Origin of the sequence: Phenylobacterium sp. LjRoot225 (assembly GCF_964252855.1) — a bacterium.
Classification (GTDB): Bacteria; Pseudomonadota; Alphaproteobacteria; order Caulobacterales; family Caulobacteraceae; genus Phenylobacterium.
The window spans coordinates 1-110,601 of sequence record NZ_CAXUPL020000007.1; the positions used below are offsets into that span (position 1 = coordinate 1).

Sequence of the window (110,601 nt, forward strand, 5' to 3'; positions counted from 1 at the left end):
AACGTCGAGAACCTGACCTACACCGGAGCCGCGGCGTTCACCGGCACAGGAAACGCTCTGGCCAACATCCTCACAGGCGGTGGCGGCAACGACACGCTGATCGGCGCCGCCGGGGCCGACACGCTGAATGGCGGAGGCGGCATCGATACCGCCAGCTACTCAAATGCGACCACGAACTTGACTATCAACCTTACCACGGGCGTCCACACTGGCGATGCCGCCGGGGACAGCTTCAGCTCAATCGAGATTTACCAAGGCAGTAGCCGTGCGGACACGCTAACCGGAGATTCTGGTGGGAACAATCTGCAGGGGGCGGCCGGCAACGATCTCATCGAAGGCCGCGGGGGAGCTGATACCCTCGATGGCGGCGCCGGTACGCTCGACTTCCTTTCGTACGAGCATGCGACGTCGGCGATCTCACTGAACCTCTCCACCGGCGTTCACACGGGAGACCCGAACGACGACGTACTGACGGGCTTCGAAGGGTTCACTGGCACGGCCTTCGCCGACACGCTTGTCGGGTCGACAGCCAGCGAGAACTTCATGGGGGGTGCCGGAGCCGATCAGTTCACCGGTGGCGGCGGCAGCGACTACCTCTGGTACGCCACGAGCTCCGCGGGCGTGAACGTCAATCTGGCGACAAGTACTGCCTCGGGAGGTGATGCCGCCGGGGACACTTTTACCAGCTTCCGCAGCGTCCTCGGCTCCGTTTACGCCGACACACTCACGGGCGACTCCTTTGCCAACCTTCTTGGCGGTGGTGGCGGCAACGACAGCATTATTGCTGGTGACGGCGATGATACCGTCCAGCTCTACGCAACGGGTCCCTATGCCGGTATTCCAACCTCCTATGTCGCTTATGTTGATGCCGGCAACGGTAATGACATTGTATTCGAAGGAACCGAAGATGCGGGCTCAACAATATTAGGAGGCTCTGGAAACGACGAAATTCATATGTGGCTCGGCACCGCTTACGGTGGCAGCGGAAATGATATTTTCATCTCACCTGGCATCGCCACAATGTATGGTGAGGATGGCGATGACACGTTTACTTTCCAAGGAATGAGCAATTTTGCTTATGGTGGCGAAGGAAATGACACCTTCAACGCAAGCGATGGTAGCGTCAGTTTTGTTTCGGATACCGGATCCTCGGCAGGCGACAAAATTGTCATTTCTGCCGCAGCGACGTGGTCCGATATCTTTACTTCCTACGATAGCGGCACCGACACACTCTACATTACGACGGATGCCGACGTCGCTGACGGATTCATTGATAGCGGGGTCGGCATCATCAATGCTTCTATCGATCTAATCGAGCGCGCGTACGCCGCCGACGGCTCATTCATCGGACTCTGATGACCTGCCCGTAGCCGCTTCGCCGCGGCTACGGGCGCTTCGTCGCGTCAAAAACGCGCTCAACCTTAACGCGGCCCGAAATTTGCACGGCAGCTCGCAGGAGAAACGCGCATGAACATTAACTCAACGTCGCCGACGCTATGGGCCGATTTGGCGGCCGCCCAGAGCGAACACCTCAAGAACGTCGCCAGGCTGCAAGGCTCAACACGAAAAGTAGCCGATCTTGATCCGACAGGCGGGCCCAAACCGACCAAAGGCCACGGCCAAGCCACGAAAAATTACTTTCAAGCCGAGAGCGAGAAGTATCAGGGGCTCATCCAATCGCTCACTGCAAGGGTCGCGGGTCACCCGGGTCTCCTAAGTTTGGATGGCGATGCGGGCGCAATGTTGAAGGTCTATCAAGACCAGTTGAACCAGGCGATGAAAGCGTATGCCACCGCGCCGGATGCGCCGGGCCTCGACATCGTTTTCTGATCAGGCCGGCCGCGAGCGAGTTCAACAGCAGCTCTCGATGACGATAGGGAGGGCGTAGGCCGCCTGGGCTCCGAGCGCGACCGCTACGGCTATCGCTGCGATCCGCATCAAAACCTCCTATCTCCTCGCCTGCCCTCGAACCCGCGAGCACTATTTTGGTTCGGCTTATGGCGACGGTTTCCTGGCCGGTGGCGCACAGCAGCCACTTCCTCGCCAGCGCGCTCGCGGCCGATCTCGCCGCGCGTTCACCGCTCAGCTCCGCGTGGCCGGCATGTCGTGGTAAACGCGGGAAATTCTATTGGCGCGCAATGTGAGCACGAACGCCGGTTGGCGAACGCGCGGCCATGATGGCGAGCAGTCTGGCGAATAATATGAGTACGTGGCCCGCCCCGCTGGCAGATAATTTGAGCAGGAAGCGCCGTTGTTTGCGAGCACGAGCCCCGATTATGGCAAGCCCCTACACCTATGGTAGGCTACGAGGCTTGGGTCAGCCCCTCTGGAGGTGCAACACGTCCGGAAGCTGAGGCGGGCGGAGCCTTCGCTGCTCGCACCGGAAACCAACGTGAACTTGCCGCCGCAGATCGTCGACAGGCTTGTGGGACGCAGCCTTACGGCAGAAAGCCCCACGGCTGAGGGCGCGCAAGCCTTCTCCGCTGGAATGTCGGCCTACCTCAATGGACTTGGGTCGGCTAGGGATCTGGAACTGTGTGAAGCTCACTCAACCAGGCCTGATCGCGTCCCAGCTGAAATGTGCGAGCCTTTCTCGCGCCGGCGCAGCCATCGACCCCGCCATCGCGGGTCACCTTCTCCGCTCAGCCGCGGTTCTGGGCCGCGGCGTGGATCAGTTCCGCGATAAGGTTGCGCTTGGCCGTGGGAAGGCTTCGCCAGGACTGCAACATGGCGAGCGCGCGCGGATCGTTCGCCAGGTCCATGGCGATCGGGTCCGGTGGTCCGTCTGTGATTAGGGATTCCACATCGACGAAGAAGTACTCGATTGGCACCTCGAGAAAGATCGCGGCTTCGGCAAGGACGGACGCCGAGACGCGATTGAACCCGCGTTCGTACTTTTGGACCTGTTGCCAGCTTAGTCCAATGCCTTGTCCGAGCGCGCCTTGGCTGAGCCGGCGCACCTTGCGGGCGAGCCGCAGGCGGCGGCCAACCGCCACGTCGATTGGGTGGGGGAGGGGTGTTGTACGTACGACACCCCCCTCGCGGGTCGGCCGAGGAGGCTTCGCCACTAACGCCCTCGGGTGCGTTCTGGACCGGTTTTATTGACCTCCGGCGGCGTGCCGCGTTCGCCTTCAGCGGCCGCGGTGCGCTCGATGGGGGACCGCTCTTTGGCGGTCTCTGCTTCTCGGATTGTGACGGGCGGGAACTTGGCGCCCTGCTCTATGTGGCTGGCGATCTTCTCCTTTGCGCCAGCAATCAACCGCTCTTGGACGGCGGTATCGTCCGGATGGCGGTCCTTCACGACAGCGGCGACGACAGCCAGGCGGCTCTGTGCATCGCGCAGGTCAGGGTCCCGTGCGGCCTCAGTCGGCGTCGCGTCCCGGAAGCGTTCGGCGTCGATCGTCCACCTATTGCGAGGCACTTCGCGCTTAGTGAACGAGACTTCCCCCGTATCCTTGTCCTTCACCTCGACCGTCTTGCTGACCATCTCGACGCCGTCGCGGCGAAGCGTGATGTCGTCGCCGATCTTCGCGCCCGACCGCTCCAGGGCGGCCGGCAATCCGACGCCCCAAACTTCGACCTGGCGGCCGCTCGGCTGTTCGACGCGGACGAAGGGCGCCAGCTCTTGGCCAGCTCGATGCTTGTAGGGCTGCTCGCCGATCTCGACGAGCTTCCCGGTGAGACCCTTGTCGTAGTCCAGCCGCTCCGGCTTGGGGACGGCAGCGCTGGGCTCCGGCGCCCCTTCGGATTTGCCGCGCGTGGGTTCGGCGTTGGCCGTCTCGACGTTCGGATAGCGGTCTCGGCTGGGCGCGAGCGAATTGACGTCGCGCGCATTCAGCCGCCGCTCGAGTTCCTGAACGTCCCGCTCGGAGGGCTTGTAGCCGCGCACCTCAAGGCCTGCTGTGCGGGCTTCCAACCAAACTTCGCGACGAAAGTCCTCCTGGCCCTTCACGTCGATCGCTTTCCAACCGCGATGTTCGGCGATTGCGACGAGGTCTTTGACGACGTCGGCGCTCGTCTGACGAGCGACGAGCTTGTCGCCGGTGTCGCGGAAGGCCGGCTCCTTGGTCTTCGCGTCTGTGTAGAAGCGAAGCTCCGCCGCGAACTGCGGCTCGTCCGAGAAGTAGCGGCGCTTCAAAGCGTCAGGCACGTCGCCCCGCTGCACCGAGAAGCGATCGGGATCGTCGTCGTTCGCGGCCTTGTCCTTGTCGGGCGCGGCCTTGCGCCCGGTCGGTGGCGGCGCGCCCTGGCTGTTGTCGCGAGAGGGGTCCGCAGTGGTTGGGGCCCGTTCGGCTGTGCGCTCCTGAGTGGGTTCGATGGAGTTCTCGACCTCGCTGCTCCCGCGGCGGCGCTTTGGCGCTTCCGCGGTCGCCTGGGGCGGTGCAGGAGGGGTGACGGTGCGCTCTGTGCCCGTATCGGTTTCGTCGGCCATAACTGACCTCCTCTGCGGTTAGCGGTCGGTGGCTTCGAGCAGCAGGCTCGAGTTGATGTACTGGTTGATCCAGTGCTCTGACTGTTCCTCGGACGTGCCGTCTGGCAGCTCGTCCGCATCGAGCACGTCGACGTCCAGCGTGAGGGAATCGAGGTCCAAGTCGGTCTCGCCGGCGGCTTCGCTGACCGTCAGCGGTCGCGTAATGATCCGGGCGTGGATCTCACCGACGCTGCGCGTGAGCGCCGCCAGATCGGCCGCCATCGTTTCGAGGCGACTGGCGTTAGATTGTTCCGAGGGGAGGGCGGCGATCGCCGGCAGAGCGGAGATAACAGGCGGCGCGCAGATGCGCCTGGTGAAGTCGCGGCTCTTGAAAAAGTAGATCTTGCTCGCCTGGATCGGGGCTATGCCGCCCCGCAGCACAATGAGCGCGTCCTTGCTCATCTGCATCAGCTCCTGGGGGAGCATGAGGGCGCGGCGCTGATCGGATTCCGTCGTGGTCCGCTTCCCGCCGCCGACGAAGGTCGGCCGGCTCTTCGAACGGGCCTCATAGGTGTAGTAGCCGAGGCGCTCGGAGAGGTCCTGCGCGACCTTCAGCTCCTTGGGCGTGAAGACGACTTCGACGCCGCAGTTGGTCATGATCTCTTCGGCGACGTCGGGGCCGTACTCGGCCCGCAGCTGGGACGGGCTCTGGATCACCGGCAGCAGGCGCAGCCCGTAGCCGGCGACGTAGGAAAAGCCCTTGGCGATCACCGAGGCATGGCCGATGCGGGCGAACTCATCGAGCAAGACCAGGACCTGCACGGCATGGCGGCCGGCGGCCGGCAGTTCACGCGTGTTGAGGTCCACCAGCTGCTGGAAAAAGAGGTTATAGAGCGGCGCGACCCGGGCCATGTTGTCGGGCGTGACGCCGAGATAGACGGATGTGCGCTTACTCCGCAGCTCGCGCAGATCGAAGTCGCTGGCGCTGGTCGCCGCATCGACGCGCGGGTTTAGCCACAGGTTCATGCGCGAGGTGATGGTCTGCTTGATGCCGGCGAAGGTGTTGTCGGAGGCCGAGCAGAAGTCGTTGAGGGCGTTCACACAGCCAGCCGACAGCGCGCCGGTTCCTTTGGACCGCGCTTCCATCAGGGCCGGGAAACGCGTCTTCGGATTGCCGGAGGTCAGCTGGCGGTAGATCTCGCCGATGGTGAAGGGAAGATCCGGCGTCTGCGCCACATAGGCGCCCACGCCGACAAAGCCGGTTCGAGAGGCTTCGGACCAGAAGGGGTCGCCCTTCTCCGGCGCCGGGAAGAGCATGGTGGCGAGCTTCTGCAGCTCGTCCAGCGCCTCCACCGGGTTGGACCGGTCGATGTAGGCGAGGGGGTTATATCGCGCTGTGCGGCCCTCCGGATCGAGGGGGTCGAACATCACGACGTTCTGGCAGTGCTTTGCCCGAAAGCCAGCCGTGGCCTCCCAGTTCTCTTTCTTGATGTCGAGGACGACGACCGAGTCCGCCCAGTTGAGGAGGTTCGGGATGACGACGCCCACGCCCTTCCCCGTGCGGGTGGGGGCGTAGAGCATGACGTGCTCGGCGCCGCCGAAGACGAGATAGCCGGCGCCCTTACGGCCGAGGATGATCCCGTGTTTGGCGCGCATTCCCTCGCGCCTGATCTCGCCTTCATTCGCCCAGCGCGCCGCGCCGTGCAGAGGCCGGCGAACGCGGAGCACGGCCGTCAGGCCGAGCACCAGGATGAATGCTGCGGAGCCCAGACCGGAAATCTTGGTCCAAAGCTGCACCTGAGGGTGCGCGCGATTGGCCCAGAGCCAGCCGGGGACCCTCACGAAGTCCAGGTCGCTCGCGAAGCGACCCAGGCCAATCATGGTGGCGACCATCGCCAGGACCGCCCAGAGGCCGAGCAGGAGGACGGCGGCGGCGGCGACGATCCCGGCCCTAGCGGCCGGCGTGGCGCTTGCGAAGCGGCTCATAGTAAAGCTCCGTCATACGGAAGCGGCCTTCGACCTTCTTCATCTGGACGACGACATCGACCAGCAGGTGCAGGAGGCTGCGAATGTCCTCGCGGGCGAGGTCGCGACCGCCTTCGGACTCCTTCACAAGCAGGGTCAGTTGCTCGAAGGCGAGGGCGGCGGAATCGGCGTGAACCGTGGTGATCGAGCCCGGGTGGCCCGAGTTGACATTGCGCAGGTAGAAGAAGGCGGTTCCGTCCCGCAGCTCCTGCAGCAAGATCCTGTCAGGGCGCATTCGCAGCGAGCTTTCGAGCAGCTGCTTAGGTCCGACCTTGGCGAGCCCCTGCTGATCCTTCGAGTAGATCAGGTGAACCACGTTCCGGTGCGGGACGGTGAGCTCGCGCGTGTCCTCGATCGTCAGCAGCCGCTCATGCGCAGGAATGAGCTGGATGAGGCCCTTGCTGAAGGTGGTCTTGCCGGAGCCTGTCGCTCCGCTGATGAGGATGTTCTTCCTCGAGCGCACAGCCAGGTCGAAGAAGGCTGGCCACGCCCGCGCTTCGCGCAGGCGCATCAGTTCTTTCTCTTCCTCGGCGAGCTCGTCGGACGTCGCCTTGGCGTGCTCGAAAAGGCCCGCCCTGGTGAAGTCGTCCATGCCGAAGGTGACGCTCGAGGGCTTGCGGATGGTGATGGAGACGGAGTCCGCCGGGACAGCCGGCGGAAGGACGATCTGACACCGCTCACCGCCAGGAAGCACCGTCGAGCAGATCGGCGTCTCGGCGCTCACGTCCTGCCGCGTGAAGGCCGCGGCCGACGTCGCCAGGGTGGCGAGCCACGCCGGCGTCAGCTCGGGCGCCTCGTGCCAGCGCCAACCTTTTGCGCCTTCTACGCCGACTTCGCCGGGGCGGTTGATGACCAGCTCGGTGACATCGGCCGGCTCGAGCAGCGGCAGGAGCGGCTGCAGGTAGTGATGAAGGACGGAGCTGTCGGCGATCATCGCGCCTGCACGCCGTAGACTTCGGAGAAGTCGAAGTCCTGGGCGACCATGATTCCGACGTCCTCGCCTTGGTTCTTTCGCAGGATCGGCGGCAGGTTGATCGAACTCTGCAGGGCGACCGCCGCCACGTCTGAGGGCACGCGCGCGGTGTTCTGCAGCTCGTTGCCCCGGCCGGCGGCCACATACACGCCGTCGTCGACGAGTGAGAGCAGCAGGGCTCCGCCGAAGCGTTCAAAGAAGCGGTTGTCGAGATCGCCGCTGAACCCAGCCCGACCGATGGCGTCGGCGCCGGGGGAGGCGAGGTCGATCGCGACACCTTGAGGCGTCACGGCGCGGGTCCAGAGCACGAACAGGCGGCGTTGCCCTCGCTGCATCCCGCCGCGGTATTCGCCGAGAACCTTGGTCCCCTTCTCCAGCAGCACGACGCGGCCGTTGTCGGAGTAGACGTCCCGAGGAATGATGCAGGTCGTATAGCCGGGCAGGGACGAGTCCATGGCGGTCTGCAGGACGCAGGGAATCTGCGTGCCGGCGAGGATCATGTAGCTGCGGTCGCCGAGCGCGGTGGCGCGGGCCTTGGTGATCGCGGATCCGCGGCGGAGATTGTCGAGTTCCGTCGCTGGCCGTCCGGCCGCGACTTGTCCGCTGCCGGCGCTGGCGACGCCGACGTCATAGCCGCCGCTTCCGCCGAGGGAGGCTCCGGAGGACTGGTTGAAGGCCATCATGGGCGAACGGCGCGTCATGTCGGCGAGAGTTTCGCGGGGCTGAGCGCGGCCCGCTGCGCCTTCCGCGCCTGATCCCGCCGCGCCGCCAGGGGCGGGCACGACCTGACCGGGGGCCAGGGGTTGACCGGTCAGCGGGTCAACCGCGCCGGCTGCACCGGTCGTCGGCGCCGGCGGCAGGGGAGGGGGCATGGTCGCGACCTCGTCATAGCGGACCACTTGGCGCGCCGGCTCCTTCGGCTCTTCCGGCTTGGCGTCGCCGCGATCCCAGGAGAGGACGAGCAGCAGGGCCGCACCGCCGACCATGGCGGCGACGCCGGCCATTTTGGCTTGGGGCGAACTGAAGCGGCCCGCGACGGGCGATATCCCCCGCTCGCCGCCGACGCCCTCGTTGGGTTCGAGGCGCTCCGGCGAGACCTTGCTGTCGTCCATCGCCCGGCGACGGCCGAAAGGATCGTCGCGGCGGACCTCTTCCTCGTCATCGATGCCGGCGGGCTTGGTGATGCGCGGGGGGCTCTCGTGAAGGTCAGTCATGTCATTGCCCCGGAGTGCGCGTGGTGCGTTCGACCGCGGAGGAGGCGGTGTTGGTCCCGTGGGTCACGCCGTACCGCTGTGGGGCCTCGTTGAAGATGCAAAGCATCTCCTTGCCGCGGCGTAGGACGATCTTGCTGGCGACCGTGTGGAGGACCACGAACTCGTCGCGCACGTCGAAGGGCACCAGGCCCTCCGAGCCGTCGGGAAGGATCTGGAAGAAGGTCGGCAGCTCTTGATTGCCGGGGAAGCGCAAGACCGTGAACTGGCCGTTGTCGGAGACCTCGGAGGGCTGGATCTTGGACGAGCCCTGGACGGTGTAGTTCAGGTTCCGGGACCCCTCGATCGCGGCGTTGTCGAGCATCAAGCCGGTCCTCGCGCGGTCGACCGCGTCGACCTGACTGGCGATCGCGCGCGTCAGCGCAGCCTTCTCGTCCTCCGGATAGCGGAAGCGGACTTGGAAGAAGGTGTTGGGCGATCCGGCGGAGATCGGGCCGGAGCGGATCCCCAGCTCGAAGGTGTAGTTCCGCAGCTCGGACCCGCGCCTGGTCGTGACGATCAGGTTGGTGGGCGTGCCCTTCTCGCGTGGCTTCACGAACAGAATGTTCGTTTCCGCCGCGACCTCCCAGGAGACGGTGTCGCCTAAGGCGACGTGTTGGATCTCTTCGCCAGGGCCGAGGATGATCTGCGTGGCTGTCCGGAACGTCCCGACGACACGATAGACCTGCCACGGATCGTAGTTGACCCACTTCACGCGAGGATCGAGCTGGCCGGGGCGCGGCACGTCGACAGCGCCGACGGGCGTCGCGGCCGCGGCGATCGCCGCGCAGGCCGCGGCCGCGAGCAATTTCCGCATCATTTGGAGATCTCCGGATCGGCGCGATAATTCTGGACTTGGAAGCCAAGGGGATTGCGCAGCCGGTCGGCCTCGGACATGGGCGCCTTGGTGTAGGTGAAGGTCAGCGTGGCGATGAAATCGGCCTGCTGGACGTCCTGAGCCTTACGCACCGTGCGCGTGAAGCGCACGTTGGCGACCTTGTCGTTGATGAAGGTGATGTTGCGGACCGAGACGGTCGCCACGCCATCGGCGCCCAACTTGGTCTGAGGGCTTTCCGGGTTGGTGGCGCGGTAAAAGTCGGCCCAGCGCTGCTGTTCATCCGGCGTGGAGCTGATCGACACGAAGCGGAAATTCTCTTCGGCCGCGTCCGGCAAATAGCCTTCACGCGCTCGCACGTACTGGCCGAGGAAGTATTTGCTGACCGCCTCGTTGTAGGTGAGGTCGCGTTCGCCCTTCAGGCCGGTCATGACGTCGACCGCGCCGCTTGTCTCGTTCACGCGAACCACGAAGGGCTCGACGGTCTTCAGCGGCACGAGCGCGGCGATCGCGGCCACGGCTGCGATGGATAGCGCCGCCGAAACACTCGCCACGGTCCAGGCCAGCCGCTTCGAGCGGTTTGCCGCCAACACGCGGTCCTGGTCCCAGCGACGGGCTTCCTCGAAGTATGCCTTAAGATTGTCCGTGGACACGCCAGCCATCGTCGCACTCCTCAAGCGCAGCTCGGAAAGGCCGGCGCGAGGGCCGAGACCTTCCGAGGCTTAGCGGCTGATCGAGCGCCGGCCGTCGCCGGCGTCTCCATCGCGATGGGCGGAACGGTCACGGCAGCAGACGACTTCCCGGTCTTCGCGGGTTTGCCGTTCGGCCCGGCCACAGGCGGCACAGGGACGGGCGCCGTCACGGCCGGGATCGGAGATCCCGGCAGCACGGAGCCGTAGATGTTCACCGGGCGCCGGCTTTTGCCATCGCAGGACTTCGGCTTCGCCGCGCTGCTTGTAGCGCAGGCGCTCAGCATCAGAGCGCAGGCCGTAAGGGTCAGGGTGCGCAACACGTCAGGTTCTCCGGGGGAGCGGATTGTTCGGATGTTCAAAGGAAGCTGTTCGGGACCGTCATCGGCGGGGATGGCCGTTGCGGTTCGCTGTTAACGTCGGGCGAAGAGAGCCGCCCGTTCCACCGCCCATGCGCGAGCCGACCGCGCGCATGCCTCGGTAGCCGAGCTTCGCGGCGCCAATGCCGACGGCGCCGGTGAACTTCGCGCCCGATCGACCGGCGTTGTAGAAGTCGCCGATCCCGGCGGCCGCGCCGCCGGCGATGCCCGCTGCGATGTTGGGCGTCTGCAGGAAGAAGATTACGCCGAGGGCACAGAGAGCGATGAAGAGCAGTCCCGATTGATTTGGGTCCGCCTGCCCGTCGATGTTGCCCCACTGGTCTGCGACCAAGGTGAGGATGACCTGGAAAATGGTGATGATGAGCGCGAACAGCAGCAGGTAGTTCACGCCCTGCCTGAGCCACCCAAAGAAGAAGCTGCGGGACGCTTCGAAGACCAAACAGGCCACGAAAATCGGTCCGAGCGCCACCAGCACCGCAAGTGCGACCTTGGCCAGCATGACGATGCCGAAGCCGACGGCCGAGGTTAGCGCCGTCATCGCCCAGACCCCGAACCCTGTCACATAGGGTCCGGGGTTGGTCAGTGAGGCGCTGTCCCAAATCTTGGTCGCTAGATAGCCGCCGCGATTGAAGAAGCTGTCAAAGGCTGCGCCGACAGAAGGCGTGGCGGCTCCGCTAATCGCCTGTGCGAGCCAATTCGGCAGGTCGTTGAAGAGCGGTTCAGTGACGTAGGTGCTGTAAGCGACTGTTGTCGCAACGGCATAGATGAACACTAACTTCACTAGCCGCACGACGCCGTCCATTACCGGCTCTGAAATCGAACCTCGAAAGATCGCATAGCCATAGAGGACAATGTAAAGAACCAGCGCTAATCGAAGAGGCCCCTCAACCGCAGCAATGACGTTGCCCAAGCCCGTGTTGAGAACGGCTGTCAGACGGTCGTCAACATAGTCGTAGGCGGGCGTAAATATTGATGCGGGCATTGGTCCTCGGCGACTAGAAGCCGCTCCTGTAATCTTCCATCGTTTTGCGATTGGCGGCGGTCTCGGCTGCTCGCTGAGCGAACTGGCACTCAGCGCCTCGGTGCGTGCCTTGTTTGCAGTCGGCTATGACCTCGGCCCGAACGTTGGGGTTCGCCTCGAAATATCGTTCTGACCGGGGCTCACGCTGGCATGCGCTGAGGGCGGCGCTCGCAGCCAGGAGAGCGGTCAGGATGATGGCCGGACGCATCAGAAGCCCGCCTTGTAGTCGTCCATCGTCTGGCGGTTCCTCATGGCCGTCTGCTCACGGTCGCGCTGCTCGGCCATCCTCCGTTCAGCCTCCTGCATCATGGCCAGGCCCTGCAGCTGCATCTGGTCGTTGTTGATGAGCGCCTGTTCGGCGGCGATGCGCGTCTGAAGGTCCATGACCTCCTTGGCCGTCGTCGCGCTGCTCAGCCGCTGGCGCAGCTCGTCCAGACCAGCCTGCCGTTCGGCCGCCGTCTTGAAGGCGCTTTCGCCGAGGGCGATGTCGCGTGCGGCGAGGTCGCCCGACTTTTCCAGTGTGTCTTGGTAGTACTGCTGCGAGGCGCTCAGGCCGGTCGTTACCGGCGTGAACAGGCGGTTGGCGCTCCGGATCGACGTCGCTCTCGTACCGATGGAGCCCAGGTCCGACAGCGAGCCATTGAGCAGCCTGGTGGTGTCTCGCACCTCGGCAGGGAGGTACTGCCGCAGCGCCGGGTTGTTCAGAACGCTGGCGATGCTGTTGATTTGCGTCAGCTTGTTAAAGCCGTCGTAGAGCTGCTTGCCCTGAGCAACCTGAGATTTCAACTCCACGAGTTGCGCCCGGGCCTGATTGAGTTGCTGCAGCATCCGGACGTAGGCGCCCGGATCGGTGACGACCATCGCCTGAGCGGGGACAGCCGCCCCAAAAATGGCGGAGGCAAGCGCCACCGCCGCGATAACTCGCGTTCTCATTACATTCTCCGTCGCTCTTGGTGGAAGACAGGACCCCAGATGGCCGGGTCATCGCCGTGCTGGGTTCGGATGCGATCCAGCAGCTCGACGGTCTCCGCCCGGCCGGAGAGAACCGCCAATTCGTCGTCCATGCCGTTGAGGTTCAGCTCAACGACGACGGAGTTGTGCCCTTGCTTCACAAGGAACATCCGCGACTCTGGCGACAACTCCTCGCGGATCAGCCGGAACTCCTCTCGGGTGAGGCCAAAGCCGTCGACGTAGTCACGGGCCTGCCCGTAGGGGTTCGGCAGGAAGATCTTGGTGGGGCATTGCTCCAAGATCGTGTGCGAGATTTCGGAGCGCAGGACGTCGGCCGGGCTCTGGGTCCCGAACACCATGAAGGCGTTCTTCTTCCGGTAGGTCTTCAGCCCGTCCTGGGCGAGACCGCGGAAGCTCTCGTCGCCGAGGGCCTTCCAGAACTCGTCAATGTCGATGACGAGGCGGCGCCCATCCACCAGGGCTTCGAGCCGGTGGAAGAGGTACATCATGAGCGGCGTGCGGACTTCCGGGTTGTCGAGGAAGTCGGTCATGTCGAAGCCGAGCAGGCGGCTATCGAGCGACACCTGGTCTGCGTCGTTGTCGAGGACCCAGCCCAACGAGCCGGCCCGGGTCCACTTCTCGAGACGCGCTCCGATGCCTTCCGCGTCGCGCTGGCCGAGCAGCTGGCGCAGCGCCATGAGCGAGCGCTGATGCGGCGCCATCGGCTTCAGCGCGTTGATTCCGTCCTCGATCATGCGCTCCTCCTGGACCGTCAGCGGCCGATCCGCGGGCGTCACCAGCTTGCGGACCAGCTGGGACAGGAACACCAGGTTGGACGGGGTGAATTCCAACGCCTTGAAGGGCGCAAAGCCGGTCGGCGCGCCGTTCTTGAGCGTCAGGTACGCACCGCCGGAGGCGCGCACAAAGATCTCGGCGCCGCGGTCTTTGTCGATGAAGATGCGCTGCACGCCGAACTTCTCGAGCTGGGCCAGCTTGAAGTTCTGGACGACGGTCTTGCCGGAGCCCGAGGGGCCGCAGATGAAGGTGTGCCCGAGGTCGCCGGAGTGGAAGTTGAAATAGAATGGCGACAGCGCCGAGGTGCGCAGAAGGGCCACGGCCGGACCCCAATGGTTTCCGGTCGGCCGACCTGACGGGTAGGTGTGGAAGGGCGCGAGCGAGGCGAAGTTGCGCGAGTTGATCGCGGCCGGCCGGCTCCGCTTGGCGAAGTTGCCCGGGAACTGCGACCAGAACGCCGCCTCGAGGGCCAGGTCCTCGCGCGCCACCACCAGGCCGGAGTCGGCCAGGGTCGCGCGGGCCAGGGACATGTTGTTGGCGAGCTCCTTGGTGGATCCGCCGTAGACCAACAGCGAGAACTGATGCTCGCCCATGACGAAGCGGTTGCTCACCAGGTCGTCTATGGCTTCGTCCAGACCATCGACCTGCGACGATGCGCGGTCGTTCGCCCGGATCATCTGGTTCTGTTTGCGCTCCAAGACTGAGCGTGCCGACGCTTTCGAGAGGAAGGCGAAGGATTGCGTAGCGACGAACGGGTACTTGGCCTTCAGCAGCCCGTCCCAAAGGCCGGGGCGCGTGGCGGCCGGATACTCCTTCACGCCGAAGATCCCGCCGTACTTCTCGTCGCCGGGGTCGCGGATCTCCAGCGCCTCGCGGCCGAAGATTACCCGGCTCGTATAGAGGGCGTTGCCGAGGTGGCCGCGCACGAGCGGGATGCGCTGCGGCCGCCCGGTCAGCACGAGGTGCAGCAGCTCCATGGGTTCGGAGAACCAGAGGCCGTTGTGCTCATAGAGGCCGATCGGGCGCACGCCGTAGCGGCCGAGGTATTGGAGCAGGTCACGCCCCTTGTCCTCCAAGAGCCGGATCGACTCTTCGTCTACCTCGGCGCCGGCCTTGCTGCGCGACTTGAGGCGGTCGAGGAAGGCCGCCACCTTCTCGGCTGCGCTACGGCCAGGGTGAAGGACGAGCGTGACGTAGAGGTCGTTTGTGAAGAGCTGAGTGGCGGTGACGCGCTTGCGATATTCAGCGTCGAGCTTGCGCGCGAACGCGGATTCGAACTTTCCCTCTGGGTAGCCGCGCTCCTCGCGCCGAACCACATGGTGCCAGATGGCCAGCCGCTCATCGGCGAGGTTGCGCCAGGCGTTGTTGAGCTTGGCGTGCCAGTCGTTGAGATCGCGCACGTCGGCGGTCTCGAACGACGCGCCGTCGAGCTTGAAGCAGATCATCAGCGCGCGTGTGTCGAGGGCTACGACGTAGTCGGAAACATGCCGTGCGTAGGGCAGCAGATCGCCTGGCTCGGTCTCCCTCTTGAGGATCGCGGCGGACGGGCGGGCGGCCGGCGCGCGCAAGGCCAGGGCCTTAGCCATTCGGAATGTCCTTGGCGTTGAACTGACGGCGAACCTTGAGCGGCGTGTGGGAGCTACCGCCCCACCAGCCGCGGTTCCGGGTCCGCCCCTTGGTGTCGAACCACATGAAGAGGACGCGGAACGCGTTGTGGTCGTGCTTCACGATGGCCTGGAACACGAAGTGCAGGACCACGCCGACGGACAGGTAGAGAAGGCTTCCGGCGGTCAGGTAGGTGACCCCGGTGAGGATGACGTTGACCCCCATCGCCTCGATGGGGACGCCAAGGACCATCGCCGGCCGGGTGCAGGCCAGAAACAGCGTGTCTTCGGTAATGCGCTCATCGTCCATGAGGGGAGTCCCGCCTGACACGCTCGGCCGCCCCCCCGGGAGCCGCGCGGCAGGCGGGAACTGTCCTTAGGCGGTCAGCAGATCGACGATTTCGGCGGAGCCGAACACGACGATGATGCCGATGACGACAGTGGCCATGCGGCGGAAGTCGAAAGCGCCGAACATCGCCAGGATGCCGAGGACCACGCAGGCGATGACGGCCAGGAGGCGGGCCGCATTCCCGGTGAGAAGGTCAAGGGCGTTCTGGAGAAGCGACTCGACGTTCTGGGCCGCCGCAGGTGCGACAAGGCCGAGGCTGAAGACGGTCGTTGAGAAGATGACGGCGGCGAACTTTCGGACGGTGGAAATCCGTCCCTTGGTCGGCGGCGTATCAGTGATGGCTTGTGAGCTCATCATGGGGGGGAGGCTCCTGTTTCTCCGTTTCGAGAATTATCGGGCCGTAGTAATGGTATGCGTCCCGACAATGGGCGACCGCAGCAGCAATGGATTTGTACTGCTTCGGTTCAGTTGAGCGGTAAAGAGCGACGAGTAACTCGTCACGTTTCCAGCTCAATTTGACGTACATGGACCATGTACTGTCATTCGCCTCGACAATCCGGATGCCGAGAACCTTTCCGCCTTGTGGGCGGAGTTGGGTCAACAGACGTTCGCGGATTGTCCCGTCGGACATGTGGCTCTCCCCAGACTCACAAGCGGGGCACCATAGGTCGGCGGGGCGATGGTGGTCACGAGCGATGTGGCGGATGGCGATCATGGGTTCACCTGGGCGAACACATGGACGCGAGAGCCGCCGGCACGTCCGAAGACGTCCCAGCTCGCGGCTTTCAGTTCGGGAGCCGGCGGCTCCTGAAGGTTTTCAGCGGCCGCCTCAAGCGCCGCTCGGACGCCTAGCGGTCGCTCATGCGTCGCATTAGCATCGCAGAAGTTTGCGCTAATCGCCGGGATCAGCTTGCCAGCGGCCGCTTCCACCTTGGCGACATAGCCATTGCGAAAGCCGCGAGCGTGGCTCCCGGTGTTGTAGGCGGAGAACGCCATGCGCAGCGCCTGCTGCTGGGGCGCGAGCTGGGCCGCGCTGACATAGCCGGCCTCGAGCACCTTGGCGGCCGCAGCGAGGTTGCGGCAGGGATCGAAGGCGTCGGTCACGCTTAGGCCGAGCCACACCAGGTTCTTGCTGTTGATCTGCGCCAGACCGAGGTCGATGTTCTGGCCCTGCCGGATCAGCGCCACCGCCGTTCGGATCGCCTCAGCCTTGGTGTGTGGCGGGCGCGGATCGGCGGCGCCGTTCACGTTCAAGGCCAGCGGATTAAAGCCGCTTTCGACCTGAACGATGCTCAGCAATGTCTCCGGCGCGATGGTCGGAGCGCACTGTTGGGCCAGCGTCAGAGCGGTCGCGAGCTCCAAAATCACGGGCGCGCCACAATTCGGAATGACCCGAAATCCTCGGCAAGTCCTTGATCGGCTGGCGTTTGATAACCAGCTCCGATCGATACAACTAGAAATAGTGGCGCAAATGCGGCGACATTCAGTCGTAGGATGCATGCGCCCATTGGTGCTCGGCCTCGTAGGGGGAAAATGTCGTATTTCCTATTAAATACGACAATAAGCTGCTGACCTGCCGGGATGCAACTGCTATTTGCGGGGAATGCGTCGGGAACGCAATGCAACCCAGCATCGCAAGCGGTACGTTGCAAGCGTGGCCATGGCGCTTTCGAGAACCCTCGTTGGAGTGTCTAAAATGGTGGCGTTGCTCAGGCCGGTTCACCCTCCCTCGACCGACTCAGTTGAGGCGTGCATCCTTGGTGTGTGGACGTGTGGACGCGTCCACGGCTTCGCACACGGGGACGCATAATGGCTGGCGTAGGAGAAGTCGCAGCTGCGCCGTTAGAGGCGGCGACTGCGACCCGCGCGCGGGCGGGCAAGACAATGATCGCCGGCTATTTCAGTCCGGACCTGGCGCGAGCGGTGAAGCTCCTAGCCGCCGAACGGGGGATCACCGTGCAGGCCCTGGTCGGTGAGGGCCTTGACCATGTGCTGACCGTTGCAGGCAAGCCGGCGCGGGGTGAGCGATGAGCACGAGATCCGATCCCCATCCTGTCCGAGACTTCTTCATCTCGGACCTGATCGACTACGCGCCCAAAGACAGCACCGACATGATGGAGCGCCCGTTCTTCTCCATCTCGAAGCGCAAGCGAAACAAGCCGATCAGCTATGAGACGCCGGACGGAAAGCTCTGGATCAAGGTGAACGCGAACCCGACGCACGGGATGGCGACCATTTGGGATGCGGACATTCTCATCTGGTGCATCTCCAAAATCGTCGCCCAGAAGGATGCCGGCAAGAACGACATCCGGCCTGTGATCCACACCACGCCGTATGAGCTGCTGCGCGGGATCGCGCGCAGCACGGGCGGCCAGGACTACGTCGAGCTCATGAAGGCGATCCGTCGCCTGCGGACCACGGAAGTTGAGACGAACATCCGGGCCGGCAAGAGGCGCTACACCGCCTTTCACTACCTGGGCGACATTGAGGGGGAAGGCGAAGGCGCCGAGGATCCCGAACAACTGAAAACGCTGACGCTGAGAGTGCCTGACTGGCTGCTCGACGGCATTATGGTGGGAAACATCCTGACCCTTGATCGGGAGTATTTTCTGCTCACTGGAGGGATCGAGCGGGCCATCTATAGGGTGGCGCGCAAACACTCGGGCGCACAGCCCCACGGCTGGGTCTGCAAGATGACCACCCTCTACGAGAAGACGGGGAGCGAGTCGCCGTTGAAGAAGTTCACCTTCCGGATCCGTGAAATGTGCCGGTCAGACGAACTCCCGCGGTACGCCATGCGCGAAACGAAGACGCAGGACGGAAGTCCTGCGGTGCTCTTCATTGATCGGGCGTTCCTCGAGGAAAAAGCGGCAGAGCGGAAGAGCGCCGACACCAGTCAGCGCGGCCGAGAAGACGGCCGGGCCGCATGGATTGATGCTGAGCGGGATCCGCGCGGCTTTGACGACGCCTGGTCGGCGTGGGTCGAGGGCGGGTTCTCTCCCGAAGAGTTCGCCTTGGCCTGCAGCGATAAGCGAGCCGTCATGCCTGCATAGGGCATCGGGGTAACAGGAACCGACCTCCTGCGAACATCTGCGCTATGGGCAGACCTGTCGGGGTTTTAGGAACCGGGACGGGTGGGCGGCGCGTGGATATGGGCTCGATTCGCCGTGCTCTGGCGATAGAGCGACGTGCGTGGCCTCAGATAGACCGCCTGCGCGGGCCAAAACAGGGCTCGGGGTTTTAGGAACCGGGCTGCCTTTGGCCGATCGGAGGGCACTCGGGGTTTTAGGAACCCGCCCCCCTGGCGACGGTACGGATTTGGCTCGGGGTATCAGGAACCGCACGACTCGGGGTTTTGGGAACCAGGCGACTCGGGGTTTCAGGAACCGGGCGACTCGGGGTTTCAGGAACCGTCAACCTCGGGGTTTCAGGAACCCATGGCCTCGGGGTATTAGGAACCGTGTCGTTCGGTGTTTTAGGAACCCATCCCATCGGGGGAACAGGAACCGAGACTCGTGGTATTAGGAACCAAAAGACGGGGTAACAGGAACCGGGCCCCTGATATTACCCTGTATTGTCAAAGCCGTAGGCGGTTATTCACAGCCCTTAACTGCTTAACTTTCCTATCTAACAGAGTCTTCTTTAACCGGCGAGGACCCTCAAAGTGAGGTCCTCACGCCGCCTCTTGGGGGCTCCGCCCCCGCCGGCTCGCTACGCCGCTACGCGGCTTCGCCCCGGGTGCTGCGCACCCTCCCACCCGGCATCCCCCAATTGGTGTCGGGCTAACGCCCGACAAGCTTTTCTTAGGGTCTCGGTTCCGACAATTTTCGAACTGAAACCCCAATTGAGACGAAACGACCGCCGCAAAGGGCTTTCCGAGGAAAGCCTCGCGTTTTCCGCCGCGGATCCCAGGAACCGCAGGTGGGCTGCATTGAACCGGCGGCAGAAGGTCTGCGCCCAGTGAGCCGGTTCCTACGAATTCGGCGGCGTCGGCTTGGACTGAACGCCAGTCTCTTCTTCCTTTTCGGCGCCGTGGCGCTGGCCCTTGCAGGTCCGAAGGTCGCCGCCGGCTATCGAGAAGCCGCACCGCCGCTTCCGGCTTTGACGCCGGTCGTCGGGCCGGTGTCGCGGGTGACGGACGGCGACACGTTCTGGATCGGCCGCCAGAAGATCCGGCTCTGGGGCATCGACGCACCCGAAGCCGCGACGCCGAACGGACCGACCGCGACGCGGTACCTCGCCCAGGTCGTCGCCAAACATCCGCTCACCTGCCGCCAAGCCGGCCGCCCATCCTATGACCGCCTGGTCGCTCGATGCGTGGATCCATGGGGCCGCGATGTGGCTGAGATCATGGTGGGGGCCGGTTGGGCGCTCGACTGGCCGGAGTTCTCGAAGGGTCGTTATCGTCCGGCTCAGGACCGCGCCGCTGCGCTACGCGCCGGCGTGCACGGTCAGGCCCAGGCCGAGTGGCGCTGAAACACACCAGGAACAAAGAACAAGCTCTTGCGGTCTAGCTTCCCGCACCCCCAGCCCCTTTGGGTTGGTGATTCGTTCTTTTCGGCCCAGTTTGGGGGACCCCGCTGTCGATTTCAGAAGACGTTTTCAGTAGGGGTCAGAAGACCTGTTCAGTGGAGCTTTTAGCCCGCTGCGGTCGATGGCCTGCCCCAACCCAGCCTACTCGATCGAGCGTGTCCAGCAACGTCGAGCGAGGAACCTGAAAGGTCCGACAGACGGAGGCCTTGCTGGCGCCGCCGTCAAGTGCAGCGATGATCTGCTCGACCTTTTCGGGATCTAGCGACGGCGGCCGCCCGCCCTTGCGCCCGCGCCGCTTGGCTGCGGCGAGGCCGGCATTCACCCGCTCGGTGATGAGGGCTCACTCATACTGGGCGAGCGAGCCGAAGATGTTGAACAAGAACTCCCCGTGCGGCGTCGTCGTGTCCATCTGCTCGGTGAGGGAGCGGAAGGCAACGCCGCGCTCCTTCAACTCGGTTACGATCCGAAGGAGGTGCGACAGGGGGCGGCCGAGCCGGTCGAGCTTCCAGACGACGAGGATGTCGCCGGAGCGCAGGTCCGCAAGGCAAGCCTTCAATCCAGGTCGGTCGTCGCGGGCGCCGCTGGCCTTGTCCTGATGTAGATGCCGCTCGTCGACACCGGCGGCGACCAGGGCGTCACGCTGCACGTCGACCGACTGCCGCTCGTCGGCCGCGCTAACACGCATGTACCCGATCATCATGTGCGATACCCCCTTGCTACACAGCCTCGATCCGTTGCGGACCTTCGCTGATTGGGCGGCCGCTCTCGCCGGCGGGCAGGGGAGGGAGCGCTTTCCTGCCCTGCCGATGTCCGGAGTCCGGCAGCCACCGCGGGGAAGTTCGCGACCCTAATCGGACGTTTGCGTTACCGACGTCCGCCGGACTTAGCCCCAGGTGGATGCAGAGCGTGGTGGCTGGCCATCTGCCCCTGCGGCCGAGCTCCAGGCTAAGCCGCCAAGTCAGCCGGCCCTGTTCCCGGCGCAATGTTGGCGCTGGACTTGGCCTGCGCCAACCCGTCCGCAAGCGCGTTGCGCAATTCGGTCATGTGATACGGCTTCTGCACCGCGCGCTGCGTCCGATAGCCTTCCTGCAGCCTGTTCGACGAATAGCCGGTCGAAAAGACGAAGGGCACGTGGCGGATGAGCAAGGCGTCCGCCACCGGGTAGCTCATCTGGCCGCTGAGATTCACGTCGAGCACCGCGGTGTCGAGGAACTGCGTCTCGATCAGCGACAGGGCCTCGTCGACGCTCGCGGCTGGCCCGATCACCACGCAACCGAGATCGGCGAGCATGTCCTGGAGAAGCAATGCCACGAGCATTTCGTCCTCGACGACGAGGACGCGGCGGCCGGAGAGGGGGCTATGCATCATGCGCGGCCTCCTTGGAGACTGGCATGACGATCGTGCAGACCATGCCAGCCGGCGCGAAGTCCAGCTTAACCTCCCCGTGCAGCTCCTGCGCCAAGGGGCCCTGCAGCAGGCGGGAACCGAAGCCTTGTTCCGTCGGCGGTTTCACCGGCGGTCCGCCGCTTTCGCGCCATTGCAACCGCATCCGTTGGCCATTGGGCGTCGGCACCATGCCCCAATCGACATCGACCCTCCCGTCGGAGCCGTTGGAGAGCGCGCCATGGCTGGTTGCATTGGTGGCCATCTCGTGCAGCACCAGGGCAAGGCTGAGGACAGCTTTCGGCGAGAGGCGAACGTTGGGACTTTCGGGCGAGATGCGGGGGGCCGAATGGCCGTTCCAGTCGATCGGCCGCATGATCTCGTCGAGGACGTCGCGCAGGAGCACAGCGTCCCAATTATCTCGTCCCAGCAAGCCGTGGGCTTTGGAGAGCGCGAGGATGCGCCGCTCGAGGGTATCGATCAGGCTCGGGTCGGCGTGCCCGCGCAAGGTCCGCAGGACGATGGACTGCACGCTGGCCAGGGTGTTCTGAGTGCGATGGTTCAACTCATCGAGGAGGAACCGCAGCCGCTCCTCCTCGCGCTCATGCTTGGAAAGATCCACCAGTGAGATGAAGTTCTGAACAACATCGCCCGCCTCATCGCGCACCGCGCTGAAGAAGAGGGCCGCCCGGAACACCTCGCCGTTCTTACGACGGTAATGGCTCTCCATGTCATCTTCGGCGCCGGCCGCGAACGCGTCTTCAACTTGGCTCGGGGCCCCGGGGCCGCCGCTGCGGGCCGAGAGGAAGTCCAGGCGTTGTCCCAGCACTTCCTCCCGGGCGTAGCCGGTCAAGGCGAGGAAGCTGTCGTTGACGAAGATGATCAGGTGACCGGGCGCCTTGGCGTCCGTGAAGACCATGGGCATTCGCGTGGTCTCGGCCGCCACGACGAACGGGCCAAGGTCCCTCCGAAAGCCCTCGACTGTCGCTTCGGCCCGTTTCTGGTCGGCGGACTTTCGGGCGATCTTCGGCATGGGACGAGCCCGATCTTTTTGTCGATAGCCAGAAGCTCAGCAGCGGGTTCGTCGCCTCGCGTTCACAAACTACGACCGACGACGAGACAGAGGCTTCCATCCGCCAGGTGTCAACGATTGATTTCGCGCAATGGTTGCAGGATCGGCGGCGCGCCACAACGCCGGGCGCTTAGGGCTGCCGCAAAGCTGGATCGTGGGCCTGGCGTTGGATGACCCCATCTGTCTCATTGCAGCGAGTTTTCTGCATAGGCTCCCGCCAGGCTGTGCGAGAGGCCGTAAGCTTCGCTCATCAAGGGATCACTGCAAGAAAGTGCGCTGAGCGTACGCGGCCCTTATCAACCAAAGACAGCGATGGACGATTGGATGCTGATGCCGCCGTCCTTGGTGCGCCGCATTTGGCGGCCGACGGCGTGGGCGAGGACAGCGGGAAGTTGTAGGGCGGGCGCGACCCGGGTCCAGACCGTCTGCGCCGTCTCACGGCCTTTCCGCGACCGCCGCACCGTCTGACCGGCGACCACCCGCTGAGACCAGCGGAAACCGATCTCGTGGAAATAGAGATCGGCGTGCTTGGGGCTGATGTGGTGGAAGACCCCGGCGATCGTGCGCCGGACTCGGTTGTTGAATCCTTCGGCGGAGTTGGTGTGGACGATCCCGCGGGCGTACTCGCTGCCGCTGTGCCGCACGGTGTCGTGGGCACAGAAGCCTGCCGCGCCCAGGGGCGCGAAGGCCTTCCACTCGTCGGTCATCAGGTGCGTGTCTTCGCGGGCCGCCGCCGCCTCCAACACCCGCTCCGCCTCATTTGCCGAGAGGTCCTCAATAACGGCCGCCCCGGCGCGGCCGGCCGGTGCTCCGGGCTCGCGGCTTTGCGGCCGTTCGACCATGGCCAAGGCGGGGGTCTTGCTGGTTCGCGGCAACCCCTTGCCGCCGCGGCCCGAATGCGGCCGGTCCGGATCGCGTGGGCGACGGCCGCCGAAGTAGAAGCCGTCCACCTCGAGGACGCCTTCCATCGGATCGGCCGCCGCCACCAAAAGCCGAAGCGCGTGGCCCATGCGCCAGGCGGTCGGCTGGCTGACGCCCAGCGCCTCGGCCAGCCGCGGCGAGGACACGCCCTTGTCGGACTGCAGGATGAACCACAGACCCTTCAGCCAGACGCTCAGCGGCAGTTTGGTGGCGTGCAGCGGCGTGCGCGTGGTGACGGTGAACTGGAAGCGGCAGGCCCCGTTCGAGCACTGATACAGACCAGGCCGGGCTCGGAAGGGCCCCATCTCGCGATCCGCTATGGCGATCGACTTCTTGTAGCCGCAGGCCGGACAGACCCGACCGCGCGACCAGACCATCGCCTCCAGCAGCCGGCGACAGCGGTTTTCGTCCGCGAACGCCGCCACCATGTCGTCCACCGTTTCAATCTGCGCGAGAAATTCCCGGACCTGTTCCGACATCGGCCTACCCCCAAACGTCGCCGACTTCAGAATCGCCTGCTTCGCCTTATCCAGCAAGGAATCGCTGTCTTTGGTTGATAAGGGCCGCGTACGCTAAGAAAGAACGGGCCGGGAACTCAGGAGTCCGCCCTGCGGGAACCGTTGACGAGGCGCCGGAAGGTCCGCCTATCGGAACGCCATGATCGCAAGAGACTAGCCTCAGGCACGCGTGCGACGAGTTTTTGCACAGCCTGCGGGGGTCTTCCCCCGCTTGAGGGGGTAGACGGAGACGCGGCACGCGGCTCCGGCTCAGGGGGAGACTTCCCCCCTCTCCACGGCTTCCTTGGCCCGTTCGGCGGCTATCCCCAAAGCCTCGGCGAAGGCGGCCAGAACACCCTTGGCGCCGGGATACTCCCGCCCCTCGGCATCCGCCTGGCGAATGCGCTGGCAGGTCCGCGGATTGGTGCCCGTGAACCTGCCGAGCTGAGCGGCCCATTCGCTGCCGTACACTTCGCGGGCAAGATCGGAGAGTTGGCTCGTGGAGGTTGGACGATCACTCATCGGAGCGGATGAGCACCGCTGCTCGAGACCTTTGCCGCGCGCCATGTGAAGACGCCGACCCCAACAAGCCCGACGAGGAAAAGAGCGAACAGCGCGAAGGACGCGGGGTGCTCAAATGGAGCGGCGCGAACCGCCGGATCGCTCACCTGCAGGGCGCCATACAGCCCGAGCCAGAGGGCGGTCGCCGAAAGCGCTAGTGCTTTCCAATACCGGCCCCTCGAGGTGAAGAGGACGCCCAAACTTCCGATGACAGCGGCCGCCCCGCCAAACATTGCGATCGGAGACAGAACGCGATCTCGCAGGTCGACGTCGGTGATGTCGTGGATTGGGCTGAGCGCACCCCAAACTACACGCGCGATCCCCGATCCGAAGAAGGCGACCAAGCCTAAGATTGCGAGGGCGGTGAAGCCGAGGCGGGCCAATCCGAGGCGCGTCATGGTCCTAGGTCCTTCCCTTGCAGGGGCCACCATCCGGGCGATGGGCAGGCTTCGCTCTACCGTTGCGGGCAATTGTATAGATACAGCCGTCAAATCCAATATAGCGCGGTGCTTGCATCGTCATAGACGCGTCACGAGCGGCCTGGGCCAGTCTGTTTTGATAGGCGTCCAACGCCGCCTGCGCGTTCTGTTGGCCTAGGTACTCAAGGGTGGTTTCTGGGGGCTTCTTGAGCCAGGCAAAAGCTTGAGCACGCATCTGCTGCAGGGCTTCTGGAACGAATACAGGCGGGATCCCGCGGTGACCGAAGGTGGTGACCCGGCCACTCACGCGATCCACGCACGCCGCCGTCTGTCCGACAGAGTCCAACACCCGGGACTCGCACCAAATTGACGCCACCAGGCGCTGGTCGCCATTGGCGTCGAACTTCGAGCCTGCCGCGCTCTCCGCCCAAACGACGCTGAAAAACGTCGCCACCATGATCACCGCCAGTGCGCAGTTCGACATCTCAATCTCCCCGAGCGGCGCGCCCGTGCCGTCGTCCGCGAGATAGACGACGAGCCCAGCCCAGAGAAAAACGAGAGCCGCCACGCAAAGTACGATGCACGGCAGCTCATAGACCCGGTTTGCCGGGTCCACATGCAGCCCGTACCAGGCGAACCAGATGGAAACGCCTACGGTCAGCCACGCTGCGACATCGAGGCCCCAGCGCACCACAGAATTGTTCTGACTTTCATCGGGATTGGTCATGTCGGTCCTTCCGAATACCGCTCGGCCTATGCCGGTTGGTCCTGTCGTTTATAACGACACTTCAGGGGCAAATCAAGCTCACAACACGCGGGTTATTGGGAAGCGCCACCGACGACGCGCCATGCACCATCTTGCGCTGGCGGTCCTTTTGGAGCGGTCGGCAGCTGAGCGGAGCCGCTGGTGGCGCGAGCTTCGATGGGATGTGGAGAGGCGGGCGACCTGGCTCGCGCGAGAGCGAGCGCCCAAAGCGCCACTGATCGTTCCGGCGCATGTGATCCTCCCCCGGTCTGGTGGACACCCATGCTAGCTTTTCGGAGCTGGAGAGGAGTGTCGGTCCGCGCGACCCATCCGCGGAGTGGCTGCACCGCCCTCTAGACGGGCTCCCCCATTTGGGGGTCGCAGCTTTCCTGATCGGGGGCGCAAGAGCCCGCTTGGGCTGCAAAGCGCAGCCGAAAGGGTAATCAGATGCCTCCGTTCATTGGTCCGATTATTTTCGGCGACACCAGCGAAGATCTCGCCGATCACGCCCACGGTGACGCCGATGTTCTCACCGTCGACTCCTCTGAATACCCGGTCCTGTACCTCGCTGCGGTGGGTGACGCCCGTTCGCTGCTGGATCACGCAATCGGCGGAAACGATACGGTTACGGTGAGCGGCTTTCTTGCTGGGGAAGCTGTAGGTGACGCCTTGCTGATCACCGATCATGCGCGCGGCGGCGATGACGTGGTGGTGTCCCTTCTTTCGAGGGCAGGTTTGGCCCTCGGCGACGCCGAGACCATCGCCGGACACGGTTCGGGTGGAAATGACCAATGCGCCGGCTCGCTCGTGTATGGCGACGCTTTCACGATCACCGATCAAGGCCAGGGCGGCGATGACACGATCGCCATTCAGGAGATTGACCAGGGAGCTGTGGGGTACGGAGACGCCGGGACGATGAGCGGACACTCCAGAGGCGGCGATGACTTACTCAGCGCCGCCAACGCCGGTTACGGTCAAGTCCTCTACGGGGACGCACAGACCCTAACGGGTCTTGCCCATGGAGGAGATGACACCCTTGTCGCCCCGTTGGCGCCGTCCTTTTTCGGCCCGACAACGTCCATGTTCGGCGACGGCTCAACGCTGGCCGATCATGCGCGAGGTGGCGATGATGTGCTGATCAGCGGGCACGGTGATGACGTCATGTGGGGCGATGCCGCCGTGGTGGGGCCGCGCGCGACTACCGGCGCTGACCGCTTCGTTTTTGCGCAGCAGAACGGCCATGACCAGATCATGGACTTCCAGCTGGGAAAGGATCACATCGAACTCGATGGTTTCGGCTTCAGCGGCTTCGAGGAGCTGGCCGCAAACTTCCAGACTACCTCCGAAGGTGTGTTGATCAGCTTCGACGCCGACGCCGACATCCTCGTGCGGAACGTCAGCGTGAACCAACTTCATTCAGCCGACTTCATCCTGACGTGAGCGCTCAAAAGCGACGGCGCGATCGTGATGTTGCAGCACAGCTAGTGCGGAGCCGCTGGTCCCAAAACTCCTAAGTTCTGCGACACCCAGCGAAGCGGCGCCGTTTCCCTCGCAACGCGCCGTCGCAGAAGTCGGCCGCAGAACCGGTAGGTTCTGCGACTGGAATCTGCGACATTTCCAGGATGATCATCGGCTACGCCCGGGTGTCGACGGACGACCAGACGCTGGACGTTCAGCGCGCCACGTTACGCGCCGCGGGCTGCGAGCGGATCTACGAGGAGAAGATCTCCGGCGCCTACCGCGCGCGGCCGGAGCTCGATCGAATGCTCGAGCATGTGCGGGCAGGGGACGTGGTGACGATCGCGCGCCTCGATCGACTGGCGCGGTCCACGCGTGACCTGCTCGAGATCGCGGAACGCCTTAAAGACCAGAAGGTCGGGTTGCGGTCTCTTCAGGAGCCCTGGGCGGACACGACGTCGCCCAGCGGGGTGATGATCCTGACGGTGTTCGCCGGCATCGCCACCTTCGAGCGGGAGCTCATCAAGGAGCGAACCGGGGCGGGGAGGGCGCTTGCTAAGGCAAAGGGCGTGAAGTTCGGCCGTCGCCGCAGCGCCATCACGGCCGAGCAGTGGGGCCACTTCGGTCCCAAACTGAGGAACGGCGAACTGTCGGTTCTCGCAGCCGCCACGCTCCTGAAGTGCAACCGCGCGACGGTTTATCGCCGCCTGGCTGAGGACGAGGCGCAGCGTCGCGCGGAGGGGCGATCGTGAGCAGCGCCACCCCGTCCGGCGACGAGCTCGAGGCCATGGCGGCTGCCTTGGAAGCGAGTGGCCAATATCGTGTGCTGCGCAAGCTGAGGCCGCGCACCAGGCTCTGCGAGCCGGACGGCTCGCCCGTCCGTGTCGGGCTCTATGTGGATGTCGAGACGACCGGGCTCGACCCTGCGCGACATGAGATCATCGAGCTGGCTATGGCGCCGTTCACCTACGCCCTTGATGGTCGGATTTTCGACGTGGGCGAGCCCTTCCATCAGCTGCGGCAGCCGAGCGAGCCCATTCCGGCCGAGATCACCGCGGTGACCGGCATCACCGACGAAATGGTGGCCGGACAATCGATCGACCCGGCCGCAGTCGGCGCCGTTGCCGCGCCGGCGGCTCTCGTCATCGCGCACAACGCCGCCTTTGATCGCCGTTTCCTCGAACGGTTCTGCGAGACCTTTACGACCAAGCCTTGGGGCTGCTCGATGAGTCAGGTGGCCTGGGCCGACGAAGGCTACGAAGGGGTGAAGCTGGCTTATCTCGCGAGTGGGGCGGGGTTCTTCTACGACAAGCACCGGGCGGTCCATGACTGCCTGGCGGGAATCGAGTTGCTGGCTCGACCGCTGCCGAAAAGCGGTGTGCTTGGCCTGGCGATGCTCCTCGAGCGCGCTCGCCGGCCCACGTGGCGGATTTGGGCGGAGGGCGCACCTTTCGAACTGAAGGACACGCTCAAGGCCCGTGGCTATCGGTGGAACGGCGAACACGGCGGCGCGCCGCGCGCCTGGTACATCGATGTCGACGAAGCAGACCGCGAGTCCGAGCTCGGCTTCCTATGTGCTGAGATCTATGGCCGGGAGATTGACCTGCTCAGCCGCCGCATCGAAGCGCATGACCGGTTTTCGGACCGCGTCTGACCTCCCGCGGGCCCGAAGGGGCCCAACAGTTCGCCGGACGGAACGGGGAATTTTGACTCCTAGCCGAACTTGGGAACGTCCGGTTTCGGGCGTCGACCTCAAGCTTGGCCAGGGTAGGGCAGCGCGTGGCTCAACGCGGACGTTCGGAGGGTCCGGTTCCCGGAGGCGCTAGCCACTATTATCCGGCCTCGCGCCAGGCCACTACCGGGCGTCGTTTGCGTCGGCGTCGCAGGCATCGGGGACACGCGACTAACGCCCGGGCTTCATCTGAAACGTGCGGGAATACCCATGTGGCCCTAAGCTTGGACTGTGCGGCGCCGCCCACCAGGTACAAGGAGTTTCAGGCAAGGTTGGGCGCTAATTAATTCGAATCTTCTCATAGCAAAAGAGCGATGCGCTAGGTTCCGAGTTAGATGTTACAATCAATATCAGCCGTGAAGACGGCGTCAGGTGATGAGGCTAGATAGAGAAGCCGATCAAATTCTTCGTCGATCGGCTCAAGTGCTTTCAGGATCGACGAAAGTGTATTGTATTCATCCTTGGGGTCGACAGCTTTCTTTATGTGCCCCTTGCCGCTCGTGTGCGCGACCATTCCGCGGTCTTCGCCAAAGGTACTCATCATCCGAAGGAAAAGTTCGTCGCACTTCGACATGTCGAACCCGATTGGAACGAACATCTCCATGATATTGCTCTCTTTCACGCCGTGATTTTCAAGTCGGATGCGTTTGCAGAAATCGGATACACAGCGTGAAAACCTATCCTGGATGCTGGTCTTCGCGGGCCAATCTTTGATTTTGTTCTGTTCAGTGGTGAAGAGCGACTTCGGAGGGCGCTCCAGCGTTTGCCCGCTGAAACCGAGCAGGTGAAAACTGACTACCGATACGCGGGCGCTGTCTTCCCAAGCCTTGAGCGCTGATGTCGCGACGTCGAGCGCGCGATCCTCAAAATAGGTCTCGACTTCGGCATGAGTGAGCACCCGAAAGGACAACGCCTGGGTGGTTACGAGAAGCTCATTGGGATATGAACCAGTCGGGTCAAAGATCTGTGGCAGCAAAAGTTGCCGAAGTTCCTCAACGCGCTCTCTAAGGTCGACGAAGCGCTCCGACGGCATCTAATTTAGGCCGGCGAACGCAATCCGGACGCCCTCGTCTTCTCGATCTTCGAGCGCGGGGACGTTGAAGTTCAAACCGAGCGCGCCTTTCAGCTTATTGCCCCAGAAGGAAAGTCGATCATGCGTATGCGGGATACCCGCCGTGTCGCTTTCCACCGCCTCTGTGAAACCAGGGTCCGCGACGCTCGCTGCATAGAGTTCGAGGACCGCTTGTGGACTATCGGTCATTGCCTTGCGGATTGCGCCGTCCGCCGCGAAAAAGATGAGCGCATCAAAAATCGCGCGGTTGAAAGATCTTGATCCAGGCTTTCGCGCTAAGTTCGCCTGGCCAAAGATCGCGATCAGCGCGTCAACGGCTGCGTCGAACTGAGCGATGTCCTCGTTTACGGATGCCTCTTCCTTGCCCCAGTCCGCGTTCAAGGACTGACACGTCCGATCCAAAAATTCCTTCATGCGACCCGTGTACGTGGGCAAAAAGCGGCGGAAGGCGAGGTAGCGAACGAGGAGCTCCACATCTCGCATCCGTGGGTCAGGGGTTGTCCGCCCTAGAAGCTTTTGAATGTGTCCAGACGCTATCGCTGTGTCGTCGATAAAATCTGTGAAATCGCCAGGAACCATCGCCTGACGCAGTTCCTGTGGCGACAATTTCACGCTGCCCGTGTTCAATCTCAGGAACACTACGTGGAGAAAGTTGGTGTCGGGCCAGTTCCGAATGACAACCGTGCGAATGGTATTGTTGAAAAACGCATTGAGGTCGCTCCGCCGATCTGGGTCTTTCTCGAGCTGATTGAAGGTTTTTCCGCTTAAGTCCGTCCGGACCTCGAGGCCGCTCAGCCGAAAACCGTTCTTCGGCCCTTCAGCGTTGCCGGTGAACTGGAGGAGCGACAGCAGCCTCTGTTTCCCGTCCAGGACGATGAATTGCCCGCGTGCGCCCTTCTTTTCTGCCAGGACAATCTGCGGGATCGGGAACCCAAGAATGACGCTCTCGATGAAGCGACCTTTACCCCGCGGTGGCCATGCGTCGCGCCGTTGAAAGCGCGGGTTCATCTCGATGTTATTGTTCTTAAGTTGAGAGATGACCGTCTCGACCGTCCAATCCGACGAGTAGAGGACCGCGTCTGAGTATGCTGCGGTTTCGGAAGGCGCTAGGGCGGCATCGTCCTCGTTTGCGAACTCGAGGTCGTTCGCGGCGTCGTCTTCTTCCGCTCGGTCTTCAAGCTTGGAATCGCTGTCGGCCATGGTCTTTCTCAACTCCGTTTGATCGAGCCCCAAGGCGCGGCCGCGTATGTCGCAGCTAGCTTTACCGCCAAGGCGGCCCGTTTCCCAACATTGAGAAATTAGTGAGGGAACACGGGTCCAAGCACCCGTCCCCTATCCCCTTCAGCCGGCCGGCCGGCCGGCCGAGCGAAGGTCTGGAAACTGCAGCGATCCCAACTTCTGCTGCTGGAAGGCCCCCGTCTTAGCTCTCCAGCGGTTCCAGGTAGTACGCCATGGGCACGCTACGCCAATGGTGCTCCGAGCTCGCCATCAGCAGGAGGCGGTTGATGGTGTTGTCCTGCAGGCCATGCTCGGGCAGCAGGGCGTGGACCCGCGCCGAGCCGATGGCGCAGCCGGCTTTCGATGCCTTGGATTGGATGGCGCGGGCGCGGTCGAACCTCGCGGCGAGCTGACGCTCGTAGTTCGGCTTACGGCCCCGGCGCGCGAGGCCTTCGAGGTATTTCGCGGTCTCGCCGAACAGCTGGGGGTAGGGCGGCAGGCCTCCTGCGAGAGCCAGTCGCACGATGGCGTGGATGTCCTGCGGAACCACGAACGGTGCGCGCGCCAGCCCGCGGGCGACCTCCGGAAGGCCGCCAGGCAGCGTCCCGCCCCGGCGAAGGATCGCGTCGACCAGTTCGGTGAAGCGCGGCCTGGCGTCGGTGATTATGCAGCTGCCGGTAGCTTGCGCGAGGTACATCGTCATCTCGAAGTTCGGGGCCAGCGAGGCCATGACGTAATGCCCGCCGGCCTCACCTTCGGCCAGCGGCTCGGTCTGCAGCGAGGCGAGGGGGTCCCTCAGCTTCAGCTGTTCAAGTCCCGCCAGGATTTCCGCTTCCGTCAGGTCGTCGGACCCCGGCGCCGTTCTGCGGAATTCCGAGATCATCACCTCGGGCGGCATGTTCATGACGGCGCGATGGGCGTCCTCCTCCATCAACTGGACCATCCGCTCGTTCTTCTGCGGCTTCAGGTCCAGGCCTTCGCATCGAGCCTTGGCCAACCGGTAAGCCTGGTCTCGTAGATGGTAGTCGAAGGCGCCGGGGTCAGGCGTCAGGATCACCAGCCCGGCTTCGACCAGCGGCATCAGCTCCAGGAAGCCGAGCAGCGTCTTCAGGATCTCGCCGCGGTACGCCTGCGGGTTCTCGAGCGGGTTGTGCTCGGGGGAAATCGTCCGCGGATGCGTGAAGGGATGCTGGACGATCACCTCGCCGAAGTAGAGCCCCGCGGCGGCGGCCGTCTGCATGATCGCCTGCGGATGGAGTAGGCCCGTGTAGACGGCGCGTGGCCGGCCGTCCGGCTTGGGCAGGAGCTGAAGCAGTTCGGTCTCTAGCGGCCAGAGCGAGGCGAAGACTTCAAAGATCCTCCGGATCTTCTCGTCGGTCATCTCGCGGCGGACCTCCGTCCAGGTCTTCTCCGGGTTCAAGCCGAAGATCTTGATCACGGCGTTCTGCAGGGCGAGGTTGCGCTCCCGGATGCTCATCTCGCTCCAGCTGGGGCGAAGGTGGATCGGGATGGGGCCGCAACAGTCGCGCAAGCGCCGGCCCGAGCCGCACCCGCAGGCCTCGCTCGGCCGGGGCGTCGCTGGCTCTATCGCGAACATCTGCCGGTGTTCGGGTTCGCGTCGGCCGTAGGCGTCCTGGAAGTAGACCGACCCGTCGTCGTACCGGGCAAGGACCTCGCCGCCGAAGTGGTGGAGCTCGTTCCGAGGCGGGCGCAGGGTCTCGGCGATCTCTGGCCAGCTTGGCGGTGCGGGCTGTTCCGGGAACAGCCACGCCGCGTCGCCCGCGGCGAGGTAGCGCAGCGCGCGAGACTTGATCGCCATGTTGACGCGCCGAACCTCTTCTTCGCTGAGCTTGCGCGTGCGGATGAAGGCGTCGGTGCGCGCCATCGACGCGCGGTAGTTGCGCGCCGCGGTGCGCCGTTCAAGCGGGTCGGCCGAGAGATCTTTGGCGTATTCCAGGTTGGTCAGGATCAGGCAGTGATCGCGGCCGAGCGGGAAGACGGTCTGCGAGCCCTTGAGCGCGATGTCCGGGTCCAGCGGATAGGCGCACTGCGGCGCGTCCGGCGGCAAGCCTGGGTTGAAGACCGTCACCGGATGGTCGCTCAGGATGAATTTCACCGTCGAATCCTCGGCGGAAACGATCTCCCGCACGCCCTCCGCCCAGATGGAGCAGCTGATCGTCTGCAGCGCCTGCATCTCCCACATCAACTCGTTCTGGGAGAGCGCTGGATATCGAGTGCGCAGCCAGTCCAGCCCCTTCGGGGTCCGCAGCTTTTGGATGTCGATATAGGTGAAGAGATCTTGGAAATGCTGGTGCCACGCGGCGGGATCGGACGTCATGAAGGCGCGAATTGCCGGAGCGCCCTGGCTGTCGACCTCGCCAAACAGTCGCCGCTCGATCTCGTCGTTCACCTCCGCGCCGAAGACCGTAGAATAGAGGTCGCGCTGGACGAAGCACTGCGAGGGCGAACTCTTGAACCGTGATCGCTCGTAGGCCACACCCCCGTTGGGCAGGTCGTGGCGGGCCGGCGTCAGGTCAAGATAGGCGAGCTTGTTGCGTCCCGGCTCGATGAAGCCGGCCTGATGCCATTGCGGTACGTAGTGGTTGTTCCGGTAGCCCGACATGGACGGGAATAACTACGCCTGTTCGACGCGGGTGGGCAGTCTGAGAGGACGTTACACAAACCCGATCGGCATGCATCGAGATTGGCGCCGTGGGAGAGCCCGCGGCGAGGCCCAAGCCCGATCAAAGGTGTGCGCCCGCGTGGGAATCGGTCGTGCGCGGTCGCGCCGGCGTGGTCCAACTGCAGCATGCGACCATAACGGTAGAGATCGATCCAAGGTCCGGAACCGGAGCAGTCTCAAGGTCCGCTGCTGGCGCCGCTCGGACGCAGCCTGACGCCAGGCCGCGGGCCGCGAAGCGGACGCTCGCAACAGCCGGGGAGGGTGGTTCCAGCTCTCGACACAGTGGCGAGCGCAAGGTCCAGAGTGAGATCACAGAGCGGACGTGCGAACTGAGCCGCGCACATCGCCAGGTGCTGGCCGACCCGCGCGAGTTCCGGACCTTGGGCGGCGCAGAAACTTGCCAGTCGCCCGCAGCCCCATACGCGGAATCGGCGCATAGCTGGGCTGAAGGAGCATACACACCGTGGCCCCACGCACGGCCTCGCCGCCGCCGCCGATCGATGCGCCTCCGGACGGAGTGTTCCCACGGCCACCGGTGGAAACCCTGGCGATGGCCCTGCCGTTCGGCGAGCTGGGCTGGGAGAACTTCGAGCGGCTCTGCTATCAGCTCGCCCGCCGCGAGGGCCAGATCGAGGACGTCCAGCGCTACGGTCGCCAGGGCCAGGCCCAGGGCGGGATCGATGTCTTCGCCCGTAAGCCAAACGGCCGATATGCCGTCTGGCAGTCGAAGCGCTACGTCTCCTTCGGGCCCGCCAACGTCCGCAGCGCCGTGGGTGCGTTCCGCAAGGGTGCCTGGCTCAAGCGCGCCGACACCCTCTTCCTCGCGGTGCAGGCGCGGCTCGACGACACGGCGCTGCAGGACGAGATCGAGGCCCAGGCGAAGGTGCTCGCGGCCGACGGTGTGACCTTCGTAGGCCTCGGCGGCGACGGCCTAGCGGACCGGCTGCGGCACCACCCCGAACTCGTTCACGCCTTCTTCGGGCGGGCCTGGACCAAGGTGTTCTACGGGGAAGCGGCCGACGCGGCGGTGGTCGCGACCCTCGACGGCCCGGAATTCGCGAAGGTGCGGGCGCAGTTGGGTCGGGTCTATCTGACGCGTTTCCAGGCGCTGGACCCGGGCGCCATAGGCTCGGGCTTTGCCCTTGATCCCACCGATGCGCCGCCGCCGCTCGGCCTGCTCCAGCGCTACGCCATTCCAGACATTGTGCTTCGCGAGCGCCGGACCGACGCGCCAGCCGCACTAGCCCCGGAACCGGCTGACCAGACGTCGCCGGACCGGCCGGACACGGCCCGCGCCGGGCCCGTGTCGCCCCGCGAGACGATGCGGCGGACGTCGGTGGCGGACTGGCTCAGAGAGGGCGACCAGATCGCGGTCGTCGCCGATGCCGGCGCGGGCAAGAGCACCCTGCTGCGGTGCATCGCCCTCGACCTCCTGGGCGACCAGCGCGTCTTCCCGAGCCTGGCTGGGCGCTGGGGCGGCAGGCTGCCCATCTTCATCTCCTTTGCCAAATGGGCGCGGGTGACCGCCACTGCGGACAGCGAGGTGGGGCTGAAGGACCTGGTGGCCGCAGTGCTGCAGCCCCTGCTCACCGTGGATTTGGTTCCGCTCGTCAACCGCGCCATCGACGAGGGCCGCATCATCCTGCTCGTGGACGGGCTGGACGAATGGGCCGCCGAACAGCCCGCGCGCCTCGCTTTCCAAACCATGCTCACCTACACCGACGCCCACGGAGTTCCGGCGATCGCGTCCGGCCGGCCGAGCGGCCTGCGTCGCATTGGCGCCCTGCCTCAGACCTGGAAGGTGGGGGAGCTGGCCCCCCTCTCGGCGCTGCAGCAGCGCCAGCTCGCCCGGACCTGGTTTGGTCACCAGCACCGCCAGGGCCGCGGTCACGATGCGGCGGAAAGCGCGGCGGCCTGGAGCGCCGACCGCTTCCTGAACGAGCTGAAGCGTGACGGGGCCCTGGCGGAGCTCGCAGCCAACCCACTTCTCTTCGTAGGCCTTCTGGGCTTGGCGATGCGGCAGGTCGCCCTACCCCGCGATCGCTGTCAGGCGCTGGATTCCCTCGTGCAGATCCTCCTGGAGGTTCATCCCCAAAGCCGAGCAACAGCGGCGGGCGACGTGCGGCCGCGCTTCGAGCACGCGGCCCCCGATGTGCGCAGGACCGCGATGGGCGCGCTTGCATTCGCCTCACGGCGGGACGGCGGAGACGCTGGCTATCCGCGCGATCAAGCGGCCGCGGTGATCGTCGCGCACCTCATCGACACCGTCGGCATTGCGGCGGAACGGGCGCGGGCGGCTGCGGACGAGATGCTGGCCATCAACGCAGAGACGGTTGGGCTTTTGGTGGAGAAGGCGCCCGGCGAGATCGGCTTCGCCCACGCCAGCCTCGAGGAGTTCCTGGGCGCGGAGCATGTCCAGAGTTGGCGCCTTTCAGCCTTGCTCGATTTCGCCGGCGAGAAGGCCGGCGATCCGCGCTGGCGCAACGTGCTGCGGAATATGGTGGCGCTCAACCGCCGCCCCGATGAGATCGACGACATCGTCAGCCGCCTCGAGGCGGCGCAACTCAACGTGGTCGGCGACATCGAACGCCGACGCCTCCTTGCGGAGATCGCCTTCGGGCCGTCGGCCATGCGCAGCGCCACCGCCCACCGCCTGGCCGCCGACGTGTTCGCCGCGATCGACCGGGCGGGGCTCGCCACGGAACAGGTGACGCTCGCGCGGATCGCCCTCAGCGGCCTGGCGAGCCCGACTCTGGGCGGGGTGGTCGCGGACCGGGTCGAGCGCTGGGCGCCACGGCGCTTCCGCTTCGGCACAAACGAGTTCCAGGCGCTGCGACGCTGGCCGAAGGGTGAAGACCTCCTCGAAACGCTCTTCGCCGGGCTCAACGACGACGAGGATTGGGTGAAACAGGCCGCTGCCGACAGTCTGGCCGCGCGCTACGCCGGCGATCCCGAGGTCGGGCGGCGCCTGCGGGATCTCATGTCGGGCGCCGAGCTCGGGACCGTGATGGCGGCCCTGGAGGCGCTGGTGCGCGGCTGGTCGAAGTCGGATCTGGAAGACCTGCTCACGGCCGCAGCCGCAAGCCCGATCGCGCGTCTGCGGGCGCTGGCGCTCCTAGGGCGGGTCCTCCGCGGCGCCCATGGCGACGCGGAACTGGATGCCCTTTACGAGCTGCTGCTGTCGAACGCGGGCCCGAGGTTTCGTGAGAATGGCGTGCTCGGCGAGGCCCTTCAACGCGGCTGGCCGGACGATCCGCGAGTGGTGGCGCGCGCGCTCCGCGACGTCCAGCGCCGCCACGATCCCGAGGCCATCGACTACGATTCGGCCCTCCACTATCTCCTCCACGCCTCTCCCGACCATCCGGCGCTTCGCGACTGGATCCTGGCGCAGCTTGAAGAAAAGCACCCCTTCATTGGCCTCCTCGGGGAGAGCTGGGGCTTTCTGGCGCCGTTCGCCGAAGCCGATCCACGGATCCATGAACGGGTCCTATCCTACGTGCTCGAGCGCTCCGAGCATTGGGAGAACCGGGTCTGGCCCCTGATCGCAGAGATCCACGACCCGCGCCTGCGCGACCACGCCATCGCCCGCGCTAGTGGCACTTCGGGGACGACGCGCTATTGGAGCCTCCTGCCTCTCCTGCGGGGCTGGAAAGACGATCCCGCGGTTCGCTCGCTCCTTGTGGAGATGCGCGCCCTCCCGGACGATGAACTGGACATGGTCGCCGCACTTCTACCGGATCTCTACGACGATCCGACTGAGGCGCGGGCGCATCTGTTGCGCGTGGCCCGAGGCGCCCAGAAGCCGCGGACCGACCTGCTGATCCGCGCCTTCGCGCAGCTGGGCTGCGACGAGCAGGACGAGGAGGTGGTCGAGATCCTCCTCCCGCGGTTCGCGGCCCGCGCGATCTTCGACGACCTGGGTGGCCTCTTCCTGCACTTCGGAGACCATCCGAAGGTACGCGCGCTTGCGATAAGAGAACTGCAGGGACCGCGCCAGCCGCTCGCCGCGCTCGCCCAGGCCTATGGCCACGACGACGAGGTCCGGCCTCTCGTCCGCCGTCGCCTGACGCCCGCGTCCGCCTCACTCCGCTATGTGATCGCCGAAGCCTGCGCGGTGGACGGCGACCGCCACCCGGCATTGCTCGCGGTCCTCGAGAGCTTCGACGCGGAAACTGATTTCGACCTGCGGGTGCAACTGGTGATTTACTACAGCGCGCTTCGCGCCGCGCAGGGGCCGGCGCCAGATCTCGAGGCGCGCTTGCTGGCCGAGACGGAGCGTCGCGGCATGGACCATGAGGAAGCCCGCAGCACGGGCTTCGCCGGGCTCGTGGAGCTCGGGCAGGTGCGCTTGATGGATCCGCCGGGCGACGCTGGACGACGGATCCGCATCCAGGACCCGATCGGAGACGCCGGCAGCGCGGCCCTCGTCCGCTTAATCGTCGAGCGCTGGGACGCCTTGGAGGCCTTGCTCGGACAGGGCTGGGTCGACCGCTGGTTCGACGATGGGCGCGACGGGGTTTGGCATCGTCTCGCGCCCCATCTGGGCGGTCACCCTGCCGCCCGACGCGCTTTCCTCGAGTGGTGCGATACGGCAAAGAGCCTGGGGCCAGCGGCCCTGCGGGCCTTGGCGGAGCTCGATCCCGGCAGCGACGTGCTTCGCCGCCACGTGGCGGCGGCCCTGACGCCGCCGATGCCGGAACGGCGTCCACCGCTCATCACCCTGATCGCCGCAGCCGAGATCGCGCGCGACCAGTTTCCCCACCCCGCGTGGATCGGGGAGTCCGAGATGAGGTTCGAACGGGGGCGCGACGGCGACACCGCTGTGGTGTTGGCGATCCTGGCGCCGACACACCCCGCACTTGCGGGTATCGAGATGACCAGCGTCGAGATCGGCCAGACCTTCCGCGGCTGGTTGATTGGCGCCTATCTCGCGGCTTGGACCGAGCCCGCCGACTTGGTGGCGCACTATGTCGCCGCCATGGCCGGGCGGATCGCAGCCGCGAGCCACGAGAACCAAGACTTGATGAACCGGGTCCTCGCCGCGCGGGTCGGGCGCGATCCCGCCTTGGCCGCGGAACTCAATGCCGTGCGCACGAGCGGGGCGGACCTGCAGTCGTTCTGCGCCGCCGCCCAGCTGCTCGCGGCTGCGGGGCGGCGGGAAGATGCGTGGCGCGACGACATCCTCGGGCGCCTGAAGGCGGAACATGGGCAGGAGGGCTTGCCGAAAATCATCTTCGACACCGCAGCCGACCAGTACCGGCCCGCGGCCCACGTGCTGCTCGACATCCTGCAGACCGCCGGGCCGACGTGAAGGCGGGGCGCTAGCCCGCGCGCTCCGGCTGAAGCGCAATGTCCGCATGGCCGGCCAACCCGGACATTGTCCCGGTGAGAGCGGAGGTCGCTGATGGGTCCAGGCTGTGTGAAAACGCGCCGAGCTTAGCTAGAATCGACTGGCTTTCGGAGGGCCGGTCATGGGGCGTTTCGTTGAGGGAGAGGATCGGCGGCAGTCGTTCCTGTTGCCAGCTTCGCTGGACGATTACGTGGCCGAGGACAATCCGGTCCGGGTGGTCGAGGCCTTCATCGATGAGTTGGACCTGGCGGCGCTTGGATTTGACGGCGTGCGGCCGGCGGCGACGGGCCGTCCTGCCTATCACCCCTCGACCCTGCTGAAGATCTACCTCTACGGCTACCTCAACCGCGTCCAGTCGAGCCGGCGGCTCGAGCGCGAAGCCCAGCGCAACATCGAGCTGATGTGGCTGACGGGACGGCTGGCGCCGGACTTCAAGACCATCGCCGATTTCCGCCGGGATAACGGCGTGGCGATCCGGGCGGCCTGCGGGCAGTTCATCGAGCTTTGCCGCCGGCTGGAGCTGTTCACCAAGGCCGTGGTGGCGATCGACGGCAGCAAGTTCAAAGCGGTCAACAATCGCGACAAGAACTTCACGGCGACCAAGGTCGCCAAGCGCATGGAGCAGGTCGACGCCAGCATCGACCGCTACCTCGCCGCCCTGGACCGGGCCGACCGCGAAGACAGCGACGTCGCCGAAGCCAGGACCAGTCACATCCATGAGAAGATCGCGGGTCTGCGCCGCCAGATGCAGGACTTGAAGGCGATGCAGGAGCAGGTCCAGGCCGCTCCAGACAAACAGATATCCCTCACCGATCCGGACGCCCGCTCCATGGCGACCAGCGGCCGGGGGACGGGCGTTGTCGGCTACAACGTGCAGACCGCCGTCGATGCCGAGCACCACCTGATCGTGGCGCACGAGGTGACTAACCTGGGTCACGACAGGACCCAGCTGGAGCCCCTGGCTCTGAAGGCCCAGGCTGCGACCGGCTGCGAGCAACTCACCGCCCTGGCGGATCGCGGCTACTTCAATGGCGAGCAGGTGCTGGCCTGCGAGGGAACCGGCATCCTGCCCTGCATCCCCAAGACCGTGTGGCCCAGCGAGCGCGGCGTCTTCACACGAAACGACTTCGTCTACGACCCTGAGAACGATCACTACACCTGCCCGGCGGGGCAGCAGCTGACCAAGGGCGCGACGCGATCGGACCGCAAGGACGACATCGACCACTACCGCCACCTGACGGCCTGCTTCACCTGCGCGCTCAAGCCGAAATGCACGCCGGACAAGCTGAAGAGGCTCAAGCGCTGGAAGCATGAGGGCGTCATGGACCAGATGCAGGCCCGGCTGGACCGCATGCCCCACGCCATGGGCATCCGCCGGCAGACCGTCGAGCACCCCTTCGGCACCCTCAAATCCTGGATGGGAAGCACTCACTTCCTGACCAAGACCCTCGAAAAGGTCCGAACGGAGATGAGCCTCCACGTCCTGGCCTACAACCTGAAGAGAATGATCCAGATCCTCGGCGTCAAACCGCTGATGCAGGTGATCCAAGCCTGATCGCCAAGCCGCAGAAATTGACGTCTGCCGGAACGCAGACCGAGTTTTCACACAGCCTCGGTCGTTCCGTCCCGTTTGGTCGCCGGCGGGAATGTCCGGAAACTGGAGCGGTCCCAACTTCTGCTAATGGCGCCAGCCGGACCAGGCGCCGCGGCGCTGACTATCCGCCGAAGCAGACGTTCGCAATGACCGGGGAGGGTGGATTGCGGGCCTTAGCGCCAGAAGAAGAATGGTCGCTTCGGATCGGCCTTTCTGGCGATTTTCCACAGGAGCTGTTCGGCAATTTGGGACGGCGAGGCGATCACGGTGCCTGGACGAGCAACCACACCGCTGAGGTTGCCGAGGTTGCTCGTCACATGGATAGAGCCACCCCCAACATACCACTCGCCACGTACGGTCTGGCCTCGATATTTGACTTCAACCAGCCTCAACTCTGGCATTGAGCCCCAGTCCCTTGCTTGTCGTCCCAGATACTTCAAGCCTACCACAGTTCGCGGGAAGGTCCGCTAGAGGCGCGAACTCGCGTTCGCCCGCCGCCGAGAACCGGACCCTCGGATCGGCCGCAGGGGGTGGATAGCGGAAGTTTGCGTCAGCTCTTCTTGAGGGAGGCGAAGAAGTCCGGATCGATCCATGCGGATTTCACCTGCCCTGGGGCAAGCTGAACAGAAGCCGGGTCGAAGGGCTGCAAGCTAGATAGGAACGAGCCCAAATCCGGCGCGATGGCGACCGTTGGCTCATCATTCTCGTGATCCCAGAAAAATATGGCTCCGGTTGCCGGATCGCCCCACACATAGTTGCCGCTACCATCCTCAGCCATTGGCACTCCTTGGCTGGGAAACCCATCGATCTCCTGGCGAAGTGAGGCAGCTTGGAGAAGCGGGACAAAGCAGCGAACACCACTCTCGTTATCTGTGGTCTGAAATAGGTTGTCCTGCGGAACAGCACCGTCGTGCTGACGGGCAAACTCTCTCCATGCGGTTGGGAGCTGGCAGCCTAGCTGTTTTTCGGCGAGCTCAATCTCGAGATCACTCAAGCCACCTGTTGCTGGAATATCGATTCCCATGGCGGCTCTTCCCCCTCGCCGTGACCCACCCAATGGCGACGTTAGCATCCCGACAGCGGACCTTGCCAACGTCGTCGAAGGGTCGTTCAGCCCCGTACGGCCGCCTGCGGGAATGTCCGGAATGCGGAAGGACGCCAATGTCTCCTGTTGGCGCCGCTCGGACCCTGCCCTGATCTCAGCCAGTCGCCGAGGAGCGTACCTTCGGAACGGAAGGGGAGGGTGGAAATCGGCCATTGGTGGGGTAGCTTCAGCGGATGGTACTGCCCCGAGCAATCCAAAGTGCTGGCGATTTTCCGCATCGCAGCGACATTGTCGGAGCCCTCAATGCCGGGGCCACTTGCCGTCAAGACGAGCGCCGCCTGAGCGCGGAAGAACTCCTGGGAATTTACGAAATACGCCTGAGAATAGCGCTCGATACGAAGCTCAATGAGGGCATGCCTCCGGCAGAGAACCAACTCGCCAGTGATTTAACTGGGCTCCTGGAAAACCTGCGGGGCAGTCCAACGGACCTCGTCACAGCATTTTACATCCATGCGCCGAATTGTGAGCGGTTCACATTCTTCGAAAGCGCGGCAACAGGCACCTACCTCGGCTGCATTCGCAGCTACGCGCGGAACGACAAATAGGGTCACAAGCGAACCGGCAGCACGGGTCACGCGAACCTCCGACTAAGGTCGTGGGCGGTCATCCGCTCCGCGCCGGGGAGCCGACATTCGCAACGGCGGCGAGGGGTGGTTTCCACCCGTTGCTCTGGGCCAGATTGTTATGGCACCGTCCGCCCATGAGCGCTGCGATTTTGGGAAAAGTCGATTTGCCAAACGGCCAAGGGGTCGTTTTGCTCTACGACTGGATGGCTCCTGATGTCAGAGATGGGCGAAATCTAGTCCGAATTGGCGCTGACGGCAGCGAAATGTGGAGAGCCCATCCTGTGTTCTATGGCGAGCCTCGCCTGGAAGACTGCTTCACTACTCTCAAGTGGGATGGCGCTAAGCTCACCGCAAACACGATGAGTTGCTATCTCGTCGAGATTGACCTGAGCGACGGAACCTCCACGGTCCTAGCTTTCACAAAGTAGCGGACGACCACTAAGGGGTGGGACGAGGTTATCGGTCGGGCTACCCTCCTTGGACTTCGAAACCCCATGGAGCGTGAGATGACCCAGGGTGGCCCCGGCGACCATCCCCTTGATGATCTTCTCACCTGGGGAAGACATCCATTTCCTGCAGACATCGAGGCCATGATCCTGAGGCTGCGGGAGGTCGTTCCTCGGTATTTGGATCGCGTCTCGTCAACCGAGTACTTCGATTGGGCGGCGGGTAGAAACCTCGATACCGGACGGGACCGCCTGCAGCAGCTTCTCGGGGAGTACGAGGCGGACTTGAAGAAGCTCATCGGCAGCTAGGGGCTCCCGTCCGCTTAGGGTCGTTCAGCCCCGTACGGGCGCCTACGGGAATGTCCGGAATGCGGAAGGAAGCCAATGTCTCCTGTTGGCGCTGCCCGGACACAGGGCTGGGATTAAGAGCCCGCCCGGGAACTTGCGATCGAGGCCGAACCACCTGCGAGTCCGTCGCCGCTTTGAAACGCGGAGGTGCAAACGTGGATATCGACGTTTCCGAGGTTGCTGGATTGGCCGCCGCTTTGGCCTTGGTGGTAACGGCGGTTGGCAGGGCCGTGGCCCTCGTTATTCGGGCATACCGCCAGAGGTGAGACCATGGGGTGCGCCCGACGGGAGATGATCTCCTCAGGCGCACCGATGTGCTTGGTGCGCATGCGACATCGAGGCGGAACGGGCCTGCGAGGATCTCGCCTACACACCAAGGAACTCTGGTGCGGCTCCGCGGATAGGTGCCTGGTCCGCGCCTTGAAGGACCTGCGCCCGGCGTGCCGGCTGGCTCAGTTAGGCAGACACATTCTGTCCTTGCGCCGCCGCCAAGGATTTCCGCCTCGAACTGGACGCGGGTTCGTAGCCTAGGGCCTTGTAGGCGGCAGTAAGCCGGCCGAAGTGCTTTGCATAAACGCCGACGCAGGGCGTATCGCGAGATTGTTTAATCAGAGCGGCTGAGAGCCGGCCATGCTTTCTCAATAGCGCGCGCAGAGCAGACAGCAGTTCCTCGCGGCTGCGTCTGGGGCGGGCCTCTTCTCGCAATTTTTCCTGGACCTGCGCGAACAGCTTCCTGGGAATGATCGGTTCAAAGACTTGAACCCGGACCCACGCGTCCGCGGGGTTGCGGACCAGCGTGCCCTTCAGAGGGTGCGAGGTGCGATTGTACACATATATCCCGACCATCAGCTCGTGCCTCAGCAGCCGCGTGAGGGAGTCAGGAGCCCAGCGACGCGCGCCAATGAAGGGAACACCCTGCGCGTTAAGCTCTCGTGCGACGGAGCTGGCGGTGCAGCCGTGGCAGAGAAACCGTCGGAAAATCCACCGGACCACCTGAACCTCGGTGTCCGGGCCCGGGCTCAGGCGCACATGGTTGTCATGCTGGGCTTTCCAGCAGCCGCGCCGCAACTCGCCGACCGGACGCCCCGTCCGATCCACCATGATCCTTCGGACGCCATAGATGAGCGGAGCGCCCTGTCGATGGCCAAGCCTGGCGCGAAGCAGCTGCCCGGCCTTTGTCTTGGCCGAGAGCTCGCGGCTGTACTCGGCGGCCATCAGGCGCTTCAGCTGCTTGATGAGCGCCGCCTTCGTGCTGCCGTCGTTCTCGAACGGCTCGACGCAATAGATGACCGGCACGCCGGCTGCACGGCAGATGAACTCGTAATGCGCGCCTTGGTCGAGATCCTGGAAACGCCCCCATCTCGTGACGTCGAGAACCAGGATGGCGCTAAAGGTCCTGTCCTCGCGGAGAACCTCGGCCAAGAGCGCCTGCAGGCCGGCCCTGCCTTTCAGGTGGAGTCCGCTTCGTGCGGCGTCCTGAAAGGTGCGTTTGATCTCGTAGCCGTTGGCCTTCGCGTAGCTGGCGATGGCGTCGCTCTGGTTGCGGAGGGAATAGCACTGCTGCTCCGTCGACATCCTGAGGTATTGCGCGGCAGGCATTGGCGCCGACGGCTCCATGGGCGGCTCCCCTAGTGCTCGGGGGGAACCGGCGGCGTGGTAGGCCGCGCGCCCAGGTTCGTGAACCGCCGGAGCCTGTAACTTTCCAGGAACGCCTGGGGTAATCCGGCGAGCTCGTAGGCGCGGATGATGGATCCGAACCGGGTTCGATAAAGCGACGGTCTTGGCGCCCCGACCTGCGATTCCAGAATGTCAGGCGAGATGGATTTGCAGCGCGCGTAGGTTTCGCGAAGGATCTGCAGCAGCTCTGCATCGCTGAAGGGGGCCCTTTGCCCGAACAGGCTCCCCGGCACGGCCGACGCCGTGCCGCGACGGACCGAACGCCGATGGGCCGCTCGAAGAAGATCCTTCCGCTCGTGGGGAAGTCCCGCGAGCTCGTAGGCCCGGCTCAGGGATCCGAAATGCTTCTGATAGGTCTCAATCACGGGAAGGGCGGGGTCGATGTTGACGATGTGCGCCGTGAGGTATCCGTGGCGGCTGTATGCCTCGCGAAGCGCAGCGATCATGTATTCACGGCGGGGCAGCAGGCTCGCGCCCTTCGGCCGCCGTGGAACGTAGCCGATCAGGTCGTAGGCCCGGTTCAATGACCCGAAGTAGTGACGATAAGTCTGGGCGACGTGGACTCCGGGGGAACGGTTCAGGAGTCGAGCGTTGAGCCGCCCCTCCTGGCGCAAAAGCCTTCGGAGCGCCTCGAGCATCAGCGGCTCAGAAAGTCGTTCGCGCTTACCCCGCCCCAACTTCTCCTGGGCGGCGCGGAATAGCGCTGGCTTCACGATTGGAGGAAAAACCCGGGTTCGCACCCATTCGTCGGTCGGCCTCGACCTCTGTCTGGTTCCGAAGGCCTGGCTTGTCTTGTTTGTGACGTACAGGCCGATGGCCAACTCGTTGCGGAGCAGGCTGCAGACGTTGGAGCTCAGCCAGGGGCCGCCGTTGACGCAGAGCACGCCCTTGCGGTTCAGCTCGCGGGCGATCGTCTCTGGGCCGCGCTCATCCCGGACATACCTCCGGAACACATGCCGGATGACCGCCAATTCCTCAGGAGGACCGCGCTGAAGGATAACGCGGTCCCCGGCGAACGCCTTCCGGACGCCGCGCGCAAGTTCCGCACGCGGGCGTCCTTCCGGATCGACGACGACCCGGCGAACGCCGTAGACGGCCGTGCCGCCCTGATAGAAGCCCAGGCGAGCTTGCTGAATGTGAGCACTGTGCGCTTTGACGGACAATTCGCGGCTGAACTCTGCAGCCATGATCCGCTTAAGCGTCTTGAGAATGCTCGAGACAGGACTCCCGTCGTCGTCGAACGGCTCGGCGCAGTAGATGACGCGCACGCCGGCGCTGCGGCAGAGGTACTCGTAATGCGCAGGCTGGTCGATGTCCTGAAATCGTCCCCAACGCGTCACGTCCAGGACGAGGATGGCCTCGAAGCTACGACCCGGATCAAGCGCGGCGGAGAGAAGCGCCTGGAGACCCACCCGGTTTTCGAAGGTGACCCCGCTCTCGCCCGGATCGAAGTAGGTCCTGTTGATCCCGTAACCGTTGGCGGCCGCGTAGGCCTCGATCGCCTGGGCCTGAGCCGCCAAGGAGTAGCGCTGGTGTTCCGTGGACATGCGCAGGTACTGCGCGGCGCGGGTTTTCAGAGGCTCCGGCATGGCGCACCTCATAATCCCCGACGTCTCAGTTTAGCTGGATCCCCGCACCTTTTCTGCTGCCTTGCGCGCCCCTCGGCGGCATGTCGATTCAGCCGCGCGCCGGGATCAGCTAAGGTCGCACCATGTCGGCGCAGCCCATCTCAATCCCCATCCGCGAGGGCGAAGCGGTCTCGGGTCTCTGGCTGGCGCCGGACGCCGCACACGCATGTTTGGTGCTCGCCCACGGCGCCGGAGCCGGCATGAGCCATCGCTCGATGACGGCCATCGCCGAAGGGCTCTACCCGCTAGGCGTGGCGACGCTCCGCTATCAGTTCCCCTACATGGAGCTCGGACGTAAGCGCGTGGACTCGCCCAGCGTTGCGCAGTCGACGGTTCGTGCGGCCGTGGCGGTGGCGCTGGACCGGGCCGGGGACCTGCCGCTCTTCGCGGGCGGCAAATCCTTCGGCGGTCGCATGACCTCCCAGGCGCAGGCGCAATCGCCGCTGGATCACGTCTGCGGTCTGGTCTTTTTCGGCTTCCCGCTGCATCCGGCCGGGAAGCCGTCTGTCGAGCGGGCCGCGCATCTCTCTCAGATTTCCGTCCCAATGCTGTTCGTCCAGGGGACCAGAGACGCACTTGCCGAGCTTGCGCTCTTGCAGGGCGTTGTCGGCCGGATCGGCGCTCGCGCGACCCTTCAGATCATTCCGGGCGCCGACCATTCGTTCCACGTGCCGGCGAAAAGCGGTCGAAAGGACGCGGAGGTCCTGGGCGAGGCCCTGGCGGACACGACCACCTGGATGGCGGCCCGCTGCGCCGATCAGGCCTGACGGCGGGATTGCTTCGGCGCGCCGGGAGGACCGGGCACTTGATCTCGAGCACGGGTGCGGTCGAAACGGGCTCTGCGCGGCCAAGTTGTCCACGCCGCGCAATCGACCTTTGTCTTGACACAGTGTTCCCCCAAGGGCGAAATATGGGGACCGGATCGACTCGCTATGAAACCTTGGATGGTCTTCGCGGCGTGGCGGCCCTGTGCGTCGTCCTGGTCCACATCCCGACGCTTGGCGGCAAGTCGACCCAATGGGAAGGCAGCCACGCCGCGGTCGATCTCTTCTTCATGATCAGCGGCTTTGTGCTCGCGCACGCCTATGACCGGCGGTTCGCGACCGGCTATTCCATCCGACAGTTCGTCGTGGACCGGCTGATCCGCCTTTATCCGCTCTACATTCTGGGCCTTGGGCTCGGCGTCCTGACCCTGCTGGTTCGGCCGCTGCCGATAGGGCGCGCCGCCGAAAGCGTCGCCTTCGGGCTGGCCTTCCTGCCGGTCCCCCATCGGGGGCACCTCTATCCGCTGAACTTTCCGATGTGGTCGCTCGTCTACGAGCTCGCGGCGAACATCATGTTCGCCGTGGGCTGGCGGTTCCTCCGCGGCCGATGGCTCGTCGCCCTCGTGGCTAGCGCCGCCGTCGGGATCATCGCCTACGTCCTGCTGCGAGGCGGGGCGGCCACCGGCTCGATGTGGAGCGGCGCGATCATCGCGACCCTGCGCGTCATCTTCGGCTTCTTCACCGGCGTCCTGCTGTACCGGCATGCGCCGCGCCCGGCGCAACGCGAGAGCGTCGCAGCTCCGGTCCTGCTCGGCGCCGTGGTGGTCTTCCTGTTCGCCCTGCCGTCGCCGATCCGCACCGAGATGGCGACGCGCGTGCGCGACCTCCTCCTGCTCGGCATTCTGCCGATCCTGGTTTACGTCGGCGCGCGCTTTGCGCCGGGTCGAGGCGTGCGCACCATCGTTGTCCTGTCGGGCGTCGCCTCCTACGCGATCTATGCCATCCACGTGCCGCTCTCGGTCCTGGTCCGGGCGGCCATACCGTTCAACCCATCGCCGACCGTCGCGGTCAGCTTCCTGGTCGTCGTCACCGCGCTCGCCCTCGTCGTCGACAAGGTCTTCGACCTGCCGGCGCGCGCATGGCTCAAGCGTCTGCAACGCGCCCACGGTTCGGTCCTCGTTGCAGGACGATCCGCCGCCCCGCCGAGTCCCGCGCCGGAGCGTCCTTAGAGCCGAAGCTGATGTTGGGATCGCGACCCCCGCGGCTCATGTCTAAGCGCGGCGCGGGGGGGCGTCGCCGGCGCGCCCATTCGCCGCTCAATGAATCGCTCCTTTGATAGGGCCCCATGGCCAAGCTGGTGGCTGTATTCCGATCGCCAACAGTTCAAGGGTGCCTGCCTATGCGTAAGCCAAGCTCCAGCGTTGGGTGGGCGATTGCAGTCGCGGCGTGTGCGCTGGGGCTATCAGCCGCCGCAAGCGCACACGCCGACCCCTGCAAAGCAATTCCGGAGGGCGGCTCAGTTCCGGCGTACCTGCAGCCTGGCCGCAGCTTCTCTGGCGCCGTCGTGCGGGTGCTAGACGGCGACTCGTTCTGTGTGGCCGTCGGCAGCGGCCCTAGTTTCTGGGCGGAGGTGCGGCTCGAAGACTTTTACGCAGCCGAACTCGGGTCTGCCGGCGGGCCAGCGGCAAAGGCGGCGCTTGAGCGGATCGCGCTCGGCAAGATGGCGACCTGCACCGCGGGGGCGCAGTCCTATGACCGCGTGATGGCAGCGTGCACGATCTCGGGGCGAGCAGTGGGCCAGATGATGCGTGCGTCATGGGCGCCTCAGGGCGGCCGCGGCTATGCGCCGGCTCAAGCAAGTTCGCGTCGCAGCTTCGCTCCGATCGCTCCTCGCGCCGTGGCGTCCGCGAACTACGCGCCTCGATACCGCACTTGCCGAGAGGCCCGGGCGGCGGGTGCGGCCCCGCTCTATCGTGGCCAGCCAGGCTATTCGTCTCAACTCGACCGGGACGACGACGGAACAGCCTGCGAGCCTTATCGCGGGCGGTGATTGGGCGTGCCGCGCGGTTCCGCCCGTCGTAACCAACAGCACCTGCTAGCGGCACGCGCTGGCAAATGGGTCTAAGTCCCCTTGAGGCGCCTGAGCGAAGGTCCGGAAACTGGAGCGGTCCCAATTTCTGCTAATGGCGCCGGCCGGACCTGGTCAGCGCTTGGCGACGGCTCCTCGAGCGGACGTTCCGTAGGGCCGGGTAGGGTGGCGAGTGGACCGCGCCCATCTCGATGACCAAGAGCACCCACGTTGGCCGGAGCTAGTTCAAGCCTCCCCCGCAGCGATCTTGACTGCTTCGTCCCGTGCCCTGACTACGTCAGCATAGGGGTAAGTCGGTTCGCCGTCATAGCGGGCAATCACATCCTCCAGATGCCGGCCAGCTCTTGACCAATCCTTTCCGCGCGTCTCTGCCCTTACGAAGGTCAGGGCGGCAGTCGCTACAGCTGCGAAATAACCCAAGAGCTCGTAATTGACAGTAGTCCCAAATGGCTTCGAAGAAACCGTGAGCGTCAACAGTACAGCGATAAGCCCCAGTATTACGTTCATCGCCTGCAGAAAATTCCCAACCATAACATACACGAGCGCATTGCGCCGCAAGTGGCCAATACGGATCCTATTGCTCATGGCGCAGGGCTCCACAACCCAAAATTCCCGCTCAGATTGCACCTCTTTCTGCGTCGGCGCAATGTCGCTAGAGGAGTGAGTCCCGTTCGGTCATCCGTGCGAACGTCAGGAATCTGGAGCGAAGCCCAGGTCTCCTTTTGGCGCGCCTCCGCCCTCGCTCGACTCGGGTGTTCACCCGGCGCCTCATCAGCGTTCTGACGCCGTTCGGACCTGAGCACTGACCCTTCGCCGCGATAGCCGTGGTGTTCCGGGGTGTTTCGGCCAAAGTCTCGACTCGGGAACGAGTTAGTGGTCCGACGTCATGGGCAACCGCATCGATATCGCCGGCGCATCCGGCCAGACCTACTCGTTCTTTCAGCTCGAGGCCGAGGCGTTCCTGAGGCCGATCGGCGTGACCTACTTGATTGCGGAAAGAGCGGAGCACGAATGGTGCGTGCTGCTGGTGGGCGAGACCAACAACTTGGCGCAACGAGACTGGGAGCCGCGCCTGGCGGCTATCCGCGCCGCGCATCCTGCGGCCGAGATGCTGATCCGGCTCAACGTTAGCCGCAGCATCCGAGACGCAGAGGCGGCTGACATTGCAGCAGCCCCTCGTGCGAAGCCGGCCTCCTCCGGCTCGGACCGGTAGGGATAGCCTGTTTTCTGCATCGATGTGAGCGTCGGATTCTAGCGGGCGAGGCGCTCACTCGGGGTAACAGGAACCGCGCATAAGCGAAAATCTACGAACTTCGGCCGGGCCGGGCGCTCGCGCCCAAGCGCGCTTATGCAGGCCTTCCGCCGACCGCGGCAGCCGCCTTCAAGAGCAATTGACTAACGACGTTCGTGCTCCGGGCGCAGCTTGTGCGCAAAGCTCGGAGGCTGCCATGACGGAAGCCCAGACGCCAGTTCACGCCGCCCAGTACCTCCGCATGTCGACGGAGCACCAGCGGTACTCACTCGAAAACCAAGCTGCCGTCATCGCCGCCTACGCGATCACTCGCGGGTACAAGCTGGTCGAGACGTATGCCGACCCCGGTAAAAGTGGGCTGACGCTCGCCGGCCGACCAGGCCTCAAACAGCTCCTCGCGGATGTGCTTCGACCGGACTGTCCATTCGAAGCGGTTCTGGTGCTCGATGTGAGCCGCTGGGGACGCTTCCAGGACCCTGACCAAGCCGCGCACTACGAGTTCCTCTGCCGAGAGGCCGGAGTGACTGTAAACTACTGTGCCGAACCCTTTGAGAACGACGGAGCCGCGGTCTCCAATATCCTCAAGAACCTCAAACGCGTGATGGCTGGTGAGTACAGCCGCGAGCTTTCCGAGAAGGTTCTGCGGGCTCAGCTCCAACAGGCGCGGCTTGGGTACAAACAGGGCGGGAGCCGACCATATGGCGTCCGCAGGGTCCTCATCCAAAAGAACGGCTCCGTTAGGACCGAGCTGAAGGATGGCGAAACCAAGGCGCTGTCTGGTGAGCGTGTTATCTTCCTCCGCGGGTCGAAGCACGAGATCAGAGTCATCCGCGAGGTGTTCCGGTTATTTACCGGTGACGGCTGGCGCCTTGCCGCTATCGCCCGCCATCTCAACCAGCGCGGGGTCCCCACGAACAACGGTCGGAGTTGGACGCACCCTAGGGTGCGCTCCATCCTCACGAGCGAACTCTCACTTGGCTACTACGTGTGGAACAAGGGAACTCGACGTATCGGCCCGAACTAACGAACGGCCCAATTTTGTCGCATAAGCGGACAAACCATGAACTCACGCCGCGAGTAGTTGGCCTTTGGCGCCGATCTGAGCGGCCTGAAGGCGTCCTGGCGATCGCCCCTGCCATCCCCTGCATCCGCCGCGGCCCAGATATAGTCGCCGGTGAGGCTGATGTGCGCCCAACCCATCGGAGACAGATGGGCGAGAAGGTGATCAGGGACAGACACTTCGCGCGACCGAAGATGCTCGACGGCTCGGTCCATATACAGAGTGTTCCAGAGCGCCAGCGAGTCTCAAAAAGCGATGCATGATCATCGGCTACGCACGTGTCTCGACCGATGGGCAGAGCGTCGAGGCGCAGGCGCGGATCTGCGAGCCGCTGGATGCGGCGTGCTCTTTATGGTGACCAGGTTGGACCGTCTTGCACGCTCGACCCGGGACCTGCTGAACTTGCTGGCCACAATCAGCGACCGCGGAGCACAGTTTCGCTCGCTCAGAGACGCCTGGGCCGACACCACGACGCCTCATGGACGTCTGATGCTCCCGGTTCTTGGTGGCCTGGCTGAGTTCGAGCGAGAGCTCATCCGGTCGCGCACGACAGAGGGATGAGACCGGGCGCGGGCACTGGGCGTCAAACTGGGACGTCGGCCCAAACTCTCAGGCGCTCAGCGCGCCTTCGCCGCCCAGGAGCGCGCGCGAGGCGAAAGCGTGCGTCACCGGGCGAAGGTCCTCGGGGTGAGCAAGGCGACGATCGGACGGATCCCGCCCACGTCGTAGTTCGGATACCAGTTTGCAGACGTTCGGAATGACCGTTCGGGGATGCGTTCTAGACTCAACGACACTGGCCGCGTGGAGGACTGACCTAACTCGGATCGCCTCAGCGAGGTCGCCCGTGAAATATGCGATCGGGCCGGAACGCCGCTGTCTGAGAGATATGGCCCAATCAGGCTGGGGCGCTTAGTTGAGTCAGCAGGCCAATTGAACAGGATTTGGTGATGACATCCGAACAGCCGAAACCAGGCGACATGCTCGAAGTCGGCGTGGACGGGACGGTATCCGTGGGCGCGTTCCAGCTGCCATTATCTGCGGCGCTCAGCGCGCGCAATAAAGCGCAGCTAGCGGCCATGCTCGGCAGCCCTCAGCGCATCAACCTGGTCGATGCGAAGGACTTTACGTCCGAGGCCGAATTCAAGATCGCAGTCGACGCCATGCGGCAGATGCTCGATGAGGGCTTGGCCCGACCCGGCTCGGAGAGGCTGCTGGAGACCTTCCCCGTCGATATCGCGCCTGACCGCATCGGCGGTGTTCCCGTCGAGGTCGTCACTCCCAAGGAAGGGCTGGATCCGGAGCGGGTGCTGATCAACCTGCACGGCGGCGCCTTTTACTCAGGCGCGACCTATGTCGCCCGCATGGAGTCGATCCCCCTGGCTCATATGGGCCGGTTCCGGGTGGTCTCCGTCGATTATCGCCAGGGCTACGAACACAGGTTCCCCGCGGCGAGCGAAGACGTCGCCGCGGTCTACGCCGAACTCTTGAAGGACTACGCACCCCGTCAGATCGGGATCTGCGGTGCCTCAGCGGGAGGCATGCTGACAGCTCAGGCGACCGCCTGGATCATCGAACACGGGCTTCCGACGCCTGGCGCGATCGGCGTCTTCAGCGCCGGGACCGGCGGCGCAGGCGACGGCGATTACTTCGCGGCCGTCGGCTCCGGAAAATACCCGCCGGACAGGATCATGACGTCTATCATAGAGGCCGAGGTCGGCTATTTCGCGGGCGCTCGCTCGGACGACCCCTTGGTCAACCCCAACATTTCTCCCGAGGCGTTCCGGGCCAGATTCCCGCCGACCCTGCTCATCACCGCCACCCGCGCCTTCGACTTGAGCCCGGCGCTCGCCACTCATCGCGCCCTTTGCCAAGCGGGCGTCGAGGCGTCGTTGCACGTATTCGACGGGCTGGGGCACAGCTTCTTCTATGGCGCCGCGACGCCCGAAGCGGTGGACGCTTACGAGACGATCATCCGGTTTTTCCGGAAGCATTTAGCAAAGTAGAGCGCTCGTCCGCATTGACACCAGAGCGGACCTCAACTTAAACTAGCGCAATGTGCGACTAGGGTCGTTCTGAAGTTGGATCCCGTCCGCCGAGCGGACCTTTCCGATGTCCGCTTGTTGGCAGTGGTTCCAACGGGGAATTTCGACCGATGCTGTTGAAAAAGGCCCGTTGAAGCCGTGACTCCGGCCTGATTCACTCCTGCTGAAGGCGGGAGGACGTGGCGATGATGGGCGAGCGTCGGGTCGAGCAAGGTGCGCTCTTCTACGAGTTCTCGCTGGAGCGGCACGTCCCTCAGGATCACCTGCTGCGGGCCATCGACCGCTTCGTGGACCTCGATGGCGTGCGGGCGCACCTGGCGTCGTTCTACAGCCCGATCGGCCGGCCCTCGATCGATCCGGAGCTGATGATCCGGATGCTCCTGATCGGCTACTGCATGGGCATCCGTTCGGAGCGGCGGCTCTGCGAGGAGGTCCACCTCAACCTCGCTTACCGCTGGTTCTGCCGCCTGGGCCTGGACGGCGACGTGCCGGACCATTCCACCTTCTCGAAGAACCGGCACGGGCGCTTCCGCGAGAGCGATCTGCTGCGCGAGCTGTTCGAGAGCGTGGTGCGCCGCTGCATGGCCGAGGGCCTGGTCGGCGGCGAAGGCTTCGCCGTGGACGCCAGCATCATCCGCGCCGACGCCAGCCGGCACAGGAGCGCGGTCGACGGCGCCGCGGGCCTGCCACCAGGGGCCGCCGGCCGAGCGGTCGAGGAGTATCTGGCGGTGCTGGACGATGCGGCCTTCGGCGCGGCGACGCCGGTCACGCCCAAGTACATCTCGCTGTCGGATCCCGCCTCACGCTGGACGGCGGCGCAGGCCGGCCCAGCGAGCTTCGCCTACTGCACCAACTACCTGATCGATCTCGACCATGCGGTGATCGTCGACGTCGAGCCCTCCACCGCCGTGCGCCAGGGCGAGCTCGCCGCCTGCCGCACCATGGTCGAGCGGACCCAAGAGCGGCTCGGGCTGTATCCCGAGCGCCTGGCCGCCGACACCGCCTACGGCTCGGCCGAGATGCTCGACTGGCTGGTCCACGAGCAGGGCATCGAGCCGCATATCCGGGTCTTCGACATGTCGAAGCGCGACGACGACACCTTCTCCCGCGCCGACTTCACCTACGACCACGCGACGGACGCCTACACCTGTCCGGGCGGCAAGCTGCTGAAGTCGAGCCGGCGCGCCTTCAAGGTCCCCCGCGCGGTGTCGGTGAAGGACGACATGATCCGCTATCGCGCCAGCACTCACGACTGCGCGCCTTGCGCGCTGAAGCCGGTCTGCTGCCCGGGCCAGCCCCATCGCAAGGTCATGCGCTCGATCTATGAAGGCGCCCGAGACATGGCGCGCGACATCGCCAAGACCGACGCCTACGTCACCTCCAGACGCGAGCGGAAGAAGGTCGAGATGCTCTTCGCCCACCTCAAGCGCATCCTCGGGCTCGACCGGCTGCGCCTGCGCGGCCCCTGCGGCGCTCGAGATGAGTTCCTCCTCGCCGCCACCGCCCAGAACCTGCGCAAACTCGCCAAGCTGATCCCGCTCCGCGCTCAGGCCTGCCCGGCCTGAGCCTCGGAGGAGATTTGTCGCGACCTGGCGTCGCCAAGATCAGCGGCCTTTTTCAACGACATCGACCCATCTAAGACTTTCGGCATGCGACCGGAGTTTGGACGGGTCTGACTAACCAGCCGATACTCCTAGGTCAGCTCGGAATGCCCCAGGCCGAATAGGTGAACCGGCGAGCCTCGGCCATGATCTCGGCGTCTTCCGGGGCGGCCCCCATGAACCCGCCGTGCGGACCGGCCTCCATCACATGGAGTTCGGCGGTCACCCCCGCACACCGAAGGGCGCGGTGCATGCGCACCGTGTCGGACAGTAGCAGGTCGCGTGTTCCCGTCATCAGGAACGTCTGCGGCCAGCCCAGAGCGAAGTTTCCGAACAGGGGCGAGACGTAGGGATGTTCGAGATCCTCAGCGCCCGCATGACTGCGAATGAAGTCCGCTCCTCCGTAGAGGTTCACGTCGAGGTAACGGTTGGTCTGGTGGCTGTCGCCCGCGAGCGTGAGATCAAGCGCCGGGGTGAGCAACAGCAGCCCTGCAGGAAGCGGCACCCCCTCGTCGCGGGCGCGCAACATCAGGCCCGCAGCGAGGTTGCCCCCGGCTGAAGCGCCGGCGACGACCACGGCCGATGCCGGATAACTCTTCAGGACCTCGGCATAAGCCGCCATGCAATCGTCCAGGGCGGCCGGATACGGATGGTCGGGAAGCATCCTGTAATCGACCGAGAACACTTCCGCGCCGTAGTCGGCGGCCTTCAACTTCGCCGTCAATGCGCACATCTCGCCGCCGCCGGCGACGAAACCGCCGCCATGGATGTCGAAATATGCGACCTCCGCCAACCGTCCCCGCCTTGCCTCGGGGTTGGCTCGGTGGAGCTCTCCGCCGCTCGGCAACGCCATCATGGAGGCGGAGCCTTGGAACGCGGCGGAGAGCGGCCGCAACATGTCGAGAATGGGCGCTAGGGTCTCGGTGATATGCTCCGGCTCCACCCGCGTCCGACCGGACGCCCGCAACCGGGCGGCTGCGTCAGTCAGGTAGGCCTGGGCCTGAGGGCTCAGCGTCTTCGGCGCGGAAATCGCCTGTTCAGGTCTCTTGAGCGCTATCGGATCGGTCGTCATGGGTCCCCCTGCATGCCGTCTTCTGAAATCAGCGTACCCATGTTTGGGCAAGGCGGTTGAGCGGATTGGCCCGAACTAACGAACGGCCCATGAACTCACGCGGCGAGTAGGTTGGCCTTGGGCGCCGATCTGAGCGGCCTGAAGCCGTCTTGGCGATCACCACTGCCATCCCCCTCGTCCGTGGCGGCCCAGACGTAGTCGCCCGTGAGATTCACGTGCTCCCAACCCAAGGGGGAAAGGTGCTCCAAGAGCGCGTCGGGGACGTCTTCAAGGTCGCGCAGCGCGGCGATGGCCCGCCCGAGATATCGGGTGTTCCAGAGGATGATCGCGGTGACGAGAAGGTTCAGCCCTGAGGCGCGGTGCTGTTGGTTCTCGTAGGTGCGGTCGCGGATTTCGCCGAGCCGGTGGATGAACACCGCCCGCGCCAGGCTGTTGCGGGCCTCGCCCTTGTTCAGCTCACGGCTGGCGTCGCGGCGCAGGCCGGGGTCTTCGATCCAGTCGAGGGTGAAAAGCGTCCGCTCCAGTCGGCCAAGTTCCCGCAGCGCCGATGCGAGACCGTTCTGGCGAGGATACGACGCCAGCTGGCGCATGATCAGGGACGCCGTCACCGTCCCTGTGCGGATGGAAGCGGCCACCCGCAGGATTTCGGCCCAATGGGCGCGGATCAGGGCGACGTTGATCCGGCCGGCAATCAGGGGCTCAAGCGACGGATAGGTGGAGGGCTTGTCGAAGCAGTAGAGCTTGCGGCTCCTCAGATCCGGGATCCGCGGCGCGAACTGAAAGCCCAGCAGCGAGCAAAGCGCGAAGACGAGATCGGAATCGCCGCCGCCGTCGGTATGGTGCCGGCGCACGGTGACGTCCGACTGGTGATAGAGCAGGCCGTCGAGGACATGCAGGGCCTCGCTCGCTGTGGCGGCGATCACCTTGGTGTGGAACGGCGCATAGCGATCGGAGACATGGGTGTAGAACTTGCCGCCGGGCTCGCCGCCATAGTGGGCGTTGTGACTGGCGCCGTCGCGGCCGAACCCCCCAGCTTTGAAGAACTGTCCGTCCGATGAGGAAGACGTCCCGCCCCCGAACAGCGCGGCCAGCGGCTCCTGCTGCTGCTGGTTGACCAGGCGCTGGAGCGCCATGGCGTAGGTCTCTTCGCGGATGTGCCAGTCCGACGTCCAGGCGAGCTGACCAAGGCTGCCGACGTCGCAGGCCTCGGCCATGCGCGTCAGGCCCAGGTTCAGGCCCTCGGCAAGCAGGGTCGCCATAAGGACCTGCGGATTGCCGCTCGGTTCGCCGGTGCGCAGATGGGTGAAACATTCAGGAAACAGCGTCCATCGGGCGACCTCGGCCAGAAGATCGGTGATCCGAATGCGAGGCAGCATCGCGTAAAGCCGCGCTGCCAGGGCTTCGGCTTCCGGCGGTGTCGACTTCTCGATGGGCGAGATCTTGAGGACGCCCTTCTCGAGAGTGACGTCCCGCAACAGACCGCTTTGCGCTTTGACGTTGATCGCCGCCAGGCGGCCGTCCAGGGCCGCGCGCCGGGCATCGATGAAGCGCTCAAGATCAGCGTCGACCGCAACCGGCAGGGTTCCGCTGACCTCCAACTCCCGCAGGGTTGCCGGGGAGATCAGACGTTCTTCAAACGAGCGGTAGCGTCGGCTGCCCGCCACCCAGACATCGCCGGCGCGCAGGCGGTCGCGCAGTTCCGCGAGCACGCAGAGTTCATAGTAGCGCCTGTTGATCAACCCATCGACAAACACATGACGCGCCCAGCGTTCTCGGACGAAGCCGGTCGGCGGCGACTTCGGAAGATTGGAGATCTGGCCGGCGTTCAGTTCTCGCAGGAGGTTGATCGCTCGCAACAGCGAAGCCGCGGCAGGGACGCCTTGAAAGTTAAAAGCCGAGAGGAAGGCCGGGGACCATCGGCGAACGCCGGCGTAGTGCTCGCCCAACATCTGGTACGGGTCGAACTCTTCGGACCGGGACAGCGCCTGGGCTTCGGCCACGGTTTCACAGAACCGGTCCCAGGGAATGACCGTGCCGATCGCCTCGAACGCATCCTGCCCAGTTTCGCGAGCGGCGATCAGGGCGGCGCCGACCTGGGCATAGAGACGGACTTTTTCGTTGATGGCCCGTCCGTCCGCCTGAAAGGCGCGGCCATGGCGCGCCTCGGCTTTGCGGAACATCGTGCCGACCAGTCGATCGAAGAGATCGATGGCCTGATCCGTGAGGGTGGCGCTCAGATCGAGGGCGACCGCGACAAGCGACGCCTGGCGGCGCCGGCGCTCATAGCCCGCGATATGTTGCGCCGTGGTGCGAGCGGCTTCACGGGCGAGCTGGGCCAAGCGGGACTGATGCACGCGGTGCCCATGCGCCGGATCAAGACCAACCCCGCGAACGTGTTTCAACCGCTCGATCAGGCCGAGCATGGCTGCCGGCTTCGTCGCCACGGGCATCTGCCGTAGCCAGGCGAGCCAGGTCTGACTGGTGTCCTCTCTGCGCTGCGTCAGTTCGTCGAGCTTGCGGCGCTGGTCGGGCGAAAGCCCATCCGTAAGGCGCCGCCGGACCTCGCGGCGCGCTTCGTATCGGACGTCGATGCACAGGCGTTCCAGCGTCCGAGGTAGCGGGAGGATGATCCCGCGTTGGCGGCACGCCTCCACGACCAGCTTCGCCAAATGGACCAGCCGGTCATTTTCGATGGCGTGCGGAAGAAGCCAGCGGGCCAGCTCGGCGGCCGGCAGCCTGCCAAATGGGCGCAGCCGAAGTCGCTCCTGGAGCTCAGCGGAGTGGCGGCGTCGGCTTTGGTCGAAACGCAGATACTCGTCCAGGGCCTCGGGCAGAACATCAATCTGCTCAGCCACGAACGTGACCAGGGCGGCGGGCGGCCGCTCGCCGGCCCGGATTGGCCGGCCGGGGTGGCGCAGGTGACAGAGCATCAGCGCGAAGCCGAGCCGATTGTGGTCGCCGCGGCAACGCCCGACCGCAGCCAGATCGGCTTTAGGCAATGTGTACTGACGGACGAGCTCGCGCTGTTCGACAGGCGCGTCATACAGCGCGGCGAGTTGGAGCTCCGTCAATTGCTGGCGTCTCGTCACGACCGTCTCCGTGGACCGTTGAACCCGAGGGCCAACCGATACGCGCGAGAGAATCGATCAGGGTGCTCCGCTTGACGCCGAAGGTCCGACAGACGGCGGCCTTGGCGGCGCCGCTATCGAGCGCCGCGACGATGGCGGTCAATTTCTCCGGGTCGATTGCAACAGGCCGTCCGCCACGGCGCCCTCGCCGCCGAGCAGCGGCCAAACCAGCATTGACGCGTTCCTGGGTCAACGAGCGCTCGAACTGCGCCAGGGCGCCGAAGACATGGAACAGGAACTCCCCTTGCGGGGTAGTCGTGTCCATCTGTTCGGTCAGCGAGCGGAAGGCGACCTGGCGAGTTTTGAGATCGTTCACCGTCGCGAGCAGGTGTGGCAATGAGCGGCCGAGGCGGTCCAGCTTCCAAACGACGAGGCAATCGCCAGGTCGGACGAAGGCCAGCGCCTTCGCCAAGCCCGCGCGGTCCCCGCGGCTTCCGCTGGCGTGATCTTCAAACAGGTGGCGCTCATCGACGCCGGCCTGCAGCAGGGCGTCACGCTGTAGGTCCAGCACCTGCCGGTCACCGTCTGTCGAGACCCGCATATATCCGACCAGCATGTGCGGAAAACCCTTGCCTCGACGTTTCCGTACGGTAGGTCATTCCGACAGGGTTTGTCATGCATTTTGCGGGGCCTCGCGGCGCCGAGTTGGTCGCCCCGGTCCGAGCAGTCGGAAAACAGGTGTTTGCCGACAGCCCAATCGCCCCCAACGTCGCGATCCCGCAGGCGGTCTGATTTCCGCTCGCGACCCCCCTCTGTGACCTTCGGCCGCTTCTGGTGGAATGTCCGGGTTGGCAGGCTAAAGCAGACGCTCCGACCGGCCGTCACGAGCCCCGTGCGAGAGTGAAGGGACCGGTCACGGTCTCATTTCCGTGGCGAGCGGGGCGGCTGGTGGAATGGCGTGCGAGTGTCGGCCGACGCGGAACCAGAGAGCGTAGAGAGCGGGCAGGAAGAAGAGGGTCAGTGCGGTGCCCACGAGCGTCCCGCCGATGAGCACGATCGCGAGCGGTCCCCAGAAGGTGGAGAGGGTGAGCGGCAGGAAGGCGAGGACGGCGGCGAGGGCGGTGAGCAGCACGGGCCGTGCGCGCCGGACTGTGGCTTCGATGACCGCGGCGCTTTCGTCGAGGCCGCGTGCGCGCTCCGCCTCGATCTGATCGACGAGGATCAGGGTGTTGCGCATCAGGATGCCGGCCAGGCCGATCAAGCCGAGGATGGCGTTGAAGCCGAACGATGTGCCGGTCACCAACAGCGCCGGCACGGCGCCGATCAGCCCCAGGGGCCCGGTGGCGAAGACTAGGCCGGTCATCCGGAACGACCGGGTCTGGAGCATTATCACCGTGAGCATCAGCACGATCATGACCGGAAAGATCGGGGCCAGCGCCGCGTTGGCCTTGCCGGACTCCTCGACCGATCCGGCCGCGGTGATCGCGTAGCCCGCCGGAAGCCGCGATTGCAGGCCACGCAGGTCGTGCACGATCTCGGCGGTGACGTCTGGCGGTTGGACGCCGTCCACGACATCGGCGCGGACGGTGATCGTCGGTGTCCGGTCCCGCCGGACGAGTATTGGATCTTCGAACTCCGGCACGAGACGAGCGACGCTGGCCAGCGACACAGGCCGCCCGTCGGCTGTGCTGACGGTGAGGTTGTCCAATTCCGCGAGCCCGCGGCGCTCGGCCTCGGGCGCGCGGATCACCACGTCCACCGTGCGGTCGCCGGCCCGCATCTGCGAGACCGTGACGCCCGAGACGAGCGCGCCGACCTGGCGAGCGACGCTTGAAGGATCGAGCCCCAGGAGCCGAAGCCGCTCCTGGTCGAACTGCAGCCTCACCGCGGGCGCGCGTTCGCTCCAATCGAGGTTGACGTCACGCGTGTTCGGGTTGGCGCGGACGACGCGCGCCGTTTCGGCAGCGAAGGCGCGGAGCAGGCGCACGTCGGGACCCGACAGGCGGAATGCGACCGGATAGGGCACGGGGGGCCCGAACAACAAACCCGTCACCCGCACGCGCGCCTCGGGGTAGGCGCCGGCGGCGACCTTCGCCTCCAGCGCCTCGCGCAAGGCATCCCGGTCGCGGTGGCCTTTGGTGAGGACGACGAGCTTCGCGAAGGACGGGTCGGGCAGTTCAGGGTTGAGCGACAGGAAGAAACGAGGCGCGCCGGCGCCCACATAGGCGTCGACGAAGCGCGTCTGCGGCAGCCGCCGCACGTCATCTTCGACCCGCCGGGCGACCGCCTCCGTCGTCTCGATGCTCGAGCCCTTGGGCATATAAACCTCGACCAGCAGCTCGGGGCGGTCGGAGGAGGGAAAGAACTGCTTGGGCACGAACAGAGCCAGAAGCGCGCCGGCCACCAGAAGCGCTCCGACGACAGCGAGCGTCACGCGCCCCCGCCTGGCCACGCAGCGGGCGACCCAGGACCGAAGGCGCGCGTAGCGCGGGGTCGCGTAGATCGCTTCGTGACCGCCCGGGATTGGCTTGATCGGAGGCAGCAGCTTCACGCCGAGGTAGGGCGTGAAATAGACGGCGACCACCCAGGAGACGAGCAGCGCGAACGCCACGATCCAGAAGATGTTGCCGGCGTATTCCCCCGCGGTCGATTGGGCGAAACCGACCGGCAGGAAACCGATCACGGTCACCAGGGTGCCCGTGAGCATGGGGGCGGCCGTCGCGCCCCAGGCGAAGGTGGCGGCAGCCAGGCGGTCGAGGCCCTCCTCCATCTTCACGACCATCATCTCGATGGCGATGATGGCGTCGTCCACGAGAAGGCCGAGCGAGAGGATCAGCGCGCCCAAGGTTATGCGGTCGAAGTCGCGGCCCGTCGCGAGCATGATCACGAAGACCGCCGCGAGCGTGATCGGCACGGCGGCGGCCACGACGAGCCCGACCCGGAAACCGAGCGCGACGAGGCTCACCGCCATCACGACGGCCAGGGCCACGGCGAACTTGACCATGAACTCGCCGTAGGCCTCCTCGATGTTCTTCGACTGGTCCGCCACCTGCGTCAGCGTGAGGCCGAGCGGGAGCTGCTTCCGGATCTCGGCGGCCGCTTCGGCCAGGGCCTCGCCGAGCGCCGTGCCGTTCCAGCGCTCGCGCATGACGACGCCGAGGACGAGAGCGGGGGCGCCGTCGTGGCGGACCAAATAGGGGGGGGGATCTTCGTAGCCGCGGCGGACCTCGGCGATGTCGCCGAGCCGGAAGCTGCGGCCGCCGGCGGCGACCGGGGTCGCCCGCACCGCGTCGAGGTCGTCGAAGGCGCCGTCCACGCGCAGGTTCACCGACTGGGCGCCGGTCTGGACCTCGCCGCCGGCGGTCAGCAGGTTCTGCTGCGACAGCGCGCCGATGAGCTGGTCCGGCGTCAGCCCGAGCGTGGCCAAGCGGCGGTAGGACAGCTCCACGAAGATGCGCTGCCGGCGCTCGCCGATGATATTGACCTTCTTGACCCCGGGCACATGCAGCAGCCGCTCGCGCAAGGCTTCCGCTTCGGTGACGAGCTGGCGTTGCGGCATCCGGTCGGCCTGGAGCGCAAACAGCGCAAAGTAGACGTCCGAATACTCGTCGTTGACGACCGGCCCGATCACGCCGCGCGGTAGGTTGACCGCCTCGTCGGCCAGCTTCTTCCGGGCTTGATAGAATTCCGCAGGCACGGCGGCGGGCGGCGTCGTGTCCTTGAGCGTGACCGTCATCGAGACCACGCCGGGCCGGGCCTGCGTCTCGACGCGATCGTAGTAGCGGAGCTCCTGGAGCCGTTTCTCGAGCCGGTCCGCGACCTGATCCTGCATCTCGCGTGCGGTGGCGCCCGGCCAGAACGCGCTGACCGTCAAAACCTTGACCGTGAAGCTGGGATCCTCGGCCCGGCCCAGCTTCAGGAAAGCAAGGGCCCCGGCCGCGACGATCGCAATGATCAGGAAAAGCGTCAGCGACGGCTGGCGCACGGCGATAGCGGACAGGTTGGGGCCTCTCATCGCCGCGGACTCCCTGCATCCGCTAGGCGCACCGTCTCGCCCTCGCGCAGGAGTTGCGCCCCCAGCGCAACGACGCGATCGCCAGGGGCGAGCGCGCCTGCGGCGATGGAGGCGGTCTCCTCGCCGAGCGCAGCGACTTGGACCCGGCGGAACGTGACTCGCCCCGACCTGACGACCCAGACGCCGGAACCGGCGCCGCCATCGTGGAGCGCAGACAAGGGAACCGCGAGCCGCGATGCCGTCAGCCGGGGAAGTTCGACTGTCACCGTCGCGCCCAGGGGGAGGTCCGGATCGGCCAGCGCGAAGCGCGCGTCATAGGTGCGGGTCAAGGGATCGGCCGCGCCCGCGACCTCCCGCAGCCGAGCCGGCAATGGCGTCTCCGATCCATAGGGGAATGCACGCCCGACGCGCGGCAGCGTGGCGACCTGGGTCTCAGGCACGGCGACGGCGGCTTCACGGTCTCCCGCGCGGGCGAGCCGCACCACCTTCGCGCCGGCGCTCACCACCTGCCCGGGTTGCGCGAGCACCTCTGTGACCACGCCGTCGGCGTCGGCGAGGAGCGTTGCGTAGCCCTGCTGGTTCGCGGCTTGGCCCGCGCCTGCGCGCGCAGCCGACAGGTTGGCGCCGGCCGATCGCGCCGCCGCGAGCGCAACGTCGTAGGCGGAGCGCGAAACCGCGCCGGCCTCCACGAGCCGGCGGAGTCGCGCCTCCTCGGCGTCGGCCCGCGTGGCTTCCGCCTGGGCGGCCCTCAACCCGTCGACGGCCGCCGCCGCCTCGAGCCGAAGATCGGTGGCGTCCAGGCGCAGCAAGGGCTGGCCGCGCCGGACGCGCTGGCCGGGATCGACCAGCCGCTCGACGATCTTGCCACCGACCCGGAAGCCGAGGTCGCTCTCGATCCGGGCGCGCACGACACCGGTGTAACGGATCGGGGCGCTGTCGGCCTGGCCGACCACCAGGGTCCGCACCAGCGGCGGGGCTGGCGGGGAGGCCGCCTTCCCCGACCCGCACGCGGCGAGCGTCAGGAAGATCAGGGGCGCGGCTGAGCGCGGACGGGCGAGGCGCATCGGGCGCTCCTGCGGATCAAGTCGATACCGCGGAGCATAGGTCGAAAGTCAGCGCCCAGAAAAGTGAAAAATGATGTAATGAGTCACTTAATTTGAGAGGCCGCTCACGAGCAGGTCGCAAATGCGGTCGCTTGTGGCTTCCAGATCCTCATCGGCGAACACCTCGAGCATGTAGGGGTGCCAGACCTTGGTCAGGGCTGCGCCGACCGTGTCCGCCAGAGCCTCCGCGTCGGCCTTGCGGAATGCGCCGGAGCGCTGCCCCTCCATGACGACATGGCGCACCGCGCCCCGCAGGCCATCAAGATAGGCATCGACCACGGGCCACCGTTCACGCGCCGCCACAGCGCAGAGGTGGTGCATCCGCTGCTCGCTGAACATCAGCCGCCGCGTCTCGCGCAGCACCGCCAGGCTCAGTCGGCGAAGGGCGGCGCCGGCGTCTCCTCCTCCCCGGGCCGCGGTCCATGCGGCGTCCTCGATAGCCGAGAGCTTGCGGCGGGCGATCGCCTCGTCGATCGCCTGGCGATTGGGGAAGCTCCGGTACAGGTTGGCCGGAGACATGCCGAGCTCGCGCGCCACGTCTCCGATGGTCGTCTTGTCGAAGCCGATCGATTCGTAGAGCCGCTGCGCAGCGTCGAGGATCTCCTCGCGACGATCGACGGTCGGTCGGCCCGGGCGCCTGGGGGCGGCCGCACCCGATGGCGGCTTGCTTTTCATGAAAACTAATGTATCTCGTCATACTATTGTCGGCAAGGAGGCGGGCTATGATCTCGCGTATGCCTGTCGTGCTGGTCGGTTCTTTATCGCTCGTCGCCTGCGCCAGCCAAACTCCTTACAGCCGGCCGCTCACCGAGCTGCCCTCCTCCTACCGCAATATCGCGTCCGGGACCGCGCAGAGCGCTGTCGTGCAGGCGGATGACCGCTGGTGGACAGCTTTCGACGATCCGGTGCTCAACCGTCTGGTCGAGGAGGCCCTCGTCGGGAGCCTGGACGTCGAAGCGGCCCGCGCCCGTCTTCAGCAGGCGGCGGCAGCGTCAAGGGTAGCCAGGTCTGCGTCGTTTCCGTCGGCGACCCTCGGCGGGTCGGCCGCCGTGCAGCGCCAATCGCTGGACGAGCCGATCGCCCGCATCGCGTCCACTTTCCCCGGTTATGAGCGAACTGGGGATCTCTATGGCCTCAGCGCCGCGGCCTCATGGGAGATCGACCTCTTCGGTCGCCTGTCTGCGGCGCGTCTCGCCGCGCGCGCCGACGAGGCCTCCGCCTCGGCGGGTGTCGTCGGCGCCCGGCTCACCGTCGCCGCCGAGATCGCCACCACCTATATCGGCGCCCGCGAGCTGCAGCGTCGGATCGAGATCGCTCACGAGCGGACCCGGACCCTCGGCGAGCTGGACCGGCTCGTTCGGCTGCGCGTCGTGGAAGGCGCCGCCGCCCGCCTCGAAGCGGAACAGGTGGAGGCGGACCTTGCTGCGGCTCGAGCCAGGATTCTGGCTCTCGAGGCCGCTCTGGAGCCGACGCTCAACCGGATTGACGTGCTCGCCGGCCGCGCGCCCGGTCAGGCGGCGGCTGAGCTCGGAGAGGGCCGATTGCCCGCAGCGGTCCCGGTCGACGTTCAAGACGGACCGGCTGGCTTGCTCAGGCGGCGACCGGACATCATCGCGGCCGAGCGCCGGGTCGCGGCCGCCGACGCCCGTGCGGCGCAGGCGGTCGCCGACTACTACCCGCGGGTGACGATCTCGGGCCTCGTCGGCCTGCTTTCATCCGGGTTGCCGGGCTTGTTCGCTGGCAACGCCCTGCAAACTGCGGGGAGCGCGGGGTTTTCGGGCCGATTGTTTGATTTCGGCGTCGCTCGCGGCCGGGTGGAAGGCGCGCAGGGGCGCACCCGCGAGGCTGTCGCCGACTACCGGGCCACTGTGCTTCGCGCCGTCGCCGAGGTGGAGGATGGGCTTTCGACGCGCGACCGCCGAAGCCGGCAAGCGCAACAGCTTGAGGCGAGCGAGGCGGCCCTGACCCGGGCCCGTGACATCTCCAGATTGGCCTACCAGGGCGGCGCGGTGAGCCTGATCGAAGCGCTCGACGCAGAGCGGCGCCTGCTCGAGGTGCAGGATGAGGCGACGACCGCGCGGGCCGACGCGGCCCGCGCGAGGGTCGCGCTATCCCGCGCGCTCGGCGGAGGCTGGGACGCCTCCCGGGCGGTCGCCGCCGTCGGGAGCGACGGGCCTGTCTGATGCAAACCTATGGCGCGGGTAGATCGCGACCTGAGATGTGATTGGCAGCGCCGCGTTCTTTGGTGAGTGGCCTTTCGATGAATTCGGCTCAGGGCCTTATGGAGGCCGGACCCGCTCATCGCGCCGTGAGTTGACGACTACGTTCTCGGGCAAGCGAGTGGCCACGTCAGGGCCTCGCCAGCAGAGCAAGGGAAACGGTCTCATGAACAATCAGCAGGAGATCTTCGCCGGCAAGGTCGCGTTCGTGACCGGGGGCGGAACCGGAATCGGCCGGGCGGCGGCCTTGGCCTTTGCCCGTAGAGGCGCGCGCGTGGCTGTCGCGGGCCTCGACGAAGAGCCCCTCCAACAGACGGTCCGCCTGATCACGGACGCCGGCGGCCAGGCGATCGCGCTCCAGTGCGACGTGTCGCAGCCGGATCAGATCGAGGCTGCGATCAACAAGGCCGTCGAAGCGCTCGGGCGGCTCGACTTCGCCTTCAACAACGCGGGCGTCGAACACGGCCTGATTGCGACCGTGGACCTCTCGGTCGGGGAATGGGACCGCATTTTGGACGTCAACCTGCGAGGCGTCTTCCTGTCGATGAAGCACGAGATCCCGCAGATGCTGAAGCAAGGCGGGGGCGTCATCGTGAACACCTCGTCGGGCGCCGGGGTAAGAGGCTTCGCGGGCCAGGCGGCGTACTGCGCGGCCAAACACGGCCTGATCGGGCTGACCAAGGCCGCCGCCCTCGACTATGCGAAGTCGAACATCCGGGTAAACGCCGTCTGCCCGGGCTTCGTCGACACGCCGATGATGGAGCGGTTCACGGGCGGCACGGCCGAAGGCCGACAGATGGTGGCGGACCAGGAGCCGGTGGGCCGGCCCGGGACGCCGGAGGAGATCGCTGAGGCCGTGGTCTGGCTGTGCTCAGACGCGGCGGCCTTCGTGGTCGGCCACGCCATGGTCATCGATGGCGGCCAGACGGTTTGACGGCGAAACGACCGCACGCATGGAGCGTCCGGTGGAAGCCTTACCTCATCTGCCACATGGCCGCGAGCGTCGACGGCCGGATCCTGCCGAGCCGATGGCGACCGCACGGCCTCGAAGGCGACCTGTACGACCGTTGCACCAGCAGCTTGGCGGCGACGGGTGGTTGGTCGGCCGCGTCACCGGCCAGGAGTTCGCGAAGGCGAAGGCCCACCCTGCGGCTGCGGCGGGCCGTGTGGCCTTGTCGAGAGCGCCTGACGTGACGCGCTCGATCAATGAGCCCGGCTCACCGCGCCATCAAACGTGCGCCGGCTCTTCATTCTCCAGCCGGAGGCGCATCATCCGGGCTCAGATCCATCCATGACCCGCATTTGTCCGGGGCGTGGGTCGCGCCCGCAGCTCCGCATGCCGGCGATTGCGGCCAGCTCAGGAGACTAGGCAATGGAAGACACTCCCGTCGGGTTCGACCTCGAGCTGTCCCGAAGAGGCTTGCTGGTCGGCAGCGCCGCCACCGCAGCAGTCACCGCCGCGGCATCAGCGGCGCAGGCCGCCGGTTCAGATCCGCATCCGGTGATGAAGGTGAGCTTCGAAGTCAACGGCGCGCCGGAGACGCTGGAGCTGGATCCCCGCACCACGCTCCTCGACGCGCTGAGAGAGCATCTCCATCTCACCGGCACGAAGAAGGGGTGCGACCACGGCCAGTGCGGGGCCTGCACCCTGATGGTGAACGGGCGCCGCATCAACTCGTGTCTCAGCCTCGCCGTGATGCACGAGGACGATCGGATCATCACCATCGAAGGCCTCGGCACGCCCGACCGGCTGCACCCCATGCAAGCGGCCTTCATCAAGCACGACGGCTTCCAGTGCGGCTACTGCACCCCCGGTCAGATCTGCTCCGCCGTGGCCGTCCTGGACGAAATCCGCGCCGGGCATCCGAGCCATGTGAGCGCCAGCCTAACCGACCCGCCGCAGGCCACAGGCGTCGAGATCGCGGAGCGCATGAGCGGCAATATCTGCCGCTGCGGCGCCTACGCCAACATCCATGATGCGATCGCCGAAGTCGCCGGGAGGCCGGCATGAGGGCCTTCACCTACGAACGGGCGGCATCGCCCGTCGAAGCGGCGGCGAAGGCGGCCCGGACGCCCGGCGCGAAGTTCATCGCGGGCGGCACCAATCTGCTCGATCTCATGAAGCTCGAGATCGAGACGCCCACGCACCTGATCGATGTGAACGGCGTCGGTTTCGACAGGATCGAACGGACCGCCGACGGCGGGCTGCGGATCGGCGCGCTGGTCCGCAACACGGACCTGGCCGCCGATCCGACGGTGCGACGCGACTACGGCGTGCTCAGCCGGGCGCTGCTGGCAGGCGCGTCGGGTCAGCTGCGGAACAGAGCCACGACCGCCGGCAATCTGCTGCAACGCACCCGGTGCCCCTACTTTTACGACACGAACCAGCCCTGCAATAAGCGCCGGCCGGGCAGCGGCTGCGCGGCGATCGGCGGCTTCAGCCGTCAATTGGCGGTGATCGGGTCGAGCGAGGCCTGCATCGCCACCCATCCCAGCGACATGGCGGTGGCGATGCGCGTGCTCGACGCGACGCTCGATACGCTCGACGCCGCGGGACAGGCGCGGACGATCCCGATCGCCGACTTCCACAAGCTGCCGGGCGACACGCCGCACATTGAGACGGCGCTTAGGCCTGGCGAGCTGATCACCGCGGTGACGCTGCCGAAGCCAGTCGGCGGCCGGCAAGTCTACCACAAGGTCCGCGACCGGGCCTCATACGCCTTCGCCCTGGTGTCGGTGGCCGCCGTCGTGCAGCCGGACGGAACAGGCCGGGTCGCCTTGGGCGGCGTGGCGCACAAGCCCTGGCGGCGCGAGGCGGCGGACGCCGCGCTGCCGTCGGGAGCACGAGCCGTCGTCGCGCAATTGCTGGGCGACGCGCGGCCGACCGACCAGAACGCGTTCAAGGTGAAGCTCGCCGAGCGGACGCTCGCCGGCGTGCTGACGCAGCCGGGAGCTGACGCATGAAGTTCGATACGCCTGCAACGACGAACCCCATCGACCAGCTGAAGGTGGTCGGCAAGCCCGCTGACCGCATCGACGGACGGCTGAAGACGACCGGGCGCGCGCCCTACGCCAACGACCGGCATGACGTCGCCGCAGGTCAGGCCTACGGCTACGTGCTGGGCGCGGCGATCGCCAAGGGTCGGATCGCGTCGATCGACACCTCCCGCGCTCGCATCGCCCCTGGCGTGCTCGCTGTGGTGACGGCGAAAAACGCCGGCAAGCTGGTCAAGGGTCCACGCAACACCGCCCCCCTGCTCGCGGACGGGGAGGTTCGCCATTACCACCAGGCCGTGGCGCTGGTGGTGGCCGAGAGCTTCGAGCAAGCCCGCGCCGCGGCGCAGCTGGTTCGGGTGCGCTACACGCCGAGCAGCGGACGCTTCGACCTCGCGGCTGCCCGTGACTCGGCGGTCCCGCCTAAACCCGACTGGTATGGCGAGGCCGACACCGCGGTCGGCGACTTCCGGGGAGCGTTTGATGCGGCGCCCGTGAAGCTGGACGCCACCTATGCCACGCCCGGCCAGTCGCACGCCATGATGGAGCCGCATGCGACCGTCGCCGTCTGGCGCGGCGACGAGCTCTCCGTCTGGACATCGAACCAGATGATCGACTGGGGGGCCACGGACCTGGCGCAGGCGTTGGGGATCCCCAGGGAGAAGGTGCGGTTGATGTCGCCGTTCATCGGCGGGGGCTTTGGCGGCAAGCTCTTCCTACGGGCCGACGTCGTACTCGCGGCGCTCGGCGCACGCGCCACGGGCCGTCCAGTCCGCGTGGTGCTCACACGGCCGCTGATGTTCAACAATACCACCCATCGCTCGGCGACCATCCAGCGGATCCGCATCGGATGTTCGCGCGACGGGCGGATCACAGCCATCGCGCACGAAGGCTGGTCGGGCGACCAGGTGGGTGGCGGACCGGAGCCGACCGTCTCACAGACCCGACTCCTCTACGCGGGCGCGAACCGGATGACTTCGATGCGTCTGGCGGCGCTCGACCTGCCTGAGGCCAACGCCATGCGCGCGCCGGGCGAAGCGCCAGGCATGATGGCGCTCGAAATCGCGATGGACGAGATGGCCGAGAAGGTCAGCCTTGATCCGATCGAGTTTCGCATCCGCAACGACACCCAGGTCGATCCGGAGAAGCCCGAGCGGCCGTTCTCTCAGCGCCGGCTGACCGAATGCTTTCGTCTTGGCGCGCAACGCTTCGCTTGGGATCGTCGGCGCAAGCCGGGCGAGATGCGGGATGGACGCGGGTTTGTGGGGCTGGGCGTCGCCGCTGCGTTCCGCAACAACGCGGTGCAGGCCTCGGGCGCGCGGGTGCGGCTCGACCGCGAAGGCCTCGTGATCGTCGAGACCGACATGACGGACATCGGCACGGGGAGCTACACCATTATCGCCCAGACCGCGGCGGAGATGATGGGCGTCCCGCTGCATCAGGTGCGGGTCAGGCTTGGCGATTCCAGCTTTCCTGTCTCCGCCGGCTCCGGCGGCCAGTGGGGCGCCAACAGCTCGACCGCCGGCGTCTACGCCGCCTGCACCAGGCTGCGCGAACAGGTCGCCCAGAAGTTCGGCTTCGACGCCGCACGCGCGGAGTTCGTCGGCGGCGAGGTCCGTTCAGGCCGTGCGCGACGGCCACTGGCGGAGGCGGCTGCGGCCGGTGAGCTCGTCGCCGAGGACCGGATCGAGTTCGGGGACCTCGACAAGCGCTACCAGCAATCGACGTTCGGCGCGCACTTCGTCGAGGTCGGCGTCGACGCGCACACGGCGGAAATCCGCGTCCGGCGCATGCTGGCAGTCTGCGCGGCCGGGCGGATCCTCAACCCCAAGACCGCGCGCAGCCAGGTCATCGGCGCGATGACCATGGGTGTCGGCGGCGCGCTGATGGAAGAGCTCGCCGTCGACAAGCGCACTGGGTTCTTTGTCAATCACGATCTCGCCGGGTACGAAGTCCCGGTGCACGCCGACATTCCAAGCCAGGAGGTGATCTTCCTGGACGAGACCGATCCGCTCTCGTCGCCGATGAAGGCGAAGGGGGTCGGCGAGCTCGGGATCTGCGGGGTCGCCGCGGCGGTGGCGAACGCAATCTACAACGCTACCGGCGTGCGGGTGCGTGACTATCCCATCACCCTGGACAAGCTGCTGGACCGAATGCCGCTCTCGGCATGAGCCCCCGCAGCGCTTTGGCGAGCCGCAGCACGACATCAGCGCTCCAGAGGTTTTTCCTTGTGACCGCCGTCGCCCTGGGCGTCGGCGGCTGCGGGGGCGAAGCCAGCTCGCAAAGCTCTACGGCCCCGCCGCCGGCAGCGGGCGCCGCTCGCCAGGAGGAGCTCTCCATGGCTACCAAGATCCGCATCTCGCTGGACGGGACCGTTCTCACGGCGACCTTAAACGAGAGCATGGCGGCGCAAGAATTCGCCGCCATGCTGCCGCTCACCCTCACGCTGGAGGACTACAACAGAACGGAGAAGATCAGCGATCTGCCGCGAATGCTGTCGCGCGAAGGCGCGCCGGCCGGCTTCGATCCTTCCGCCGGCGTCATCGCCTACTACGCCCCCTGGGGCAATCTAGCGGTGTTCTATCGCGACTTCCGCTACTCCGATGACCTGATCCCGCTGGGACGGATCGACAGCGGCGTCGAGGCGCTCAGCCGGCCCGAGCCGGTGACCGCCAGGATCGAGCGGCTCACGGACTGACCCGCTTCCAAGCCGGCGGCGTCAGAGGCGCGCCGCGCCGGATTGTTGAGCGCCGCTCAAGGGCGCAACTATGCGGCGGCTCGACGTCCGCGGCGCAGGTTCGCCGCTTTCTCAGAGAAGGAGCCGTGAGCCGATGCAGTTTCGTCGATCAGACTTCGCGGACCTCTCGTACTTCCTGGAGATCGCCAAGCATCGCAATTTCCGGCGCGCGGGACTCGAACTCGGGGTCAGCGCCTCGGCTCTGAGCCATGCGCTCAGGGGGCTCGAGGAGCGCGTCGGCGTCCGGCTTCTCAACCGCACGAGCCGCAGCGTCACCCTCACTGCGGCCGGCGAGGCGCTGCAGACATCGATCCTGCAGCCGTTCGAGGAGATCGGCCGGGCTGTCGATGTGCTTAACCGCTTCCGCGACGCGCCCATGGGCCGGGTCCGGCTGAGCGTGCCGACCGAGGCGGCCGAGTATCTGGTCGGACCTGTGCTGGCGACTTTCCTTGAACGCTATCCCGACGTCGAGATCGAAGTTTCCGTCAGCAACCACATGATCGACGTGATCGACAGCGGGTTCGACGCCGGTATCCGCTATGGCGGCACGGTGCCGGAGGACATGATCGCCCAGCCACTTTCCGCCGACGTCCGCTGGCTCGTCGTCGCCGCGCCGGCCTACCTCGAGCGGTTCGGAGCGCCCGCGCACCCGAACGACCTGTTGGCGCACCGCTGCATACGCATCCGGATCGGCGACGACCGGATCTACCAATGGGAGTTCGAGCGCGGCGACGAGCAGCTGGAGGTGAAGGTCCCGGGCGCGCTGATCGTCGATCAGGGACTGGTCGGACTGGCGGCGGTCAGAGCGGGCGCGGGGCTGATGTACGTCGCCGAGCCGATGGTCCGCCAAGCGCTCCTCGAAGGGGTCCTTCGCACTGTTCTGGACGACTGGGCGCCGCTCGGGCCCGGCTTTCACATCTACTACTCGAGCCGCCGTCAGGTGCCGGCGGCGTTGCGGCTCTTCATCGACCTCGTGCGGGAGCTCCGCCCGCTTGGGCTCTAGTTGAGCCAGAGCATGATGGAGGCGAGGACGACGAAGCCCATGAAGGTTTCGGCGAGCTTGTCGTAGCGGGTGGCGATGCGCCGGCAGTGCTTGATGCGCTTGAAGAAGTTCTCGACGCGGTTGCGCTCCTTGTAGAGGGCTCGGTCGTAGGCGTGCTGGCGCTTTCGGTGGCGCCTCGGTGGAATGACGGGATCGCCGCCCTGATCGATGACCTTCTGGAAGAGGCGGTCGGCGTCGTAGGCCTTGTCGGCGATGACGTTCTCGGCCGCCACGCCGTGGATCAGGTCGCAGGCGGGCGCCATGTCGTTCTGCTGGCCGGGCCCGAGGATCAGGCGAACCGGCGGGCCCAGCGCGTCTACGCAGACGTGGAGCTTGGTTCCGAAGCCGCCGCGAGAACGGCCAAGCGCCTGGGCGTCCTGTCCCCCCTTTTTTGCGGCGCGCCCGCAGCCTGGGCGTGGGCGCGGATGACGGTGGCGTCGAGCATCACCCATTCCAGGTCGGGTTCGGCGGCCACCGCCTCGAAGATCCGGTTCAGCACGCCCATCTCGATCCAGCGGTAGTAGCGGCGCTTGACGCTCTGGTGCTTGCCGAACCGCTCCGGCAGATCGCGCCAGCGCGCCCCTGAGCGCGCCAATGCCGCAAGCTTCGAGCCAGAACGCAGTCGCCACGTTCTCATTTTGTCCATCTATGCGACAAGGCCCTTATCAACCAAAGACAGCGATGGACGATTGGATGCTGATGCCGCCGTCCTTGGTGCGCCGCATTTGGCGGCCGACGGCGTGGGCGAGGACAGCGGGAAGTTGTAGGGCGGGCGCGACCCGGGTCCAGACCGTCTGCGCCGTCTCACGGCCTTTCCGCGACCGCCGCACCGTCTGACCGGCGACCACCCGCTGAGACCAGCGGAAACCGATCTCGTGGAAATAGAGATCGGCGTGCTTGGGGCTGATGTGGTGGAAGACCCCGGCGATCGTGCGCCGGACTCGGTTGTTGAATCCTTCGGCGGAGTTGGTGTGGACGATCCCGCGGGCGTACTCGCTGCCGCTGTGCCGCACGGTGTCGTGGGCACAGAAGCCTGCCGCGCCCAGGGGCGCGAAGGCCTTCCACTCGTCGGTCATCAGGTGCGTGTCTTCGCGGGCCGCCGCCGCCTCCAACACCCGCTCCGCCTCATTTGCCGAGAGGTCCTCAATAACGGCCGCCCCGGCGCGGCCGGCCGGTGCTCCGGGCTCGCGGCTTTGCGGCCGTTCGACCATGGCCAAGGCGGGGGTCTTGCTGGTTCGCGGCAACCCCTTGCCGCCGCGGCCCGAATGCGGCCGGTCCGGATCGCGTGGGCGACGGCCGCCGAAGTAGAAGCCGTCCACCTCGAGGACGCCTTCCATCGGATCGGCCGCCGCCACCAAAAGCCGAAGCGCGTGGCCCATGCGCCAGGCGGTCGGCTGGCTGACGCCCAGCGCCTCGGCCAGCCGCGGCGAGGACACGCCCTTGTCGGACTGCAGGATGAACCACAGACCCTTCAGCCAGACGCTCAGCGGCAGTTTGGTGGCGTGCAGCGGCGTGCGCGTGGTGACGGTGAACTGGAAGCGGCAGGCCCCGTTCGAGCACTGATACAGACCAGGCCGGGCTCGGAAGGGCCCCATCTCGCGATCCGCTATGGCGATCGACTTCTTGTAGCCGCAGGCCGGACAGACCCGACCGCGCGACCAGACCATCGCCTCCAGCAGCCGGCGACAGCGGTTTTCGTCCGCGAACGCCGCCACCATGTCGTCCACCGTTTCAATCTGCGCGAGAAATTCCCGGACCTGTTCCGACATCGGCCTACCCCCAAACGTCGCCGACTTCAGAATCGCCTGCTTCGCCTTATCCAGCAAGGAATCGCTGTCTTTGGTTGATAAGGGCCTGCGACAATAATGGGCCGTTCGTTAGTTCTGGCCGTATCAGGCGGGGCGCGCGCCGGAACCCGCCTGAGGATTGGGTTCGCGTCCGTGTCATCGATCCCATCATCAGCCGAGCGACCTTTGAGGCCGCCCAACTGAGGCTATCCGATCCCCCGCGCCACCGGATACCGCGAGCAGCAATGCTCCGGGATCTTCGGCGGCTACTCCGTACCGAGGGGCATCTGAACGAGCGGATCATCGACGAGTGTCCCTACACGCCCCACTCGGCGACCTATCGGAAGCGGTTTGGAAGCGTAGGGCGCGCCTATGATCTGATCGGCTTCAATTCAAAGATCCGGTGGCGCAGGGGCAGACCTAAGCCAGCGACCAGACGTGAGCTGCTCGCTCTGCTGCGAGAGGCGTTCGCGCGGCACGGTTACCTCAGCGAGCGCCTCATAAACCGCGACTGGAGCTTGCCCGCTGTCTCTGTCCTGCAAAGGAGGTTTGGGAGGCTGACCGAAGCCTACCGGCTTGCCGGTCTACCGCACAGCCTGACGGAATTGCAGCGCGCTGGCCGAGTTCGCGGCTTGGAGCGGGCGTCATTCAGTAAGCCTCGACGGAGACCACGGTGGCCCTCGATCCCCACAAAATTCAATGATGAGGATCTGTTGAATGGCCTTCAGCGTCTATCTGCAATGCACGGGCGAGCCACCGCAGCCTTAATTGACCACGACCCCTTACTTCCTACGGCTGGGGTCTATGTCGCCCGGTTTGGATCCTTGCTTGCGGCGTATGAAAGGGCGGGGCTTCCGGCCAGCCGAGCAGATATCTGGTCGCGGGCGGGTAAGTTGCGCCACCAGCGCGACAGAGAGAGGATCGCGGGGAGGGACCGGACGTTCGCGGTGTCGCCTCCGACCTCAAGAACGACCCGCTGAAAAGCTTGGCAGGTCGCACTTGGAAATGGAATCCACCCGGCTACAGGAATTTGGCGCACAATATATCTTATGCGAAATTGATGTGATTGTTCAATGATTTAGAGGATCGCTCTTAGCTAAGTAACCGAACGCGCACGCCGAGTTCCTCGGCGGCCAGGGCCAGTCGTCGGTCCATCGTGACAAGCAGGTGGTCGCCCCGGCGGCAGACGGCGGCGTGCAAAGCGTCCGGCGCGCGCAGCATCAGCTCGAACCGTTTGACGAAGATGCTGGCGAGCCGGACGTCGGAGGCTTGCAGGTCGACGTCGTCGCTCGCCACGGCCCGCCAAGCGTCGAAATCGGCCAGCCGGGCCATGGCGTCATCCCGCTCCAGCAGCCCCATCCGGACCAGGCGCGACAATGCCGACGCCACTTCTGCGGCCGCGAACTCGCTGATCACCAGTGCGTCGCTGGCCGACGCAATGAAATCGTCGACCGCGCTGCTGCCCGCCTCCTCGACCAGAGTCGGCAAAATAGCGCTCGCGTCCAAATAGGCGCTCACCCAGTCGGCTCGTCATAGAGCTGATTGAGGAGATCGACAGAGGTGAGGCCGACGCCTTTGCGGCCCTGGCGGCGCGCGCGTAGCCAGTTGTAGGAGGCCGGTGCAGCGGTTCGAGCAACGGGCGCCATCGGTCTCAGCTCCGCGACGGGCTTGCCGTGCCGGGTGATGACGACCTCCTCCCCTTCCAAAGCCTTGTCGATCAAGCTCGGAAGACCGGTTTTGGCGTCCGCCACGCTGTAGGTGGTCATGGTGTAACCCCAGAAATACGACCATAGATATGGTCATTTTCTGGGGCCGTGTCTAGCCTCGGCTGAGGCTACGGCCTCGGCGACCGCCTCCACCAGAAACTCGACACGAGCGACGCGGCGACGGAGAGAGCCTCGGCCTAGTTGTAGCGGCGCGCAATGATGACCGCCCCGACGCGCAATCATCACCCATTTTCGACGCACGTTAGCTGAGACTGTGGGGCGTGCTGGACGCACGCTATTTAAGACTCAGCGCACGCTCTGTGAGATGGACGCGCATTCATCCCAATCCGACGCACGATATTTGAGACGGATCAGGTCGGCAGGCCGGCGGCGCGCATTTCGTCCATCAGCTCCCGAGCTCGACCCGGATCGAGCTCGCCGCGGAGCAGTTGGCGGATCTCGGCGGGCTTGGTGGAGAACTGCCTGGCCACGGGCATGGACGGCCATCTCCTCAAGCCGCTCGCGCCGCAGGACCTGGAGCGCGCGCTGGCGCGGGTCTTCGAGGGGGTCACTGCGACCCCGGTCCAGACCGCGTCCTGCGAGCGTCGCGACGAGGAGCGGCAGGCCCGGGAGACCTTTGAGGGCTCGATGGCCCGGCGACGACGCTCAGGCTGGTTCGCATGTTCCAGGAACAGCTGGCGCAGCGTTTCCTCGACGAGCAGCGGAGCGCGTTGCTGGAAGACGCGCACAAGGTCGCGGGCACCGCCGGCACGCTGGGCCTGTTGACCCTGGGCGAGGCGGCGAGACGCCTCGAAGCGTCCTGTCGGGACGGCCAGCCGTTCGCCACCGACCTGGTGCGCATGCGAGCGGCCGCGCAGGACACCGCCAGCGTACTCCATCCTTGGACGGAGCGGCTCAGCGGTCTCCTAGCCGCCTAGCTGTTCGCCGCCGACGGGTGCGGGCGCGCCTGACGCGGCGCGCCCAGAAGCGTCAGCCTGCCCTGGTCGGCTTCCCCGTACTGAAATCGTTCACCGCATGAATGATGTCGAACGTGAGGGCCGATAGGGCCGCTTCGACCTTCCACCTTCCGGATCCCTCGCGTGTCGAACTTGCGCCTGCCCGGCCAGCCGCGGGCCTTCCATCAACGTCTGGCCTCATTGTCGGAGCGTGGGCAGATCGGGCTGACAGCTATGAGCGTCACCACCCGAAATGGCTTATCTCGGCAATCCACCCTCGCGTAAAGGTTGAGGATTCCGCGAACCACCCTGGCCGGCTTCCGGGAAGCTAGGCAGTTATTGCAGATCTCAATCTGGTCGCCGCGAGTAAAAATGCCGCAACATCAATTCTACTTAAATAATGCTTTACCCTAAAAACAACCTATAAGGGCATATTGTTCGGTAGTGGCGGGATCCAAAGGCGGGCGTTGGCGGCACTTTATCAGTCAGCTTCAGTATTTGAAACGCGACGTCATCATGCCTACAAAAAGGGGTTATCCAATGAAAATCGCTCTTCTGCTTGCGACCGCCGTCCTTGGCGTGGCGGCCGCCCAAGCCGCCTCGGCGGCGACAGAGACATCCAACATCAGCGCAAGCGCCGAGGTGTCCACCGTCTGCACCATGGAATCCACTGCCTTGGCGTTCGGCGAAGTGGCGCTCACCGGGGCCACTAACGGTACGGCCACGGTCGACGTGACCTGCACCGGCGGCGGCGCCTACACCGTCGGCCTGGGCGACGGCACGCACAATGTGGCGGCCCAGCGCAATCTGCAAAGCGGCTCCAATATTCTAGCCTATGACCTCTTCAAGGAAACCGGTCGCACCACCCGCTGGGGCGACGCTGGCGCCGGCCTGGTTTCCGGTGTTGGAACGGCGGTGGAGCAAAGCCTGACGGTGTACGGACAGGTCACGACCGGTCAGACGCTCGTGGCCGGTAATGGCACCCCCTACACGGACACGGTTCTGGTCACCCTCACCTATTGAGACTAACGGCGCCGAAGGAGACGCGTGATGCGACTTATGCCTGTCCTGGCGGCGCTGACGTCCGTGGGATGCCTGCTCTCCGGGACGGCCCAGGCGGCCGTTCTGGAGATCTCGCCGGTCACCATCAGCCTCGCTGACGGTCAAAGCGCAACGACGATCGAGGTCAGGAACCGCGGCAACACGCCCGCCGCGGTTCAGGTCCGCGCCTATGCCTGGGCGCAGGCCGGGGACGAGGACGTCCTGACGCCCACCCGCGACCTCATCCTGTCGCCGCCGATCTTCACGGTTCCCGCCGGCGGGTCCCAGACCCTGAGGCTGTTGTCGCGCGGCGGGACCGCGGGCGCGGGCGAGCGCAGCTACCGGCTGCTGCTGGATGAAGTCCCGGCCGCAAACCCGCGTGATCAGCAGATCATCATCGCGATGCGCGCCTCGCTGCCGGTCATCGTCGCGGGGGCGGCGCCGAGCCCCAACGGGCTCCAGTGGCGGGTCGATCACGCGCCCGGCGGGGAAATCGTACTGTCGGCGACCAATGCGGGACGGGGCTACGACGCCGTGCAGGCGATCGCGGTGACTCTGGCCGACGGCAGTCGCCGGTCCGCGGTGGCTCGCGGCAAGAATCCGTACGTCCTGGCCGGCGCCGAGCGCCATTGGGTCGTCGATGGCGGCCGCGTGCCGGCGGGCGCGCTGCGCCTCAACGTCACCACCCGCAACGGCAAGAGCGAGCAAACGCTTGCGCTGGCGCCTTGAACCGAAGGTCGGCCTGGGCGCTGTCGCCCTGCTCGCAGCCCTGCTGGCGGCAGACGCGGCGTCGGGAGCCGAGCGCACCCTGGTCCTGGAGGTGGTGATGAACGGCCGCGCGACGGGCCGGGTCGGCGAGTTCACCGACCGCGATGGCGCGCTTTACGCCAGACCCTCGGAATTGCGTGAGCTTGGCTTCGTTGTCCCACAGGACGTCCCGGCGGGCAGCGAGCCGATCCCGCTCAGTTCCCTGCCCAACGTCCGCGCGCTGGTGAACGAGGCGCAGCAGACGCTCGTGGTGGTGGCCGGCGATTCCGCCCTGCAGCCCACCGAGCTTCACGGCCGAACGGCCACACCGCTGGCGCCGCTGTCGCGCCCTGACTACGGCGCGGTGCTCAACTACGACGTCGTCGGAACGTTCAGCCGGGCGCGGGCCACTGGCGGTGCGCTGCTCGACGGCCGCGCCTTCAGTCCGTACGGACTGCTGCAAAGCACCGGTTTCGTCAACGTCGCGCCGAACGTCGGCGAGAAGCGCTTCGTGCGCCTCGAGACCACCTACACGAACACCCAATCTGACAAGCTGCGCCGGTGGCGCGTCGGGGACGTCGTATCGGGAGCCCTGTCGTGGACGCGGGCCGTGCGGCTCGGCGGCGCCCAGGTCGCCAGCGACTTCGGCCTGCGCCCTGACCTGGTCACCTATCCCCTGCCGCAGATCAGCTCTACCGCCGCGGTGCCCTCAACCGTCAACGTCTTGGTGAACGGGGTTCGCCAGCTTAGCCGGTCCGTGCAGGCCGGTCCCTTCAACGTGCGGACGCTCCCCGTGGTGACCGGCGCGGGCGAGGTGGCGGTCACGGTCGTGGACGTGCTCGGCCGGGAAACCCTCATCAGCCTGCCCTTCTACGCCAGCACCGCGCTTCTGGCCCGAGGGCTGGGCAGCTATTCCGTCGAAGCCGGCGGCGTGCGGCGAAACTTCGGCCAGGCCGGTGATCGGTATTCGGGCTGGGCCGCGAACGGATCGGCCCGCTACGGCCTGACCGACTGGCTGACGCTGGAAGGCCATGGCGAGGCCACCGGCGAATTGGCGCTGCTCGGCGGGGGCGTCACCTCGCTGATCGGAACGCTCGGCGTGGTCAATCTGGCGATGGCAGGCAGTGTCGGCGGAAAACCCGGCTCCGCAAGGCCGGGCGGCGCCATGGGCTGGGCGAGCGTGCAACGGGTTTCACGACGCGCCAGCTTCAGCGTCAGCGGCGGGTTTTCCACTTCAGGTTACCAGGACATCGCCGCTGAAAATGGGTCTCCGACGCCGAAGTCGACGCTGGACGCGAACCTTGGGTATCAGGTCGGAGCGTGGGGAAACATCGGCCTCGCCTATAGCCGCCGAACCTCGCGAACCCGGCCGGCGAGGTTTCCGCGGGGGCAGCCCGACATCAGCGGGAGCATCGATAGACGGGCGGAACTGGTCACCGCGAGTTACAGCGTATCGATCGCCCACCGCGCGTCCGTCTATGCCACCGGCTTCAAGGATCTTCGCGACAGTCGCGCCTTCGGCGTGGGCGTCGGCGTCAGCTTCCCGTTCGGCGGCTCGACCTATGGGTCGCTCGAGGCTTCGCAGCAGGGCGGGCGTTCCAGATTATCGGCGAACGTCGCCAGGTCCGCCCAGAAACCTGGCGACTACGGTTACCGGCTGCAGGCCTCGCAAGGCGCTGTCGCCCGCCTCCTGGCGGAGGGAGAATTGCTCAGCGGCTGGGGTCGCCTGTCGGCCGGCCTTGACCGGTCCGCCGGACAGGTCGCCGGCCGCGCCGGCGTCAGGGGCGCGCTTGTCCTGGCCGGCGGCGGCCTGTTCGCCAGCGATCAGATTCACGACAGCTTCGCCGTGGTCAGCACCGGCGACATCGCGGGCGTACCTGTGCTGTACGCGAACCGGCCTGTGGGCAGGACCGGTGCTCACGGGAAGCTCCTGGTTCCTTCGCTGCTCTCCTACCAGAACAATCGGCTCGCGGTCGACGTCACCCGACTGTCTCCAGACATTGAGGTCGGACGAACCTCCGTGCTGGTGCGTCCTGCCGACCGATCCGGCGTGATGGTCGATTTCCGCGTACGAAAGGTGGCCGCGGCCCTCTTGACGCTGCAGGACCGCGCGGGTCATCCGTTGCCCCTGGGCTCGGTCGCCAGGGTCGATGGCGCGCAACCCGAGCCGGTGGGCTATGACGGCGCGGCCTATGTGACCGGCCTGAAGCCGAAGAACCGCATGACGGTGGTTTTGCCGGACGGAACGACCTGTGGCGTGGCCTTCGACTACAAGCCGGTGAAGGGGGATATTCCGCTCATTGGCCCGCTGGTGTGCCAGTGACGCTTCACCGCCGGTCAAAGTGTGTTCGACTTGCCTGGCTGACGGTTCTGGGGCTGTCGATGGCGCTGGCCGCTGCGCCGGGTTTAGCCGCCGCCAGCGCAATTTGCGCCCTCTCCGCCACGTCGCTCGTGTTCGGCCAATACGTGCCCTACGAGGACGCGCCGACGGACTCCACCGCGACGATCACCGTGACCTGCACCAGTTCCAGCAGCGATCCTGACCCCATCAACGGATCGATCAGCTTGACCGGACCAGGCGCCCCCTCCGACCGCGAACTCACCGACGGGACACACAGTCTGCGCTATCAGCTGTTTCTGGATCCTTCGAGAACAACCCTTTGGGGAGACGGCAGCAGCGGCGGCGCCAAATCCATCGCCGGGACCGCCAGCCTCGCCGGCTCCTTCCAGGAAACGGTCACCGTCTACGGGCGCATCCTGGCGCGGCAGTCCGGAGCCATGGTGGGCGCCTACACCGCTCAGATCGGCGTCGTCCTGGACTACTGAGTTCGGCTTCGGCCATGCCGATCCTGCAAATTGCGCAGCGCCAAGCGCCTAGGCCACGATCACGCGGCCAGCGCTAGCCGGCTCGACTGAGCGCCTAGCCGGGTGGAGGCGTTGACCGTTCGATCTCGGCCGGCGGCCGGATCACCCCACCTGCGCCTCCTAAGGACAGTGCATGACGTGTCGTCCTCGCCTCCCAAAGCGGCGGCGAGCGAACGTACGCATCTGGACTCACCCTCACCTGCGGAGCTCGGGCGGGCCAGGCGCATCCTCGGCCCCGTAATAGTCCGGAGGTAGTCGTCCGGAATTTCAACCATTGAGGGCGTGGGGCACATTCCGCTGCCTGGAATGCAGGACCGCGGACGGCCCGTTCGTCCCAATCATCCAATATCGTAAGTATTTTGGGCGCTAAAGTCCGATTATACTCAAAGGTCTATTGAATGAAATTCGCGCTTCTCCTTGCGACCGCCGTCCTCGGCGTGGCGGCAACCCAAACCGCCTCGGCGGCGACAGAGACGTCTAGCATCGCCGCCAGCGCCAGCGTGTCCACCGTCTGCGCCATGAACTCCGCTCCGCTGGCGTTCGGCGAAGTGGCGCCTAGCGGGGCCACTGCGGGATCAGCCATGGTCAGCGTGACCTGTACCGACGGCGGCGGCTATACCGTGGGCCTGGGCGACGGCCTGCACAGTGTAGCGGCCCAGCGCAATCTGGTAAGCGGCAGCAACGCCCTGGCCTACGACCTCTACAAGGAGAGCGGTCGCACCATCCGCTGGGGCGACGCAGGCGCCGGCCTAGTTTCCGGCGCCGGAACAGCGGTCGAGCAAAGCCTGACGGTCTACGGACAGGTGAAGGCCGGTCAAACCCTCCTCTCCGGCAATGGCGCGCCCTACACGGACACAATTATGGTCACCCTCACCTATTGAGGCGGACGACACCGAAGGAGACCTTGATGCGACATAAGCCTGTCCTGGCGGCGCTGGTGGCAGGGCAACTCGAAGTGAATCCCCGATGATGTTTGGGCAGGCCATAGCTGTAGGCGCTCGCCAGACGAAATTGCGCGCCAATAACGCTAAAGTTGTTAATCGACACATTCCCTCAAAGCGCCAGTTTCTTCGGCATCTCGTTAATACCGCAGGCAATTTCAATCGCGCGACAATTGATCACGCGACCCTTCCGTCTAAGTATCTCCGAAACGCGGCATCGAAAAAGATATGGGATGTCAGCGCTTGGGTTTCGCAACGATTCCGAAAACTCACAGAATCTGGCGCATCCCCGCCCTGCGCCGATTTAGCGCACCTTCAAAGTCTTGCGTCTGCCCGCGATATCTACCCACAAGCTGAGCCATGCCTAATGTAGCTTCCGACGCCCGGGCGGCCGACGACCTGGATCGTGCGCTTGGCAACGCCATTCGCCTGCGCCGGCGTTCGATGAACCTGACGCAAGGAGAGCTGGCCAGCGCTTGCGGAATCTCGTTCCAGCAGGTGCAAAAGTACGAGAACGGCGCCAACCGCGTCTCCTTCTCTCGCTTGGTGCAGATCGCTCAGGCGCTCGAATGCCGGGTAGCCGACCTGACCGGCGCGCTGGAACAACCCGAGGTGGCGCCTGCGGATTTCGAGTTCCTGAAGCTGATGATCCTGCCCGGCGCCGTCGACCTATTGAAGCGCTATGAGGCGATGACGCCGGAGGCGCGGCGGCTGCTCGTCGACCTCCTGCAAAGCACAAAGACGGAACCGGCTAAGGCGTCAGCCGCTGCCATCTTCGCTTAGGCGCGGTTCCCGTTACCCCGAAGGCGCGTCCGAAGGGTGGACGACGCGGCTGTACTCGCGTCGGCTAGCCGACAATACTCGAGGGATGGAGCGGGTCACGAACTACCTCGCACGAGCCGAAAACGCTGAGCGCTTGGCCCAGGCGGCTATAGGCGAGCAGGAGCACGAAGCACTGCTACAGGTCGCTGCCGAATGGCGGAACCTCGCGCGCCAAGCTGAAGAGCTGGCGAGGCATGAGAGCCGCTCAAAAAGTCCTTAGATTGGGGTCCGGCCGATGTCCCCGACGGGGCGATATGTCGGCAGCATGCACCCAATGTCGCCGAATGCCTGTGCGCCAGACGGGAAGAAGATCGGCTGACCTGCCATTGAGCTCGCAAACAGCGGCGCTTCCTGCTCGGAATAGCTGCCAACGGCGCGGGCTCCGTACTCACATTATCCGCCACCGTGCTCGCAATCATCTACCCGTGCTCGCGAACAGACGGCCGTGCTCACATTGCTCGCCAATGACGGAATTACCCGGATTCATAGCGGAACGCTGGTCAGCGAACTCGCGCGCGCAGTTGGCGGCGGTGCGCGAACATCGCCGCCGGCGGGTGGCTGATCGGCTGGAGTCGCGCACCGTCGCAAGCTTCACGCCAGAAATCGGCCCCCACGTTCATGTTTTGTCGGCTTATGCGACAAAAACGGGCCGTTCGTTAGTTCTGGTGACCCAGGTAGAATGCGTACTCGCCTGTGTCAGCAATCCGACGTAAGCTCCAGTATCGTCGGTAAAGACCTTTGGGCTCCGGCGACTGAGGGCCGCGTTCAGTCAGCTCCCGCCTCTTCCGGACCGGGTGCGCCATGCCGACATTCAGCTTGTTCATTCACAGCGCCGATTCCTCAACGCCTTTACTCATGATGGAAGTCGCGAGCGACGTAGGGCGATTGACGGCGCTGGCCGAGAGGGCTCTCGCAGAGTCCGCCCATCGCCTCGCCGTCGACGTTCGCCAGGAAGACCGACTGGTGTTCAGCTTGGATCGAAACGGTGTGATTTGGCCAACGGCGCTGATCGTCGTCTCGTAGCAGGGCGCGATATGCCGAAGTCCGTGACCACCTGCTGCACTTGGGCGCTGCGCGACGCAACCTAAGGTAACACTGCTCGTTCAGATGAAGCGGAGCGGCTCGATCGCACCCCCACAGTCGAGCTGTCTCATAGCCCACTGGGAATTTCCTCCCCAGTGGGCCCTTTGAATTGGGGCCCTGGACGCAGATCGACAGGCCCATTTCAGCCGTAGCCGTTCATATTGGAAGGAGATGCTCTTATGCTTGCGGCGTCGCCCAAGATCCTCCTGATCGTGGAGGATCAGATCCTGCTGGCGATGGGGCTCAAAGACGAGCTTGAAGACGGCGGCTATCGCGTCCTCGAACTGGCCGTGCGGCACGAGGAGGCGCTGAGCTTTGCGCGCGAGGTCAAGCCGGACTTGGCCCTGGTGAACATCGACCTCGCCAATGGCGATGATGGCGTTGCGCTCGCGCGCGATCTGAAGGCGTTCGGCGTCCCCGTGTTGTTCATCAGCGGGCAAGCGGATCGAGCGAGGCTGGAAAGGGCGGTGGCGATCGCTTCGTTCGCCAAGCCGTACAGCGCCCCGGACATGCTCAAGGCGGTCGACTACCTCTTCCGTCATGTGCATGGCGACGAGTCGCGGCCGGGACCCTCGCGCTTGGAGGTGTTCGACAACGTCTCCTCGGCCGACCTATCCGCTCCAGGTTGACCAGAGCCAAGGGGACGCCAGAGGCTTCTCGCATCACCTCGACTAGCTACCTTTGTTCTCGAATCCCGTCGAACGGGTAGTGTTTTGGAACGCGCCAATTGAGGACAGTTTTGAGAAACGAAGCGGGCCTGACGCGCGGCTCCGGACAGCAGGGACAGGGGGAGAAGCCGCCAGCCCCGCCCGTTGGCAGCCAATCCGAGCACGATCAGTCGCTGGCGAGCAGAGCCCGATGATGGCGCCCACAGGTCTCCCCCGTCTTTCACCCCGTAAACGGTCGAACCACCACCTCGACGCGCCGATTGCGGGCGCGGCCCTCCTCCAGGTCGTTGGAGGCGATCGGTTGGGCCTCCCCCCGACCGGCGACGAACAGGCGATCGCGCAGGACACCCTGGCTCACGAGGTGGCTGGCCACGGAGGCCGCCCGGCGCTCGGATAGCGCCCGATTGTAGTCGTCCGCCCCCGTGGAGTCGGCGTGACCGACGATGTCGATGGTCGTCTGGGGATATTGCCTGAGGGTATTTGCAACTGCGTCCAGCGGCGGGTGAAAGCGGCTTTGGATGTCCGCCTTGTCGACGCCGAAGGTGACGTCCGACGGCATGTTGAGCACGATGTTGTCGCCATGGCGCTGCACGTCCACGCCTGAGCCTGCGAGCTGCGCGCGAAGCTGCGCTTGCTGCCGATCCATATAGGTTCCGACCGCTCCGCCCGCGAGCGCCCCCACGCCGGCGCCGATAAGCGCATTCTTGCGGCCCTGCTCGCCATTGTTGGTATTGGTCAGGTACCCAAGCAGGGCCCCGCCCGCAGCGCCGGCCAACACCCCCGATCGGGTGTTACTGCGCACCACCTGACCCGTGTGGGGGTCTGTCGTCGTGCAGGCGGCGGCGAACTGCGCGCCAACCGCGGCGACCGCAACGCTCCAGCGGAATCGAAACATTGAACCTCCCTGATAAGCCGCAGGTCCTCCGACCTGCGCCATGGCCACCGCACGACGGCCTCGCTGCCACTAGGGTTGCCCCTCAGCGCTTTGTCTCCACCCGCGCCTTACCGACTCCGGCTTCAGACCGGCTCACGGTCGACGCTCTCGCCGAGAAGCGTTTGCATGATCTCCACACGAGCCGATCATGGCCGCCGGTCCGCACGTGGCGCCAACTGAACACGGCCTGCGCTGTTCGGGGCGGATCGCCTCAAACGACAACATCCGTCGGAGGCGGAGGCCATGCGAGTGCAGACTCGGTCGGTCGTGAGTCGGACATGCGGTGCGAAAAATAGGTGTTCAGCATGCTCCTTGTCGCATTGGCGGACAAAGCACGAACGCAGCGGTCGCTATCTGGCTCGAAGCTCGCGGCAGTACGCCACCCCAGCCGACCATCACGATCCCGTCTCCACCGTCGGGATAGCCGACATGCCGACGCGCAATGGCCACCGAAGCACTCTGCAGCAGGCGATCGATTCGGCGCGCTCGACGTGCAATTCGCCTCAGAATTTATGTAAACTTGTACCGGATACCACGCGCATCAGAGAAAGTTGGCGGCTATCTGTAAGATACATTCGAGCGAAGTTTGCTCGGCGAAAAGATTGTTTCGCGAAACTTATTTCGATGTGACTTGCCGCGTTTCGAAAACGACAACGAGAAAATATTCCAGGTAGGCGGAACGTCTGGGTTGTGTTGCACGTTTTACGCGTGTTGGATGGGCATGCGTCTTTCGACGCACTCACGTCCCGATGGGCGGCTCCATGATAAAAGTGTCTCTGCTGACGGCCGCCTTGCTGGCGGCTGGCCAAAGTGCGTTCGCACAGCCGTCGATCGACGCTGGAGCTCAGATCCAGCAGATTCCACCGGCTCCAACGGCGCCGAAGCCCATCCCGGACATTCGTGTCCAGCGCGGCCAGACCCCGACAGCGCCGGGACCTTCAGACATGCGGATCCTCGTCCAGTCGCTGCATGTGACAGGCGAGACCCGCTTTACCGAGGCGGAGTTGATCGCGGCGGCGCAATTCCGGCCGGGAACCGAGCTTGACCTAGCCGGCCTGCGGGCCATGGCGACCCGGATATCGGATTTCTACAACCGCCACGGCTATTTCGTCGCCCAGGCCTATCTGCCCGCCCAGAACATCGAAAACGGCGTCGTGACGATCGCCGTCGTCGAGGGCCATTACGGCAAGGTCGCGCTCAACAACCAGACGAATGTCTCCGACCGCCTAGCTTGGAGCGTGCTGGGCGGCCTGGACAGCGGCGACCTGGTGACCACGGCGCCGCTCGAGCGACGGCTGCTGCTGCTGTCCGACCTGCCTGGTCTCAGGGTGAGGTCCACCCTCTCCCCCGGCGAGGCGGTGGGAACGTCCGACCTGTCGGTCGATCTCACACCTGGACGGCGGGTGACCGGCAGTCTGGAAGCCGACAATGCCGGCAACCGCTACACCGGCGCCTACCGTGGCGGCGGCACTCTGAATTTCAACGAGCCGACCGGGCATGGCGACGTGGCGAGCCTGCGCTTCCTGTCGGCTGGCGAGGGGCTGAACTATTTGCGCGGCGCCTATCAGGCGCGGATCCAAAACGCCACGGTCGGCGTGGCCTACGCGCATCTCTGGTATGAGCTCGGTAAAGAGTTCGCGCCGCTCGATGCGCGCGGGACGCTGGGGATCGCCAGCCTCTATGCAAGCTATCCGCTGATCCGCTCCTATGACAACAACCTCTATCTCCTGGGCGATTTCGCCGCCAAGACCTTCAAGGACAGGGTCCGAGCCACCGGCTCGGTGACCAGCAAAACGGCCCAGGTGATGACCGTCGGACTGGCGGGCGATCACCACGACCGGCTGTGGGGCGGCGGCTGGACCTCCTATTCGATCTACGGAGGTTTCGGTGACCTCAACATCAAAACCCCCGTGGTGCGGGCCGCCGACGCGCTGACCGCGCGAACCCACGGCTCCTACCGGAAGGTCTCATTCGAGGTCGCACGGCTACAGGAGCTGGGCGGACCGCTGTCGCTCTATGGCCAGGCCCGCGGCCAGCTGGCGTCGAAGAACCTCGACTCCTCGGAGAAGATGGAGCTGGGCGGCGCCTACGGCGTGCGGGCCTACCCCGAAGGCGAGGCCTATGGCGACCAGGGCTACCTCCTGAGCGCGGAGGCCCGGTGGCGCCTTGCCGGCCTCTCGGCGCGGTCGCGCGGCCAGCTCAGCGCGATCGCCTTCATCGACCACGGCTCCGTGACCCTGAACAAGTCGCCTTGGATCGCGGGCGACAACCACCGGAACCTGAGCGGCGCCGGGCTGGGCCTGACCTGGGCGGACCGCCACAACCTCCTGGTCAAGGTCTCCTACGCCTTCAAGCTGGGCGATGAGCGCGCCACCTCCGCGCCGGACCGATCCGGCCGGATCTGGGTCCAGATCTCGAAATTCTTCGGATGACCGCGTCAGCACGCCCCGCTGGCCAAAGGATCGCCCCTATGGACGCCACCTTCCGCTCAACTGGTTCCGCCCGCAGGCGCGTGGCCGTCGGCCTGCGGGCCTGGCTCTGGGCCTCGTCCGCCCTGGCGGGCTCGCTGGCGGCGGTGATGGCGTCGAGCGCCTACGCGCTCCCGACGGCAGGCGTGGTGGCTGCGGGAGACGCCACAATCTCGGCTGCACCCGGCAGCCTGACGATCAATCAGTCGACCCAGAACGCGGCGATCAACTGGCAGGGCTTCAGCATCGGACAGGGCGAGGCGGTGCAGTTCGTCCAGCCGAGCTCGAACTCTGTGGCGCTGAATCGCGTGCTGGGCTCCGATCCCTCCACCATCCTCGGCCGGCTTTCGGCCAACGGCCAGGTGTTCCTGGTCAATCCCAACGGCATGCTATTCGGATCCGGCGCGCAGGTGAATGTCGGCGGCCTTGTGGCCTCGACACTGGCGATCAAAGACGCTGACTTCATGTCCGGCCAGTACCGGTTCTCCGGGGCTGGCGCCGGCTCGATCGTCAACCAGGGCTCCATCGTCGCGGACGGGGGCTCGGTCGCGCTTCTGGGCGCCCATGTCAGCAATCAGGGCGTGATCTCGGCCCGGCTCGGCGCGGTGTCGCTGGCGGCGGGAAACGCCATGACCCTGGACGTGGCGGGTGACGGCCTGCTGAACGTGACGGTGAGCGAAGGCGCCCTGAACGCCCTGGCGGAGAATGGCGGGCTGATCCGCGCCGACGGCGGTCGGGTGCTGATGACTGCGCGCTCAGCGGGCGATCTGCTGCGCACGGCGGTGAACAACACCGGCCTGATAGAGGCCCGCAGCATCGAGAACCGCAATGGGACCATCATGTTGATGGGCGATATGCGAAGCGGTACGGTGAACGTGGGCGGCGTGCTGGACGCGAGCGCGCCCTCCGGCGGGAACGGCGGCTTCATCGAAACTTCAGCCGCGACCGTGAACGTCGCGCCTGGGGCGAAGATCACCACCACGGCCCCGATGGGGCTCACCGGCACATGGCTGATCGATCCCTTCGACTTCACCATCGAGGCCGGCGGCAACATCTCCGGAGCGGACCTCTCGCTCCTGCTGGTCACCAACAGCGTCATCATCAGTACGGCGACCGGGCTCGACACCGTGGTCGCGGGAACGCCGCCCGAGAGCAATCTTCATACGGCCAGCCCTGGCGACGGCGACATCAACGTGAACGAACCGGTCAGCTGGACGGCGTCCTCAAGCACGACGACCCTCACCCTGAACGCCGAGCGGGACGTGAACGTGAACGCGGCCGTCACGGCGGTTAATGGCAACCTCGTCGTCTGCTGTGGGCGCGACGCCAACTTGAACGCGACCGTGACCACCACCAACGGCAGCATTCTGGTGAGCGCCGGACGCAATGTGACGCTGGATGCGGCCGCGGCCATGACCACGACCGACGGCAACGTCACCATCTGCGCCGGAAACGACCTCAATCTGCTGGGCGCCATGACCCAGACCCGAGGCGCTAGCCTGGCGGCGCAAAGCCTCGGCCTTACCACCGGCATGTTGCTTGTGGCCGGCTATGACGGCTCCGGACCCGGCGTCGCCGGCGGCACGCTGACCTTCGGAACTTCACCGGTCACCGTCACCGGGCCTAACGCACCCGTGACCATCCAATACAATCCGCCCTCGTACGCGGCGCCAACCGACTATCTGCCCGACTTCACCCTGGTCGACGCCACGCTCACCCAGCAGATGCTGGTGTTCCCGACCGGTGACAAGGTCGCCGACGGGTCCACCGCGACGTCCCTCGCCGGCTTCAACAGCACGGTAGCCAGCGGCCTGCCCACCGGGGTGACCCTGATCGCCGGCGGCGGCAGCAGTGCGACCTTCGATCAGGCGACGACAGGATCGAACATCGGGATCACCTATAGCGGCTATACGCTGGGGGGCCCGGATGCGGCCCAATATGCCCTCGCGGTTAGCTGCTGCCTCCCGACGACGTACAGGACCGCCGGGACGATCAGCGCGCCCACACCGACGCCCACTCCTACACCCACGCCGACCCCGACCCCGACACCAACGCCGACCCCGACCCCGACACCAACGCCCACTCCGACCCCCACCCCCACGCCGACACCAACCCCGACGCCCACGCCAACTCCGACTCCGCCCCCCACGCCGACCCCGACCCCGACGCCCACGCCGACGCCGACGCCGACACCAACCCCGACGCCGACGCCAACTCCGCCCCCAACACCCACGCCAACGCCAACGCCCACCGAGACGGCTCCCGTGGTGACACCTCCGAGCCCGCAAATTGCGCCGCTGGTGGTCGGGCTGAAATTCGCCATTCTCGAGGGCGGGGTGAGAATGCCGGTCTACCAGGTGGTGGAGACGCAGCGGAGCCAACCGACCCCGATGGTCATGGCGCAAAGGCCGGCGTCCTTGCCCTATGTGGCGCCGATCCACCCGCCGAAGCAGGACCGTAACTGAGCCCGGACCAGTGTGGAGCGATTGGCATGCGCCAGCGCGTGAGGACGGCAGTTACAGGCTTGGCTACTTGTCTGGCCGTGCTGTCGGCCGGCCTAATTCCGACGACGGCCGCGGCGACCGAAAATCAGGCTGACCTTCGGCCTGACCGCGCGTCAAAGGACGCACGCCAAGTCGCCGACTGGGTGATCGTCACTGGCGACAACAAAGGCCTGCCGTTCGTCATCGTCGACAAGTTGAAGGCCGAGGTCTTCGTCTTCTACCGCGATGGCCGTCTTCGTGGGGCCGCGCCCGTGCTGCTTGGCCTGGCTCGCGGCGACAACACGGTTCCCGGAATCGGCGAGCGCAAGCTGTCGTCCATACGTCCCGAAGAGCGCACCACGCCCGCCGGTCGGTTCGTATCGGCGCTAGGCGTTGGGCTTGGCAAAAAGGACCTTGTGTGGATCGACTATGGCGCAGCGATCTCCTTGCATCGGGTCGTCACCAGCAACCCGAGGGAGCGTCGCTTGCAGCGCCTGGCGACCGCCTCGCCGCTGGACAACCGGATATCCTACGGCTGCATAAATGTGCCGGCCTCCTTCTATGATGCGGTCATACGGCCGTCCTTCACCGGGACAAACGGGATTGTCTACGTCCTGCCGGAGGTCCGCTCGATCCACGATGTTTTCCTGGCCCATGCCGAGGAGCCGGCGCCCTGACGGCGCGCCAGAACACGGAGCGGAGTAGGATGGAGCTCATCTGCTATCTGCATCCAGGCTGGCGCCCGCTCATCCGTCCGGCCAGCGCCAGACGGGGCTGGATGGACGACACGCCGGAATCTTTCGCGTATCGCTGCCTGCCGCTCAGCATCGCCAACGCCCACGGTTGGGAGGTCGCCACCCCCGTCGCGGTGGAAGCCTGGTGGGATGGAGGCGCGGGGACCGACGCCGTGAACATCCAGGTTGAGGGCGATGCGGACGCGGTCACGGCTCCTGCCTCGATATTCGGCCAGGGAGTGCTCAGCTTCCATATCGCGGGCCTGTTTCGTACGCCTCCGGGCTGGAATCTCTGGGTGGGCGGGCCCCCGAACCAGCCGAAGGACGGGATAGGCGCCCTGTCAGGCGTGATTGAGACCGACTGGTCACCGTTCACCTTCACCATGAACTGGCGCTTCACACGACCACATCACCGGGTGCGCTTCGAGGCGAACGAGGCGATCGCCTTCCTGTTTCCGGTGGAGCGCGCCGCTCTGGAATCCTTCCAACCGCGTTTCGCGCCGCTGGAGTCCGAGCCAGACCTGCAGGCGTCGTTCTACGACTGGAGCCGCTCTCGCGAGGCCTTCCACCACGAAATGGCGCGAAACCCGCCGCAGAAGCCTGCCGACAAGTGGCAGAAGCACTACTACCGCGGCGTGGATTCCGCCGGCCGAAGCTATATCGACGACCATTGCACCAAACTGCACACCAAATCCTTCACGTCCTACGCCTTGGGCACGAGCGCGGGGCTTCCGGGCATGACAGGCTGTCCGATCGCGCACATCCCAGCCTCAGCCGAGGAGCCGCGTCCCGCCAATCTGCCCGCGCTGACCGGAGCGGGGGAGATCCAGACCGCCGTCCTCGAGGAGCTAAGAGAGAGTCTGATCTCCGCCGTGGCGGCAATCGACGCGCTTCGCACTCGTCCGAGCTAGGCCCACGTGCCGAGACCGCGAGGCTCAACGACCTCGCCAGGACCGACCCCAGTCGAGTGAACGCAATCTGTCACGCGACCAAGGGCGTCGCGGATCTCATGGAGGGCGGCCAGGACAGACGCCGCGGGCTGCAGGGGCGATCGCCAGGTCCTCCGCCTGTGATCATCCCGGCAGCGCCAGCGCGGCGGCTTTGCAGAGTTAGCGGGCAGTGATCGCGGTAGGGACGCTCACCGCGCCTTCGATGCCGGGTTTGAAATCGGAGCCAAGCCGATCGACGTCAACATCGTCGAAGCCGTCCTCTCGCGTCAGATAGACGATCTCGAACCCCCGCTGACGCGCAACGGCTATGACATCAGCAGGCTGGCCGAGCAGTTCGACGCCAAGCCGGCCGAGATCCGTCAGCTCCTCCGAGGCGAGCTCGATCCGGGTCGAGCCCGGGAGCTGATGGACGAAATGCGCGCCGCCGGCCTGCCGACCTGATCCGTCTCAAATATCGTGCGGCGAACCAGTATGATTGCGCGTCCGTCTCATGGAGCGTGCGTTCAGTCTCAAGGAGCGTGCGCCCGCCGCGCACTACGGTCTCAGCTAACGTGCGTTGGAAATGGGCCATGATTGCGCGTCGAAGCGATCATCATTGCGCGCCGTTACAGATAGGGCGTGGCTCGCAAAGCGCGGTGACGATGGATGAGGGGCGGATCCCGCAGCTCTCACCACTCAGATGGGACCAACCTGGGTGACTACGTCTAGTAGGACGCCCTCGTGCTCGACGCTGCCGGGTGCATGCCGCTGAGATTGCCGGCCGCCCAATCCCTCGCAAGCCCTACCGTTGTCTGTGTCCCAACAATGCACTGGCGCCGGGTCGTCCGCAATTGCGAAGGCCTTCGCCCATGTTCAGGCGGGTCCAGCCACCTTCCGGAGTGCGTTTAGCCAGCACGGTATGACCAGCGCGAACAGGACAATCTGAGCTGACAGGTTGAGGGCCGTGCTCAGTACGTTGAAAGCGATCCCGCCCGCGGCGCTGAGATGACCCGGCGCCAGCAGCAGCGCCACGGCGGCTGCGCCCGCGACGAAGCACAAAGCGGCAGCTTTCAGAAGTTTGCGCGCGACGTTGGCCGCAGCTGTGAAGGGTGCGCTCGAGCGATGGCGAAGTGGCCACGCGAAGGCCAGGGCGCTCGATGCAAATGCCGTCAGGAAGGCTAGATCCGGGCCTTGCTTGATGTCGATGAGAGCCGCCGCCGACATGCGCGACACGTACCCGAAGATGGCTGCACCCCAGCATGTGAGGCCCCAATCAAACCAGGTGTAAGAATCCGGCCTCCGCGCTGCGTTTCGAGCCGCCAGCACGCGACGCGCACAGCGTTGGAGTTTTGCGCGAAGTTCATCGACGTAGTTGCGGCGCACGAAGTTGCGATCCCTGGTTGCGCCGGCACACTGTAGCTAGACCGTGGCCGGATCAAGAGCGCGCGTGGTCGCCTGCGGTTCCGCCGAGGCGCAGTCGGTTCGCCCTCGGCGCCAAGCCGAAGGCGGGCGGTGTGGCGCTCCCGGAGGTCTCTTCTCTCTCGGCCGGGCATCGGTTTAGCATCGCTCGGCGCGCCACTCAGGCGCGAGGGAGGGCACGATGAGATTGGTTCTGGCCGCGAGCCTCGCAGCGCTCACATTCGGCGCCGCGACGCCACAGAAGGCCCCGCCAGCTGAGAAACCCATCCGCGTGGCGATGATGTGCACGAAGACCGGCGAACAGGTCAGCGGCATGAACAAGATCTGCTTCTACGACTGTGCAGGCTCCGCCGCTGCGATCACGATTGGCGCAGTTCAGCTCTGCCCGTTGTCGATCAACCGATAGGGAAAATCATGGCGGCGGGGCGGAGGTCTTCATGGCCCGTCGGTGCGCCGTCGGGTTGAACCCGCCCGTAGGGATCCTTTTGCTCCGTACAACACGCCTCCGGTTCAGGCCGGGGGCGTTTCGCGTCCTACTGAAGCACCTTGCGATCGCCCTGACGAACCCGTCGATTCAGGAGTTCGGCCGTATGCTCGGCGTCTTCGATCGACAACCCTTGCTGGGGCGCCATCGCAATCACAGCGATCTCGCCTGTCCAGACATCGAAGACGGTGAAGCCGCCTCGGTCGGGGCGCGTGATGTATCGATCCATGGCGCGACAATGCCGCGTCGGAAACGACTCGCCAAGCGCCTTTTGTTCTGTTTCTGTTCTCGTCATGAAGCCCTGCAACGACAACCGGCCGAAGTCCGAGGCCAGTCGCCTACTGCCGCTCCTTGGTCTGGTCCGCTCGGACGGCACGGTGACGGTTCGCTTGGCGGATCTGCTGGCCGTCGTCGCCCAACTTCGCCCTAGGCCTGTCTTCCCGAACGACCCGCGGGAGGCCTGAGATGGTCGCACGGACCTACTATGGGCTCGGGCCCCGGGACGCCGCGGTCCGCGCGTTCGAAGGCCTGACACCCTATGCGGCCGAACTGCTGGCGTTGCAGTCGGAGTGCCGGCCGCTGGGTCCGGACTACATGGCCGTCGGCATCGCGCTCGATGGCCTCCAGACCGCCGCCTATCACTTCACCCGCCGCCGCGACTTCTATCACGAGCTTGAGGCCAGCCGGCCTCCGTACCGGGAAGGCAACAGCCGTCTCAGCGACCGCACCGAAGCGATCGCCGCGTTCAAGGCCCTCACGCCTTACGTCCACCTGCTGAGCAAGCTGCAGCTCCAGTGCCGGCCCTTCGGGCAGGACTACTGCGCCTTGGATATCGCCAAGCAGAGCCTGGAGACCGCCGCCTTTCATTTCACGCGCGAGGAGAGGTTCTATGCCGCGCGCAACGACTCGGTCGGCCCGATTCGCCCCGCACACTGAGCGCGGGAACCTCGGTGTCGCGACCGGACTCTGTCCGAAGGACGGAAGGAGGTTCCTTGATGTGACCGACACCGCGTTGAACTTCCTCGCATATCGGGATTTGCGAGAGGGCGCTGAGGCTGCCGAACGCCTGATATTGCGCTTGCGGGAGAAAGCGTTCGCGTTGCTGCCACCCGACACGGAGCAATCCAAGGAAGCGTTTGCGGACATCATCGGCGAGTTGGAGACAGCTCCGGAAATCACGGAGCTTCGATGTGCGCTAGGCCGTACAGAGTCCCTATCGCCCGCGCTGAGGATTGGGCGGTAACTCGGCCTGATGGGCGCGGTGGACCTGCTGAATCGGAAGGTCGGGCAAGGCTCCGTTTTAGTCGCATCCGCCGGCGTGAAGAAGGCTGCGGCTCAGAAAGCCGAGTGGCGGTCGCCGCTGTATCTTTGGCGCGTAGACGAGCTGCCGATCGCCAAGGCGTAGTGTCACTTGTTGCAGAGAGGCTTAGCTTCGAGCGCGCGGTTCGGGGTAGCGGTCCGCCTCCAGGGAAGTTCGATCCAGTTCTGCTTTAGCCTGTCTGGCTCGAAGCCCTTCGCGCAGACAGCAGAGGCCCGCTCCGCCGAATCCCAGCACGAAGATGAGGAAGAAAAGCGCCGTGAAGCTCGCCTTGAGGCAGGCGATGATGAACGCGACGGCGGCGCCGAGACCCACAGCCGCGAAAATTAGGCCGAGGAGCAGGTTAAAGAAAACTTCGCTACCGCCTCGTGTCCGGTTCGTCAGGTTCGTGAACGCGTAGCCGTCGAAGACGCCATCCGACGCAAGGATGCCGACGACGCGCAGCCTGTCACCATGGTGAATAACGGGCGTCTGGCTCGGCATTAGCCGGAACGGCTGGTCATCCAGCAACCCCGCGAGATGAAGGAAGCTGTTCTGGTTTGTCGTCTCGCTGAACTGCGCCAGGCCCGAAACCTTGCCTTCTTTCGTCTGCATCGCCGTCCCCCAATCCGCGCAACTTAGCCGTGGGTGGTGCCTATGCAACACGTTGGAGTTCATGGTGGGGGAAGCCTCCCCCTGAGCCGGAGCCGCGTTCCGCGTCTCCGTCTACCCCCTCAAGCGGGGGAAGACCCCCCAGGCTGTGCAGAAACTCATCGCCGGCCAACGGCTAGCGATCATGACGGCCGGGATGCCAGGCGCGCATTCCGGACATTGCGTCTGTGTCGTGCTAGGCCGCGACATGGCTGTACGGAAGCGCTCGACCCTACTTCTGGATCTAGACGGGACGCTCGTGGACCCCGCGCCCGGGATCATTGGCAGCTGCCAATATGCGCTGGAGGAGCTTGGCGCGCCGGTGCCGGATGACGCGGACCTCCGTTGGGTCATTGGTCCGCCATTGCGTGCCTCGTTCTCGAAGCTGCTCGGCGAACACGGAGACCCTGAAGCCGCGCTCCAACTTTATCGAAAACGATATTCGGCGAGCGGGCTGTACGATGCGGCGCCCTACCCGAGAATACTGGCGGTGCTGGAAAGCAAGGTGCAATCTGGAACCAGGCTCATCCTGTGCACCGCCAAGCCCAAGCTGTTCGCCCAGCGCGTCGTCGATCACTTCGGCTTCTCACCGCTGCTCAGCGGCGTCTACGGCCCGGAACTAGATGGTCGGTTCGATGACAAGGGTGACCTCATCGAACACCTGCTGGAGCGCGAGGCGCTGTCTCCGGATCAGGTTTGTATGGTGGGAGACCGCGAGCACGATGTGCGCGCGGCCATGCGACACGGAATCCCAACCGTCGGTGTCCTTTGGGGTTACGGAACCGAGGCGGAACTCGCCGCTGCTGGCGCCGCACTGACCATTCGAGAACCGTGCGAGCTTCTCCAGTAGGCTCACAGACTTTGATTTTCAGCCGCTCGAGGCTGGCAACGCCAGCAACTCCGCGACTGAGCGCTGCGTCTGGATGTTGTGGTCGCCAGGATCGCCGCGCTCAGGAACAGACTTCAAGCCGGTGAGCGGGATCTGGACGCGGCGATCTGGCGTAGGATCGCGCTGATCGATCTCGACGATGAGGCCCGTGACATTTCCGTTTGGCCCAACCACCAATTTCTCAACTTCGCCAATCTCGCGTCCTTGGGCGTCAACGAGATCAGCGTCCTCGAGCTGGTGGCGCGTCAAGCCGAGCGCGGCTGACTGCGCGACGGCAACACAAGGGACGGCGAAAGCTGCGGCGATGGCGGCCACGATAATTCGCTTCATTGAGGCTACCTCCAGTTGAGAGGGCAAAACAATTGGGGCCGCCACCGGTTCCCGCTCCCTCTGCAACTGCTCCCTGGCCGCGAAGTGAGCGTCAGCTCGGGACGGGCGAGAAGGCCCGCAAGAGCGCGGCAAGTTCTGTCTCCTGCACCAGCTCGGCTGCTGCCGTACAGGTCGTCCAGAGCTTTTCCCGCTGCTCTGCCTCCGGCCAGACCTCGAGTTCAGCCTCGACCTTCAGCGCAAAGACCGCGACACGGAGGAGCACCTGGCCGCTGCCCAGACGCTTTTCGTAATGGAAAATGCCGAGTTTCTTCTTGGACACCTCTCCTTCGACGCCAGCCTCCTCGAAGGCCTCGCGCGCAGCCGTCTCCGGCATTTTGAGGCCCTTGATCGGCCACCCCTTGGGGATGACCCAGCGCCGCGTCTGACGGGAGGTGATCAGCAGCACCTTGACCTCGCCCCCATCCGTGCACCGCCACGGGAGGGCCGCCGCCTGGGAGCGAGGCGCCCGGTCGGACTGGCTGGGAACTGGCCCCTTCTTGGCCATTACCCCGCGGCCTGGTGTGCCAGGCGCGCCAAGCCGTAGAACAACGCGCCCATGGCGGCGGAGATGGGTAGGGTGATGACCCAGGCCCAGACAATGCCCGTGGCCAGGTTCCAGCGCACCGCCGACACCCGCCGGGCCGCGCCGACGCCGATGATGGCGCCGGTAATGGTGTGGGTCGTCGAGACCGGCACACCGACGTGGGTGGCCAGGAACAGGGTCAGCGCGCCGCCGGTCTCAGCGCAGAAGCCCTGCTGAGGCGAGAGCCGGGTGATCTTCGAGCCCATAGTGTGGACGATACGCCATCCGCCCGCGAGAGTTCCAAGCGCCATCGCCGCCTGACAGCTGAGCACCACCCACAGCGGGACGTGGAAATCCCCGCCCAGCTTGCCATGGGCGAACAGCAGGACCGCGATGATGCCCATGGTTTTCTGGGCGTCGTTGCCGCCGTGTCCGAGCGAATAGAGCGAGGCCGAGACGAACTGAAGCTTGCGGAAGGTCGAGTCGGCGATCGCTGGGGTGGCCCGCCGGAACGCCCAGGAGACGATCAGCACCAGCAGGAGCGCTAGGGCGAAGCCGAGCGATGGCGAGACTACGATGCCGGCCACCGTCTTCAGGACGCCCGACCAGACGACAGGATCTAGCCCCGCCTTGGCCATGCCAGCGCCCAGAAGGCCGCCGATCAGGGCGTGCGACGAGGAGGACGGAATCCCCGCGAGCCAGGTCACCACATTCCAAGTGATCGCGCCGCCGAGCGCGCCGAAAATCACCGCATCGGAGATGATGTCGGGATGGATGATGCCTTTGCCGACCGTCGTGGCCACGTGCAGGCCGAAGAACAGGAAGGCGATAAAGTTGAAGAAGGCCGCCCAGATCACCGCCCACTTCGCCGGCAGCACCCGCGTGGAGACGATGGTGGCGATCGAATTGGCGGCGTCGTGAAGGCCGTTCAGGAAGTCGAAGGCCAGAGCCACGACGATGAGAAAGACGAGCAGGACGCCCGAGCTGGCGAGATCCACGTCAGCGGGCCCTACAGATGCTCGATCAGCACGCCGCTGATCCGGTTGGCCACGTCTTCGAACCGGTCGACCACTTTCTCCAAATGATCGTAGATCTCCGAGCCCACGATGAAGGCCATGGGGTCGGTGCGCGCGGGCCCGTGGTAAAGCGCCGCCATGCCCTTGTCGTAGAGCTGATCCGAATCTTCCTCGAGCCGGGTCACCTCTTCGGTGATGGCGTTGAGCCGCGTGGCGTTTGCGCGAAGCGCGCGAAGCAGCGGCACAGCCTCCGCGGTCAGGTCGGCGGTCTTGACGATCACCTCGCCCAGGGTGGCCATGTGGGGTTCGAAGCTACGTTGCTCGAACAGGGTGATGGCCTTGGCCGTCTTGTGCATCTGGTCGATGGCGTCGTCCATCGAGGTGATCAGGTCGCGGATGTCAGCCCGGTCGAACGGAGTGATGAAGGTGCGCCGCACCGCCAGCAGCACTTCGCGGGTGATCTCGTCGGCGTCTGTCTCATGGCGCGAGATGTCGGCGCAGTGCGTAGGCACCTCGTCGCCACCCGACTGCAACAGGTCGCGCAGAGCCCGTGCGCCGGCGCAGAGGGTTCTCGAATGCGCTTCGAACAGATCGAAGAACGCCTCCTCGCGCGGCATCAGCGCCTGAAACCATCTCAGCATACAGTCCCCCTGCGCCGCAGGCCGGCGCCACGATGTCTAGTTTGGGAAATGAAACGAATCCCGGTTCGGCGCAACGCGGCCTTACGGCGCCGGTGCTGTGAACACGCCCGTTCTTAACCGAAACCCCCACTCGGGGCGGCTGTTAGTCTCGGCACGCTGCGCAGCATATTCATACTGATACGGCGCGGATCGCACGGTGACTCGCAACTTGGCGCGTTGCTCAACGAGGAGAAAGGTAGGTGGCGGTGGCTCTCGAACCCGCTGCTCAAGCCATGCGGGAAGACCCACGCTACCAGGATTAGCGACCACACGCTGATCTCGCGTTCGGTGCACCCGCGGCAGGTGCGTGTGTCCGCACAATGCCAGCGCGTCCGGCGTAAGGTGGCGAGCTATCTCGGATCGCGTGGCCGGCGTATAATCGCCGGGCTTTCCGGTGTGCAGCCAAGGGCGGCAGTCGTCGTCAGGCACGCCATGGCAAAAGAGCACCGAGGCCTCGCGCCGGGTCCTGCCTCGAAGTGACTTTGGCAATCGGGCGATATCTTGAATGACTTCCGGGCCGAGTTCGCGCGCCGCGAACGCGTCCGACGCGCTCCCGCCGCCTGACAGGATATAGCCTTCGTGATTTCCGGCGAGCGTTGGCCATGCGCGATCACGAAGGAAGCTTGCGGTTTCGGCAGGCCAGAGTGGACCCGAGAAGGAGTCGCCCAGGTTGATCACCTGCTCCACCCCTTCCCGCGCCAGCTCCCGGCACACGGCCTCGAGCGCCGGGAGATTGCCGTGAATGTCCGACACCACGGCGAAACGGTCATGGAGGTCGAGCTGCAGCATCAGCCGAGGAAGATAAGCACGATTGGAATGGTGGCGGCCGCGAGCACCGTCTGAACGCTGATGATGCTGGCGGAGACCTGATGATCTCCACCGAGGAGGCGAGCCATAATGTAAGCCGATGGCGTGCACGGAAGCGCGTTGAATAGCACCGCCGTGCTCAAACCGACACCGTGCAGCCCGACAGCGCGGCCTAGCACATAGGTCGCAATGGGGGCGATCGCCAGCTTGACTATCGTGGACTCAAAGACGGGCCGCCGGACCGAGCGCCACGCCTGCATTTCAAGCCCCGCTCCCACAGCCAGCAACCCTAGCGGAAGCGAAGCGGCGCCAAGGATCGACAGTAGGCTCCCGAAAGCCGGCGGGGGCACGAGGTGCAGACCATTCGCGGCGGCGCCAAGGAGCACCGATAGGATCACCGGGTTGGTCACGATGGTCTTGCCGAGTTTTCCGATCTGAAGCCGTCCGTGATGGCCATAGATCGAGAGCACGATAATCGAGGCGACGTTGAGAACCGGGATCGTGACGGCAATTGCGATCGCCGTCGCGGTCAGGCCGGGTTTGCCGAAGAGGGTCGTCGCTGCTGCGACGCCCACGTAGGTGTTCGGCCGCAGGGCGCCTTGGAGGACGGACGAGAAGGTCGGTCCCGGCTGTGGTCGAAGCGCACGTGAGACGTAGAGCAGCAGCCCGCCAACGGCGACGCCGCCAAGTAGGCTGGTCGCAATTCCGCCGAGCGAGAACCCGTCGAAGCGCGCCGTCGCAATCTGACCGAACATCAGGCAGGGAAAAAAGAGGAAGTAGTTCAGGCGTTCGCAGGGAACCCAGAACTCGTCGGCGAGCAGGCCCTTTTGGCGGATGAGGAAGCCGATCAAGATCAGCCCGAAAATCGGAGCTAGCGCTGTGAGGATCGCGGTCATCGCTTGGCGCTCACAGAGCCGACTTGATCAGCACCGCGACGCCGTATGCCGCAATGAATCCCGTCAGGGAGCGCTCGAAGACGAGCGGAGTGGCCCCTTTGAAGACCTTCCGTCCGGCGGCGGCGTAAGCGATGGCCGCAATCGCCGCGGCAAGGACGCTGTGCAGACCCAGCGCATGAAGCGAGAACAGCGCGAGTACGGTCAGCTGCACCATACCGAAGGACAGGTAGTAGGTCGAGACGACGCCTCGGGTGCGCTCCTTTCCCTCTCCTTGAGCGGAGGCGTACACCGACAGCAGCGCGCCGCCCATGTTGGTGAAGCCGTGCAGAAGGCCCATTGCGACGAGATAGGGTCGTTCCGCACGCCCGATGAAGGCCCGAAGTCGAGCCTGCAGAGCCTGGTTGAGGCGCAGCGCGGACGCGCCGATGAGGGCAAGGCCAATCGCCAGGTCAAGACGGGCGTGAAGTCCCTGACGCAGCACCAGCGCAAGCGCGAGCAGAAGCGGGATCAGGCACAGGAGGGGGCGCCCTTTGCGCCATATCTCCACGAACTGCGATGAGGATCCGCGCGTCTGAATCGCCGAGATCGTGACCGAGGCCGGTAACAGCCAGCCGAGCGTCTCTGCGTAATCCAGGCCCAGAAGCAGCAGGGTCGGGGTGCCAAAGATGAGCAGCCCCATCCCAAAGACGGATTGGACAACGGCGAAGGCGGCGATCAGCGCGCCGATCAGGAAGGCGTCGTGCATGGGAGATCTTTCCGCGTGATGCTGGCGTACGTCAGGCCGCTTGCGGTTCGATCGCGAGACCGGGCGAGAGTCTTCGCGTGCGGAGCGTCAGGAGGTCCGTCCTGCTCTCGTCGGCGGAAGCCGCAACCGTCAGCACCACATCGGCCTCGCCCAGGAAGCCACGCGCAACCAAGGCTGCGATGGCCGCTTCCGCCGGATCCGACGCATCCCAATCGAAGCCGGGGACGTGGACAGCTCGCACCCCCGGCAGCAGGTTCAGCGATCGCGCCAGGCCTTCGTCCGAATGCACCGCCAACACGGGGGCCGCCGGCCGAGCCGCGGCGACGAGACCCGCCGCATATCCTGACCTCGAGAGCACGATGACGCCGGTCACCTCGCCGGATCGGCTGAGGGCGTGCACCGCCCGGACCACCTGCGGCAGCTCCGGGCTCCGAGTGATCCGCCCGACGTCTTCCGATGCGACGCTCGCCACGCTCGCCAGGCGGGCGACCGCTTCGACGGGGAACCTGCCCACCGCTGTTTCGCCAGAGAGCATCAACAGCGATGCGCCATCCAGCACGGCGTTGGTGATGTCGCTGATCTCCGCCTTCGTCGGGTATGGGTTCTCGATCATCGTGTGCAACAGCTCCGTCGCAACGATGACCGGTTTCCCGCGGGCTTGCGCAGCGGCGATGATCTGCTTCTGGAACAGGGAGACGCGGTCGAGCTCCGTCTCGACGGAAAGGTCCCCCCGATCGATCATGATCACGTCGCTCGCGCCGATCACCTCGTCCAGGTGATCGAGGCCGCCCTGGTTCTCCACCTTCGCGACGATGCGAGGCGAGCCGTTCCGGATGAGCCGACGGATCGCCTGCACGTGCGCTGCGCTCTCGACGAAGCTGATGCCGACATAGTCAACTCCGGTCTCGGCCGCGAAGGCCAGCATGGCTTCGTCGGCGGAGGTCACGAGGTCTCGGCCAAGTTTGACGTCAGGGACGTTGATCCCCTTGCGGCTTCGAAGCTGTCCGTCCCCGAGCGCTCGAACGTGTATGTCGCGCCCGTCCACCTCCTCGACCAGGAATGCGAGCGTTCCGTCGTCGGCGAAGACGCGCACTCCAGGCCTGAGCTGTTCGTGAAGGCCGTCGAAGTTGACGGGCACCTTGTCGCGACCGTCGTGCGAGCGGTCCGTCGTCAGCGTGAGACGGTCTCCCGCGGAAAAACGCGGCTCGTGTGCGAGTTGGAGCGTCCTGATCTTGCGCCCTGGAACATCCAACAGGATTGGAAGATCGGGCAACACGCTGCGGATCAGCTGGATCGTCTCCCGGTGCCAATCGAGGTCCGCATGAGACCCATTAAGACGCGCCACCGTCATTCCCGCCGAGGCGAGTGCGCGGAGAGTCTCTGGATTGCGCGAAACCGGTCCGACGGTCGCGATAATGCCGACATGCGCCATGCCCATCCCCTTTTGTGAAGCTTTTGTGACACTATCCCTACAGCGCCGCTAGGAAAACTAGATTCTCTACCGGACCGAGTAGATTCTCTCAGAACCCGTAGGGGTGGATTCCGCCGGTTTCGGGGATCACGGCCGACAGGGTGCCCCTAGGTGATTGAAATTACTCACTATTAAACGGCATCGAACACCGGTAGAATCAACTGGTTCGAAGGAACGGGAGGGGATCCAGTGGGCTTCATCGAAGGTCAGGACCGCGCCCAGGTCAGTCTTCTCCCGCCGAGCATCGAGGACTACGTCGCGCCCGAGGCGCTGGTGCGAGTGGTCGACGCCTTCGTCGATAGCCTCGACCTGAGCGAGCTTGGTTTCGAGCGCACCGTCGCCGCAGCAACTGGTCGTCCCGGCTTCCGCCCGGACGACATGCTGCGGCTCTACGTCTGGGGTTACCTCAACCAGGTGCGTTCCTCGCGCATGCTGGAACGCGCGTGCTGGCGGGACCTTGAGGCGCTCTGGCTGATGCGCCGCCTCGCGCCCGACTACCGCACCATCGCCGCGTTCCGGCACGACAACCCGGAAGCGATCGTGCGGACCAGCGCCGCCTTCGTGCAGTTCTGCCGCGAGCAGGGCTTGGTGGGCGGCCACATGGTCGCGTTGGACGGGACCAAGATGCGGGCGGTCGCCAGCCCGAAAAACATCGCGGGCGCGGAGCGCCTGGCGCGCGACATCGCGCACACCGAACGGGAGATCGCCTACTATCTCGATCGGCTCGACTCCATGGATGAGCAGGTGGCGCAGGGCTTTGGTGACCAGCCCACGCATCGCGAGGCTTTCGGCGACGCAATTGCGTCGCTCCAGCGTCGTAAGGACCGGCTCGCCAAGCGCCAGGGCGAGCTCGCGAAACGGGAGGAGAGCGTGCTCGTCTTCGGCGAGCCTGAAGCCAAGCCGATGGGCTACGCCCATGCGCCGAAGGTGCCCGCCTACAACCTCCAGAGCGTCGTTGACGTGGAAAGCGGCCTCATCGTCCATCACGACGTCTGCAACGACGCCAATGACAGCCACCTCCTCCACCCGATGTCCGTCGCGGCGAAGGAGGTGCTGGAGGCTGACCAGCTCCACGTGCTAACCGACGGCGGCTACTCGAACGCAGTCGAAGTCGCCCGCTGCGAGGACGAGGCGATCATCGTGTCGGCGCCGATCAAGCGGGGGGCGATGAACAGCGAGCACTTCCGGCCGACTCAGTTCGTCTACGACCAGGAGAGCGACACAATCCGCTGTCCCGGCGGCTACGACTTGCGCCGCTCCGGAATCCATACCCGCGGCCGGGCGGTCCGCTATCGCACACCGGGCTGCAAGACGTGCAGCCTGAAGCCGAGGTGTACGTCCGGCGCGCAGCGGACCATCCACCGCCTCATCGACCAAGGCGCCCTCGACCGCATGGAGGCGCGCATCTACGCCGATCCGAGCCTGATGCGGATCAGGCGATGCACCGTCGAGCATCCATTCGGCACGATCAAGCGAATGTCCGGCGGGGGCAGATTCCTCACCCGAGGCCTCCGGAAGGTGAAGGCAGAAGCGGCGCTATCGGTCCTCGCGTTCAATATCCTTCATGCGGTGAACACCTTCGGTGCGGGGAAGCTGACCGGGGCGGGCTGACGCGCCTTGGCGCGGCGCATCCGACGCCGCCGCCAGCCTTGGCGAGTTTCTGCACGGCCTGCCCCGCAACGCCCCCTGAGGTCTGGATGGTCGCGCTTCGCGCGCCTTGATCCTTCGTTTGCTAAGGGGCCTCGCCCCTCGCGCCGGCAAGAGCCGCGCCGGGGTGTCCCCGACCTTCCCTCCCCCGGCTCAAGGCCGGGGTCGGTGCAGGCCGGGTGATCCCCCTCCCCGGCCCGGCTCATGCCTCTGCTACCCCCAGCCTCGCCGGCGGGCAGGGGCGATGCGCGCGACGCATCAGCCCCAACCCGGAGATGAGCCATGACTGGCAAAACTGAGACCCTGTTCAGCGTGGATGATGAGGAGGCGCTGGCGAAGGCCATCGCCCGTGAGGAAGGCCGCGCTTGGGAGCACATGCCTGAATATTCGGTGGGCCTGCTCGACGCCTACAGCCGGCAGTACGTACGATTGAAGGCCGGGCGGCTTTTGCGGGCCGTCGAAGAAGCGCGGATTTCGCGCGGCGATCTCTGGGAACAGGTGGCGCGCGATGTTCAAGACTGACGAGGATCGCACCGCCGAGACCGCGAGGCTCAACGACCTCGCCAGGACCGACCCCCATCGGGTGAACGCAACCTGGTACGCCACCAAGGGCGTCGCGGATCTCATAGAGGGCGGCCAGGACAGACGCCGCGAGCTGCAGGAGGCGATCGCCAGCTTCTCCGCCTTTCATCTTGGCGACGAGGGTTATCGGGAGCGCGACTTCGGAGCCCTCACCCTTTGGGGCCAGCGACTGTGCTGGAAAATCGACTACTTCGCGCCGGAGGGGGAGGAACTTTCCGCCGCGGAATGGAGCGTGGAGCTGACCCGGCGAGTTCTCACCGTCTTGCTCGTCCACGAATACTGAACCTGCGAGGGCCAGCCCGCCGGCTGGCCCTTTCGGGCCCCGGCTGCTATATTTGCGAGGCGTTTCAAGGAGCTTCCGCATGGGCCGCTGGTCGTCTTCCGACCCCGCCGACGTCGCCTGGCGCCGCGAACAGATGAGCGCCAACAACGACATCGAGAGCGTCGGGCGCGACCCCGAGGCCGAAGCCCTGGTCGCCAAGTTGGACGCCGAAGGCGCCAGCTCGGAACAGCGCCTCGAGGCGCTGCGGAGCTACTTCGCCAAGAAAGCCGGGTGACAGGGCGTAAGGACGCCGAAGCGGCCGCATTCGAACGAGCGTTCTACCCAGGCACCAAGGTTCTCGTGAACCGGCTTGGAATCCGCGACGCGGCCACCCTGGACGCCGCCGAGCGGATGTTCACCGACGAGCGGGTGCGCGGGCCCATGCCCGCCACCACGCAGGAGCCGAGCTACGCCGGCTTCAAGGCGATCCACTTCCACCTATTCCAAGACCTCTACGCCTGGGCCGGCCAGGAGCGCGACTACACGACCGGGCGCGGGGCGACGCCCTTCGCCCCGCCCGAGCAGATCAAGCCGTGGATGGAGCAGCAGTTCAGGAGCTTTCGCGACGCCGGCGAGCTCAAAGGTCTGGCGGCCGAGGCGTTCGCCCACAAGGCGGCCGCGATCGTCACCGAGATCAACGCCGCCCATCCCTTCATCGAAGGCAACGGCCGCACCCAGCGCGTCTGGCTGGGCGGCGTCGCCGAGCGCGCAGGCTTTGAGTTCAAGATTCGGCCCGAGGACCGCGACGCCTGGTACGGCGCCTCGAAAATCGGGTTCGAGGCCGCCGACCCCTCCCCCATGGCTCGCCTGGTCCTGGCGCGCATCCAGCCGCTCGAGCGGGCGGACAGCGGCCGCGGCCCGGAGCGGGCCGCGCAGTTTCTCGCTATGACGCGCGAGGGGGCGATCGCCACCGGCGACCCGAGCTTTCAGGCCGCTTGGGCGAACCTCGACAAGATCAGGAGCGTGATCGGCAGCGCCATGCCCCAGGACCAGGCTGCGCAGGACCGCCTGGTGACGAAGGCTCGCGAGCAAATCGCCGACCATCTCCGCGCCGGCCACGCCATTGTTGAGGTCAGCAAGGAGCAGGCCTGGCGCAACGCGTCGATGGAGAAAGCCCCCTCCCCGCCCAAGGATCGTGAGCGCTGAGGTAGGCGAGAAATCCAGGGGACGCCCGGCGGATCGGCTCCCAATAGCAGGAGCCGACGGGCGAGTTGCGGCTAGATCAGACCTTGTTTCGGCTTGGCTGAGGGGCTCATCAGGCACGCGCATTGACCCCGGCATTTTCGCAACGCTTGTCGCATGTGCCGTGACATGAGTTGCCTACTGAGGTGCGAGCTGAGACATTACCCGTCTAGGTGGTCCACCTCGTGACGTGCCCCTACTTTCTGAGTCTGGCTCAACCAGCTATCCGCGAGACGTTAGATGAATCCGCCGTCCCTCAGCGATCTCGGTCTATTCATGGCTTTCAGCCCTTTGGTTGTCGTCTTCATACTCTGGCTTGCAGGTTGGCTCCCAAGAAAGCCGCGCGAAGTCAGGGACTTCAGCCTGCCACAGCTCGCGCTGCTTTTGGGGCTGGGCTTCATCGGCTTCGTCGGATCCGGCATCGCGACCTACGCAACGCTCGCCGCCGGTTCGTGAGGCCGTAGCTGATCAACGTTCAGAAGCGCCGATGGAGAAAGCCCCTCCCTGCCCAAGGATCGTGAGCGCTGCGGTAGGCGAGAAATCCAGGGGACGCTCGGCGGATCGGCTCCCAAATAGCAGGAGCCGACGGGCGAGCCGGCCGCGCTTGCGGACGGCGTGCCGGTGGAGTTCTGGCCGGATCGGAGCACCCTTTGGGCGCGCGCGGTATAGTTCAACTAGGGGGCTCCGGCCCCCCGCGCGCAGGGCGTAAAGTCTCCGCGGAGCTCCGACCGAAAGCCGGGGTGTCCCCGACCTTCCTTCGCCTACGCTAAGCTGCAGCTCCGTGCAGGCCGGGTGATCCCCCTCCCCGGCTTTCGCGCCCCACTCGCTACCCCCGGTCTCGCCGACGGGCAGGGGTTGGTGATCGCACCAACCCTGACCCCGAAAGGGAAGGCCACCCCCAAGACCGGAGAGCTATATGGCAGACACCACGCCCAAGACCGACGATAGCAAGGCTCCTGCAATCCCACTGTCGAAGCCGAAGCGCTCGCCTTTTGTCAAAAAGGTCCTATCTGAGCTTGGCTCAGCGATCGACCTGGGCGGGCGCGGCATCGTCGCGGTCGCATTCGCAGCCCAGTTCATCAAGCCGCAGACCCTGCCCTATCCGGGCGCCGGCGTGTTGTTGGGGTTGGGTGTTCTTTTCGTGTTTTTCGGCATATATTTGAAAGCAGAGGCCGAACGATGATCGAAGCATTCTCCAATCCGCTTGTGCAGATGGCCCTGTTCTTCGGGCTTTCCCTCGGCGGGGCCGGTCTGGTCACGCTGCTGATCTCTAACCGTAACATCGCGCGCGAGGAGCGCCGCCTGAGCGGTCACTAGCCTCACCAGCCACAGGGTTTCGGAAAGGCCGGGCATTCCCCGGCCTTTTTCGTGCCCGCCTCGGAAAACATTTAAATGTTCTGGAGTGGGAAAGCATTTAAATGTATTCTTCTCAAAGTGCGAAACGCCCTTTGAGGAGCTGGCGCAATGCGCAGACGCGACGAGAGCCAGCGCTTCGATCCGGCTGGAGATTCCACCGTCAATGTCTATGAGCGCGCCCGCGCCGGCCGCTGGATCTTGGTCGACAGCTTCCACTGCCGGGTGCGCGTGCGCCGGATGATCTGCCGTCCGAAGGCGGCGCGGCCATGATGGCTGCTGACCCTCGAGACGCGCGGCGCGCTATCGCGCGCCTGGTGCGGGAGATTGATGAGGCGGCTTCGCTGCGTCACGCTGACGACGAGGAGTTTCAGGAGGCCGCCGCCCAGGGCCGCGACCTGATGGTGAATGCGGCGAGTCTGTTTGAGGCCGTTCAGCACATCGAACGGCTGACCTTGCGGTTCATCGGCAACCCGACGAGCGAGCCGGAACCGGCCCTGCTGATCAACGACATATTCCTCGTGACCCGGATCGCCCTGGATTCGATCGAAGACGTGATCGAGCAATGATCGACGCCCTTACCGAACGCCAGCTCGAGGCGGTCGAGCTGATCTTGGCCGCCGCAGCCGCCTCGCCAGCGATGGCCGACGAGGCGACGCGGGAAGCAATGGACTTCGCGCGGCCGCTCCTCGAGACAGCGCCGGCGCTCAGCGCCTTCGTCGCGCAGCTCGGGCGGCAGATCGCCAGGACCGGCC

The 110,601-nt window shown here is 65.5% G+C and carries 107 protein-coding genes and 2 pseudogenes (1 of these 109 only partly in view); 54 read left to right on the forward strand and 55 right to left on the reverse strand.

What is annotated here, in order from left to right; all coding sequences use genetic code 11:
• Positions 1 to 1,356, forward strand: a pseudogene (locus ACSQ2B_RS25310) (hypothetical protein); the annotation flags it as partial.
• A 111-nt stretch (positions 1,357 to 1,467) separates the two neighbouring features.
• Positions 1,468 to 1,830 (forward strand): hypothetical protein, encoded by a 363-nt coding sequence (locus ACSQ2B_RS25315; protein ID WP_436054186.1) that lies wholly within the window; start codon positions 1,468 to 1,470, stop codon positions 1,828 to 1,830.
• 812 nt (positions 1,831 to 2,642) lie between these two features.
• Here ACSQ2B_RS25315 and ACSQ2B_RS25320 read toward each other — a convergent pair.
• The 15 genes from ACSQ2B_RS25320 to ACSQ2B_RS25390 form a co-directional block, all read right to left on the reverse strand.
• Positions 2,643 to 2,996, reverse strand: coding sequence for a helix-turn-helix domain-containing protein (locus ACSQ2B_RS25320; protein ID WP_436054187.1), 354 nt, complete (start codon positions 2,994 to 2,996; stop codon positions 2,643 to 2,645).
• A 71-nt stretch (positions 2,997 to 3,067) separates the two neighbouring features.
• Entirely contained in the window at positions 3,068 to 4,432 is a 1,365-nt protein-coding gene (locus ACSQ2B_RS25325) for an LPD7 domain-containing protein (protein ID WP_436054188.1), read from the reverse strand.
• Positions 4,433 to 4,450: 18 nt separating this feature from the next.
• Entirely contained in the window at positions 4,451 to 6,397 is a 1,947-nt protein-coding gene (locus ACSQ2B_RS25330) for a type IV secretory system conjugative DNA transfer family protein (RefSeq protein ID WP_436054189.1), read from the reverse strand.
• Positions 6,363 to 7,370, reverse strand: a complete 1,008-nt coding sequence (virB11, locus tag ACSQ2B_RS25335) for a P-type DNA transfer ATPase VirB11 (RefSeq protein WP_436054190.1) — start codon at positions 7,368 to 7,370, stop codon at positions 6,363 to 6,365. The genes ACSQ2B_RS25330 and virB11 overlap by 35 nt, the downstream gene beginning before the upstream one ends.
• Complete coding sequence (gene virB10, locus ACSQ2B_RS25340) at positions 7,367 to 8,623, reverse strand: type IV secretion system protein VirB10 (protein WP_436054191.1); 1,257 nt, start codon at positions 8,621 to 8,623, stop codon at positions 7,367 to 7,369. Before virB10 ends, virB11 begins: the two co-directional genes overlap by 4 nt.
• 1 nt (position 8,624) lies before the next feature.
• Positions 8,625 to 9,479: a TrbG/VirB9 family P-type conjugative transfer protein gene (locus ACSQ2B_RS25345; RefSeq protein ID WP_436054192.1), complete on the reverse strand. Its 855-nt coding sequence runs from the start codon at positions 9,477 to 9,479 to the stop codon at positions 8,625 to 8,627.
• On the reverse strand, positions 9,476 to 10,156 hold the full coding sequence (locus ACSQ2B_RS25350; RefSeq protein ID WP_436054193.1) for a virB8 family protein: 681 nt from the start codon (positions 10,154 to 10,156) through the stop codon (positions 9,476 to 9,478). Before ACSQ2B_RS25350 ends, ACSQ2B_RS25345 begins: the two co-directional genes overlap by 4 nt.
• 408 nt (positions 10,157 to 10,564) lie before the next feature.
• Positions 10,565 to 11,545, reverse strand: a complete 981-nt coding sequence (locus ACSQ2B_RS25355; protein WP_436054194.1) for a type IV secretion system protein — start codon at positions 11,543 to 11,545, stop codon at positions 10,565 to 10,567.
• A gap of 13 nt (positions 11,546 to 11,558) precedes the next feature.
• Positions 11,559 to 11,792, reverse strand: a complete 234-nt coding sequence (locus tag ACSQ2B_RS25360) for an EexN family lipoprotein (protein WP_436054195.1) — start codon at positions 11,790 to 11,792, stop codon at positions 11,559 to 11,561.
• Positions 11,792 to 12,493 carry a type IV secretion system protein gene (locus tag ACSQ2B_RS25365; RefSeq protein WP_436054196.1) on the reverse strand — a complete coding sequence of 234 codons (702 nt, stop codon included), beginning with the start codon at positions 12,491 to 12,493 and terminating at the stop codon, positions 11,792 to 11,794. Before ACSQ2B_RS25365 ends, ACSQ2B_RS25360 begins: the two co-directional genes overlap by 1 nt.
• A 23-nt stretch (positions 12,494 to 12,516) precedes the next feature.
• Positions 12,517 to 14,916, reverse strand: coding sequence for a VirB4 family type IV secretion/conjugal transfer ATPase (locus ACSQ2B_RS25370; RefSeq protein WP_436054197.1), 2,400 nt, complete (start codon positions 14,914 to 14,916; stop codon positions 12,517 to 12,519).
• The gene (locus tag ACSQ2B_RS25375) at positions 14,909 to 15,244 is read right to left on the reverse strand and encodes a type IV secretion system protein VirB3 (RefSeq protein WP_436054198.1); all 336 of its coding nucleotides are present in this window, start codon (positions 15,242 to 15,244) and stop codon (positions 14,909 to 14,911) included. Before ACSQ2B_RS25375 ends, ACSQ2B_RS25370 begins: the two co-directional genes overlap by 8 nt.
• Before the next feature lie 66 nt (positions 15,245 to 15,310).
• Positions 15,311 to 15,640 carry a TrbC/VirB2 family protein gene (locus tag ACSQ2B_RS25380; protein WP_436054199.1) on the reverse strand — a complete coding sequence of 110 codons (330 nt, stop codon included), beginning with the start codon at positions 15,638 to 15,640 and terminating at the stop codon, positions 15,311 to 15,313.
• On the reverse strand, positions 15,615 to 15,914 hold the full coding sequence (locus tag ACSQ2B_RS25385; protein ID WP_436054200.1) for a hypothetical protein: 300 nt from the start codon (positions 15,912 to 15,914) through the stop codon (positions 15,615 to 15,617). The genes ACSQ2B_RS25380 and ACSQ2B_RS25385 overlap by 26 nt, the downstream gene beginning before the upstream one ends.
• 80 nt (positions 15,915 to 15,994) lie before the next feature.
• Positions 15,995 to 16,651, reverse strand: a complete 657-nt coding sequence (locus tag ACSQ2B_RS25390) for a lytic transglycosylase domain-containing protein (RefSeq protein ID WP_436054297.1) — start codon at positions 16,649 to 16,651, stop codon at positions 15,995 to 15,997.
• Between the two features lie 441 nt (positions 16,652 to 17,092).
• Here ACSQ2B_RS25390 and ACSQ2B_RS25395 point away from each other — a divergent pair, with 441 nt between their 5' ends.
• From ACSQ2B_RS25395 to ACSQ2B_RS25405, 3 genes are all read left to right on the forward strand, one after another.
• Positions 17,093 to 17,314 carry a ribbon-helix-helix domain-containing protein gene (locus ACSQ2B_RS25395; RefSeq protein ID WP_436054201.1) on the forward strand — a complete coding sequence of 74 codons (222 nt, stop codon included), beginning with the start codon at positions 17,093 to 17,095 and terminating at the stop codon, positions 17,312 to 17,314.
• Positions 17,311 to 18,336, forward strand: coding sequence for a replication initiator protein A (locus ACSQ2B_RS25400; protein WP_436054202.1), 1,026 nt, complete (start codon positions 17,311 to 17,313; stop codon positions 18,334 to 18,336). The genes ACSQ2B_RS25395 and ACSQ2B_RS25400 overlap by 4 nt, the downstream gene beginning before the upstream one ends.
• Before the next feature lie 907 nt (positions 18,337 to 19,243).
• The gene (locus ACSQ2B_RS25405; RefSeq protein WP_436054203.1) at positions 19,244 to 19,759 is read left to right on the forward strand and encodes a thermonuclease family protein; all 516 of its coding nucleotides are present in this window, start codon (positions 19,244 to 19,246) and stop codon (positions 19,757 to 19,759) included.
• 136 nt (positions 19,760 to 19,895) lie between these two features.
• On the opposite strand, the gene ACSQ2B_RS25410 is transcribed toward ACSQ2B_RS25405, so the two are convergent.
• The 8 genes from ACSQ2B_RS25410 to ACSQ2B_RS25445 all read right to left on the reverse strand — a co-directional run bounded on the left by ACSQ2B_RS25410 (position 19,896) and on the right by ACSQ2B_RS25445 (position 25,396).
• Positions 19,896 to 20,138 carry a helix-turn-helix domain-containing protein gene (locus ACSQ2B_RS25410; RefSeq protein ID WP_436054204.1) on the reverse strand — a complete coding sequence of 81 codons (243 nt, stop codon included), beginning with the start codon at positions 20,136 to 20,138 and terminating at the stop codon, positions 19,896 to 19,898.
• 18 nt (positions 20,139 to 20,156) lie between these two features.
• A complete protein-coding gene (locus tag ACSQ2B_RS25415) occupies positions 20,157 to 20,501 on the reverse strand; it encodes a recombinase family protein (protein WP_436054205.1) in 345 nt (114 codons plus the stop codon).
• Positions 20,502 to 20,761: 260 nt separating this feature from the next.
• The gene (locus ACSQ2B_RS25420) at positions 20,762 to 21,181 is read right to left on the reverse strand and encodes a response regulator (RefSeq protein WP_436054206.1); all 420 of its coding nucleotides are present in this window, start codon (positions 21,179 to 21,181) and stop codon (positions 20,762 to 20,764) included.
• Positions 21,174 to 22,232 carry an HWE histidine kinase domain-containing protein gene (locus tag ACSQ2B_RS25425; protein WP_436054207.1) on the reverse strand — a complete coding sequence of 353 codons (1,059 nt, stop codon included), beginning with the start codon at positions 22,230 to 22,232 and terminating at the stop codon, positions 21,174 to 21,176. The genes ACSQ2B_RS25420 and ACSQ2B_RS25425 overlap by 8 nt, the downstream gene beginning before the upstream one ends.
• Before the next feature lie 335 nt (positions 22,233 to 22,567).
• Positions 22,568 to 23,671 (reverse strand): IS1595 family transposase, encoded by a 1,104-nt coding sequence (locus ACSQ2B_RS25430; protein ID WP_436054208.1) that lies wholly within the window; start codon positions 23,669 to 23,671, stop codon positions 22,568 to 22,570.
• A 288-nt stretch (positions 23,672 to 23,959) separates the two neighbouring features.
• A complete protein-coding gene (locus tag ACSQ2B_RS25435; protein ID WP_436054209.1) occupies positions 23,960 to 24,211 on the reverse strand; it encodes a hypothetical protein in 252 nt (83 codons plus the stop codon).
• Positions 24,208 to 24,648 (reverse strand): hypothetical protein, encoded by a 441-nt coding sequence (locus ACSQ2B_RS25440; RefSeq protein ID WP_436054210.1) that lies wholly within the window; start codon positions 24,646 to 24,648, stop codon positions 24,208 to 24,210. The genes ACSQ2B_RS25435 and ACSQ2B_RS25440 overlap by 4 nt, the downstream gene beginning before the upstream one ends.
• A 4-nt stretch (positions 24,649 to 24,652) precedes the next feature.
• A complete protein-coding gene (locus tag ACSQ2B_RS25445; protein ID WP_436054211.1) occupies positions 24,653 to 25,396 on the reverse strand; it encodes a hypothetical protein in 744 nt (247 codons plus the stop codon).
• Between the two features lie 465 nt (positions 25,397 to 25,861).
• On the opposite strand from ACSQ2B_RS25445, the gene ACSQ2B_RS25450 reads away from it, so the two are divergent.
• The 3 genes from ACSQ2B_RS25450 (at position 25,862) to ACSQ2B_RS25460 (ending at position 28,526) form a co-directional block, all read left to right on the forward strand.
• Positions 25,862 to 26,854 carry a M10 family metallopeptidase C-terminal domain-containing protein gene (locus tag ACSQ2B_RS25450; protein WP_436054212.1) on the forward strand — a complete coding sequence of 331 codons (993 nt, stop codon included), beginning with the start codon at positions 25,862 to 25,864 and terminating at the stop codon, positions 26,852 to 26,854.
• Positions 26,855 to 27,036: 182 nt separating this feature from the next.
• The gene (locus ACSQ2B_RS25455; protein WP_436054213.1) at positions 27,037 to 27,624 is read left to right on the forward strand and encodes a recombinase family protein; all 588 of its coding nucleotides are present in this window, start codon (positions 27,037 to 27,039) and stop codon (positions 27,622 to 27,624) included.
• Entirely contained in the window at positions 27,621 to 28,526 is a 906-nt protein-coding gene (locus ACSQ2B_RS25460; RefSeq protein ID WP_436054214.1) for a 3'-5' exonuclease, read from the forward strand. Before ACSQ2B_RS25455 ends, ACSQ2B_RS25460 begins: the two co-directional genes overlap by 4 nt.
• Positions 28,527 to 28,935: 409 nt before the next feature.
• On the opposite strand, the gene ACSQ2B_RS25465 is transcribed toward ACSQ2B_RS25460, so the two are convergent.
• From ACSQ2B_RS25465 to ACSQ2B_RS25475, 3 genes are all read right to left on the reverse strand, one after another.
• Positions 28,936 to 29,637 carry a hypothetical protein gene (locus tag ACSQ2B_RS25465; RefSeq protein WP_436054215.1) on the reverse strand — a complete coding sequence of 234 codons (702 nt, stop codon included), beginning with the start codon at positions 29,635 to 29,637 and terminating at the stop codon, positions 28,936 to 28,938.
• Positions 29,638 to 30,876 (reverse strand): DUF262 domain-containing protein, encoded by a 1,239-nt coding sequence (locus ACSQ2B_RS25470; protein ID WP_436054216.1) that lies wholly within the window; start codon positions 30,874 to 30,876, stop codon positions 29,638 to 29,640.
• A gap of 220 nt (positions 30,877 to 31,096) precedes the next feature.
• Positions 31,097 to 33,517 carry a DUF4238 domain-containing protein gene (locus tag ACSQ2B_RS25475; protein WP_436054217.1) on the reverse strand — a complete coding sequence of 807 codons (2,421 nt, stop codon included), beginning with the start codon at positions 33,515 to 33,517 and terminating at the stop codon, positions 31,097 to 31,099.
• Positions 33,518 to 34,127: 610 nt separating this feature from the next.
• On the opposite strand from ACSQ2B_RS25475, the gene ACSQ2B_RS25480 reads away from it, so the two are divergent.
• Entirely contained in the window at positions 34,128 to 38,888 is a 4,761-nt protein-coding gene (locus ACSQ2B_RS25480; protein WP_436054298.1) for an NACHT domain-containing protein, read from the forward strand.
• Positions 38,889 to 39,048: 160 nt separating this feature from the next.
• Positions 39,049 to 40,482: an IS1182 family transposase gene (locus tag ACSQ2B_RS25485; RefSeq protein WP_436050645.1), complete on the forward strand. Its 1,434-nt coding sequence runs from the start codon at positions 39,049 to 39,051 to the stop codon at positions 40,480 to 40,482.
• A 212-nt stretch (positions 40,483 to 40,694) separates the two neighbouring features.
• Here ACSQ2B_RS25485 and ACSQ2B_RS25490 read toward each other — a convergent pair whose 3' ends face one another.
• On the reverse strand, positions 40,695 to 40,961 hold the full coding sequence (locus tag ACSQ2B_RS25490; RefSeq protein WP_436054218.1) for a hypothetical protein: 267 nt from the start codon (positions 40,959 to 40,961) through the stop codon (positions 40,695 to 40,697).
• A 110-nt stretch (positions 40,962 to 41,071) separates the two neighbouring features.
• Positions 41,072 to 41,545, reverse strand: a complete 474-nt coding sequence (locus ACSQ2B_RS25495; protein ID WP_436054219.1) for an SMI1/KNR4 family protein — start codon at positions 41,543 to 41,545, stop codon at positions 41,072 to 41,074.
• Between the two features lie 254 nt (positions 41,546 to 41,799).
• On the opposite strand from ACSQ2B_RS25495, the gene ACSQ2B_RS25500 reads away from it, so the two are divergent.
• Both ACSQ2B_RS25500 and ACSQ2B_RS25505 read left to right on the forward strand, forming a co-directional pair.
• Complete coding sequence (locus tag ACSQ2B_RS25500; protein WP_436054220.1) at positions 41,800 to 42,171, forward strand: hypothetical protein; 372 nt, start codon at positions 41,800 to 41,802, stop codon at positions 42,169 to 42,171.
• A 527-nt stretch (positions 42,172 to 42,698) separates the two neighbouring features.
• Entirely contained in the window at positions 42,699 to 42,947 is a 249-nt protein-coding gene (locus ACSQ2B_RS25505) for a hypothetical protein (RefSeq protein ID WP_436054221.1), read from the forward strand.
• A gap of 495 nt (positions 42,948 to 43,442) precedes the next feature.
• On the opposite strand, the gene ACSQ2B_RS25510 is transcribed toward ACSQ2B_RS25505, so the two are convergent.
• Both ACSQ2B_RS25510 and ACSQ2B_RS25515 read right to left on the reverse strand, forming a co-directional pair.
• Complete coding sequence (locus tag ACSQ2B_RS25510; protein ID WP_436054222.1) at positions 43,443 to 44,603, reverse strand: recombinase family protein; 1,161 nt, start codon at positions 44,601 to 44,603, stop codon at positions 43,443 to 43,445.
• An 11-nt stretch (positions 44,604 to 44,614) separates the two neighbouring features.
• Complete coding sequence (locus ACSQ2B_RS25515; RefSeq protein WP_436054223.1) at positions 44,615 to 46,252, reverse strand: recombinase family protein; 1,638 nt, start codon at positions 46,250 to 46,252, stop codon at positions 44,615 to 44,617.
• 122 nt (positions 46,253 to 46,374) lie between these two features.
• Here ACSQ2B_RS25515 and ACSQ2B_RS25520 point away from each other — a divergent pair, with 122 nt between their 5' ends.
• The 3 genes from ACSQ2B_RS25520 (at position 46,375) to ACSQ2B_RS25530 (ending at position 49,105) form a co-directional block, all read left to right on the forward strand.
• The gene (locus ACSQ2B_RS25520; RefSeq protein ID WP_436054224.1) at positions 46,375 to 47,058 is read left to right on the forward strand and encodes an alpha/beta hydrolase family protein; all 684 of its coding nucleotides are present in this window, start codon (positions 46,375 to 46,377) and stop codon (positions 47,056 to 47,058) included.
• Between the two features lie 173 nt (positions 47,059 to 47,231).
• The gene (locus ACSQ2B_RS25525) at positions 47,232 to 48,284 is read left to right on the forward strand and encodes an acyltransferase family protein (RefSeq protein WP_436054225.1); all 1,053 of its coding nucleotides are present in this window, start codon (positions 47,232 to 47,234) and stop codon (positions 48,282 to 48,284) included.
• Positions 48,285 to 48,859: 575 nt separating this feature from the next.
• On the forward strand, positions 48,860 to 49,105 hold the full coding sequence (locus ACSQ2B_RS25530) for an excalibur calcium-binding domain-containing protein (protein WP_436054299.1): 246 nt from the start codon (positions 48,860 to 48,862) through the stop codon (positions 49,103 to 49,105).
• 264 nt (positions 49,106 to 49,369) lie between these two features.
• Here the strand turns inward: ACSQ2B_RS25530 and ACSQ2B_RS25535 are convergent, their stop codons facing one another.
• Positions 49,370 to 49,729, reverse strand: coding sequence for a hypothetical protein (locus ACSQ2B_RS25535; protein WP_436054226.1), 360 nt, complete (start codon positions 49,727 to 49,729; stop codon positions 49,370 to 49,372).
• 301 nt (positions 49,730 to 50,030) lie between these two features.
• Between ACSQ2B_RS25535 and ACSQ2B_RS25540 the strand changes: the two genes are divergently transcribed.
• Together ACSQ2B_RS25540 and ACSQ2B_RS25545 are read left to right on the forward strand one after the other, a co-directional pair.
• Positions 50,031 to 50,357 (forward strand): hypothetical protein, encoded by a 327-nt coding sequence (locus ACSQ2B_RS25540; RefSeq protein ID WP_436054227.1) that lies wholly within the window; start codon positions 50,031 to 50,033, stop codon positions 50,355 to 50,357.
• Between the two features lie 235 nt (positions 50,358 to 50,592).
• Entirely contained in the window at positions 50,593 to 51,420 is an 828-nt protein-coding gene (locus tag ACSQ2B_RS25545; RefSeq protein ID WP_436054228.1) for a recombinase family protein, read from the forward strand.
• On the opposite strand, the gene ACSQ2B_RS25550 is transcribed toward ACSQ2B_RS25545, so the two are convergent.
• Positions 51,417 to 51,695: a Tn3 family transposase gene (locus tag ACSQ2B_RS25550; RefSeq protein ID WP_436054300.1), complete on the reverse strand. Its 279-nt coding sequence runs from the start codon at positions 51,693 to 51,695 to the stop codon at positions 51,417 to 51,419. The genes ACSQ2B_RS25545 and ACSQ2B_RS25550 overlap by 4 nt on opposite strands.
• 112 nt (positions 51,696 to 51,807) lie before the next feature.
• On the opposite strand from ACSQ2B_RS25550, the gene ACSQ2B_RS25555 reads away from it, so the two are divergent.
• The 3 genes from ACSQ2B_RS25555 (at position 51,808) to ACSQ2B_RS25565 (ending at position 55,063) form a co-directional block, all read left to right on the forward strand.
• On the forward strand, positions 51,808 to 52,017 hold the full coding sequence (locus ACSQ2B_RS25555) for a recombinase family protein (protein WP_436054301.1): 210 nt from the start codon (positions 51,808 to 51,810) through the stop codon (positions 52,015 to 52,017).
• A 386-nt stretch (positions 52,018 to 52,403) separates the two neighbouring features.
• On the forward strand, positions 52,404 to 53,459 hold the full coding sequence (locus ACSQ2B_RS25560) for an alpha/beta hydrolase (protein ID WP_436054229.1): 1,056 nt from the start codon (positions 52,404 to 52,406) through the stop codon (positions 53,457 to 53,459).
• 224 nt (positions 53,460 to 53,683) lie between these two features.
• Entirely contained in the window at positions 53,684 to 55,063 is a 1,380-nt protein-coding gene (locus tag ACSQ2B_RS25565; RefSeq protein WP_436054230.1) for a transposase, read from the forward strand.
• Between the two features lie 133 nt (positions 55,064 to 55,196).
• Here the strand turns inward: ACSQ2B_RS25565 and ACSQ2B_RS25570 are convergent, their stop codons facing one another.
• The 6 genes from ACSQ2B_RS25570 to ACSQ2B_RS25595 form a co-directional block, all read right to left on the reverse strand.
• Entirely contained in the window at positions 55,197 to 55,955 is a 759-nt protein-coding gene (locus ACSQ2B_RS25570) for an alpha/beta hydrolase fold domain-containing protein (protein ID WP_436054231.1), read from the reverse strand.
• 311 nt (positions 55,956 to 56,266) lie between these two features.
• Positions 56,267 to 59,260, reverse strand: a complete 2,994-nt coding sequence (locus tag ACSQ2B_RS25575; protein WP_436054232.1) for a Tn3 family transposase — start codon at positions 59,258 to 59,260, stop codon at positions 56,267 to 56,269.
• Positions 59,211 to 59,855: a recombinase family protein gene (locus ACSQ2B_RS25580; protein ID WP_436054233.1), complete on the reverse strand. Its 645-nt coding sequence runs from the start codon at positions 59,853 to 59,855 to the stop codon at positions 59,211 to 59,213. Before ACSQ2B_RS25580 ends, ACSQ2B_RS25575 begins: the two co-directional genes overlap by 50 nt.
• A 297-nt stretch (positions 59,856 to 60,152) precedes the next feature.
• Positions 60,153 to 63,254 (reverse strand): efflux RND transporter permease subunit, encoded by a 3,102-nt coding sequence (locus tag ACSQ2B_RS25585; RefSeq protein WP_436054234.1) that lies wholly within the window; start codon positions 63,252 to 63,254, stop codon positions 60,153 to 60,155.
• Entirely contained in the window at positions 63,251 to 64,318 is a 1,068-nt protein-coding gene (locus ACSQ2B_RS25590) for an efflux RND transporter periplasmic adaptor subunit (RefSeq protein WP_436054235.1), read from the reverse strand. Before ACSQ2B_RS25590 ends, ACSQ2B_RS25585 begins: the two co-directional genes overlap by 4 nt.
• 87 nt (positions 64,319 to 64,405) lie before the next feature.
• On the reverse strand, positions 64,406 to 65,032 hold the full coding sequence (locus ACSQ2B_RS25595; protein ID WP_436054236.1) for a TetR family transcriptional regulator: 627 nt from the start codon (positions 65,030 to 65,032) through the stop codon (positions 64,406 to 64,408).
• 47 nt (positions 65,033 to 65,079) lie between these two features.
• On the opposite strand from ACSQ2B_RS25595, the gene ACSQ2B_RS25600 reads away from it, so the two are divergent.
• The 7 genes from ACSQ2B_RS25600 to ACSQ2B_RS25630 all read left to right on the forward strand — a co-directional run bounded on the left by ACSQ2B_RS25600 (position 65,080) and on the right by ACSQ2B_RS25630 (position 73,310).
• Positions 65,080 to 66,540 (forward strand): efflux transporter outer membrane subunit, encoded by a 1,461-nt coding sequence (locus ACSQ2B_RS25600; RefSeq protein WP_436054237.1) that lies wholly within the window; start codon positions 65,080 to 65,082, stop codon positions 66,538 to 66,540.
• Between the two features lie 202 nt (positions 66,541 to 66,742).
• The gene (locus ACSQ2B_RS25605; protein WP_436054238.1) at positions 66,743 to 67,510 is read left to right on the forward strand and encodes an SDR family oxidoreductase; all 768 of its coding nucleotides are present in this window, start codon (positions 66,743 to 66,745) and stop codon (positions 67,508 to 67,510) included.
• A 438-nt stretch (positions 67,511 to 67,948) separates the two neighbouring features.
• Positions 67,949 to 68,587, forward strand: a complete 639-nt coding sequence (gene paoA / locus ACSQ2B_RS25610) for an aldehyde dehydrogenase iron-sulfur subunit PaoA (protein WP_436054239.1) — start codon at positions 67,949 to 67,951, stop codon at positions 68,585 to 68,587.
• Positions 68,584 to 69,540 carry an FAD binding domain-containing protein gene (locus tag ACSQ2B_RS25615; protein ID WP_436054240.1) on the forward strand — a complete coding sequence of 319 codons (957 nt, stop codon included), beginning with the start codon at positions 68,584 to 68,586 and terminating at the stop codon, positions 69,538 to 69,540. The genes paoA and ACSQ2B_RS25615 overlap by 4 nt, the downstream gene beginning before the upstream one ends.
• Positions 69,537 to 71,741: an aldehyde oxidoreductase molybdenum-binding subunit PaoC gene (gene paoC, locus ACSQ2B_RS25620; protein WP_436054241.1), complete on the forward strand. Its 2,205-nt coding sequence runs from the start codon at positions 69,537 to 69,539 to the stop codon at positions 71,739 to 71,741. Before ACSQ2B_RS25615 ends, paoC begins: the two co-directional genes overlap by 4 nt.
• A gap of 167 nt (positions 71,742 to 71,908) precedes the next feature.
• On the forward strand, positions 71,909 to 72,268 hold the full coding sequence (locus ACSQ2B_RS25625) for a cyclophilin-like fold protein (RefSeq protein WP_436054242.1): 360 nt from the start codon (positions 71,909 to 71,911) through the stop codon (positions 72,266 to 72,268).
• Between the two features lie 133 nt (positions 72,269 to 72,401).
• The gene (locus ACSQ2B_RS25630) at positions 72,402 to 73,310 is read left to right on the forward strand and encodes a LysR family transcriptional regulator (protein ID WP_436054243.1); all 909 of its coding nucleotides are present in this window, start codon (positions 72,402 to 72,404) and stop codon (positions 73,308 to 73,310) included.
• Here ACSQ2B_RS25630 and ACSQ2B_RS25635 read toward each other — a convergent pair.
• The 5 genes and pseudogenes from ACSQ2B_RS25635 to ACSQ2B_RS25655 all read right to left on the reverse strand — a co-directional run.
• Positions 73,307 to 73,944 (reverse strand): annotated as a pseudogene (locus ACSQ2B_RS25635) (IS5 family transposase); the annotation flags it as partial. The gene ACSQ2B_RS25630 and the pseudogene ACSQ2B_RS25635 overlap by 4 nt on opposite strands.
• A gap of 70 nt (positions 73,945 to 74,014) precedes the next feature.
• The gene (locus tag ACSQ2B_RS25640) at positions 74,015 to 75,118 is read right to left on the reverse strand and encodes an IS1595 family transposase (protein WP_436054208.1); all 1,104 of its coding nucleotides are present in this window, start codon (positions 75,116 to 75,118) and stop codon (positions 74,015 to 74,017) included.
• A 1,110-nt stretch (positions 75,119 to 76,228) separates the two neighbouring features.
• Positions 76,229 to 76,654: a type II toxin-antitoxin system VapC family toxin gene (locus tag ACSQ2B_RS25645; protein ID WP_436054244.1), complete on the reverse strand. Its 426-nt coding sequence runs from the start codon at positions 76,652 to 76,654 to the stop codon at positions 76,229 to 76,231.
• Complete coding sequence (locus ACSQ2B_RS25650) at positions 76,651 to 76,902, reverse strand: type II toxin-antitoxin system Phd/YefM family antitoxin (RefSeq protein ID WP_436054245.1); 252 nt, start codon at positions 76,900 to 76,902, stop codon at positions 76,651 to 76,653. The genes ACSQ2B_RS25645 and ACSQ2B_RS25650 overlap by 4 nt, the downstream gene beginning before the upstream one ends.
• A 311-nt stretch (positions 76,903 to 77,213) precedes the next feature.
• A complete protein-coding gene (locus ACSQ2B_RS25655; RefSeq protein ID WP_436054246.1) occupies positions 77,214 to 77,339 on the reverse strand; it encodes a hypothetical protein in 126 nt (41 codons plus the stop codon).
• A 183-nt stretch (positions 77,340 to 77,522) separates the two neighbouring features.
• On the opposite strand from ACSQ2B_RS25655, the gene ACSQ2B_RS25660 reads away from it, so the two are divergent.
• From ACSQ2B_RS25660 to ACSQ2B_RS25695, 8 genes are all read left to right on the forward strand, one after another.
• The gene (locus ACSQ2B_RS25660; RefSeq protein WP_436054247.1) at positions 77,523 to 77,780 is read left to right on the forward strand and encodes an Hpt domain-containing protein; all 258 of its coding nucleotides are present in this window, start codon (positions 77,523 to 77,525) and stop codon (positions 77,778 to 77,780) included.
• 558 nt (positions 77,781 to 78,338) lie between these two features.
• Positions 78,339 to 78,821 (forward strand): Csu type fimbrial protein, encoded by a 483-nt coding sequence (locus ACSQ2B_RS25665; protein WP_436054248.1) that lies wholly within the window; start codon positions 78,339 to 78,341, stop codon positions 78,819 to 78,821.
• 27 nt (positions 78,822 to 78,848) lie between these two features.
• Positions 78,849 to 79,568, forward strand: coding sequence for a fimbrial biogenesis chaperone (locus tag ACSQ2B_RS25670; protein WP_436054249.1), 720 nt, complete (start codon positions 78,849 to 78,851; stop codon positions 79,566 to 79,568).
• Positions 79,552 to 81,909 (forward strand): fimbria/pilus outer membrane usher protein, encoded by a 2,358-nt coding sequence (locus ACSQ2B_RS25675; RefSeq protein WP_436054250.1) that lies wholly within the window; start codon positions 79,552 to 79,554, stop codon positions 81,907 to 81,909. The genes ACSQ2B_RS25670 and ACSQ2B_RS25675 overlap by 17 nt, the downstream gene beginning before the upstream one ends.
• Before the next feature lie 59 nt (positions 81,910 to 81,968).
• Positions 81,969 to 82,412, forward strand: coding sequence for a spore coat protein U domain-containing protein (locus tag ACSQ2B_RS25680; RefSeq protein ID WP_436054251.1), 444 nt, complete (start codon positions 81,969 to 81,971; stop codon positions 82,410 to 82,412).
• A 437-nt stretch (positions 82,413 to 82,849) separates the two neighbouring features.
• Positions 82,850 to 83,332 (forward strand): Csu type fimbrial protein, encoded by a 483-nt coding sequence (locus tag ACSQ2B_RS25685; RefSeq protein ID WP_436054252.1) that lies wholly within the window; start codon positions 82,850 to 82,852, stop codon positions 83,330 to 83,332.
• A 420-nt stretch (positions 83,333 to 83,752) separates the two neighbouring features.
• Positions 83,753 to 84,175, forward strand: a complete 423-nt coding sequence (locus tag ACSQ2B_RS25690; RefSeq protein WP_436054253.1) for a helix-turn-helix domain-containing protein — start codon at positions 83,753 to 83,755, stop codon at positions 84,173 to 84,175.
• Between the two features lie 1,301 nt (positions 84,176 to 85,476).
• Complete coding sequence (locus ACSQ2B_RS25695; protein ID WP_436054254.1) at positions 85,477 to 85,926, forward strand: response regulator; 450 nt, start codon at positions 85,477 to 85,479, stop codon at positions 85,924 to 85,926.
• A gap of 259 nt (positions 85,927 to 86,185) precedes the next feature.
• On the opposite strand, the gene ACSQ2B_RS25700 is transcribed toward ACSQ2B_RS25695, so the two are convergent.
• Positions 86,186 to 86,860, reverse strand: a complete 675-nt coding sequence (locus tag ACSQ2B_RS25700; protein WP_436054255.1) for an OmpA family protein — start codon at positions 86,858 to 86,860, stop codon at positions 86,186 to 86,188.
• 983 nt (positions 86,861 to 87,843) lie between these two features.
• Between ACSQ2B_RS25700 and ACSQ2B_RS25705 the strand changes: the two genes are divergently transcribed.
• The 4 genes from ACSQ2B_RS25705 to ACSQ2B_RS25720 are packed head-to-tail and all read left to right on the forward strand — an operon-like array spanning position 87,844 to position 93,495.
• A complete protein-coding gene (locus tag ACSQ2B_RS25705) occupies positions 87,844 to 89,331 on the forward strand; it encodes a ShlB/FhaC/HecB family hemolysin secretion/activation protein (RefSeq protein ID WP_436054256.1) in 1,488 nt (495 codons plus the stop codon).
• A 38-nt stretch (positions 89,332 to 89,369) separates the two neighbouring features.
• Complete coding sequence (locus ACSQ2B_RS25710) at positions 89,370 to 91,832, forward strand: two-partner secretion domain-containing protein (protein ID WP_436054257.1); 2,463 nt, start codon at positions 89,370 to 89,372, stop codon at positions 91,830 to 91,832.
• A 26-nt stretch (positions 91,833 to 91,858) separates the two neighbouring features.
• Positions 91,859 to 92,527 (forward strand): L,D-transpeptidase, encoded by a 669-nt coding sequence (locus ACSQ2B_RS25715; RefSeq protein ID WP_436054258.1) that lies wholly within the window; start codon positions 91,859 to 91,861, stop codon positions 92,525 to 92,527.
• A gap of 29 nt (positions 92,528 to 92,556) precedes the next feature.
• Positions 92,557 to 93,495, forward strand: coding sequence for a DUF6065 family protein (locus ACSQ2B_RS25720; protein WP_436054259.1), 939 nt, complete (start codon positions 92,557 to 92,559; stop codon positions 93,493 to 93,495).
• Positions 93,496 to 94,386: 891 nt separating this feature from the next.
• Here the strand turns inward: ACSQ2B_RS25720 and ACSQ2B_RS25725 are convergent.
• Entirely contained in the window at positions 94,387 to 94,896 is a 510-nt protein-coding gene (locus ACSQ2B_RS25725) for a hypothetical protein (protein WP_436054260.1), read from the reverse strand.
• Between the two features lie 217 nt (positions 94,897 to 95,113).
• On the opposite strand from ACSQ2B_RS25725, the gene ACSQ2B_RS25730 reads away from it, so the two are divergent.
• Positions 95,114 to 95,338 carry a hypothetical protein gene (locus ACSQ2B_RS25730; RefSeq protein ID WP_436054261.1) on the forward strand — a complete coding sequence of 75 codons (225 nt, stop codon included), beginning with the start codon at positions 95,114 to 95,116 and terminating at the stop codon, positions 95,336 to 95,338.
• Positions 95,339 to 95,465: 127 nt separating this feature from the next.
• Here the strand turns inward: ACSQ2B_RS25730 and ACSQ2B_RS25735 are convergent, their stop codons facing one another.
• A complete protein-coding gene (locus ACSQ2B_RS25735; protein ID WP_436054262.1) occupies positions 95,466 to 95,711 on the reverse strand; it encodes a hypothetical protein in 246 nt (81 codons plus the stop codon).
• A gap of 170 nt (positions 95,712 to 95,881) precedes the next feature.
• Between ACSQ2B_RS25735 and ACSQ2B_RS25740 the strand changes: the two genes are divergently transcribed.
• Complete coding sequence (locus ACSQ2B_RS25740; protein WP_436054263.1) at positions 95,882 to 96,352, forward strand: hypothetical protein; 471 nt, start codon at positions 95,882 to 95,884, stop codon at positions 96,350 to 96,352.
• A gap of 316 nt (positions 96,353 to 96,668) precedes the next feature.
• A complete protein-coding gene (locus ACSQ2B_RS25745; RefSeq protein WP_436054264.1) occupies positions 96,669 to 96,821 on the forward strand; it encodes a DUF4113 domain-containing protein in 153 nt (50 codons plus the stop codon).
• A 21-nt stretch (positions 96,822 to 96,842) separates the two neighbouring features.
• On the opposite strand, the gene ACSQ2B_RS25750 is transcribed toward ACSQ2B_RS25745, so the two are convergent.
• Positions 96,843 to 97,328, reverse strand: a complete 486-nt coding sequence (locus tag ACSQ2B_RS25750) for a hypothetical protein (protein ID WP_436054265.1) — start codon at positions 97,326 to 97,328, stop codon at positions 96,843 to 96,845.
• Between the two features lie 145 nt (positions 97,329 to 97,473).
• On the opposite strand from ACSQ2B_RS25750, the gene ACSQ2B_RS25755 reads away from it, so the two are divergent.
• The gene (locus ACSQ2B_RS25755) at positions 97,474 to 98,214 is read left to right on the forward strand and encodes an HAD hydrolase-like protein (protein WP_436054266.1); all 741 of its coding nucleotides are present in this window, start codon (positions 97,474 to 97,476) and stop codon (positions 98,212 to 98,214) included.
• An 18-nt stretch (positions 98,215 to 98,232) separates the two neighbouring features.
• Here ACSQ2B_RS25755 and ACSQ2B_RS25760 read toward each other — a convergent pair whose 3' ends face one another.
• From ACSQ2B_RS25760 to pyk, 8 genes are all read right to left on the reverse strand, one after another.
• Positions 98,233 to 98,583, reverse strand: a complete 351-nt coding sequence (locus ACSQ2B_RS25760) for a PRC-barrel domain-containing protein (RefSeq protein WP_436054267.1) — start codon at positions 98,581 to 98,583, stop codon at positions 98,233 to 98,235.
• Positions 98,584 to 98,674: 91 nt separating this feature from the next.
• The gene (locus tag ACSQ2B_RS25765) at positions 98,675 to 99,127 is read right to left on the reverse strand and encodes an NUDIX hydrolase (RefSeq protein WP_436054268.1); all 453 of its coding nucleotides are present in this window, start codon (positions 99,125 to 99,127) and stop codon (positions 98,675 to 98,677) included.
• The gene (locus tag ACSQ2B_RS25770) at positions 99,127 to 100,143 is read right to left on the reverse strand and encodes an anion permease (RefSeq protein ID WP_436054269.1); all 1,017 of its coding nucleotides are present in this window, start codon (positions 100,141 to 100,143) and stop codon (positions 99,127 to 99,129) included. Before ACSQ2B_RS25770 ends, ACSQ2B_RS25765 begins: the two co-directional genes overlap by 1 nt.
• A gap of 11 nt (positions 100,144 to 100,154) precedes the next feature.
• On the reverse strand, positions 100,155 to 100,802 hold the full coding sequence (locus tag ACSQ2B_RS25775) for a DUF47 domain-containing protein (protein WP_436054270.1): 648 nt from the start codon (positions 100,800 to 100,802) through the stop codon (positions 100,155 to 100,157).
• 81 nt (positions 100,803 to 100,883) lie between these two features.
• On the reverse strand, positions 100,884 to 101,630 hold the full coding sequence (locus ACSQ2B_RS25780) for a metallophosphoesterase family protein (RefSeq protein WP_436054271.1): 747 nt from the start codon (positions 101,628 to 101,630) through the stop codon (positions 100,884 to 100,886).
• Positions 101,630 to 102,544, reverse strand: a complete 915-nt coding sequence (locus ACSQ2B_RS25785) for an AEC family transporter (RefSeq protein ID WP_436054272.1) — start codon at positions 102,542 to 102,544, stop codon at positions 101,630 to 101,632. Before ACSQ2B_RS25785 ends, ACSQ2B_RS25780 begins: the two co-directional genes overlap by 1 nt.
• Before the next feature lie 10 nt (positions 102,545 to 102,554).
• The gene (locus tag ACSQ2B_RS25790; RefSeq protein WP_436054273.1) at positions 102,555 to 103,289 is read right to left on the reverse strand and encodes a TSUP family transporter; all 735 of its coding nucleotides are present in this window, start codon (positions 103,287 to 103,289) and stop codon (positions 102,555 to 102,557) included.
• 31 nt (positions 103,290 to 103,320) lie between these two features.
• The gene (pyk, locus tag ACSQ2B_RS25795) at positions 103,321 to 104,721 is read right to left on the reverse strand and encodes a pyruvate kinase (protein WP_436054274.1); all 1,401 of its coding nucleotides are present in this window, start codon (positions 104,719 to 104,721) and stop codon (positions 103,321 to 103,323) included.
• Between the two features lie 228 nt (positions 104,722 to 104,949).
• Here pyk and ACSQ2B_RS25800 point away from each other — a divergent pair, with 228 nt between their 5' ends.
• The 11 genes from ACSQ2B_RS25800 to ACSQ2B_RS25850 form a co-directional block, all read left to right on the forward strand.
• The gene (locus tag ACSQ2B_RS25800; protein ID WP_436054275.1) at positions 104,950 to 106,371 is read left to right on the forward strand and encodes an IS1182 family transposase; all 1,422 of its coding nucleotides are present in this window, start codon (positions 104,950 to 104,952) and stop codon (positions 106,369 to 106,371) included.
• 318 nt (positions 106,372 to 106,689) lie between these two features.
• Positions 106,690 to 106,929 carry a hypothetical protein gene (locus tag ACSQ2B_RS25805; protein WP_436054276.1) on the forward strand — a complete coding sequence of 80 codons (240 nt, stop codon included), beginning with the start codon at positions 106,690 to 106,692 and terminating at the stop codon, positions 106,927 to 106,929.
• Positions 106,916 to 107,272, forward strand: coding sequence for a DUF3768 domain-containing protein (locus ACSQ2B_RS25810; protein WP_436054277.1), 357 nt, complete (start codon positions 106,916 to 106,918; stop codon positions 107,270 to 107,272). Before ACSQ2B_RS25805 ends, ACSQ2B_RS25810 begins: the two co-directional genes overlap by 14 nt.
• 79 nt (positions 107,273 to 107,351) lie before the next feature.
• On the forward strand, positions 107,352 to 107,546 hold the full coding sequence (locus ACSQ2B_RS25815; protein ID WP_436054278.1) for a hypothetical protein: 195 nt from the start codon (positions 107,352 to 107,354) through the stop codon (positions 107,544 to 107,546).
• Between the two features lie 65 nt (positions 107,547 to 107,611).
• A complete protein-coding gene (locus ACSQ2B_RS25820; protein WP_436054279.1) occupies positions 107,612 to 108,457 on the forward strand; it encodes a Fic/DOC family protein in 846 nt (281 codons plus the stop codon).
• Positions 108,458 to 108,733: 276 nt separating this feature from the next.
• Positions 108,734 to 108,949 carry a hypothetical protein gene (locus ACSQ2B_RS25825; RefSeq protein WP_436054280.1) on the forward strand — a complete coding sequence of 72 codons (216 nt, stop codon included), beginning with the start codon at positions 108,734 to 108,736 and terminating at the stop codon, positions 108,947 to 108,949.
• Between the two features lie 460 nt (positions 108,950 to 109,409).
• A complete protein-coding gene (locus ACSQ2B_RS25830) occupies positions 109,410 to 109,676 on the forward strand; it encodes a hypothetical protein (RefSeq protein WP_436054281.1) in 267 nt (88 codons plus the stop codon).
• The gene (locus tag ACSQ2B_RS25835) at positions 109,673 to 109,810 is read left to right on the forward strand and encodes a hypothetical protein (RefSeq protein ID WP_436054282.1); all 138 of its coding nucleotides are present in this window, start codon (positions 109,673 to 109,675) and stop codon (positions 109,808 to 109,810) included. Before ACSQ2B_RS25830 ends, ACSQ2B_RS25835 begins: the two co-directional genes overlap by 4 nt.
• 147 nt (positions 109,811 to 109,957) lie before the next feature.
• Positions 109,958 to 110,119: a hypothetical protein gene (locus tag ACSQ2B_RS25840; protein ID WP_436054283.1), complete on the forward strand. Its 162-nt coding sequence runs from the start codon at positions 109,958 to 109,960 to the stop codon at positions 110,117 to 110,119.
• Positions 110,116 to 110,415: a hypothetical protein gene (locus ACSQ2B_RS25845; RefSeq protein ID WP_436054284.1), complete on the forward strand. Its 300-nt coding sequence runs from the start codon at positions 110,116 to 110,118 to the stop codon at positions 110,413 to 110,415. Before ACSQ2B_RS25840 ends, ACSQ2B_RS25845 begins: the two co-directional genes overlap by 4 nt.
• Positions 110,412 to 110,601 carry the 5' portion of a hypothetical protein gene (locus tag ACSQ2B_RS25850; RefSeq protein ID WP_436054285.1) on the forward strand. The gene runs 74 nt beyond the window's last position, so only the first 190 of its 264 coding nucleotides appear in the window; the start codon lies at positions 110,412 to 110,414; the stop codon falls past the right edge of the window. The genes ACSQ2B_RS25845 and ACSQ2B_RS25850 overlap by 4 nt, the downstream gene beginning before the upstream one ends.

Excerpts from the sequence above, each read along its gene's own strand:
- ACSQ2B_RS25680 (WP_436054251.1), top strand. The coding sequence starts at position 81,969 with ATGGCGCTGGCCGCTGCGCCGGGTTTAGCCGCCGCCAGCGCAATTTGC.
- ACSQ2B_RS25445 (WP_436054211.1), bottom strand. The coding sequence starts at position 25,396 with ATGACCAATCCCGATGAAAGTCAGAACAATTCTGTGGTGCGCTGGGGC.
- pyk (WP_436054274.1), bottom strand. The coding sequence starts at position 104,721 with ATGGCGCATGTCGGCATTATCGCGACCGTCGGACCGGTTTCGCGCAAT.
- ACSQ2B_RS25695 (WP_436054254.1), top strand. The coding sequence starts at position 85,477 with ATGCTTGCGGCGTCGCCCAAGATCCTCCTGATCGTGGAGGATCAGATC.
- ACSQ2B_RS25775 (WP_436054270.1), bottom strand. The coding sequence starts at position 100,802 with ATGCTGAGATGGTTTCAGGCGCTGATGCCGCGCGAGGAGGCGTTCTTC.
- ACSQ2B_RS25835 (WP_436054282.1), top strand. The coding sequence starts at position 109,673 with ATGATCGAAGCATTCTCCAATCCGCTTGTGCAGATGGCCCTGTTCTTC.
- ACSQ2B_RS25580 (WP_436054233.1), bottom strand. The coding sequence starts at position 59,855 with ATGCTGGTCGGATATATGCGGGTCTCGACAGACGGTGACCGGCAGGTG.
- ACSQ2B_RS25720 (WP_436054259.1), top strand. The coding sequence starts at position 92,557 with ATGGAGCTCATCTGCTATCTGCATCCAGGCTGGCGCCCGCTCATCCGT.
- ACSQ2B_RS25545 (WP_436054228.1), top strand. The coding sequence starts at position 50,593 with ATGACGGAAGCCCAGACGCCAGTTCACGCCGCCCAGTACCTCCGCATG.
- ACSQ2B_RS25815 (WP_436054278.1), top strand. The coding sequence starts at position 107,352 with ATGGGCCGCTGGTCGTCTTCCGACCCCGCCGACGTCGCCTGGCGCCGC.
- ACSQ2B_RS25650 (WP_436054245.1), bottom strand. The coding sequence starts at position 76,902 with ATGACCACCTACAGCGTGGCGGACGCCAAAACCGGTCTTCCGAGCTTG.
- paoA (WP_436054239.1), top strand. The coding sequence starts at position 67,949 with ATGGAAGACACTCCCGTCGGGTTCGACCTCGAGCTGTCCCGAAGAGGC.
- ACSQ2B_RS25325 (WP_436054188.1), bottom strand. The coding sequence starts at position 4,432 with ATGGCCGACGAAACCGATACGGGCACAGAGCGCACCGTCACCCCTCCT.
- ACSQ2B_RS25655 (WP_436054246.1), bottom strand. The coding sequence starts at position 77,339 with ATGCCCGTGGCCAGGCAGTTCTCCACCAAGCCCGCCGAGATCCGCCAA.
- ACSQ2B_RS25510 (WP_436054222.1), bottom strand. The coding sequence starts at position 44,603 with ATGGAGCCGTCGGCGCCAATGCCTGCCGCGCAATACCTCAGGATGTCG.
- ACSQ2B_RS25760 (WP_436054267.1), bottom strand. The coding sequence starts at position 98,583 with ATGAAGCGAATTATCGTGGCCGCCATCGCCGCAGCTTTCGCCGTCCCT.
- ACSQ2B_RS25745 (WP_436054264.1), top strand. The coding sequence starts at position 96,669 with ATGGGCGCGGTGGACCTGCTGAATCGGAAGGTCGGGCAAGGCTCCGTT.
- virB11 (WP_436054190.1), bottom strand. The coding sequence starts at position 7,370 with ATGATCGCCGACAGCTCCGTCCTTCATCACTACCTGCAGCCGCTCCTG.
- ACSQ2B_RS25845 (WP_436054284.1), top strand. The coding sequence starts at position 110,116 with ATGATGGCTGCTGACCCTCGAGACGCGCGGCGCGCTATCGCGCGCCTG.
- ACSQ2B_RS25665 (WP_436054248.1), top strand. The coding sequence starts at position 78,339 with ATGAAAATCGCTCTTCTGCTTGCGACCGCCGTCCTTGGCGTGGCGGCC.
- ACSQ2B_RS25475 (WP_436054217.1), bottom strand. The coding sequence starts at position 33,517 with ATGTCGGGCTACCGGAACAACCACTACGTACCGCAATGGCATCAGGCC.
- ACSQ2B_RS25565 (WP_436054230.1), top strand. The coding sequence starts at position 53,684 with ATGATGGGCGAGCGTCGGGTCGAGCAAGGTGCGCTCTTCTACGAGTTC.
- ACSQ2B_RS25480 (WP_436054298.1), top strand. The coding sequence starts at position 34,128 with ATGGCCCTGCCGTTCGGCGAGCTGGGCTGGGAGAACTTCGAGCGGCTC.
- ACSQ2B_RS25765 (WP_436054268.1), bottom strand. The coding sequence starts at position 99,127 with ATGGCCAAGAAGGGGCCAGTTCCCAGCCAGTCCGACCGGGCGCCTCGC.
- ACSQ2B_RS25450 (WP_436054212.1), top strand. The coding sequence starts at position 25,862 with ATGCCTCCGTTCATTGGTCCGATTATTTTCGGCGACACCAGCGAAGAT.
- ACSQ2B_RS25430 (WP_436054208.1), bottom strand. The coding sequence starts at position 23,671 with ATGTCGGAACAGGTCCGGGAATTTCTCGCGCAGATTGAAACGGTGGAC.
- ACSQ2B_RS25710 (WP_436054257.1), top strand. The coding sequence starts at position 89,370 with ATGGACGCCACCTTCCGCTCAACTGGTTCCGCCCGCAGGCGCGTGGCC.
- ACSQ2B_RS25660 (WP_436054247.1), top strand. The coding sequence starts at position 77,523 with ATGTTCCAGGAACAGCTGGCGCAGCGTTTCCTCGACGAGCAGCGGAGC.
- ACSQ2B_RS25440 (WP_436054210.1), bottom strand. The coding sequence starts at position 24,648 with ATGACGCGCCTCGGATTGGCCCGCCTCGGCTTCACCGCCCTCGCAATC.
- ACSQ2B_RS25825 (WP_436054280.1), top strand. The coding sequence starts at position 108,734 with ATGAATCCGCCGTCCCTCAGCGATCTCGGTCTATTCATGGCTTTCAGC.
- ACSQ2B_RS25375 (WP_436054198.1), bottom strand. The coding sequence starts at position 15,244 with ATGGACGATGAGCGCATTACCGAAGACACGCTGTTTCTGGCCTGCACC.
- ACSQ2B_RS25790 (WP_436054273.1), bottom strand. The coding sequence starts at position 103,289 with ATGCACGACGCCTTCCTGATCGGCGCGCTGATCGCCGCCTTCGCCGTT.
- ACSQ2B_RS25485 (WP_436050645.1), top strand. The coding sequence starts at position 39,049 with ATGGGGCGTTTCGTTGAGGGAGAGGATCGGCGGCAGTCGTTCCTGTTG.
- ACSQ2B_RS25705 (WP_436054256.1), top strand. The coding sequence starts at position 87,844 with ATGCGGATCCTCGTCCAGTCGCTGCATGTGACAGGCGAGACCCGCTTT.
- ACSQ2B_RS25360 (WP_436054195.1), bottom strand. The coding sequence starts at position 11,792 with ATGCGTCCGGCCATCATCCTGACCGCTCTCCTGGCTGCGAGCGCCGCC.
- ACSQ2B_RS25495 (WP_436054219.1), bottom strand. The coding sequence starts at position 41,545 with ATGGGAATCGATATTCCAGCAACAGGTGGCTTGAGTGATCTCGAGATT.
- ACSQ2B_RS25315 (WP_436054186.1), top strand. The coding sequence starts at position 1,468 with ATGAACATTAACTCAACGTCGCCGACGCTATGGGCCGATTTGGCGGCC.
- ACSQ2B_RS25805 (WP_436054276.1), top strand. The coding sequence starts at position 106,690 with ATGACTGGCAAAACTGAGACCCTGTTCAGCGTGGATGATGAGGAGGCG.
- ACSQ2B_RS25595 (WP_436054236.1), bottom strand. The coding sequence starts at position 65,032 with ATGAAAAGCAAGCCGCCATCGGGTGCGGCCGCCCCCAGGCGCCCGGGC.
- ACSQ2B_RS25470 (WP_436054216.1), bottom strand. The coding sequence starts at position 30,876 with ATGGCCGACAGCGATTCCAAGCTTGAAGACCGAGCGGAAGAAGACGAC.
- ACSQ2B_RS25395 (WP_436054201.1), top strand. The coding sequence starts at position 17,093 with ATGGCTGGCGTAGGAGAAGTCGCAGCTGCGCCGTTAGAGGCGGCGACT.
- ACSQ2B_RS25625 (WP_436054242.1), top strand. The coding sequence starts at position 71,909 with ATGGCTACCAAGATCCGCATCTCGCTGGACGGGACCGTTCTCACGGCG.
- ACSQ2B_RS25435 (WP_436054209.1), bottom strand. The coding sequence starts at position 24,211 with ATGAGTGATCGTCCAACCTCCACGAGCCAACTCTCCGATCTTGCCCGC.
- ACSQ2B_RS25350 (WP_436054193.1), bottom strand. The coding sequence starts at position 10,156 with ATGGCTGGCGTGTCCACGGACAATCTTAAGGCATACTTCGAGGAAGCC.
- ACSQ2B_RS25555 (WP_436054301.1), top strand. The coding sequence starts at position 51,808 with ATGGTGACCAGGTTGGACCGTCTTGCACGCTCGACCCGGGACCTGCTG.
- ACSQ2B_RS25570 (WP_436054231.1), bottom strand. The coding sequence starts at position 55,955 with ATGATGGCGTTGCCGAGCGGCGGAGAGCTCCACCGAGCCAACCCCGAG.
- ACSQ2B_RS25690 (WP_436054253.1), top strand. The coding sequence starts at position 83,753 with ATGCCTAATGTAGCTTCCGACGCCCGGGCGGCCGACGACCTGGATCGT.
- ACSQ2B_RS25590 (WP_436054235.1), bottom strand. The coding sequence starts at position 64,318 with ATGCGCCTCGCCCGTCCGCGCTCAGCCGCGCCCCTGATCTTCCTGACG.
- ACSQ2B_RS25355 (WP_436054194.1), bottom strand. The coding sequence starts at position 11,545 with ATGCCCGCATCAATATTTACGCCCGCCTACGACTATGTTGACGACCGT.
- ACSQ2B_RS25715 (WP_436054258.1), top strand. The coding sequence starts at position 91,859 with ATGCGCCAGCGCGTGAGGACGGCAGTTACAGGCTTGGCTACTTGTCTG.
- ACSQ2B_RS25500 (WP_436054220.1), top strand. The coding sequence starts at position 41,800 with ATGGTACTGCCCCGAGCAATCCAAAGTGCTGGCGATTTTCCGCATCGC.
- ACSQ2B_RS25810 (WP_436054277.1), top strand. The coding sequence starts at position 106,916 with ATGTTCAAGACTGACGAGGATCGCACCGCCGAGACCGCGAGGCTCAAC.
- ACSQ2B_RS25425 (WP_436054207.1), bottom strand. The coding sequence starts at position 22,232 with ATGCCGAAGATCGCCCGAAAGTCCGCCGACCAGAAACGGGCCGAAGCG.
- ACSQ2B_RS25330 (WP_436054189.1), bottom strand. The coding sequence starts at position 6,397 with ATGAGCCGCTTCGCAAGCGCCACGCCGGCCGCTAGGGCCGGGATCGTC.
- ACSQ2B_RS25515 (WP_436054223.1), bottom strand. The coding sequence starts at position 46,252 with ATGCCGGAGCCTCTGAAAACCCGCGCCGCGCAGTACCTGCGCATGTCC.
- ACSQ2B_RS25345 (WP_436054192.1), bottom strand. The coding sequence starts at position 9,479 with ATGATGCGGAAATTGCTCGCGGCCGCGGCCTGCGCGGCGATCGCCGCG.
- ACSQ2B_RS25505 (WP_436054221.1), top strand. The coding sequence starts at position 42,699 with ATGACCCAGGGTGGCCCCGGCGACCATCCCCTTGATGATCTTCTCACC.
- ACSQ2B_RS25630 (WP_436054243.1), top strand. The coding sequence starts at position 72,402 with ATGCAGTTTCGTCGATCAGACTTCGCGGACCTCTCGTACTTCCTGGAG.
- ACSQ2B_RS25370 (WP_436054197.1), bottom strand. The coding sequence starts at position 14,916 with ATGGCTAAGGCCCTGGCCTTGCGCGCGCCGGCCGCCCGCCCGTCCGCC.
- ACSQ2B_RS25840 (WP_436054283.1), top strand. The coding sequence starts at position 109,958 with ATGCGCAGACGCGACGAGAGCCAGCGCTTCGATCCGGCTGGAGATTCC.
- ACSQ2B_RS25455 (WP_436054213.1), top strand. The coding sequence starts at position 27,037 with ATGATCATCGGCTACGCCCGGGTGTCGACGGACGACCAGACGCTGGAC.
- ACSQ2B_RS25735 (WP_436054262.1), bottom strand. The coding sequence starts at position 95,711 with ATGACGAGAACAGAAACAGAACAAAAGGCGCTTGGCGAGTCGTTTCCG.
- ACSQ2B_RS25560 (WP_436054229.1), top strand. The coding sequence starts at position 52,404 with ATGACATCCGAACAGCCGAAACCAGGCGACATGCTCGAAGTCGGCGTG.
- ACSQ2B_RS25730 (WP_436054261.1), top strand. The coding sequence starts at position 95,114 with ATGAGATTGGTTCTGGCCGCGAGCCTCGCAGCGCTCACATTCGGCGCC.
- virB10 (WP_436054191.1), bottom strand. The coding sequence starts at position 8,623 with ATGACTGACCTTCACGAGAGCCCCCCGCGCATCACCAAGCCCGCCGGC.
- ACSQ2B_RS25740 (WP_436054263.1), top strand. The coding sequence starts at position 95,882 with ATGGTCGCACGGACCTACTATGGGCTCGGGCCCCGGGACGCCGCGGTC.
- ACSQ2B_RS25585 (WP_436054234.1), bottom strand. The coding sequence starts at position 63,254 with ATGAGAGGCCCCAACCTGTCCGCTATCGCCGTGCGCCAGCCGTCGCTG.
- ACSQ2B_RS25380 (WP_436054199.1), bottom strand. The coding sequence starts at position 15,640 with ATGATGAGCTCACAAGCCATCACTGATACGCCGCCGACCAAGGGACGG.
- ACSQ2B_RS25615 (WP_436054240.1), top strand. The coding sequence starts at position 68,584 with ATGAGGGCCTTCACCTACGAACGGGCGGCATCGCCCGTCGAAGCGGCG.
- ACSQ2B_RS25420 (WP_436054206.1), bottom strand. The coding sequence starts at position 21,181 with ATGCATAGCCCCCTCTCCGGCCGCCGCGTCCTCGTCGTCGAGGACGAA.
- ACSQ2B_RS25535 (WP_436054226.1), bottom strand. The coding sequence starts at position 49,729 with ATGAGCAATAGGATCCGTATTGGCCACTTGCGGCGCAATGCGCTCGTG.
- ACSQ2B_RS25785 (WP_436054272.1), bottom strand. The coding sequence starts at position 102,544 with ATGACCGCGATCCTCACAGCGCTAGCTCCGATTTTCGGGCTGATCTTG.
- ACSQ2B_RS25540 (WP_436054227.1), top strand. The coding sequence starts at position 50,031 with ATGGGCAACCGCATCGATATCGCCGGCGCATCCGGCCAGACCTACTCG.
- paoC (WP_436054241.1), top strand. The coding sequence starts at position 69,537 with ATGAAGTTCGATACGCCTGCAACGACGAACCCCATCGACCAGCTGAAG.
- ACSQ2B_RS25830 (WP_436054281.1), top strand. The coding sequence starts at position 109,410 with ATGGCAGACACCACGCCCAAGACCGACGATAGCAAGGCTCCTGCAATC.
- ACSQ2B_RS25465 (WP_436054215.1), bottom strand. The coding sequence starts at position 29,637 with ATGCCGTCGGAGCGCTTCGTCGACCTTAGAGAGCGCGTTGAGGAACTT.
- ACSQ2B_RS25750 (WP_436054265.1), bottom strand. The coding sequence starts at position 97,328 with ATGCAGACGAAAGAAGGCAAGGTTTCGGGCCTGGCGCAGTTCAGCGAG.
- ACSQ2B_RS25605 (WP_436054238.1), top strand. The coding sequence starts at position 66,743 with ATGAACAATCAGCAGGAGATCTTCGCCGGCAAGGTCGCGTTCGTGACC.
- ACSQ2B_RS25600 (WP_436054237.1), top strand. The coding sequence starts at position 65,080 with ATGATCTCGCGTATGCCTGTCGTGCTGGTCGGTTCTTTATCGCTCGTC.
- ACSQ2B_RS25400 (WP_436054202.1), top strand. The coding sequence starts at position 17,311 with ATGAGCACGAGATCCGATCCCCATCCTGTCCGAGACTTCTTCATCTCG.
- ACSQ2B_RS25520 (WP_436054224.1), top strand. The coding sequence starts at position 46,375 with ATGTCGGCGCAGCCCATCTCAATCCCCATCCGCGAGGGCGAAGCGGTC.
- ACSQ2B_RS25385 (WP_436054200.1), bottom strand. The coding sequence starts at position 15,914 with ATGTCCGACGGGACAATCCGCGAACGTCTGTTGACCCAACTCCGCCCA.
- ACSQ2B_RS25640 (WP_436054208.1), bottom strand. The coding sequence starts at position 75,118 with ATGTCGGAACAGGTCCGGGAATTTCTCGCGCAGATTGAAACGGTGGAC.
- ACSQ2B_RS25685 (WP_436054252.1), top strand. The coding sequence starts at position 82,850 with ATGAAATTCGCGCTTCTCCTTGCGACCGCCGTCCTCGGCGTGGCGGCA.
- ACSQ2B_RS25530 (WP_436054299.1), top strand. The coding sequence starts at position 48,860 with ATGCGTGCGTCATGGGCGCCTCAGGGCGGCCGCGGCTATGCGCCGGCT.
- ACSQ2B_RS25700 (WP_436054255.1), bottom strand. The coding sequence starts at position 86,860 with ATGTTTCGATTCCGCTGGAGCGTTGCGGTCGCCGCGGTTGGCGCGCAG.
- ACSQ2B_RS25415 (WP_436054205.1), bottom strand. The coding sequence starts at position 20,501 with ATGCGTGTTAGCGCGGCCGACGAGCGGCAGTCGGTCGACGTGCAGCGT.
- ACSQ2B_RS25780 (WP_436054271.1), bottom strand. The coding sequence starts at position 101,630 with ATGCTGCAGCTCGACCTCCATGACCGTTTCGCCGTGGTGTCGGACATT.
- ACSQ2B_RS25670 (WP_436054249.1), top strand. The coding sequence starts at position 78,849 with ATGCGACTTATGCCTGTCCTGGCGGCGCTGACGTCCGTGGGATGCCTG.